General features: G+C 58.2%; 78 protein-coding genes and 4 pseudogenes (1 of these 82 only partly in view). 39 read left to right on the top strand and 43 right to left on the bottom strand.

The features are described from left to right. The 3 genes and pseudogenes from M5G20_RS25185 to M5G20_RS25175 form a co-directional block, all read left to right on the top strand. A pseudogene (locus tag M5G20_RS25185) lies at nucleotides 1-83 on the top strand (MerR family transcriptional regulator); the annotation flags it as partial. A 377-nt stretch (nucleotides 84-460) separates the two neighbouring features. Continuing rightward, a complete protein-coding gene (locus tag M5G20_RS25180; protein ID WP_273921367.1) occupies nucleotides 461-967 on the top strand; it encodes a hypothetical protein in 507 nt (168 codons plus the stop codon). A gap of 20 nt (nucleotides 968-987) precedes the next feature. Continuing rightward, nucleotides 988-2,265 (top strand): hypothetical protein, encoded by a 1,278-nt coding sequence (locus tag M5G20_RS25175; protein WP_273921366.1) that lies wholly within the window; start codon nucleotides 988-990, stop codon nucleotides 2,263-2,265. A gap of 288 nt (nucleotides 2,266-2,553) precedes the next feature. Here the strand turns inward: M5G20_RS25175 and M5G20_RS25170 are convergent, their stop codons facing one another. From M5G20_RS25170 to M5G20_RS25140, 7 genes and pseudogenes are all read right to left on the bottom strand, one after another. Beyond that, entirely contained in the window at nucleotides 2,554-4,971 is a 2,418-nt protein-coding gene (locus tag M5G20_RS25170; protein WP_273921365.1) for an ATP-dependent DNA helicase, read from the bottom strand. Beyond that, a complete protein-coding gene (locus M5G20_RS25165; protein ID WP_273921364.1) occupies nucleotides 4,968-5,441 on the bottom strand; it encodes a VPA1267 family protein in 474 nt (157 codons plus the stop codon). Before M5G20_RS25165 ends, M5G20_RS25170 begins: the two co-directional genes overlap by 4 nt. A 65-nt stretch (nucleotides 5,442-5,506) precedes the next feature. Beyond that, nucleotides 5,507-6,175 (bottom strand): hypothetical protein, encoded by a 669-nt coding sequence (locus tag M5G20_RS25160; protein ID WP_273921363.1) that lies wholly within the window; start codon nucleotides 6,173-6,175, stop codon nucleotides 5,507-5,509. Beyond that, nucleotides 6,172-9,516 (bottom strand): VPA1269 family protein, encoded by a 3,345-nt coding sequence (locus tag M5G20_RS25155; RefSeq protein WP_273921362.1) that lies wholly within the window; start codon nucleotides 9,514-9,516, stop codon nucleotides 6,172-6,174. Before M5G20_RS25155 ends, M5G20_RS25160 begins: the two co-directional genes overlap by 4 nt. After that, nucleotides 9,506-10,921, bottom strand: coding sequence for a site-specific integrase (locus M5G20_RS25150; protein WP_273921361.1), 1,416 nt, complete (start codon nucleotides 10,919-10,921; stop codon nucleotides 9,506-9,508). Before M5G20_RS25150 ends, M5G20_RS25155 begins: the two co-directional genes overlap by 11 nt. A 174-nt stretch (nucleotides 10,922-11,095) precedes the next feature. Further along, nucleotides 11,096-12,346: pseudogene (locus M5G20_RS25145) on the bottom strand (FMN-binding glutamate synthase family protein); the annotation flags it as partial. 286 nt (nucleotides 12,347-12,632) lie between these two features. Next, a pseudogene (locus tag M5G20_RS25140) lies at nucleotides 12,633-12,910 on the bottom strand (helix-turn-helix transcriptional regulator); the annotation flags it as partial. Between M5G20_RS25140 and M5G20_RS25135 the strand changes: the two are divergent. Continuing rightward, nucleotides 12,902-13,081 (top strand): annotated as a pseudogene (locus M5G20_RS25135) (carbon-nitrogen hydrolase); the annotation flags it as partial. The pseudogenes M5G20_RS25140 and M5G20_RS25135 sit on opposite strands and share 9 nt — an antisense overlap. Before the next feature lie 110 nt (nucleotides 13,082-13,191). Here M5G20_RS25135 and M5G20_RS25130 read toward each other — a convergent pair. Continuing rightward, complete coding sequence (locus M5G20_RS25130) at nucleotides 13,192-13,662, bottom strand: hypothetical protein (protein WP_273921360.1); 471 nt, start codon at nucleotides 13,660-13,662, stop codon at nucleotides 13,192-13,194. A 173-nt stretch (nucleotides 13,663-13,835) separates the two neighbouring features. Here M5G20_RS25130 and M5G20_RS25125 point away from each other — a divergent pair, with 173 nt between their 5' ends. Genes M5G20_RS25125 through M5G20_RS25115 form a run of 3 tightly spaced genes read left to right on the top strand, consistent with a single transcriptional unit; the run spans nucleotide 13,836 to nucleotide 15,440 of the window. After that, nucleotides 13,836-14,279 carry an NUDIX hydrolase gene (locus M5G20_RS25125; protein ID WP_273921359.1) on the top strand — a complete coding sequence of 148 codons (444 nt, stop codon included), beginning with the start codon at nucleotides 13,836-13,838 and terminating at the stop codon, nucleotides 14,277-14,279. Nucleotides 14,280-14,301: 22 nt separating this feature from the next. Then, nucleotides 14,302-14,940, top strand: a complete 639-nt coding sequence (locus M5G20_RS25120; protein WP_273921358.1) for a LysE family translocator — start codon at nucleotides 14,302-14,304, stop codon at nucleotides 14,938-14,940. A gap of 2 nt (nucleotides 14,941-14,942) precedes the next feature. Next, complete coding sequence (locus M5G20_RS25115) at nucleotides 14,943-15,440, top strand: GNAT family N-acetyltransferase (RefSeq protein WP_273921357.1); 498 nt, start codon at nucleotides 14,943-14,945, stop codon at nucleotides 15,438-15,440. A gap of 47 nt (nucleotides 15,441-15,487) precedes the next feature. Here M5G20_RS25115 and metR read toward each other — a convergent pair whose 3' ends face one another. Further along, entirely contained in the window at nucleotides 15,488-16,405 is a 918-nt protein-coding gene (gene metR / locus M5G20_RS25110; protein WP_056855241.1) for a transcriptional regulator MetR, read from the bottom strand. Nucleotides 16,406-16,515: 110 nt separating this feature from the next. Here metR and metE point away from each other — a divergent pair, with 110 nt between their 5' ends. Continuing rightward, entirely contained in the window at nucleotides 16,516-18,828 is a 2,313-nt protein-coding gene (metE, locus tag M5G20_RS25105; RefSeq protein WP_273921356.1) for a 5-methyltetrahydropteroyltriglutamate--homocysteine S-methyltransferase, read from the top strand. Between the two features lie 47 nt (nucleotides 18,829-18,875). Here the strand turns inward: metE and M5G20_RS25100 are convergent, their stop codons facing one another. After that, nucleotides 18,876-24,107: a dermonecrotic toxin domain-containing protein gene (locus M5G20_RS25100; RefSeq protein WP_273921355.1), complete on the bottom strand. Its 5,232-nt coding sequence runs from the start codon at nucleotides 24,105-24,107 to the stop codon at nucleotides 18,876-18,878. 194 nt (nucleotides 24,108-24,301) lie between these two features. Between M5G20_RS25100 and M5G20_RS25095 the strand changes: the two genes are divergently transcribed. The 3 genes from M5G20_RS25095 (at nucleotide 24,302) to M5G20_RS25085 (ending at nucleotide 27,049) form a co-directional block, all read left to right on the top strand. Then, nucleotides 24,302-25,333 carry an alpha/beta fold hydrolase gene (locus M5G20_RS25095; protein ID WP_273921354.1) on the top strand — a complete coding sequence of 344 codons (1,032 nt, stop codon included), beginning with the start codon at nucleotides 24,302-24,304 and terminating at the stop codon, nucleotides 25,331-25,333. 115 nt (nucleotides 25,334-25,448) lie between these two features. Further along, complete coding sequence (locus M5G20_RS25090) at nucleotides 25,449-26,144, top strand: hypothetical protein (protein WP_273921353.1); 696 nt, start codon at nucleotides 25,449-25,451, stop codon at nucleotides 26,142-26,144. Beyond that, nucleotides 26,141-27,049: a hypothetical protein gene (locus M5G20_RS25085; protein WP_273921352.1), complete on the top strand. Its 909-nt coding sequence runs from the start codon at nucleotides 26,141-26,143 to the stop codon at nucleotides 27,047-27,049. Before M5G20_RS25090 ends, M5G20_RS25085 begins: the two co-directional genes overlap by 4 nt. Nucleotides 27,050-27,154: 105 nt before the next feature. On the opposite strand, the gene M5G20_RS25080 is transcribed toward M5G20_RS25085, so the two are convergent. The 7 genes from M5G20_RS25080 to M5G20_RS25050 form a co-directional block, all read right to left on the bottom strand. Then, nucleotides 27,155-28,483 carry a sigma-54-dependent transcriptional regulator gene (locus tag M5G20_RS25080; protein ID WP_150732048.1) on the bottom strand — a complete coding sequence of 443 codons (1,329 nt, stop codon included), beginning with the start codon at nucleotides 28,481-28,483 and terminating at the stop codon, nucleotides 27,155-27,157. Further along, nucleotides 28,480-30,375, bottom strand: a complete 1,896-nt coding sequence (locus tag M5G20_RS25075; RefSeq protein WP_273921351.1) for a sensor histidine kinase — start codon at nucleotides 30,373-30,375, stop codon at nucleotides 28,480-28,482. Before M5G20_RS25075 ends, M5G20_RS25080 begins: the two co-directional genes overlap by 4 nt. A gap of 219 nt (nucleotides 30,376-30,594) precedes the next feature. Beyond that, nucleotides 30,595-31,329, bottom strand: coding sequence for an amino acid ABC transporter ATP-binding protein (locus M5G20_RS25070; protein WP_007975082.1), 735 nt, complete (start codon nucleotides 31,327-31,329; stop codon nucleotides 30,595-30,597). Further along, entirely contained in the window at nucleotides 31,326-31,997 is a 672-nt protein-coding gene (locus M5G20_RS25065) for an amino acid ABC transporter permease (protein ID WP_273921350.1), read from the bottom strand. Before M5G20_RS25065 ends, M5G20_RS25070 begins: the two co-directional genes overlap by 4 nt. Continuing rightward, nucleotides 31,997-32,743: an amino acid ABC transporter permease gene (locus M5G20_RS25060; protein ID WP_075946686.1), complete on the bottom strand. Its 747-nt coding sequence runs from the start codon at nucleotides 32,741-32,743 to the stop codon at nucleotides 31,997-31,999. The genes M5G20_RS25065 and M5G20_RS25060 overlap by 1 nt, the downstream gene beginning before the upstream one ends. Before the next feature lie 192 nt (nucleotides 32,744-32,935). Further along, nucleotides 32,936-33,850, bottom strand: coding sequence for a glutamate/aspartate ABC transporter substrate-binding protein (locus M5G20_RS25055; protein WP_273921349.1), 915 nt, complete (start codon nucleotides 33,848-33,850; stop codon nucleotides 32,936-32,938). Nucleotides 33,851-34,127: 277 nt separating this feature from the next. Then, complete coding sequence (locus M5G20_RS25050; protein ID WP_273921348.1) at nucleotides 34,128-35,753, bottom strand: glucan biosynthesis protein D; 1,626 nt, start codon at nucleotides 35,751-35,753, stop codon at nucleotides 34,128-34,130. A gap of 416 nt (nucleotides 35,754-36,169) precedes the next feature. Between M5G20_RS25050 and M5G20_RS25045 the strand changes: the two genes are divergently transcribed. Then, nucleotides 36,170-36,355: a hypothetical protein gene (locus tag M5G20_RS25045; RefSeq protein ID WP_075946689.1), complete on the top strand. Its 186-nt coding sequence runs from the start codon at nucleotides 36,170-36,172 to the stop codon at nucleotides 36,353-36,355. 48 nt (nucleotides 36,356-36,403) lie between these two features. Here the strand turns inward: M5G20_RS25045 and M5G20_RS25040 are convergent, their stop codons facing one another. The 8 genes from M5G20_RS25040 to M5G20_RS25005 form a co-directional block, all read right to left on the bottom strand. Further along, nucleotides 36,404-36,646: a type II toxin-antitoxin system RelE/ParE family toxin gene (locus tag M5G20_RS25040; RefSeq protein ID WP_273921379.1), complete on the bottom strand. Its 243-nt coding sequence runs from the start codon at nucleotides 36,644-36,646 to the stop codon at nucleotides 36,404-36,406. Nucleotides 36,647-36,828: 182 nt separating this feature from the next. After that, complete coding sequence (locus tag M5G20_RS25035; protein WP_273921347.1) at nucleotides 36,829-38,253, bottom strand: gamma-aminobutyraldehyde dehydrogenase; 1,425 nt, start codon at nucleotides 38,251-38,253, stop codon at nucleotides 36,829-36,831. Between the two features lie 168 nt (nucleotides 38,254-38,421). Then, nucleotides 38,422-39,231: an ABC transporter permease gene (locus M5G20_RS25030; protein ID WP_273921346.1), complete on the bottom strand. Its 810-nt coding sequence runs from the start codon at nucleotides 39,229-39,231 to the stop codon at nucleotides 38,422-38,424. Continuing rightward, the gene (locus M5G20_RS25025; RefSeq protein WP_273921345.1) at nucleotides 39,221-40,168 is read right to left on the bottom strand and encodes an ABC transporter permease; all 948 of its coding nucleotides are present in this window, start codon (nucleotides 40,166-40,168) and stop codon (nucleotides 39,221-39,223) included. The genes M5G20_RS25030 and M5G20_RS25025 overlap by 11 nt, the downstream gene beginning before the upstream one ends. A 1-nt stretch (nucleotide 40,169) precedes the next feature. Further along, nucleotides 40,170-41,207 carry an ABC transporter ATP-binding protein gene (locus M5G20_RS25020; protein WP_273921344.1) on the bottom strand — a complete coding sequence of 346 codons (1,038 nt, stop codon included), beginning with the start codon at nucleotides 41,205-41,207 and terminating at the stop codon, nucleotides 40,170-40,172. 225 nt (nucleotides 41,208-41,432) lie between these two features. Then, entirely contained in the window at nucleotides 41,433-42,584 is a 1,152-nt protein-coding gene (ydcS, locus tag M5G20_RS25015; RefSeq protein ID WP_150732057.1) for a putative ABC transporter substrate-binding protein YdcS, read from the bottom strand. A gap of 223 nt (nucleotides 42,585-42,807) precedes the next feature. Beyond that, nucleotides 42,808-44,295, bottom strand: coding sequence for a gamma-aminobutyraldehyde dehydrogenase (locus tag M5G20_RS25010; protein ID WP_273921343.1), 1,488 nt, complete (start codon nucleotides 44,293-44,295; stop codon nucleotides 42,808-42,810). A 101-nt stretch (nucleotides 44,296-44,396) separates the two neighbouring features. Next, complete coding sequence (locus tag M5G20_RS25005) at nucleotides 44,397-45,311, bottom strand: LysR family transcriptional regulator (protein ID WP_056856294.1); 915 nt, start codon at nucleotides 45,309-45,311, stop codon at nucleotides 44,397-44,399. A gap of 175 nt (nucleotides 45,312-45,486) precedes the next feature. On the opposite strand from M5G20_RS25005, the gene M5G20_RS25000 reads away from it, so the two are divergent. From M5G20_RS25000 to M5G20_RS24965, 8 genes are all read left to right on the top strand, one after another. Next, nucleotides 45,487-46,209: a tellurite resistance TerB family protein gene (locus M5G20_RS25000; RefSeq protein ID WP_273921342.1), complete on the top strand. Its 723-nt coding sequence runs from the start codon at nucleotides 45,487-45,489 to the stop codon at nucleotides 46,207-46,209. A 269-nt stretch (nucleotides 46,210-46,478) separates the two neighbouring features. After that, entirely contained in the window at nucleotides 46,479-48,101 is a 1,623-nt protein-coding gene (locus M5G20_RS24995; protein ID WP_273921341.1) for a methyl-accepting chemotaxis protein, read from the top strand. Beyond that, nucleotides 48,101-48,637, top strand: a complete 537-nt coding sequence (locus M5G20_RS24990) for a chemotaxis protein CheW (protein ID WP_273921340.1) — start codon at nucleotides 48,101-48,103, stop codon at nucleotides 48,635-48,637. The genes M5G20_RS24995 and M5G20_RS24990 overlap by 1 nt, the downstream gene beginning before the upstream one ends. Next, nucleotides 48,634-49,905: a CheR family methyltransferase gene (locus tag M5G20_RS24985; RefSeq protein WP_273921339.1), complete on the top strand. Its 1,272-nt coding sequence runs from the start codon at nucleotides 48,634-48,636 to the stop codon at nucleotides 49,903-49,905. Before M5G20_RS24990 ends, M5G20_RS24985 begins: the two co-directional genes overlap by 4 nt. Continuing rightward, on the top strand, nucleotides 49,902-50,585 hold the full coding sequence (locus M5G20_RS24980; RefSeq protein ID WP_273921338.1) for a chemotaxis protein CheW: 684 nt from the start codon (nucleotides 49,902-49,904) through the stop codon (nucleotides 50,583-50,585). Before M5G20_RS24985 ends, M5G20_RS24980 begins: the two co-directional genes overlap by 4 nt. Then, nucleotides 50,582-52,864, top strand: a complete 2,283-nt coding sequence (locus tag M5G20_RS24975; RefSeq protein WP_273921337.1) for a hybrid sensor histidine kinase/response regulator — start codon at nucleotides 50,582-50,584, stop codon at nucleotides 52,862-52,864. Before M5G20_RS24980 ends, M5G20_RS24975 begins: the two co-directional genes overlap by 4 nt. Further along, complete coding sequence (locus M5G20_RS24970) at nucleotides 52,861-53,871, top strand: chemotaxis response regulator protein-glutamate methylesterase (RefSeq protein WP_273921335.1); 1,011 nt, start codon at nucleotides 52,861-52,863, stop codon at nucleotides 53,869-53,871. The genes M5G20_RS24975 and M5G20_RS24970 overlap by 4 nt, the downstream gene beginning before the upstream one ends. Nucleotides 53,872-53,919: 48 nt before the next feature. Continuing rightward, nucleotides 53,920-54,921, top strand: coding sequence for a response regulator (locus tag M5G20_RS24965; RefSeq protein WP_273921334.1), 1,002 nt, complete (start codon nucleotides 53,920-53,922; stop codon nucleotides 54,919-54,921). Nucleotides 54,922-55,134: 213 nt separating this feature from the next. On the opposite strand, the gene M5G20_RS24960 is transcribed toward M5G20_RS24965, so the two are convergent. From M5G20_RS24960 to M5G20_RS24940, 5 genes are read right to left on the bottom strand one after another with little or no spacing between them, the layout of a single operon-like run. After that, the gene (locus M5G20_RS24960) at nucleotides 55,135-55,299 is read right to left on the bottom strand and encodes a rubredoxin (RefSeq protein ID WP_212625649.1); all 165 of its coding nucleotides are present in this window, start codon (nucleotides 55,297-55,299) and stop codon (nucleotides 55,135-55,137) included. 18 nt (nucleotides 55,300-55,317) lie between these two features. Then, the gene (locus M5G20_RS24955; protein WP_443218323.1) at nucleotides 55,318-55,674 is read right to left on the bottom strand and encodes a hypothetical protein; all 357 of its coding nucleotides are present in this window, start codon (nucleotides 55,672-55,674) and stop codon (nucleotides 55,318-55,320) included. Nucleotides 55,675-55,676: 2 nt separating this feature from the next. Then, entirely contained in the window at nucleotides 55,677-56,384 is a 708-nt protein-coding gene (locus M5G20_RS24950) for a hypothetical protein (RefSeq protein ID WP_273921333.1), read from the bottom strand. 21 nt (nucleotides 56,385-56,405) lie between these two features. Next, on the bottom strand, nucleotides 56,406-57,140 hold the full coding sequence (locus M5G20_RS24945) for a ferritin-like domain-containing protein (protein WP_273921332.1): 735 nt from the start codon (nucleotides 57,138-57,140) through the stop codon (nucleotides 56,406-56,408). A gap of 23 nt (nucleotides 57,141-57,163) precedes the next feature. After that, the gene (locus tag M5G20_RS24940; RefSeq protein ID WP_273921331.1) at nucleotides 57,164-58,510 is read right to left on the bottom strand and encodes a saccharopine dehydrogenase C-terminal domain-containing protein; all 1,347 of its coding nucleotides are present in this window, start codon (nucleotides 58,508-58,510) and stop codon (nucleotides 57,164-57,166) included. 726 nt (nucleotides 58,511-59,236) lie between these two features. Between M5G20_RS24940 and prfB the strand changes: the two genes are divergently transcribed. From prfB to M5G20_RS24905, 7 genes are all read left to right on the top strand, one after another. After that, nucleotides 59,237-60,332, top strand: a protein-coding gene (gene prfB / locus M5G20_RS24935; RefSeq protein ID WP_139315765.1) for a peptide chain release factor 2 whose coding sequence is annotated in 2 segments (ribosomal slippage) — nucleotides 59,237-59,308 and nucleotides 59,310-60,332 — 1,095 coding nt in all. Because the reading frame shifts where the segments join, the coding sequence is not laid out codon by codon here. Between the two features lie 95 nt (nucleotides 60,333-60,427). Beyond that, complete coding sequence (lysS, locus tag M5G20_RS24930) at nucleotides 60,428-61,930, top strand: lysine--tRNA ligase (protein WP_150732066.1); 1,503 nt, start codon at nucleotides 60,428-60,430, stop codon at nucleotides 61,928-61,930. A gap of 101 nt (nucleotides 61,931-62,031) precedes the next feature. Beyond that, nucleotides 62,032-62,748, top strand: a complete 717-nt coding sequence (locus tag M5G20_RS24925) for a TetR/AcrR family transcriptional regulator (RefSeq protein WP_273921330.1) — start codon at nucleotides 62,032-62,034, stop codon at nucleotides 62,746-62,748. A gap of 70 nt (nucleotides 62,749-62,818) precedes the next feature. Beyond that, on the top strand, nucleotides 62,819-63,373 hold the full coding sequence (locus M5G20_RS24920; protein WP_273921329.1) for a hypothetical protein: 555 nt from the start codon (nucleotides 62,819-62,821) through the stop codon (nucleotides 63,371-63,373). Between the two features lie 34 nt (nucleotides 63,374-63,407). Continuing rightward, a complete protein-coding gene (locus M5G20_RS24915; protein ID WP_075946708.1) occupies nucleotides 63,408-64,685 on the top strand; it encodes a flavohemoglobin expression-modulating QEGLA motif protein in 1,278 nt (425 codons plus the stop codon). A gap of 133 nt (nucleotides 64,686-64,818) precedes the next feature. Beyond that, a complete protein-coding gene (locus M5G20_RS24910; RefSeq protein ID WP_273921328.1) occupies nucleotides 64,819-65,733 on the top strand; it encodes an alpha/beta hydrolase in 915 nt (304 codons plus the stop codon). Then, complete coding sequence (locus tag M5G20_RS24905; RefSeq protein ID WP_150702041.1) at nucleotides 65,730-66,059, top strand: hypothetical protein; 330 nt, start codon at nucleotides 65,730-65,732, stop codon at nucleotides 66,057-66,059. Before M5G20_RS24910 ends, M5G20_RS24905 begins: the two co-directional genes overlap by 4 nt. 60 nt (nucleotides 66,060-66,119) lie before the next feature. Here the strand turns inward: M5G20_RS24905 and M5G20_RS24900 are convergent, their stop codons facing one another. The 3 genes from M5G20_RS24900 to M5G20_RS24890 form a co-directional block, all read right to left on the bottom strand. Then, complete coding sequence (locus tag M5G20_RS24900) at nucleotides 66,120-66,917, bottom strand: OmpA family protein (protein ID WP_273921327.1); 798 nt, start codon at nucleotides 66,915-66,917, stop codon at nucleotides 66,120-66,122. A 45-nt stretch (nucleotides 66,918-66,962) separates the two neighbouring features. Then, nucleotides 66,963-67,376: a DUF4398 domain-containing protein gene (locus M5G20_RS24895; protein ID WP_273921326.1), complete on the bottom strand. Its 414-nt coding sequence runs from the start codon at nucleotides 67,374-67,376 to the stop codon at nucleotides 66,963-66,965. 302 nt (nucleotides 67,377-67,678) lie between these two features. Then, entirely contained in the window at nucleotides 67,679-68,023 is a 345-nt protein-coding gene (locus M5G20_RS24890; RefSeq protein WP_273921325.1) for a pilin assembly protein, read from the bottom strand. Between the two features lie 202 nt (nucleotides 68,024-68,225). Here M5G20_RS24890 and ppc point away from each other — a divergent pair, with 202 nt between their 5' ends. The 7 genes from ppc (at nucleotide 68,226) to M5G20_RS24855 (ending at nucleotide 75,434) form a co-directional block, all read left to right on the top strand. After that, entirely contained in the window at nucleotides 68,226-70,856 is a 2,631-nt protein-coding gene (gene ppc / locus M5G20_RS24885; RefSeq protein WP_273921324.1) for a phosphoenolpyruvate carboxylase, read from the top strand. 288 nt (nucleotides 70,857-71,144) lie between these two features. Continuing rightward, the gene (adk, locus tag M5G20_RS24880) at nucleotides 71,145-71,792 is read left to right on the top strand and encodes an adenylate kinase (protein ID WP_273921322.1); all 648 of its coding nucleotides are present in this window, start codon (nucleotides 71,145-71,147) and stop codon (nucleotides 71,790-71,792) included. 95 nt (nucleotides 71,793-71,887) lie between these two features. Continuing rightward, nucleotides 71,888-72,562: a tRNA (adenosine(37)-N6)-threonylcarbamoyltransferase complex dimerization subunit type 1 TsaB gene (gene tsaB / locus M5G20_RS24875; RefSeq protein WP_273921321.1), complete on the top strand. Its 675-nt coding sequence runs from the start codon at nucleotides 71,888-71,890 to the stop codon at nucleotides 72,560-72,562. Between the two features lie 151 nt (nucleotides 72,563-72,713). Further along, entirely contained in the window at nucleotides 72,714-73,019 is a 306-nt protein-coding gene (locus M5G20_RS24870; protein WP_273921320.1) for a hypothetical protein, read from the top strand. Continuing rightward, the gene (locus M5G20_RS24865; protein ID WP_273921319.1) at nucleotides 73,019-73,879 is read left to right on the top strand and encodes a DUF72 domain-containing protein; all 861 of its coding nucleotides are present in this window, start codon (nucleotides 73,019-73,021) and stop codon (nucleotides 73,877-73,879) included. The genes M5G20_RS24870 and M5G20_RS24865 overlap by 1 nt, the downstream gene beginning before the upstream one ends. Before the next feature lie 35 nt (nucleotides 73,880-73,914). After that, complete coding sequence (locus M5G20_RS24860; protein WP_273921318.1) at nucleotides 73,915-74,736, top strand: isocitrate lyase/PEP mutase family protein; 822 nt, start codon at nucleotides 73,915-73,917, stop codon at nucleotides 74,734-74,736. Between the two features lie 2 nt (nucleotides 74,737-74,738). Continuing rightward, nucleotides 74,739-75,434 (top strand): extensin-like domain-containing protein, encoded by a 696-nt coding sequence (locus tag M5G20_RS24855; protein ID WP_273921317.1) that lies wholly within the window; start codon nucleotides 74,739-74,741, stop codon nucleotides 75,432-75,434. Between the two features lie 15 nt (nucleotides 75,435-75,449). Here the strand turns inward: M5G20_RS24855 and M5G20_RS24850 are convergent, their stop codons facing one another. Further along, the gene (locus tag M5G20_RS24850; RefSeq protein ID WP_150732078.1) at nucleotides 75,450-76,070 is read right to left on the bottom strand and encodes an energy transducer TonB; all 621 of its coding nucleotides are present in this window, start codon (nucleotides 76,068-76,070) and stop codon (nucleotides 75,450-75,452) included. Nucleotides 76,071-76,163: 93 nt separating this feature from the next. On the opposite strand from M5G20_RS24850, the gene M5G20_RS24845 reads away from it, so the two are divergent. Beyond that, on the top strand, nucleotides 76,164-76,946 hold the full coding sequence (locus tag M5G20_RS24845) for a class I SAM-dependent methyltransferase (RefSeq protein WP_443218322.1): 783 nt from the start codon (nucleotides 76,164-76,166) through the stop codon (nucleotides 76,944-76,946). Nucleotides 76,947-77,083: 137 nt separating this feature from the next. Here the strand turns inward: M5G20_RS24845 and M5G20_RS24840 are convergent, their stop codons facing one another. Continuing rightward, nucleotides 77,084-77,722: a TetR/AcrR family transcriptional regulator gene (locus M5G20_RS24840; RefSeq protein ID WP_273921316.1), complete on the bottom strand. Its 639-nt coding sequence runs from the start codon at nucleotides 77,720-77,722 to the stop codon at nucleotides 77,084-77,086. A gap of 93 nt (nucleotides 77,723-77,815) precedes the next feature. Between M5G20_RS24840 and M5G20_RS24835 the strand changes: the two genes are divergently transcribed. Together M5G20_RS24835 and M5G20_RS24830 are read left to right on the top strand one after the other, a co-directional pair. Then, entirely contained in the window at nucleotides 77,816-78,916 is a 1,101-nt protein-coding gene (locus M5G20_RS24835; RefSeq protein ID WP_273921315.1) for an efflux RND transporter periplasmic adaptor subunit, read from the top strand. Between the two features lie 6 nt (nucleotides 78,917-78,922). Then, nucleotides 78,923-81,988, top strand: coding sequence for an efflux RND transporter permease subunit (locus tag M5G20_RS24830; RefSeq protein WP_273921314.1), 3,066 nt, complete (start codon nucleotides 78,923-78,925; stop codon nucleotides 81,986-81,988). Between the two features lie 75 nt (nucleotides 81,989-82,063). On the opposite strand, the gene M5G20_RS24825 is transcribed toward M5G20_RS24830, so the two are convergent. The 4 genes from M5G20_RS24825 to plsB form a co-directional block, all read right to left on the bottom strand. Beyond that, nucleotides 82,064-82,753, bottom strand: coding sequence for a DUF4197 domain-containing protein (locus tag M5G20_RS24825; protein ID WP_150732084.1), 690 nt, complete (start codon nucleotides 82,751-82,753; stop codon nucleotides 82,064-82,066). A 24-nt stretch (nucleotides 82,754-82,777) separates the two neighbouring features. After that, entirely contained in the window at nucleotides 82,778-83,176 is a 399-nt protein-coding gene (locus tag M5G20_RS24820; RefSeq protein WP_273921312.1) for a YbaY family lipoprotein, read from the bottom strand. Between the two features lie 76 nt (nucleotides 83,177-83,252). Beyond that, a complete protein-coding gene (locus M5G20_RS24815) occupies nucleotides 83,253-83,855 on the bottom strand; it encodes a hypothetical protein (RefSeq protein WP_273921311.1) in 603 nt (200 codons plus the stop codon). Between the two features lie 107 nt (nucleotides 83,856-83,962). After that, the gene (plsB, locus tag M5G20_RS24810; protein ID WP_273921310.1) at nucleotides 83,963-86,455 is read right to left on the bottom strand and encodes a glycerol-3-phosphate 1-O-acyltransferase PlsB; all 2,493 of its coding nucleotides are present in this window, start codon (nucleotides 86,453-86,455) and stop codon (nucleotides 83,963-83,965) included. Between the two features lie 165 nt (nucleotides 86,456-86,620). Here plsB and M5G20_RS24805 point away from each other — a divergent pair, with 165 nt between their 5' ends. Then, the gene (locus M5G20_RS24805) at nucleotides 86,621-86,830 is read left to right on the top strand and encodes a cold-shock protein (protein WP_007964248.1); all 210 of its coding nucleotides are present in this window, start codon (nucleotides 86,621-86,623) and stop codon (nucleotides 86,828-86,830) included. Between the two features lie 106 nt (nucleotides 86,831-86,936). Here the strand turns inward: M5G20_RS24805 and M5G20_RS24800 are convergent, their stop codons facing one another. From M5G20_RS24800 to M5G20_RS24785, 4 genes are all read right to left on the bottom strand, one after another. Next, on the bottom strand, nucleotides 86,937-87,314 hold the full coding sequence (locus M5G20_RS24800) for a hypothetical protein (protein WP_020799880.1): 378 nt from the start codon (nucleotides 87,312-87,314) through the stop codon (nucleotides 86,937-86,939). 76 nt (nucleotides 87,315-87,390) lie between these two features. After that, complete coding sequence (locus M5G20_RS24795) at nucleotides 87,391-88,200, bottom strand: putative RNA methyltransferase (RefSeq protein ID WP_273921309.1); 810 nt, start codon at nucleotides 88,198-88,200, stop codon at nucleotides 87,391-87,393. After that, nucleotides 88,200-89,351 (bottom strand): succinyl-diaminopimelate desuccinylase, encoded by a 1,152-nt coding sequence (gene dapE / locus M5G20_RS24790; protein ID WP_273921308.1) that lies wholly within the window; start codon nucleotides 89,349-89,351, stop codon nucleotides 88,200-88,202. Before dapE ends, M5G20_RS24795 begins: the two co-directional genes overlap by 1 nt. Nucleotides 89,352-89,571: 220 nt before the next feature. Further along, nucleotides 89,572-92,163: a glycosyltransferase gene (locus M5G20_RS24785; protein WP_273921307.1), complete on the bottom strand. Its 2,592-nt coding sequence runs from the start codon at nucleotides 92,161-92,163 to the stop codon at nucleotides 89,572-89,574. 212 nt (nucleotides 92,164-92,375) lie between these two features. On the opposite strand from M5G20_RS24785, the gene tcdA reads away from it, so the two are divergent. Further along, nucleotides 92,376-93,134: the 5' portion of a tRNA cyclic N6-threonylcarbamoyladenosine(37) synthase TcdA gene (gene tcdA, locus M5G20_RS24780; RefSeq protein WP_273921306.1), read on the top strand. 60 nt of this gene lie beyond the right edge of the window; 759 of the gene's 819 nt are visible here — the first part of the coding sequence; it begins with the start codon at nucleotides 92,376-92,378; the stop codon falls past the right edge of the window.

Raw genomic sequence — 93,134 nt, 5'->3', positions numbered from 1 at the left:
GAGCAGAAGAACTGGTGCAGCAATGTTATGCGGGAGACGGCGGAACGATCTGCCCGATCATCGAGGCACTGATCAGAGAGTAATGCCTGGCGGGTGAGCTGGAGATCGGAAAGCCCCTTTACGGTGGGATTCAGAGCTTACGTTGGTTTTTGGTTCCATTGCTCCCCAAACCCCTGGCTCCACTGAAAAGTGAGCAGCACCCTGGTGAGGCTCGTTCTTTGGAGGTTCGACCATACCTGAACCGCGCTGTTTGAGGATGGTGAATTATAACCGCGTCAATCACCTCGGTGATGCGCACCCTTCCAAACCATAACAACGAAGGTGTAAACGTCAACCGCTCAGCAGGTGTCTCTGATGAGCCGGTCGGGACGCTTCGGTGAAACAGATATCTAAATTGTTACGTTGATGGCAATTTGAGGTCATAGTATGATCACCTGCTTTTTAATATGTGGAGTTTGAAATGGACTTTAACGCTTTGGCTTATCCAGATTTGATATTGCTAGGTTCTAATGAATACAAGGCCAAACGGAATATTGCTGATTCCACCATTTTGATTCCTTATACCGATGAAATTGATGTCGGTATTGGCGACGTCATAGTGCAGAAAATGGGAGGGCGTGAGGTTAGTTTGAAGGTGCTGGATGCATCTTTTTCCCAGGGCGGTACCTTAGGAATTGGCACAGCCCACCCAGATCTTGTAAAGCTAAAAGTATTGAATTTGACTGCTGATGAACATAAGCCTAAGGAAGTAAATAACGTGATTAATATTGGAAATTTGCACGGCGAGCAGGTTCAAGTCGGTAACCATAATAGTCAAACTGTGACTATCAGTCTTCAGCATTTGGTTGAGGCAGTTGCCAAGTCTAAAGATGAGGAGGCGAAAGGGATTCTCCGTAAGCTATTTGAGAATAGTACTGTGGCAAGTGTTGTTGGTGCTGGCCTGTCTGGGCTAATCGGATTAGTTTGATTGCTATAGGGGTGGCAGAGGTGAATGAAGTGACTTCTACTATTTCTGTGGATGAGGTTTTTGGGACTGCACGTGATCTGCCAAAGAACTATGTGTGGCGATCACACGTCGATGAGACATTCATCTCCGCCCTTTCTAAAGGTACTCACGTAATTGTTCATGGTGGTTCTAAGCAAGGTAAAACCTCGCTGAGGAAAAAGAATCTCACTGAAAATGACTATATCACTATTACTTGTTCGAGATCTTGGGGGATTGCAGAGATTCATGAGGCGATCCTTAAGGCGGTTGGCTATCAGACCAGTGCGTCAGAAAGTCTAACCTCGAGCGGTAAAGCGAAAATTAATTTGACCATCGGTCTTGGGGATACTGAGCTATCTGCAGAAACCGTAAAACAAGTGAACAAGAAGCATCTGGAACTAGATCTAGCTAGTGTGAATGATGTGTTAAGAGCGCTTGATGAGGTAGGATTCAACAAATTCATCGTTATTGAAGAGTTTCATTATCTTGTCGAGGCCGTTCAGGCAGATTTTTCTCAAGCTCTGAAGGCTTATCATGAATTAAGTAAACATTGTTTTATAATAGTTGGTGTGTGGTTGGAGGATGATAGGCTCACCGCGCACAATAATGATCTAGTCGGTAGAATAATTTCTGTGAATGCTGATTTGTGGCAGGATGCAGATATTGATGAGCTATTCACAAGCAGTGAAAAAATGCTGAATATCAGGTTCTCTCTAGAGTTCAAGGAGGGCGTAAAAAAATACTGTAAAGGTAATGTTTTCCTTGTGCAGCAAGTTTGTATGAAGGCTTGTGAATTACAGGGTGTTCATCGCTTTCAGGAAAATCTAAAAGATGTAGCGCATGGGCTTGATATTTATGAGGAGATAAAAAGAATACTGCAGATGCAGACTGGGCGATACACAAAATTTCTGATGGAGTTCAGTGTTGGGTTCGCGCCGACAGAGTTAGAGCTTTACAAGTGGATATTGTTTCCATTGATTACTCTCGAAGAGAAACATTTCGACAATGGTCTGCCTGCTCAGGCTATGAGACGAATGATTGTTGAAAAGCATCCTTTAAATAAGCAGGTTTCAATCCTAAAATTAATTGGGGCGCTTGATAGGGTTGTATCCTTGCAACAAGAAAAAAATATTCGTCCTATTGTTATCGAGTTTGATAAAAATCGATCTAGGCTCAAAATTGTTGATAAAGGATTCCTGCTCTGGCGAGAGTTTCAAGACTCAGGCTACCTGCTAGAGTTGGCTGATTTGGCTGCGGAGTTAGATGTTGTCCCCAGCTAGCTTTAATGGCATAACAAAAGATACTCCTGCCAGGGAAACCTTACTTGGAGACTGTTCGGTTACATCGAGGCATCCAGCTTTGGCTTAATCCTGAAAGCAGACGTCGCTTATTGCGCGAGTGCCGAGCATTTATTCATCACCGGCTGAGAGCGGATAGTTGATGATAACATTGATGCCGTCGATTAAAGAGTCGAGGTGAGCCAAGAGTTTTGAATCAAGGGCGATCAGGTTCCCAGGGTTACTCAGGATGTTATCCTCTAACAACGTAAGAACTCGCAAAGCTCCCGATCATTCTTTGAGCCCGACCGAGGTCTCGATTGAGGTCAGCAGGGAGAGTAGGCCGGTGTATCTCCGATCGACGCGCGGCAGGCCTTGCACTGCTCTGCGTGCCGCCCTCTCATCGCCAATGAGCAACACCTGTTGGCGCGCTCTGGTAAGCGCAGTGTAAATCAGACTTCGATCCAAGTATCGATTGCCAGTGATCGAGACAATCACTCGCGGCCATTGTGAGCCCTGCGCTTTATGCACAGTCAGTGCGTAAGCCAAGTCCAACTCATCCAGAAGATTCTCGGTTACAGGGCGGCGCACACCGTCGTCCCAATGAACCCAGGCGATCGCGTAGCCGATGGTGCGGCCCTCGTCATCATGGAGTGCGAGGGGGAGACGCTCGATTTGAGCGATACGTCCAAGCGATCCATTTTGGAGTCCCATATCCCACAGATTGCGTAGGCATACAACGGGGTCGCCCAAGCGGAACTTGGTTTCAACCAGGCAATCGAATTCCTTGCTCCATATCATGAGCTTCGGTGCGTTTGGTGCGACGTTACTCTGACAAAGTTTGTTCAATGCGTGAACGCCCTCGTCCCCCTTCTTCCAGGGGCTCAGGATCTGCGTGATGTCAGGGGCTTGCAGATATAACCTCAATACCTCGGAGGCAATTGTTTGCTTTTGGAATTCTTCGTTTTTGTAGATGGGTTCTTGGTTACTGTGAGTAGGTATAAAGGGGGAAAACTTATGCACAGGCAAAAAGGCTAGCGCCTGCGATTCGTCGGCGGACATTTCTGGCCATACACCGGCGCGGATTGAAGCCGCAGCGCGAGCGATAACGTCACCGTGGCGCTTCACAACTTTTAGTTCGGTGTTCGGAACCTGAGGTGCGTTGACCAGTGCATGTAAAACGAGGCCGGGCCCCACCGGCACGAGCTGATGTGGATCACCCACCATGAGTATTCGTGCATGCTCGGGAAGCAGGTGTGCGATACGGTACATTGTGATGATGTCCACCATGCTTGCTTCATCCAGAACCAGAACGCAGGGATCCTTCAGGTCGTCCACTTTGGTACGTAGCAGCAGGCTCGCGATTGTCGCTGCGGATCTGTCAGTTGCATCACTCATACGCTTTGCAGCGAGGCCTGCAACAGCGGCCTGGAAGATCCGCAAATGCATCTGGTCATAGACGCGGTAAAGCGCTTTCAACACGATAGTCTTGCCCGTCCCTGCGCCACCCGTAATCAGCGCAAAGGAGTTGTTGGCAGCCATGTGGACAGCGTGGCGTTGCTCGTCGGTGACTCGCAGTTGCTCATCAATTTCGAATCTGTTGATTATCTCGTCGATGGCAGCAGTGTCTATCTGCTGCTGCTGCTGCTGCTGCTGCTGCTGCTGCTGCTGCTGTTGCTGGGGGGGGTGTTGATCACGATCAAGGCGAGTTGAAAGTGCCTGGGAGACATCAGACTCCATCACGTACGCGCCGAGCTGGTGAAGCTGATCATCATCGCCAATCAGATAGCTTCCGTTATTGAGGCCAGATTCTAATGCCTTGATTGCCAGCGGGCGCCATTGAAACTCGGGTGTCTGGTCACCCAGGATTGAGGCGAGCCGCGCCATCACCATCTGCCGGGTAGCGGCGGTGTGTCCATCAGCGAAGAGGCGATAGAGTGCTTCCTCGATTGCTCCCTGCAGCCGGCGCGGGTCGTCATCAGCCACTCCAAATTGAACTCTGGCGAAGCTATCGGTGGTCTTCCAACTCGCCAGAAACGAGAGCAACCGGTAAGGGTCTTCTTCTATCAGTTTCGACGTCTCGGCACCGAAATGTTCGATGACTTTTTTGCCGAGAGCAGCATTGAATCCGTGCTTGTACAGCCAGTGGAGAGTGGGAGTCTCTCGATAAGAGCACCAAGCCTTGACCAAAGTCTCAGCGCTTTCAGGGCTTACTCCTTGTACGGTCGCGAGTGCGTCGGTATCACCTCGATCGAGAATCTCTGAGAGCGTTTCTCCGAATGTCTCCCAGAGCCGCGTGGCTTTCGCATTGCCAATGCCAGCGAAACGTTCTCCCTCGGCAAGCAGCGTAATCATGTGATGCCCTGTAGGCAGCGTCATCTGCAGATCTTTCGCGTCGATCTGTTGCTCGACGACCCTGAAGCCGTTAATTGTTCGGGTGTGGGGATTGGCTTCGCCGCTGACGTGCCACCATTGGCCCACCTCAACCGAGATGTCCCGTAGAAGTCTGCTTCGAGCGACAACCACGAATTGGTTCTGGGTTGGTGATGGGGTTCCGCGTTCATCGATCTCGATGCCGAAGAAGATGCATCCGCCATGCCCGAGAGGATTGTCGCTGCGAATGGAGAGCACGCGGATGAGTCGCTGATTCTGATGCCGGCAGGGAATTTGATGACCGGTTGTTTGCTCGCCGGATGATTGTCCGTTCATCGCGGCATACGTCCGGTTGATGCTAGTGCCTGGTGCAGGGATTCGTACTTGGACAGCCGGCGTCGTAGTTCGGTGATTTCGGCTTTTTGATTGGCGTTCTCTGACTGCAACCGGTGTAGCAGCTCAGACTCTCGGCCCTCGATAGCAGTACGTTCCGTTTTTTTCTGATCAGTGGCGCTCATTTCACTTCTACCTGTTTCTGCTGCTCCTTTTACTTCTGCGTGGGCATGTGGAGAGAGCGGGGGAAGTACAGCGCGAGCGCGCAGCTGCTCTTCAAGGGTGTGCAAGAAGTTCCTGATGCGTGGATTCTGGTTCAGGGCTGACTTGGCAAAGCCGCATTCACGGGCGATCTCAGTTCTTGAAAGCACGCCCCGTGCGATAATCTTTCGGAAGTCTGTGTCGCTCTTGCTTGCAACCCAACCGATGAAAATAGCGAGATTTTGTTCTGCCAGCTGCTTGCCGTTCGCCATGTTCGTCTCCGGAAAACTGAAAGCGGTGAACTGAAAGCTAGTGCAAATTCGCGCAGATGAAGTCGCTACCCCTCATCTTTATCTTTATCATTATCAGCGCTGACCAATATCCGAAGCGCTGTGACATGCTGCTTCTCCAGCAGAATGTTATTGGTGGTTTTTTGCCTTAGTCGCTCTCGTTCGAGGCTCATACCACAGTCTGCCAAAAGCGTTGGATTCAACAGTCGGCATACGGCCTCTCTCAATGTTGGCGAAATTTCAGGTTTTGCCTGAGCCGGAGGGGCGGATATTGCGACACCACCAAATCCGACGCGGAGGAAGTCATCAACAGGTACTCCTGGGATACTGCGAAGCCCTTCCATGATGCGCGTCCGATCTGCGATAGCTTGGTCACGCTCCTCTTCGAGCATCGCCACGTAGGCTCGCAACGTTTCATCAGGAATAAGCATCTTCGGCTTATTCGCTTTTCTATCTCGCCTCAAAATCTGGGATGATTGTCTGAGCTCGAGGAGCTTTTTGAGTACAGGTGAGTTCCTAATGGACTGAGCCTTGGGCCCATCCCAGTCATGATCTGTACAGTAGCGCTCGACGGATCCCGCACTGATTTTCAGGCCTTGCTCTTCAAGGTAGTCGCAAGCCTTTTTTATTCGCTCAAGAGATTGTAGCTGCCTGGGGTTCGTCGAGCTCTGCATCAACTTTTGGCAGACCTCTGCCACCGCTTCACTCTGGCTCATCCAAAAAGCTCCTCTTCGTCGTCATCATCCTTCCCACGATCTTGGAAATCTTGAGGCATAATGAGCGACGCCAAACGACTCATTTCTCCCGGCTTGTTCAACGCCTCCTTATTTGCACAATTTTCCAGCAACCTAAATGCACTCTCCAGATTTGGATACCTGTCCAAGGGAAGAGTCCCGTTTAAAACCTCGTCCAGCTCCTGAGTACTCACTTGCTGGAGTATAAGCGCGGACAACATGTTTGCCGCTTCATGCGCCTGCTCGCTCGTTAATGTCAGCAAGAATGGCTTCATCCCGTTCGCCACCATCATCTTGGATAGAATGGTATTTTTCTCCAGCTCGGCCTCCCTGTTGGTAAAGCCCGTGGTGAATCTGCTCATCTGAGTAATTTGGTCGAGAAGCGCAAACTCATGAGCTTGCTCAAGTGTCAGCTTGAGTTCGTGAGCTGAGCTGGATGTTAAGATGGGAACTGGCACCATGGTATCGGTTTTAATGATCCGATTCTTGGTAGCTAAATACTCATCCATTAGCATGATCGAATGCTCTGCGTATCTATACCTAGCTGCCCATTCATTTATATCGATGTCTAACTCGCGGCTAAGCAAATCTATACGATCACGAACTTCTCGTGCTTTTCGGATGTTACCTTCATCCTCTGCATCAAGGCATGCATCATTTAATGCAGCGATTTCGAGCCCCTTTCTACGAATAGCGAATGCCAAGTTGTTAACCGCTGTCACCTGACCGAGGAGGTGAGCAGGCCCGGTCAGCCAGAAGCGACATAAACCGCAGCGCTTGCCGCCAGGTACTGGGCCATATTTGTCTTGTGAAATGCTTTCGAGTGCGCCGCCATTGCTGCACGAAGTCCCAGGGCAGATACCATCAGAGGTTATGGTCATAATTCCATCTCTCTCTCTGAGTGCTGTAAGCCCTGCGCTGCCCCCAGCCCCCTCCTGCCCAAGGAGAAATGGTGCAAATTCGTCAAGGGATTCGAGAAATACCTCCGAACCTATAAAATCGATATCATTTTTCATTCGCTCGTAGGCATCCTCCATAAATTGACGAAGTTTCGCTGGAGAATATTTCAAGTAGTGAAGTAGCATAACTAAAGTGTGATGGCCAGTTACAAATTGCTGTACCACTTCAAGTGGCACTCCAGCCTCAATGAGATTCGTGACACCACTTACTCTCAATGAATGTAAGTCCACCGCCCATTTGGGGCTGCCTTTACTGGGGAAGGTAACGAGTTTTAGCGATTGGCCATATTTTCGCTTAATGTTTTTTTGGGTTTGCTCTAGAACCGCCGTGTAGAATCGAGCTAAGCGGGAATATTCTAATGGGCGATTTTGGTCTGCCGAGTTTGGATCGCGGAAGAGTGGGCAGATGGTCGGACGATGAACTCCAGTTGGGCGTTCACGTTCTCTTGTGTCTTGTTGATAATGGGAATAAGAAAGAGGCTCACGAAGCGGGGGGAGATAATTGTTTTGCCACTCATTTTGATATTGCAATAAGCCGGCAAGGGATTGGGAGACATATGGGATAGCATATCCAATTATCTTGCTATCATAAGATGCTGTTTTGTTGGTGTTCACCCATAAAGCCAACCAAGTATCTGCCCTCAAGCTATCATGTTCGAGTTTTAAGGCACCTTCTTTACGCCCAGGGACTGCGAATTCACAAGAATTTAGCACAAGGTTTTGCCCATTATATACGAATTCGTCAAGCTGTCCTGAGTCCAGCCATCGGGCTTGGTGGCTTCTGATTGGCGTGTCTACCAAAGTGTAAAGACAAATAGTAAGCCCAGGGTCGAAAACTTTTACGCTAAGCCCGCTACGCTGATCCCTCACTTGTACCATTGATCTGAGAGTCTTTGGAAACGCAAAATCATCCTCAATTAGTACCGACTTGATTTCATTGATAATGTATGGGGGTAAAGAGTCTCTATATGTTTTGGATGCTGTCGCCTCGCTCCCAAATCTGTCAGAACCGTTTAGAGGATCTGGGAATTTACTAACTGCCACCATGTCGTTGGCGATGAGATAGTCACGAAGCCAGTCAAAAAATTTACGCATCGTGCCAATGTTGTCATTTCTCCTCCTCTTGCTTGTAATGTTGTCAATCAAATATTGCCGGTATGTTTTATTGTTTATTCGCCTTACGTCGCTGATGTGATCCCGTCGATCAACAAGCCATGGCTTTAGGGGGGGGGAATTTAGCGTACATAGAAAATCGCCAAAGGTATTTAGACGATCTACGATGCTGCCAATTCTAGCGTTATCTCTGGACAGAATGAAAAACGCGAATAATTCTGCCCAAGTGCAAAGTTCTGGTCGTTTTGTCGCTAGCCATCGAAATTTCCCATCGACACGCCTTTCCTCGTCAGCTACATCATTTCTCTTCGGTCTCTTGAGCTCAACACTATGTTCTGGGTTCATGTTATTCATAGTCTGTAGCAGCCATAAAGCTACAGATCGAGCTTTTCCACGAAACGTCAAAAAAGCAGAATTTCTTGTTTCGGGAGGATACTGAATCGCTATTTTAGCGATACAAATCTCTTCGAATCGCTTGATCAGTCCTTCGGAAAAGTCTTGATGAGTACGAACATCAGCTGTAGCAAAGAAGGTACAGGTGTGATGGAAGCCTTTATCCGTCCCTTTCCGTTGTGGAACGGCATAGGTGGACAAAATTAGCGAGCTTTTTTCTCCTCCATAGATAGGGTTGGTTAAGGTTTTAATTATGTATCTACCGCGCCAGTCGGTAAAAGATTGTGGGAAAAGAAGCCAGTTTTTCGCCCAAAACATAGTGAGTAGCTCAAACTGACGGTCGTAGGTTTTGTATAAACTTTCACCAGTCATTTCTGAAGCGAGCGTGTCAATGAACAATTCAGCGCTTTTGGATTTTTCAAGTAGCTCGTGATAATCCCTTGAAAGTATAGTGTTTGGGTATAGCGCGGTTTTTATGAGTTCGCTTCTGGTGGTAGGCATAATTGATAAAGCAATTTTTTTTTGCTCTTCCACGCTGAGCGATTGGATCAAGGAGACAAGCGCTTGTCCACGTGCATTTGTTTTTAGTGATTTCTGAAGTGCCGAAGTTTTTAGGTGTACTGGCCCGGTGTGAGAAGTAAAGGTTTTTGTTTCGAATGCGACAATATTATTCCCTTCTTCGTTTTCACGAATAAATTTGGATTTCCAGAAATTTTCTATCCTGATTCGTTCAAATTGAGAAATAACGTCGTGCATCTCACCGAGCGTTATGTCTTCGAGGATTACGCATTCCGACGAGCTAACGTTCAATGCGATCACGCGCTCAGATGCTGGTGCTTTGTAATTCTCAATTGTCATGACTCGATACCTTTTCTAACGCCTGCTGCGCCTCGGCGCAGAATAGCGGGATCTCTTGCGTGATCCGAGTGTGCGCCTTTTTTAGATCTTCACGCGCTACTGCCATGCTCAGCGAATAATAAACCTCCGTAGATTGCAAACTCGCGTGCCTCATCATAATTTTCGTCGTTTCGATTGGAAGCCTCAGGTAGGAAGCACAGAAATGACCATAAAAATGTCGAGCACCATGAGGATTTACACCTTGGTCTGACGGCAGGAGCCCAATACGTTTTGCTGCCCTATAAAATGACTTGATAATATTCGATAGTTTTACAGGTTGTCCGAAGTTGACGCCTTCTTGTTCGTTAACAAAATAGTAAGGGTGTGTATCCTCAACATATCTTCGAACGGTTTTCATATATCGTTTGTGGAGAAGAGCAAAAAGCTTATCAACTCCGGGGACAAGCCATTCGATTTCTGACTCTTTGCGTTTAGGTGCGCTGTATTCCATCCCCTTCCACCCTGAACGCAAAGGATGGGTTACCCCCAGGTTGTTGCGAGGAGCGAGTCTGTATCGCTCGTTCAGAAAGAATGCCCGAGTGCCGTGACGTTTTCCTAGAAATGTATCATCCCAGTTGTATGGAGCTTCAATAGGATCTGCTAATACTACCCTAGCGCTACCATTGGACGATACTTTTATGTCAGTGACGAATAAGTGCAAGGGTTCGGACTCTCTTGTGGCGCCAAAGAACATTAGTAAGAAAAATAATTTGTCGCGAGTTGATGGGGTTGCGTTAATAAGAGCCCAAACTTTTTCGGGTGGAAAGTATTCGTACGTATTAGTGCGACTTGGCGATCTGCTCCTAATTTTTAAAGACGGTGCGTGTACGATTCCTTGTCCCATAGAGGTTGCGGGAATTAAGTGTGAGAGCGGATCCCATTTCTCTCTAATGGTTAATATTTGATGGTAGGTTGCACGATCTTGAAAACTCATGTCCTTGATTAACGTTTTTTCAGGGGGATTGATCGGGAGGTGATTAAAGTTGTTTGCGCAGAACAAACTGAAAGAACTGATCCGCACCACGTCATTTCTAGCAGTTTTGCGCGCTACGGGTTGCCAATTTAGAAATTCATTGCCGTGCTGGCGTGCTTCTAGAAATCTGCTTAGCATCCAGCTCACGTTTTCGGCAGATAGCGGGAGTCTATTTTGACATAGAACGTAAAAGTCGTAGAGCAAGCCAACTCCTTGGATGGCTTGGTATAAGGCAGGAGGGCTGTTCTCCTCGCTAATCATTAGATCGCGCGCCCAAGCGAGACATAACAAGCTGATTTCGCCATTTTCGAGAATAAGTAACGGAATACTGCTGCCTTTCGCACCTTCGGCGATAGGTATCTCAATAACGGAGTGGACAGTGCGACGCATCATGAGGCCCACCAGTATGTTGTTTGGGGGTCATAATGGTTTAGTAACCATTCATTCGGGTGTCAAATTACGAGAGAATTTAGCGACGGGCGGTTTCTAAGCTATCAAGTGATCGTTTTCAGCAGACTGCTTTGGGATAGGGGAGTCAAATAGTTCGAGTAGTAAGGGGGTTAAAACGATGGCGAACATGAAACCTCGCGCCGAGTTGGCCCAGTCGGCGCCGATGGCCAGCACGCTGGCGATGTCGAAGGCGCTGACGATCTTGCCGCTGGCGCCGAGTTTGATCTTGTCCCGCAGGTTCAGGCCGACCAGGGTGTTGTGCACGAACAGCAGGCCTTCGCGCATTGGCACGCCGATGTGGTCGGTGAACTCCACAGGCGCGGCGCCGGTGCCGCCTTCCTTGCCGTCGACCACGATGAAGTCCGGGAGAATGCCGGTTTCCAGCATCGCCTTGGCGATACCCATGAACTCCCACGGATGACCGAGACAGAACTTGAAACCCACCGGTTTGCCGCCGGACAGTTCACGCAATTGCTGGATGAAATGCATCAGTTCGATCGGCGTGGAAAACGCACTGTGGCGTGACGGCGAAATGCAATCTTCGCCCATCAGGATGCCGCGGGTGTCGGCGATTTCCTGGGTCACCTTGTGCTTGGGCAGGATGCCGCCATGACCGGGTTTGGCACCCTGGCTCATCTTGATTTCGATCATCCGCACTTGCGGCGTTTGCGCCTGCGCGGCGAAGCGTTCCGGGTCGAAGCGGCCATCGCTGGTGCGACAACCGAAGTAGCCGCTGCCGAGCTCCCACGTCAGGTCGCCACCGTGTTCGCGGTGATAGGGGCTGATGCTGCCTTCGCCGGTGTCATGGGCGAAATTGCCGAGTTTGGCACCCTGGTTCAACGCGCGAATGGCGTTGGCGCTGAGCGAGCCAAAACTCATGGCCGAGATGTTGAACACCGACGCGGAATACGGCTGGGTGCACTGCGGGCCACCGACCATTACGCGAAAACCGCCGGGGTCGCTCAACGGCGCCGGGCGCATGGAGTGGCCGATGAATTCGAAGCCCGACTGATACACGTCGATCAACGTACCGAACGGTTTGTCGGCGCTTTCATTCTTCGCCCGGAAATAAACCAGCGAACGCTGGGCGCGGGAGAAGGGCAGGGCGTCGCTGTCGGACTCGAGCAGATACTGGCGGATCTCCGGGCGAATGCCTTCCACCAGATAACGAATATTGCCAAGGATCGGGTAATTGCGGCGCACCGCGTGAGGGCTTTGCAGCAGGTCGAACAGGCCGATCAGGCTGAGCACGCCGGTCACGGCAGTGAACGGCCAGAGCCAGTCATGTTCGAGGAAGGGCAGGCTGGCGAGAGTGAAGATCACGCAGACGGCAAAGAAGGCGTAGCGGCTCAGGAGTGACAGGCTCATACGGTTTCCTTGGGTTCGGACTCGATGGTTCGGTGCAGACAGCTTTTGTGGCGCGGGAGCTTGCTCCCGCTCGGCTGAGCAGCAGCCGCAAAACCTGTTGACGGATTTTGTCTTACTGAACGCGGTGTTGGTCGGGGGACCGCTTCGCGGTCCAGCGAGAGCAAGCTCCCTCGCCACAGGTGTCCTGCAATGCAAGGGTTATAAGGCATTTTGTGCCTGCAGAAAAATCGAAAACAGTTCCGACTGGGACTTGATCCCCAGCTTGCTGTATAGGTGTTTCTTGTAACAGGCACAACGTGCGGTCGCCTTCGAGCTGACAATTTAACTGGATTTCGTCGGCCACGACATTCACACGAAAGTATCGTTGATAGTACTCGGTGAGCTCGAAATGCTCCGGCGGCGCCTCCGACAAACGATACAAACCGGTGCGCGATTGTCCGCGGCAGGCGATGTAGAACGGATCGAGCAGGTACAGGCGCGCAGGTAATCCTTGAACAACGGGTCGGGGCCGCCGTCTTCGCCTGGGCATTCGGCGAATACCTGCGAGTGCTGGTCGGCGCTCTGTTGTTGGAGGCTGGGCGCGAAGAAGGGCAGTTTGCGGTCGAACTGGACCTGAGCCAGTTGACGGCGGCGCGCCAGGATTATCGTTATCTGGATGACCATCGGCTGAAGCTGCCGAGGGAGAAGGTTGAGCATGCGGATGAATTGCGTGAGCTGCTGATTCCTGCGCGCTGATCCACTGATCGTTCCACTCTGCGTGGTAACGATCAAGATCAAAGATCGCAGCCTGCTGCCGCTCCTACAATGGTCCGCGTTGAGCGAGGACAATCTCGCCTCTTATCGACTCAAGCCTCCACTGAGCTGTCAATCAACGGTTTCTTTCGCTCGTTTTTGTTTTTGTCGCGGGCCAGGGCGTTGATGCAATAGTTGATGTGATAGAAGGTGAATAGCACCGAAAAGGCGCGATTTATACGCGGTTCAAAACCATGTTTGGTCATGGTGTAGATCCTGAGCGCCCTTCGTACTCGGAAGCACCAAACCACGGCAAGCAACCAAACCGTAACGGCCCACAAAAGACTCAATCCCGGAATTAGAAGGCTGATGAAGAGAGCAGCCACATAAACCCAGGTCACGGTAATCAGATATCCAATCAGAAAACCCTTACTCATTACCTTGATATGCGTAACTTCTTCGATTGCGGTGGAGGCCTTGTATAGCCAGATATACATGTAAGCCCCTGCCGTCACGATCGTCAGGAGGACGAGATAAAAAGTATTGGTATCGATTTTTTCTTTCAGTGTCGAAATATCGGACATGCTTGACGTTCCATTGGCAGCGTTTTTGGCGATTGGGCACGCTATCAAACTCGAACGTGGGAAATTTCTGGGCTTGCTGGCGGAGCATTCCGTTTCTATCAGGATTCAATCCTTGGCGGTGCCATTGAGGCATGGGATCCTATGCACCCGTCAGCATGGACCCGTGCCAAACAATGAGTTTTTCCACCGAGGTAGCCCCTAACGATTCGACTCTTATCCACATCGCCGCCGCCCTGCTGATCGGTCCCGACGGCCGTACCCTGCTGGTGCGCAAGCGTGGCACCACGGCATTCATGCAACCGGGTGGCAAGATCGAGCCCCATGAATTGCCGGTCCACGCCTTGGCACGAGAGTTGGAAGAAGAGCTGGGTCTCGACATCGACCCGGCACAGGCCGTTTACCTCGGTCATTTCTCGGCACCGGCCGCGAACGAGCCGGGCTTTGTCGTACACGCCGAGATTTTTCAGTTGCACATCGATGTCGACGTGACGCCTGCGGCCGAGATCGAAGAGGTGCTCTGGATCGACCCGGCCACCGACGGCGATGTCACGCTGGCGCCATTGACACGGGACCTGATCCTGCCGTTTTATCGAGCATCGCTGACCGCGATGGCCTGATCGTTTACGCAAAGGAACCGCCATGATCCCGCTCCAGGACTTGCTGATATTCGCCGCCGCCGCGTTGCTGATGGTGCTGACGCCGGGGCCGAACATGATCTATCTGATCTCCCGTTCGATCTGCCAGGGGCGCAAGGCGGGTGTGACGTCCTTGCTCGGCGTGGTCGCGGGTTTCTTCGTGCATCTGTTTGCGGCGGCGGCCGGCTTGACCGCGGTGTTCCTGGCGGTGCCGATGGCTTATGAAGTGCTGAAATGGGTCGGCGCTTTGTACCTGTTGTGGCTGGCCTGGCAGGCGGTCAAACCCGGTGCGCGCTCGCCATTCGAGGCCCAGCAGTTGCCGCCGGATTCGTCGCGAAAACTGATCACCATGGGCTTTCTGACCAGCGCCTTGAACCCGAAAATCGCGGTGTTCTATCTCTCGGTCTTTCCGCAGTTCATCACTCCGGAACACGGTTCGGTGTTCACCCAAAGTATTGTGTTGGGCCTGACCCAGATCAGCGTCAGTTTTTGCGTCAACCTGATGATTGCGCTATTCGCAGCGGGCATCGCCTCGTGGTTCGTCAACAACCCGACCTGGCTGGCGATGCAGCGTTACTTCATGGGCTTCGTGCTGGGCGGTCTGGCACTGCGCTTGATGCTTGAGCAGCGCAGGACGGCGTGAACATGTGGATCGAACGACTGGATGCCAGTCACGCCCTGGCGTACCGGGAATTGATGCTGGAAGCCTATGACCGTCACCCGCAGGCGTTCACTTCCAGCGTGCGCGAGCGGGCAGCCATGCCGCTAAGTTGGTGGGAGTCGCGCCTGACCAGCAAGCTCGATGCGGTTTTTGGCGCGTTCGAGGAGGGCAAGTTGGCCGGTATCGTCGGGCTGGCGTTCGAACCTCGGGAAAAGGCCCGGCACAAGGCGACGCTGTTTGGCATGTACGTGTCCGCCAATGTGCGCCAGCGTGGGCTCGGTGTTCAATTGGTGGAGGCGGTTCTGGCGCAGGCGCGGACGCATCAAGGGTTGCGGTTGATCAAGTTGACCGTCACCGCGGGCAATGATGCAGCGTTCAATCTGTATCGGCGCTGCGGCTTCATCCAGTTCGGCCTTGAGCCGATGGCGGTGCGTGTCGGTGAGCAATACTTCGACAAGATCCACATGTGGCGCGAACTCTGAATCCACCACACCCCCTGTAGGAGCCAGCAAGCCGGCTCCTACAGGATTCAACGAACGGCGCTGACCCCGTCCAGCGTCGAAAACGACGTGTCTTTCGCCGTCAGCAAGAAGTCACGCATGTACGGCGCGTCCAGCATGTCCGCCCGAATGGCTGCATACAGCGTCGCGAACAGACCTTTCTCGCCCAGGCGCTTGGCCTTCACATAACCCCGTGAGCTGTATTCATGCAGCGCCCAATGGGGCATGCCGCACACACCGCGTCCGCTCGCTACCAGTTGCATCATCATCACCGTCAGTTCCGACGTGCGGACCTGGGCCGGTTCGACGTCGGCGGGTTCGAGGAAGCGGGTGAAAATGTCGAGGCGATCCCTTTCCACCGGATAGGTGATCAAGGTTTCCGTCAGCAAGTCTTCCGGGACGATGTAGGCCTTGCTCGCCAGTTTGTGCTGGTTGGCCACGGCGAGCATCGCTTCGTAAGTGAACAGCGGCACATAGGTAATGCCAACCAGATCCACCGGATCGGACGTCACTACCAGGTCCAGGTCGCCACGGGCCAGGGCTGGCAAGGGTGCGAAAGAGAAACCCGACGCCAGGTCCAGCTCGACCTCCGGCCAGGCATCGCGGAACTGGTCGATGGTTGGCATCAGCCACTGGAAGCAGCTGTGGCATTCGATGGCCATGTGCAAACGCCCGGCGGTGCCGCCGGCCAGTCGTGCAATGTCGCGCTCGGCAGCGCGCAGCAGCGGCAGGGTGGCGTCGGCCAGTTGCAGCAGGCGCAAGCCGGCGCTGGTGAAACGCACCGGTTTGGTCTTGCGCACGAACAGCGGCATGCCCATGCGCTCTTCCAGTTCCTTGAACTGGTGGGACAGTGCCGATTGGGTCAGGTGCAGGCGGTCGGCCGCATCCACCAGGCTGTCGGCTTCGCGCAAGGCGTGCAGGGTCTTGAGGTGACGGATTTCAAGCACCGTGGGGCTCCATGAGGAAAACTTGTGATCAACACGAAAAGGTTGAGTTTGTCTCATGTTGTCCTGGCTGTCGACAATAGCGCCATCTTTTACACAGGAGCACCTTCGACATGGCCGTGGCCCACACCCTTGGTTTCCCGCGCATCGGCGCCGACCGCGAACTGAAAAAAGCCCTCGAAGCCTACTGGAAGGGTGACATCGATCAGCGCGCACTCAACAGCGTCGGCCGCCAGTTGCGCGCTACCCACTGGCAGTTGCAGAAGGAAGCCGGCATCGACCTGCTGCCGGTCGGCGACTTCGCCTGGTACGACCAGGTGCTGACCCACTCCCTGACCTTTGGGGTGATTCCCGAGCGTTTCGACAACACCAAGGATGAGCGCGGCCTGCCGACCCTCGACACGCTGTTCGCCATGGCCCGTGGCGCCACCGCGACCTGCTGCGGCGGTGAGCATGGGCAGGCGCAATATGCCCAGGAACTGACCAAGTGGTTCGACACCAACTACCACTACCTGGTCCCGGAATTCACGGCAGATCAAACATTCAAGCTGAGCTGGGAACAGCTGTTCAGCGAAGTCGACGAAGCCAGGGCGCTGGGCCATACCGTCAAACCGGTGATCATCGGCCCTTTAACTTACCTGTGGCTGGGCAAGGCGAAAGGCAATGACTTCGACAAACTCGACTTGCTGGAACGCCTGTTGCCGATCTACGGCGAGATCCTCGGTCGTCTTGCTGCACAGGGCGTGGAGTGGGTGCAGATCGACGAACCGATCCTGACCCTCGACCTGCCGCAAGCATGGAAAAACGCCTTCGAACGCGCTTACCACATCCTCCAGTATTCACCGCTGAAAAAACTGCTGGCGACTTACTTCAGCGGCCTGCAAGACAACCTCGGGCTGGCCGTCGGCCTGCCGGTGCAAGGCCTGCACATCGATGCGGTGCGTGCGCCCGACCAGTTGCTGCACGTGCTCGATCGCCTGCCGATCTACAAGATTCTTTCGGTAGGGCTGGTTAACGGCCGCAACGTCTGGCGCTGTGAGCTGGAGCCAGTGCTGGCACAACTGCAATTTGCCCAGGAACGTTTTGGCGACAATCTGTGGGTCAGCAGTTCCTGTTCGCTGCTGCACAGCCCGGTGGATCTGGAGCGCGAAGACAAGCTCGACCCGGAACTGAAAAGCTGGCTGGCGTTCGCCGTGCAAAAGTGTGGCGAAATCGCCGTGCTGCGCGATGCCTTGAACGATCCGCAAGCGCCCAAGGTGCAAGCGGCCCTGGCCGAAAGTCGCGCCATTCAAGTCAGCCGCGCCGAGTCGCCACGCATCCACAAAACCGCAGTGCAGGCACGTATCGCGGCGATTGGCCCCCACGACAGCCAACGTCATTCGCCATTTGCCAAGCGCATCGAGCAGCAGCGTGCACGGCTGAAACTGCCGACATTCCCGACCACCACCATCGGCTCGTTTCCGCAGACCGGTTCGATTCGTCTGGCGCGTCAGGCGTACAGGCAAGGCAAGTTGTCGGCCAACGATTACACCGACGCCATGCACCACGAAATCCGCCATGCCGTGCAGATTCAGGAACGCCTGGGGCTGGACGTGCTGGTGCACGGTGAAGCCGAACGCAACGACATGGTCGAGTACTTCGCCGAGCAACTGGACGGTTATGCCTTCACCCGTTTCGGCTGGGTACAGAGCTACGGTTCGCGCTGCGTGAAACCGGCGATCATCTATGGCGACCTGAGCCGCCCGAAAGCCATGACTGTCGACTGGATCAGCTATGCGCAGGGCCAGACCGACAAGGTCATGAAAGGCATGCTCACCGGCCCCGTGACCATGTTGATGTGGTCGTTCCCGCGTGAAGACGTGTCGCGCAAAGTCCAGGCGCAACAGCTGGCTTTGGCCCTGCGCGACGAAGTGCTGGATCTGGAAGCCGCCGGGATCAAGATCGTACAGATCGACGAAGCCGCATTCCGCGAAGGCCTGCCGCTGCGCCGGGCGCAATGGCAGGAATACCTGGATTGGGCGGTGGAGGCGTTCCGCTTGAGCGCCAGCGGTGTGCGGGACGAAACCCAGATTCATACCCACATGTGCTACAGCGAATTCAACGACGTGATCGAGGCTATCGCGGCGATGGATGCCGACGTCATTACCATCGAAACCTCGCGTTCGGACATGGAACTGTTGGAAGCCTTCAAGGCGTTCGACTACCCGAACGACATCGGCCCGGGTGTCTACGACATCCACTCGCCACGGGTGCCGGACACGGCCGAGATGGTCAAGTTGATGGTAAAAGCCGTGCAGCGCATTCCGGCCGAGCGCTTGTGGGTCAACCCCGATTGCGGCCTGAAAACCCGCGCCTGGCCAGAGACCGAAGCGGCGCTGGTGAACATGGTGGCGGCGGCGCGGCAGTTGCGCGCTCAACTGGCCTGACCGCCGCTCCCCCTGCAGGAGCCGGCAAGCCAGCTCCTGCAAGGTTTTCAGAGTTCGGAAAAGTGTTTGGTACCCATGGGTTTGCCGATGTCGCCGCGCCAGATCGGCTGCATGTGGGCACCACTTCCGGCCTGTGCTTGCTGCCATTGCAAACCGAGGTTGCGTTGTTCCGGCAGTTTCAGATGCGCTTTGACGAAGTCGTTGAACCCGGGCTTGGCCGAGGTGTAATGAAAGTGCGCATACCACAAGGTTCGCGCCGGCTCTCGGGTCAGATCGCGCACCTCATATTCCTGCAGAAAGTCCCGGCGTCCATCCGGGCGCTTGCCTATATCCCGCAGTCCGCCTTCCTTGCGAATGTCCACCGCCCGTTGTTCCAGTAGATAGTCCAGATATCCCTCGGTCGGGGTTTTGCTGTTCACGGTCTGGTCTATTCGTAGCGTGCGGCCGGCGCTGGACAGCTCATCGGCACGATTGCGCAATTGCAGCACCATCGGTTCCGAGGACGACAACCGTTCGATGGCCTGGGCACGCATGTTCAATTCCGTGGCTTCGCTGCCCATCATGTGTTCAAGGTCGACCGGCAGCATGTCCTGCCGAGCGTAGCCTTCGACCTTGCTTTTGTAGGCGTCCACCCTGCCGAGCCTGTTCTTGGCTTCTACCAGCAACGGGGTGATATCGGTGGCGAGCTCCGTTGATGCCGTACTCACGGGTTCGCTGAGGTGATACTTACCGCTGGCGGAGCGGGGTAACCAGGTTTCCGTGTGGCCATCGACCCCCTCGATGGTGAAGCGCTTTTGCCGGGTCACGGCATCTGTGCTGGCAACGCCGATGAGCCATTGGTTGTCCTCGGTCTCGAACAGATGCTTCCCGACGTTTCCGGTTTTTACTGTGGTGGAGGGGCGGGTCTTGATGGCGTGGCGAGCGAACGCTTCGATTTTCGCCAGGTCGTCGAGAAACGCAGCCACTTGCTCCAGATCCAGGTGCTGGGGATAACCCAGCGACCAGGCGCCGAGATTGCGGCGAAACTCGGTGTATGTCGCCAGGCAGTCTTCAAGCACTTTGTTGCGTTGGCTGAAAGTGGCGCGCACTTCAGGCAAGTGATGTTGCGTCAGCATGGCGCGTCCGACCTTCATCCGGGCCTGTTTCAACTGTACGTGAAAGTAGACCCAGGACTGGTCATTGACGGCGCTGTAGTGAGTAATGATCTCCAGTTCATGCGCCGCTTTGAGGTAGTGGTGATTGGCGTCGCTGAACTTCTCGTTAACGAGGGTCATGTCTTGGGTCATCTTGGCTTTTTGCGCGCGATGGGTGATTCGACTATTCCATCGATTGGCGTCTGCGACGTACGTATGAAGCTGGTCAAAGTCCTTGATAAAAGCTTTTCGTATCTCTGTCCGTTGCGCCATCAGTTGCACGTGTGCGGCTGTATCGCTGTAGGGCGTAGCGTCCGATCGGGCAACCAGTTGACCGATACGGTCCATATGCTCCACCAGACGCTCCTTGATCAGGCCGATTCGCCGCACCGTGCGCTGGGTGATGATCCAGGCGCAGCGACTTTGAAAGTCTTCGATCTGCACGCGCTTTCGGCCATGGCTGAACAGCATCAATTCTTCAAGGTTCAGGTATTGGGCCTGTGCAAGGTCGATGTCGTTCACGCAGGCGATGTCGGCGTTGGCTCTAAGGGGCTGGCGCTGGTTGGGTTCGAGGTTGAGGTAGTGCTCCAGGGTGGCGTTGGAGCTGCGGGTCTGGGTTTCGAGTCGTCGCAGGTAAGCCTCGGCCGTATTGGTCAAGGTCAATTGCCGGCGCAAGGCCCGATCCGTCCACCAGCGCGGCAGCATTCGCCGAATGGCCGCAGGCCACAGCGGGTCCAGGCCGTCGGCCATGTGCCCGAGCACTGCACCGCCGCCGACACCGCCCCCGGCAGTGACCGTGCCGTATACCGCGTAGTGGGTGTTCCAGTGGCCGGCCTCGTCGAGGGCGACAGGTTGTTTGTACGTTCGTGCGCGCGTTGCGCTTAAACGCCATTGCGGTGGATTGGGGGTCCATTCGATGCGGTAGAGGCGTCCCTGGCTGAGCATGAAGTCGCCGTCGGCGTGTCGATACACGTTGCGATAAATGCCTTCGGTGCCCGGTTGCAGGCCGGCGAGGGAAATCTCCTGTTCGTACTCGTAGCCCTTGAAGCATTGCAGAGTGCGCCGGGCCTGCCGTGGCGTCGAAGTCTGCAAACCGCCCGGGTCTTTGGCCGTGCGTTTCAACTGGCGCAGGCGCGTGACTGAGCGTGCACCGCCGGAGGAGGCGGCGACGGCGGGAAGAATGTCCATCGCCGCATCAATCAAGGACAGCAACACCGCTTCCACCTCGGCCAGGCCATGACCGACCTCTCCGCGCAGAAAAGCAGCGACCGCCAGGTTGGCGCTGTTCCAGGCGTCATAGAGCGCAATGGCGCTGCCAACGAAGGGCACCATCCCCAGCGCCATTTTCAGGTAGTTGAACATCGCGCCGGATTGCAACGCGACACCCTCCAGATACAACGCGTCGTTTGAGCGTGATGTCGTCCTGTGTGCTTCCAGCAATCGGCCCATATGCACATTGAGCAAGTGTGCGGCCAGGGAGGTGGTTGCAGGCCAGGCTGTGCCCGTGCCGATGATCGCGTCGAAGTTTTTCAGCAGCGCCTGATTGATCCGGCTGACGTGACGGGCGAAATCCCCGGACAAGGCACGTCCGGCCAGGTAGTTGACCATGTTTGTGTGCAGGCACAGGTTGTACAGTGCCTTGCGCGCGTCTTCCAGGTTGTCGTACTGGCGCAGAAACACCCCGTCGGGGCTGTCGGGAAGATAGAGCAGGGTCAAGCCGTTGATCTGCTCCTCAATGAACGTGACGCCGGCCAGGGTGGTCGGCCCCTGATGTTGGGTGTCCTCACCGCCCACGGTCAGGTGTGCGGGCAGTAGCACGATGCGTTTGCCGTTGGCGGTGTAGGCTTCGCGACTGTTGGCGTCGATGGCGATCTCCAGCACTTGCTGGCCGTCAGCTTTGATGTCTCGCTGCAACAGAGCGAACTCGCCTTGCAGTTTGAGCATCAGGCGCCAGGGTTCGCTCAGGCATTCCCGGCGGTATTCGCGACTGAACGCCGACTCGCCGGACGGGCCGAGGAACGTCTCGCGGATCAGCGTTTCATATTTGCCGGCCAGGTCCAGCTCGGTGACCCATTTGCGTAGCCAGGTTTCGCTGATGCCTGTTTTCAGGTTTTCGCGTTCAGTTTCATCGCCGCCGCTGACTTCGACCTCCATAAACGACAATCGCCACCACATCGCCTGGTCGATATTGCTTTGCGCCAGTTCGGCGAGCGACAGCTTGCTCCGCTGTGCGCTGGGGATCAGCGTATTCCGTTGAGGGGTCCCAGGTGCTGCGCCCTCAATCAGCACTTTGCGCCAGGTCGTGGAGTCGGGGACATCCAGCAGCACCTCGACGTTTTGCGTGAGACTGAATTCCTGGCACAGGCGGGCGTCGATGACCTTTTGGCTGAATGCGCCACGGGGAGGAAGTTCGCGTTCAAGCAACGCGTGGGAGCGCTTCATCGCAGCGATATACGACGTGAACAACGCTTTAATCTGATCGCGATGAGTCTGCGGTAATGAGGCAAGCCAGGCCGGCAATTGACCTGCCAGGGCGCTGCTGTGGTTTTGCTCGACGATGTGCGCGTAAGCCCGTTCTCGGGCCGTGGCGATGGGCACGGTCAGACGGGCGAGGGTTTGTTCGCGCAGGCTGTCCAGTTTCGCCGCGCGTTGGCTGGCATGAGAGGGGACAGGGTTGTCAGTCATCAGCCGCGACACCTGTTGTATACAGGCGTAGAGCTGCATTTGCAGCGCTTCTTCGAACGGGTTGCCACTCAGCGCCAAGAGTTGCAGTGCCTGCGTGGTGTCGTTGGCCGCGAGTTTGAACAATGACTGTTCCAGGGCCTGGCGAGAGGCGAACCGTTGCAGGCCACCGAATTGCCCAGGCCAATAGAGCAACAGGCTGTGGGGCGAGGACTGCTGCAACGTCGATGGATGGGTAAACAGCAACACACCGGCCAGTTCCTGGCTTTGAGTCCGGGTGGTTTGCCCTTCGGTCTCGGTCGCCGACAGCATCACCCGGGCGACGACCACATCGGCCGGACGGGGCTGGTCGGGCGCATCCAGCACGGACTTGAGCCATTGATACTCATCACGGCTGATCTGCTTCAGGCTCAATTGCAGTTCGGCCTCCGCGCGCAGACCGGACAGGCGTGCCTGGTAGAGGGCGCGGTAATGCGGGTTCGACTGATGACGCAACTCCAGCATCTGCTGCGCCGTGTTGGTGTGCAGAAGTGCCGTCGCGGCGACGTTGCTGTCTTGCTCGGCGGCGGTGAGTGCGTCGAGTTGCTGTTGCAGTCGTTGCAGGCGCTGGTCTTTGTGGTCGCCTTGAAAGTCGTGGCCGAGCAGGTCCTCCAGTGCAGATTGTTGTTGCGTCAACGTGCTGAGCCGAATGCCCAGTGGAATGTCGGGGCTCAGTTGGCCGAAGAGGGCAGGACTCTCGAACGCGCCTATTTCCGGCAGGTCGGGGGGCAAGGCAAAAACCGATTCGTTGCGCTGTCGATCCACCGGAAGGCTGGATAACCGTGTCAGCAGGGATTCAGCGCTCTGCTCCAGCTCAGGAGCGTCAAGCGCGACGAAACCGACGGTGATCGCGTCCGTCGCAAGCCGGGGTTGGCCGAGCAACTGCGGCTGCTGTTCGATTAACCAGCGTTCCAGATCGTTACGGTTGTCAAAGCTCATCCAGGCGGGCGACGCAGACGGTACGTACAGCAACTGAGCGGCCGGTTGGTCCGCTTTCAGGGTAATGACCAGTGCGCCGGACAATTGTGTATACGCGCCACTGGCGCCTTTGAGTTGCAGTTGTTCAACATAAACAGTTTGCTTGCGCGTTGTTGCGGGTACCGGATCGATGAGTGCCTGCAACGCCTGCATCTGTTCTACGTTGAGGCTGCCTTGGGCGAATGCCCACTGGCTGGACGCCTCGAAATGCTGTCGGTACAGCCGAATGGCTTGTACCTTGCGCGAAACGTCAGTACCGCGTGCGCGCGCCTGCCACTCACCCGCCGGGGATGACGACGGCGGGCTCTGTGCCATAAGGGCGAGCCACTGATCATGGCAGTCATTCCAGCGCGCCGAGGCACTGAGCAAAAGGTTCAGATCCGCAGCGGGTTTCCAAACGTCGGCAAGGCCAAAGTCATCGGGGCTGGATGGACGTGAATCGAGCATGAGATGTATCTCCAATGGGCGGTCGAGCGGCCATTAGAGGTCAGCCATCAAGAGGGCTGGCGGTACATAGTTATCGTGACGGGAGATGATCACCCGGCACTCTTCATCAAACTGTCATGGAACTGTGGCAGCGCGCTTGAACAAACTTCATCAGACTCGCGCTCTACTGGGGTTCTGCGTTTCGGTGTTTCTTCATGCGTGTTTTCTTATCAAGCCTTGTATGTTTGGCCGCTATTGTGTTCGGCCTGCCGTCATTGGCGGCGTCTCGCTGCGATGTCAATGTTCCGACCGAACGGGTCGATCTGGATCAGGTGAGCCTGGCGTACCAGAGCATTGGTCGTGCGTCGGACCCGGCATTGCTGCTGGTGATGGGCCTGGGCGGGCAACTGATTCACTGGCCCGACGAGGTGGTGGTAGCGCTGTGTCAGCAGGGTTTTCGGGTGATCCGTTATGACAATCGCGATGTCGGCCTGTCGACCTGGCGGCAGGCGCCGCTCGAGGCCAACCTGACCTTCGAAGTGCTGCGCTACAAACTGGGTTTGCCGGTGTCGGCACCGTATTCGTTGACCGACATGGCGAGCGACGGCCTGGGCCTGATGGACGCGTTGCACATTGAGCAATTCCATGTGCTGGGCGCGAGCATGGGCGGGATGATCGCCCAGCATATGGCGGCCATGGCGCCGCAGCGCGTCGAGAGCCTGACCCTGATCATGACCACGTCCGGTGCCGAAGGCTTGCCGGCGCCAAGTGCGGCGCTGGTGCAATTGCTCTCGCGTCGTGGAGCGCCCAATCGCGAGGTCGCCCTGGAGCAACAGGCCGACTTGCTGGCGGCGTTGGGCAGTCCGACAGTGACGGATGATCGCCAGGCCCTGCTGCATCAGGCGGCGCTGTCCTATGACCGGGCGTTCAATCCCGAAGGCGTGAAACGGCAGATCATGGCGATTCTCGCCGAGCCGAGTCGCGTGGCGTTGCTTAACCAATTGCGGGTCCCGGCGCTGGTGGTGCATGGCACCGCCGATCCGTTGTTGCCGGTAATGCACGGCGTGCACTTGGCCGCGCATTTGCGCGGCAGTCAATTGATACTGATTCCAGGCCTAGCCCATCGCTTCCAGGAAGCTTTCAAGGCGCCGTTGCTGGCGGCGGTTTTGCCCTATTTACGCGAACACCGCGAAGACACGTCCCATTGGGCGCAGATCGACCCGGTGGCCGAACACAACCTCCTTTAACGCGCCTGCAATCAACTGTCAGGTTCCTGTCGTCAAAAATATATCAATGTGCCACTATTGATTGCGCTGTCGCTGCCGATACAGGCAGCGACTTTCAATCATAGGGACTTGATCCATGCCATTCCACGCTCTACGCACTCTCGCTGCACTCACATTGCTCGCCTGCCTGACCCTCACCGGCTGCGCCAACGTACAACCCCCTGTTCCGCTCGACCAACAATTCTGGGATGCGAAGGAGCCGACCATCGGCGTCGCCATCAGCGAATTGCCGCCGCCGGTACTGGCCTTGACCGGTAACCAGGGGCTTCTCGATTACGCGATCAACGCGGGCGTCAACAGCAAACTCAGCGACAACGTCAAAACCTGGCAAGTCCGCGATTTCGATACCCTGCCGGATGCCATCGTCGCCAAGTTGCAGGCCAAGGGCTACAAAGCCAAGCGCATCGACGACAAGATCGACCTGAAGGCCTACAAGGAAACCAAGTTCCGCGAAGGCTACACGATCAAAGACCTGACCCCGATGAAAGCCAAATACGGCGTCGATCGCCTGCTGCTGGTGTATGTCACCGCCACCGGTGCGACCCGCAGCTACTACAGCATCGTGCCCACCAGCGTGCCGATGGCGCAGGTCGGCGGACAGGGCATGGTGGTTGATCTGGCCGACAACAAACTGCTGTGGTTCCAGCCATTTGCCGCGATACAAGCCGCACAGGGCGAGTGGGACGAGCCGACCTATACCAACCTGTCCAACGCGTTCTACCAGGCTGTGGATAACAGCCGTCAGCAAATGATTACCCCGTTCGCCCAATGAAGCGTTCGATCGTAGCGGCCACAGCGCTGGCCCTGCTGATGGTGGGTGGCTGTGCACAAAAACCGGCTCCCGAGGCCGGTTTCAAGGATCAGGCCGCACTGCCTTACGTTCAGGCGCACGGGCTCAAGGTCGATGTGCAGGTGCCGCAAGCTTTCGTCGGGGCCAGTACCGTGATTGATAGCAAAGAGGCGCTCAAGGCTGCGTCGTCGAGTCAGGCGTTGTTGCTCAACTCGGGCACCAGTGCCGGGTTGGCGGGCGTGTTGGTGGCCAGTCTGGTCAACACCCAGATGGGCAGCGGCACCTTGCAGCGTGATGCGGAAAATGCCGCCCTCAAGGACTCACGCCCCATGGCGGATCTGCTCGCTGGCGTGCCCTTGCAGGAACGCTTGCAGCAACGCTATCAGCACGCCTCGCAGGTGGCCGGGCTCAAGCAGGGCGAAGGGCAGGTCACGGCGCGTTTGTTGATCGAGCCGAAACTGATGCTGACCCCGGATCGCGGCAGCTTTGTGCTGATCAATCAGGTCCAGGTCCAGGACATCGCCGGCTCGGCGCTGTACCGCATGCGCATCGAAGTGACCAGCCAGCCGATCCGTCGTTGCGGCAGCCAGTGCATCGATGACGGCAGCCTCGAACTGGCAAAAGTCACCGCGGTGCTCGACGAGTGCATCGACGAATCCATGCGCGTTCTGGCCACGGACCTGATGCAACCGACTCCGCCACCGGCCGCGCAGGAAACCTTGCGGTATGTGCTTGATGGTCAGCGTGTGGTCGAGCGTGGCTATCAATTGGCGAACAACGGTAATTACTGGCGTTATCGCAACCTCTATGGCGCGGTGAAGTCCGTGCCGGTGCCGTTTGAGGATGCGCTGACCCAGGCCCAGCTCGAGAACGTCTACGGACGCTAAACCTGCAGGCGCCGGCTTGCTGGCGATGGCGGTGTACCAGTCACATCAATGCTGACTGTGTAGTCGCTATCGCCAGCAAGCCGGCTCCTACAGGGTTTGCACTTCTCAGTGGCTCAACCCGTATTTCTTCACTTTGTCGAACAAGGTGGTCTTGGCCATGCCCAGTTCCTGGCTGGCCTGGGTCAGGTTGCCGCCGCTGCGCTGCAAGGCATCGCTCAACAGGTTGCGTTCGAACGCTTCCACCGCTTCGGCGAATGCCAGGCCTTGCGCACTCACGCCCGCGCCGGTTTTCTTGAACGCCGGCAGGCCGAGGGCAAAGCGCTCGGCGACGTTGCGCAGTTCGCGCACGTTGCCCGGCCAGTCGTGGCTCATCAGGTTCGAGACGGTCTGGTTATCCAGCTCCGGCGCGATCCGGTCAAAGCGCAGGGACGACTGCTGCAAGAAATATTCGAACAATTGCAGGATGTCTTCGCGGCGTTCGCGCAACGGCGGCAGTTCCAGGGTCACTACGTTGAGGCGGTAATACAGGTCGCTGCGGAATTCGCCGGCCTTGCTCGATTCGACGAGGTCGGATTTGGTCGCCGCGATCACCCGGCAATCCACCGCCACGCTCTGGTTCGAGCCGAGGCGTTCGAGGGTGCGCTCCTGCAAGACCCGCAACAGTTTGATCTGCAAGGGCAGGGGCATGCTTTCCACTTCGTCGAGGAACAGCGTGCCACCGTCGGCGTGTTCGATCTTGCCGATCCGCCGTTTGCCGGCGCCGGTGAAGGCGTTGGCCTCGTGGCCGAAAATTTCGCTTTCGAACAGATTCTCCGGCAGGCCGCCGCAGTTCAGCGCCACGAATTGCCTGGTGTGACGACGGCTGAAGTCATGCAGGCAGCGGGCGACCAGTTCCTTGCCCGTGCCGGTTTCGCCCTCGATCAGCACGTTGGCTGAAGTGTCGGCGACGTTGGCAATCAGTTCGCGCAGGTTCTGCATGGCCGGCGAGCGACCGATGATCCGGCCTTCAAGGGAATCGCGTTCAGCCAGTTGCCGCCGCAACGACGACACTTCCCGCGCCAGGCTGCGTTGCTCCAGCGCGCGACGGGCCACATCCACCAGGCGTTCCGGGGAGAAGGGTTTCTCCATGAAGTCGTAGGCGCCCTTCTGCATCGCGCCGACGGCCATGGAGATGTCGCCGTGGCCGGTGATCAGCACCACCGGCAAACTTCGATCACGCTCCTTGAGACGGCCCAGCAACTCCAGGCCATCGATGCCCGGCAGGCGAATGTCGCTGATGACGATGCCGGCAAAGTTGTCGCCGACCCGCTCCAGCGCTTCTTCGGCACTGCCCACGCCGATGCACGGAATGTCTTCCAGGGTCAGCGCCTGTTGGCAGCCGAGCAGTACATGGGGGTCGTCTTCGACGATCAATACACTAAGGTCGTTGTTCATATTGGCTCGGCGGGAGTGGGGCTTACCAACGGTAAACTGAGGACGAATGCGGTACCACCGCTGGCGGGGTGCTCAACACCCAAATGACCGCCGGTGGCGGCAGCCAGGCTGGCGGAAAGGGTCAGGCCAAGGCCCAGGCCTTGTTCGCCGGGTTTGGTGGTGAAGAAAGGTTCGAACAGATGCTTGCGCGCTTCGGCGTCGATACCGTGGCCATTGTCACGCACCCGCAGTCGATACTTGCCATCGAATGCTTCACCTTCAAGCCACAGTTCGGGTTGCGGTTGCGCCTGCATCGCGTCGAGGGCGTTGCCGATCAGATTGACCAGAATCTGTTCGAGGCGGGTCTGGTCGATCTGTACCTGTACCTCTTCGAAAAGGCGATGCAACTGCGTGTTTTTCATTCGTCCATCGAGCAACTGCAACGCCGCCTCCACGCCTTTGCCCAGACACGCCTGGCCCTTGTCGTCACCGCGCCGGGCGAAGGAGCGCAGGCTGGCGGTGATGCGGCCCATGCGGTCGATCAGTTCATTGATGGTCTTGAGGTTGGTGCTGGCCACGTCGAGTTGACCACGCTCCAAAAAGCGCACGGTATTACCGGACAGCGTGCGCAGCGCCGCCAGTGGCTGGTTCAATTCGTGGGCGATGCTGGTGGACATCTGGCCGATGGCCGCGAGTTTTCCGGCCTGCACCAGTTCATCCTGGGCGCGGCGCAGCGTCTCTTCGGCATGACGTCGTTCGCGGATCTGACCCTTGAGCCGTTCATTGCTGGCGCGCAGGTCGACGGTGCGTTCGGTAATCCGACGCTCCAGTTGATTGTTGGCTTCCTGCAAGGCTTCCCGGGCCGCGAGGCGAGTGGCGATCACCTTGCGCCGCTCATTCCAGGCAATCAGCAGGAACGCCACGAGGGCGAACGCCACCGCCACCAGAATCCCCTGATTGATCGCTTCGCGGCGCAGGTCCTGCAGCGGCGTCAACAGGGTGAAATTCCACGGTGTATCGCTCAAAGGCCGGGTTTGCGACAGATAACTGATGTTTTCATCGTCGGAGACCAGTTCGCTGTTGGCCGGGAAGGTGAGTTTTTCCACGCCTTCGGACAGGGTTTCCCGGGCCAGCGGTTGCAGTTCGTTCAGCGGAAACCAGTAGTACTGCAGGCTGCGGGCCAGTTTCTCTTTGGTCTCATCACTGAGCGGCACCACGGATTTGAGGCGACGCGCCGGATCGCTGGAGAGAATGATGATGCCGTTCTCGTCGCTGACGAAGGCTTCCAGGCGCGCCCGTTGCCAGCGTTCTTCCATGGCCTCGAGGCGGACCTTGACCACCGCGACGCCGATGATCTTGCCGTGTTCTTCCAGGCCATGGGCCAGGTAGTAACCGGGTTCGCCGTTGGTGCTGCCGATGCCGTAGAAACGCCCGGGCTGACCGCGCACGGCGTTCTGGAAATAGGCGCGGAAGGACAGGTCTTCACCGAGGTAACTGTCGACATCGCGCCAGTTGCTGGTGGCCATGACACGACCGGTGGTGTCCATCACATAAATGGCCCGACTGCGGCTGCGCCGGTTCAGGCCTTCGAGGTAATCGTTGACCGTTTGCCGGTGTTCCGGTCTCGGGTCGGCCAGCAATCTGGAGACACTGGTTTCGAGTTCCAGCAGGCTGGGCAGGTAGGTGTATTTGCTGATTTCACTTTCCACTGCACGGGCATGCAGTTCCAGCTGGCGCTGGCCGTTTTCGCTGAGGCTGCGAATGCCGTAGTGTTCACTGACCCAGAAGCCGATGTAACCCAGTCCGATCATCAGTGCGATGATCAGCGGCGGCAGGAACAGATGGCGAATCAGACGGGGTTTCACGGCGAGTGATGGCGACGTGGCGCGGTAAAGTTCGGGGTCGCATTTCATCACAGATGCCTTGGGTCAACCAGCATGGCAACGTGCTTGCTCTGGTTCCTGCCGAACGAAGAACCTGTGGCGAGGGAGCTTGCTCCCGCTCGGCTGCGAAGCAGTCGTAAAACCGATGAATGCGGTGTGTCAGAAAAATTGCATTTACAGGTTTCGGGGCCGCTGCGCGACCCAGCGGGAGCAAGCTCCCTCGCCACAAGGAGCAAAGCCAGTTGCTGATTAGTGCTGCAGAATCTTGTTCAGGAAGTGCTGCGTGCGCTCGGCGCGGTGGCTGATGTCGCCGAAGAACTCTTCCTTCTTGCAGTCTTCGATGATCTTGCCGGCGTCCATGAAGATCACGCGGTCGGCCACTTTACGGGCGAAGCCCATTTCGTGGGTCACACACATCATGGTCATGCCTTCGTGGGCCAGTTGCACCATCACGTCCAGCACTTCGTTGACCATTTCCGGGTCCAGCGCCGAGGTCGGTTCGTCGAACAGCATGACGATCGGGTCCATCGCCAGCGCACGGGCAATCGCCACACGCTGCTGCTGACCACCGGACAGTTGGCCCGGGTGCTTGTGGGCGTGGGCCGAGAGACCCACGCGCTCAAGCAACTGCAGGCCTTTCTTGGTGGCTTCTTCCTTGCTGCGGCCCAACACCTTGATCTGCGCGATGGTCAGGTTTTCGGTGATGGTCAGGTGCGGGAACAGCTCGAAGTGCTGGAACACCATGCCCACGCGCGAACGCAGTTTCGGCAGGTTGGTCTTCGGGTCGGCAATGGAGGTGCCATCAACCACGATGTCGCCTTTCTGGAACGGCTCCAGGGCGTTGACGCACTTGATCAGGGTCGACTTGCCGGAACCCGAGGGCCCGCACACCACGATCACTTCGCCTTTTTTGACCTCGGTGCTGCAATCAGTCAGTACCTGGAAGTCCCCATACCACTTGTTGATGCTTTTGATAGAGATCATACGGCGAACCTTTTTTGCAGACGCTTGACCAGCAGCGAGGCGGAAAAGCTGATGATGAAGTACACGAGACCTGCGAAGATCAGGAACTCATTGGAGCGGCCAATGATGTCGCCACTGGCGCGCGAAGCATTGAGGAAGTCCACCAGGCCGACGGCGTAAACCAGCGAGGTGTCCTGAAACAGGATGATGCTCTGTTGCAGCAGCAACGGCGTCATCTTGCGGAACGCTTGCGGCAGGATGATCAGGCGCATCATCTGGCCGTAAGTCATGCCCAGCGCCTGGGCAGCACCCATCTGGCCCTTGGGAATCGACTGCACACCGGCACGGACGATTTCGCAGAAGTACGCCGCTTCGAACATCATGAACGCCACGATGCAAGAGGCGAACGCACCGATCGGCGTATCTTCACCGGTGATCCAGCGCAATACGAACGGCACCGCCAGGTAGAACCAGGTGATCACCAGCAGCAACGGGATCGAGCGGAAGTAGTTGACGTAGGCACCGGCAATGTTCGACAGCACTTTGCTGTGGGACAGGCGCATCAACGCCAGGATGGTGCCGAGGATGATCCCGCCGATGACGCCCATGGCCATCAGCTTGAGGGTCATGACCATGCCGTTCCACAAACCCGGCAGGGACGGGATGATGCCCGAGAAGTCGAATTCCATCATTTACCCCCTACGGAAATCAGGCCCGGTACGGCGACTTTCTTCTCGACCATACGCATCAGCAACATCAGGCTCATGTTCAGGGTGAAGTAGATCAGCGTGGCCAGGGTGAAGGCTTCGAACAGGTTGGCGGAGAACTCGGCGGTCTGTTTGGTCTGCGCGAGCAGCTCCATCAAACCGATCAGCGAGGCCACGGAGGTGTTCTTGAAGACGTTCAAAAATTCCGAGGTGAGCGGCGGAATGATGATCCGGTACGCCTGGGGCAGCAGCACGTTCCAGTAGATCTGCGGCAGCTTGAATCCCATGGCGCGGGCCGCGGATTCCTGGCCTTTTGGCAGGGCCTGGATACCGGTGCGCACCTGCTCGCAAACGCGGGCGGTGGTGAACAGGCCGAGGCACACGACGACGCTGAGGAAGGCCGAGGTCGTCGGGTTCAGGTCCTGCTTGTACCACTCTTGCAGGTCTGCCGGCAGCAGGTCGGGTACCAGGAAGTACCAGATGAACAGTTGCACCAGCAGCGGTACGTTACGGAAGAGTTCGACGTAGCAGGTGGCGATGCCCGATACGATGCGGTTCGGCACGGTACGCATGACGCCCAGGATCGAGCCCAGTGTCAGGGCGATGATCCAGGCCGCGATGGCGATACCGATGGTCCAGGCCAGACCGGACACGTACCAGTCGAGATAGGTCTCGCTGCCCACGCCGGTGGACTTGAAGAACACGCTCCAGTCCCAGTTGTAATTCATTAGGGTCTCCCCTCAGATCGATCGATGTACAAGTACCCGCTTGGGGGAAGCTCCGTTCCCGCCCGACTTGGGAGTCAGGCACACGCGATCGGCTCGACAGCCACCGGTCCGAGTGTTTCCAGAAATGCCAGCAGGGAGTGACAACCTCCTGAAAGGGCTGCGGCCCTCTCAGGAGATAAGGTTAGTCAGAAATCAGGATTTCTTGTCGTCAGCCGCTTTATCGGTCGGATTGGCGATCAGGGCCTTGAGCTCGTCGCTCATCGGGAAGTTCAGGTTCAGGCCTTTTGGCGGGATTGGCTGCATGAACCATTTTTCGTAGATCTTGTTGATCTCGCCCGATGCGTAGGTGGCCTTGATGGCGTCATCCACAGCCTTTTTGAACGGCTCGTCGCCTTTGCGCACCATGCAGCCGTAGATTTCGTAGGACTGTGGAGTACCGGTTACGGCCCAGTCGCTGGCTTTCTTGGCCTTGGCGGCTTCACCGGCCAGCAGCGCGTCGTCCATCATGAAGGCCACGGCACGGCCGGTTTCCAGCATCTGGAAGGACTCGCCATGGTCTTTGGCGGAGATGACGTTCATGCCCATTTGCTTGTCGGCGTTCATCGCCTTGATGATGCGCTCGGACGTGGTGCCAGCGGTGGTCACGACGTTCTTGCCGGCCAGATCAGGGAAGTCCTTGTACTTGGAGTCTGCCTTGGACAGCAGGCGAGTACCGATTTCGAAGATGCCGACGGAGAAGTCAACTTGCTGCTGACGCTCGACGTTGTTGGTGGTGGAACCGCACTCGAGGTCCACGGTGCCGTTCTGCACCAGCGGGATACGCGTCTGCGAGGTGACCAGGTTGTATTTGACCTGCAGGTTCGGCAGGTCCAGGTCTTTTTTCAGCGCTTCGACGACTTTCAGCTGGATGTCGTGGGAGTAGCCGACCGGTTTGCCGGAAGCGTCTGCGATATAGGAGAAAGGAATGGAAGCGTCACGATGCCCGAGGGTGATGACACCGGACTCTTTGATCTTCTTCAGGGTGCCGGTGAGTTCGGCGGCGAAAACTGGCGTGCTGATCAGAGCGGCAGCAATGGCTGCGCCCAGGATATGGGGAACGATGCGCATCAAATTTTCCTCGACATTGTTTTTTTTATGGAGCCAGTTGATCGGCCCTTTTTGTGCTGCAAATGCCAGAGCGCTACTGAGAGTGCGCGCAAAGGACATCCGTCGAAGAAGTGTAGAGCATGACTCGTGCCAGACCAGTGCGGATTAGCTAATTCACTGATTTATAAGGGAATTAAATTTTTGTTGCGTGAATATTGAGGCTGGAAAATCCGGTTATCCGAACCGACCCGCAGGTCGCGTTCGGAAAACCGAATGGTGGCAGGGTGCTACCTGCGGATCACGGGTATTTGCGCTTGTCCGGCGCGGGCGGGAAGTACTGGTACAACCAGGTTTCACTCAGCGTGCGGTCGTTGGTACGGATGAACAGGCGCAGTTCGACGGGGGCGACGCTGTCATTGGTCGGGTACCAGTCGAACAGGATGCGGTAGCCCTTGATGTCATCGAGCTTGAGCACGCTGAAATCCTTGACCTCGCCGTTTGAACACGTGACCACGGGCTCGATACCCGTGCCTTCAGGCAAACGGTCCAGGCCGCCACCATTGAAGTCCACGGCAAAACGCCGTGCCCAGACGGGTGGATAATGCTCGCCCGGCGCCCAGCCTTCGGTGAAGCCGCCCATGCCCGAACGTGTCGCGTGGACCCGCGCCAACGGCGTGCCCACGGGTGGCAACGCGCTCCAGTAGAGCTTGTAGCCGTAGTTCAGCGAGTCGCCTGCAGCCACCGGTTTCTTCGGGGTCCAGAAGGCGACGATGTTGTCCATGGTTTCGCCGGTGGTGGGGATTTCCAGCAGATCGATCGAGCCTTCGCCCCACGACGTGGTCGGTTCGACCCACAGGCTCGGGCGGCGGCTGTACCAGTCGACGGTGTCCTGATAGCTGGCGAATTCGTGGTCGGTCTGCACCAGGCCGAAGCCTTTAGGGTCGGTGTCGGCGAAGGCGTTGAATTGCAGGGTGGCCGGGTTGTTCAACGGGCGGCAGATCCACTCGCCGTTGCCGCGCCACATCGCCAGGCGATCGGAGTCGTGGATTTGCGGGTGGATGGTGTCGCACATCCGGCGTTCGTGGGTGCCGCAGCTGAACATGCTGGTCATCGGCGCGATGCCCAGTTGATCGATGGCGGTACGTGCATTCACGTGGGCGTCGACTTCCATCACCACGCGCTCGGCCTGGCAGTCGATGTCGAAACGGTAGGCGCCGGTGGCGCTCGGCGAGTCGAGCAGGGCGTAGACCACGAAGCGGGTGCTGTTCTTGTTCGGCGTCTCGAACCAGAACTTGGTGAAGTCGGGGAATTCTTCACGCTTCTTGGCGTAGGTGTCGATCGCCAGACCACGGGCCGACAAGCCGTACTGACCGGTGGCGTCCACCGCACGGAAGTAACTGGCGCCGAGGAAGGACACCACGTCGTGCTTGTCCAGCTCCGGCGCCTTGAACAGCTTGAAGCCGGAGAAGCCCAGGTCGCCAGTCAGTTGCTTGGTGTCGACCGTGGTGTTTTCGTAGTTGAACAGCGACGGGCGGAAATGCACTTCACGCGCCATGCGGGTTTTCGGATCGACGCTGTACATGCGCACCGGCTGCTTGAAACCCATGCCGACGTGGAAGAACTGCACGTCGAGCTGACCCTTGTTGTCTTTCCACAACGAATGCTCACCGTCGTAGCGGATCGCATTGAAGTTTTGCGGAGTCATGGTTGCCAGGGTCGGCGGCAGCACCTGTTTGGTGTCCTGATAGGGCTTGTTGGCCAACTGCCTGGCCTGCATTTTCAGCGCCTCGAAATCGAAGGCCCTGGCCTCACCGTCGGCGGTCTCAGGTGCAGCCCAGGCACGGGCGGCCAGCAGGCCGGTGGCGGACAAACCGGTATAGGCCGCGATGGCCATGGAGGCTTTGAGCAAGTTCCTGCGGTGCATAAATACAACCTGTCGTGAACAATCCCGCGCCGTTCCTGGCACGTGCTGGATCAGAAATATCGGTTCGGACATGCCTTCGGCCAAACGCAACGGACTTTTAAACAGATGCCCGCTAGCTTAAACCGTTCGATAGCAGAGCAAAATTGATTGATGGCACCGCGCTAGTTCGGCAATGAAACAAGACATGTCGGGAAACAATTCCGACAGTGCTTTCTGATTTACAGGGCATTTCTGCTTTTTTCGACTAATTACTCTAAAAACCGCTTTTCAGCGCCCGGATTATTTCTATTCTGTGCACATGACCGGTTTATGCCCTTCGGGCCGGTGCGGTTCAGTTGGCACGTGGCGCTGCTGAAAAAAGGGTGAGGGCGATGCGGTTTTTGAAGGTTTCTTTGACGTAGAGAAGGACATCGTCCATGTCGAAAGTACAAGGCATCACCGAAATACTGGGAATCTTTCCGTGCCTGGCCAGCGGGCGGCGAAGACGTCGATTGAATTCCGAAGAGATGAAGCTGGTGGAGCGCTATCGGGAACTGTCGGAGAGCGACCGGATTGCGATGAGGTATCTGGTGGATGCGATGAGGAGTGTTTCGCGGTTTTGAAGAAGGCGGGTATTCAGTCGCGGCAAGGTCGTCGCGGCTGAGTGCTTTCTACCAGTCTTGCGAGCGCTCCATTGGCTGATGGAGCACTCGTAAAACTTGTATTGTTCCTTGAGAAAATCGGTAAGGAGCAATGAACGGATAACGATCAAGAACCAGCTCTCGTACATCCGGCATGACGGAAGGTCTGCCTGAGCCAGGAAACACTTCAAGTTGTTTGAAGGACTGCAAAATCGTCGAGATGATCTTCATGGCGGCGTCTGCGCCACGGTAGGATCGAAATAGGGAAGAGATGAGCTTTGAGGATGCATTGGCATGGCGTGTTTACCGTTTTGGCTTGGAAAGTCGCCACCACGGAGTGAAGCCTATCGGTCAGGCGCTCGCGGCGCCAAGTCTGCTTTCCAAGCATCCCCAGCAGGCTGGCTCCCACAGGAAAAACATTCCAGACTGTAGGAGCCGGCTTGCTGGCGATGCTTTTAATGTTTGAACATCACATGCCGCACCACGGTGTAGTCCTCCAGCCCGTACATCGACATGTCCTTCCCATAACCGGACAGTTTCTGACCGCCGTGGGGCATTTCGCTGACCAGCATGAAGTGCGTGTTGACCCAGGTGCAGCCGTACTGCAAGCGCGCCGAAAGGCGATGCGCGCGGCCGACGTCGGCGGTCCATACGGACGAGGCGAGGCCGTAGTCCGAATCGTTGGCCCAGCCCAATACCTGCGCTTCATCAGTAAATTTGGTCACCGACACCACTGGCCCGAACACCTCGCGACGGACGATTTCGTCATCCTGTTGCGCGTCGGCCAACACCGTTGGCTCAAAGAAGAAACCATTGCCCTCCACCGCCTTGCCGCCGGTGATCAAGCGAATGTGCGACTGCGCCACGGCGCGCTCGACGAACCCGATCACGCGGTCGCGGTGTTGTGCGGTGATCAACGGGCCAAGCTCGGTGGCCGGATCATCCTGCAAACCGTACTTGATGCTGCTGACCGCCGCGCCGAGCTTCTCGACGAACTTGTCGTAAATGCCTTCCTGGGCATAGATGCGGCAGGCGGCGGTGCAGTCCTGGCCGGCGTTGTAGAAGCCGAAGGTGCGGATGCCTTCGACGGCGGCGTCGATGTCGGCGTCGTCGAAGATGATCACCGGGGCCTTGCCGCCCAGTTCCATGTGCATGCGTTTGACGGTGTCGGCGGTGCTGGAAATGATGTTCGAACCGGTGGCGATCGAGCCGGTCAGCGACACCATGCGCACTTTCGGGTGAGTGACCAATGGGCTGCCGACCGTAGGGCCACGACCGAACACCAGGTTGAGCACGCCGGCCGGGAAGATTTCCGACGCCAATTGCGCCAGGCGCAAGGCGGTCAGCGGGGTTTGTTCCGACGGCTTGAGCACCACGGTGTTGCCAGCGGCGAGGGCCGGGGCGATTTTCCAGGCGACCATCATCAGCGGGTAATTCCACGGTGCGATGGAAGCGATCACGCCCACCGGGTCGCGGCGGATCATCGACGTGTGGCCGGGCAGGTATTCGCCGCCGGCCGAGCCGCTCATGCAACGGCTGGCACCGGCGAAGAAACGGAACACGTCGGCAATCGCCGGGATCTCGTCGTTCAGCGCGGCGCTGTAGGGCTTGCCGCAGTTGTCCGACTCCAGCTTGGCCAGTTCTTCGCCGTGGGCTTCGATGGCGTCGGCGAGTTTGAGCAGCAACAGCGAGCGATCTTTCGGTGGAGTCTGCGACCAGCCGTCGAACGCGGCATCGGCAGCGCGCACCGCAGCATCGACCTGGGCTTCGCTGGCTTCGTTGATTTCCACCAGCACACGGCCCAGCGCCGGGTTGAACACGGGTTGGGCGGGGCCTTCGCCGTCGAGCAGTTGGCCGTTGATCAGGAGCTTGGTTTGCATGGCATTGTCCTCTTCGAAACTATTGTTGTTCTCTGTGGAAACCGGTCCCTTGCAGGAGCTGGCTTGCCAGCGATGGGGCCATCAGGCTCAACAAAGATGTTGGCTGATCTACCGCAATCGCGAGCAAGCCGGCTCCTACAGGATTCGGTTCCGACAGTGGTTATTCGGTTATTTTCCGCCACTCCCCGCCACGCTTTCACCGCCCCGGGTCAGGTAATAGGCGCCCAGAATCGGCAGCATGGTCACGATCATCACCAGCATGGCGACGACGTTGGTCACCGGTACGTCCCGTGGGCGGCTGAGCTGGTTGAGCAGCCACAGCGGCAAGGTGCGTTCATGGCCGGCGGTGAAGGTGGTGACGATGATTTCATCGAACGACAGCGCGAACGCGAGCATGCCGCCGGCCAGCAACGCCGAGCCGAGGTTCGGCAGGACGATATAGCGGAAGGTCTGCCAGCCGTCGGCGCCGAGGTCCATCGAGGCTTCGATCAGACTGTGCGAGGTACGGCGCAAACGGGCGATGACGTTGTTGTAGACGATCACCACACAGAAGGTCGCGTGGCCGACGATGATGGTGAACATCCCCGGCTCGATGCCCAGTGTCTTGAAGGTCGCCAGCAGCGCGATCCCGGTAATGATCCCCGGCAGGGCGATCGGCAGGATCAGCATCAGCGAGATGCCCTGCTTGCCGAAGAAATCCCGGCGATAAAGCGCCGCCGATGCCAGCGTGCCGAGCACCATGGCAATCAATGTGGCGATCGCAGCGATCTGCAACGACAGCTTGATCGCTTCCAGTACGTCGGGTCGCGAGAACGCTACACCGATCCACTTCAGGGTGAAGCCCTTGGGTGGAAAGCTGAACGCCGCATCTTCGGTGTTGAAGGCGTACAGGAAGATGATCAGGATCGGGAAGTGCAGAAACACCAATCCGCCCCAGGCCGCGATTTTCAGGCCTGAAGACGCTTTCTCAGAGTGCATCGAAGGCCCCCAGGCGTTTGACGATGGACAGGTAGATGGCGATCAAGACGATCGGCACCAGGGTGAACGCGGCTGCCATCGGCATGTTGCCGATCGCACCTTGTTGGGCATAAACCATGCTGCCAACGAAGTAGCCCGGCGGGCCGACCAGTTGCGGCACGATGAAGTCGCCCAGGGTCAGCGAGAAGGTGAAGATCGACCCGGCGGCAATGCCCGGAATCGACAGCGGCAGAATCACTTGCATGAACGTCTGGCGCGGCTTGGCACCGAGGTCGGCAGACGCTTGCAGCAGCGATGGCGGCAGGCGTTCCAGCGAAGCCTGGATCGGCAGGATCATGAACGGCAGCCAGATGTAGACGAACACCATGAAACGCCCCAGGTGCGAGGTCGACAAGGTGCTGCCGCCCACGCCCGGAATGCCCAGCACCCACAGCAACACCGGCTCCAGCCCCAAATGCTGCAGGAACCACTGCGCCACGCCGCCCTTGGCCAACAGCAACGTCCAGGCGTAGGCCTTGACGATGTAACTGGCCCACATCGGCATCATCACCGCGATGTAGAAAAACGCCTTGGTCTTACCGGTGGTGTAGCGCGCCATGTAGTAGGCAATCGGGAACGCGACGATGGCGCTGGCGATCGACACGACGATCGCCATGCTCAGGGTGCGCAGGATGATGTCGAAGTTCGAAGGCTGGAACAGCGCGGCGAAGTTGGCCAGGGTCAAGTCGGGGGTGACCGCCATGGTGAAGTCGTCGAAGGTGTAGAAACCTTGCCACAACAAGGTCAGCAGTGAACCCAGATAGATCGCGCCGAACCACAGCAATGGCGGCACCAGCAGCATTGACAGGTACAGGTTCGGCCGGCGGTACAACAGGTTGGAAAACCTGCGCAACGGCGAACCGCCCGCCGAGGTTTGAGAAATGGCCAAGGTGCTCATCTCACACCCCGCCGACAACGGTGTCGTGCAACTGCACCATGGCTTCCCGCGCCCAGCGTGCGCTGAGGCGTTGCCCGGTCTGGTGTTGCGCGCTGCTGTCGATCCACTGATTGTTGGCCTGGCTGATGTTCAGTGTCTGGCCGTTTTCCAGCTTCAGCTCATAGCGAGTGGCGCTGCCCTGGTACTGGATGTCGTGCAGCAGACCACTGACTTCGATCTCATGGCTGGCCAGCGGCCCCTCGGCGAAACGCACGTGTTCCGGGCGAATCGAAAACGGCTGAGGGTGGCCGCTCAATTGCCTGGCCAGATCGCCGCGGATCACGTTGGAGGTGCCGACGAATTCCGCGACGAAGGTGGTCGCCGGTTTCATATAGAGGTTGCGCGGCGAGTCGACCTGTTCGATGCGGCCCTTGTTGAACACCGCCACCCGGTCGGACATCGACAGCGCTTCGGTCTGGTCGTGGGTGACAAAAATGAAAGTGATGCCGAGCTGGCGTTGCAGCTTTTTCAGCTCGCCTTGCATTTGCTCGCGCAGTTTCAAATCCAGCGCGCCAAGCGGCTCGTCGAGCAGCAGCACTCGCGGACGATTGACCAGTGCCCGGGCAAGCGCCACACGCTGACGCTGACCGCCGGAGAGTTGCACCGGTTTACGCTCGCCATAGCCGCCAAGAGCGACCATCTCGAGGGCTTCGGCGGCGCGCTTGAGGCGTTCGGCCTTGCCGACACCTTTGACTTTCAGGCCGTAGGCGACGTTGTCGCGAACGTTCATGTGCGGGAACAGCGCGTAATCCTGGAACACGGTGTTCACGTCACGCTGATAGGGCGGCAGGCCAGCGGCCTCTTCGCCATGAATGCGGATCGAACCTGCGCTCGGTTGTTCAAAACCGGCGATCAGGCGCAAACAGGTGGTTTTGCCCGAGCCGGAAGGCCCCAGCATGGAAAAAAACTCGCCGTCCTGGATGTCGATGGAAACCCGGTCAACGGCTTTCACTTCGCCGAATAAACGGGAAACGTTGGTGAACTGGACTGCAAGCGTCATGGTGCGGTGCTCCAAAAAAGGCGAGGGCCGTCGCAGCGGCCCTGCCTGGACTTCTGAAAAATCTGAATCAAAGTGCAGTTGTGGCGAGGGAGCTTGCTCCCGCTGGAGAGCGAAGCTCTCCCAAAAAGGGCTGATGCGGTTTACCTGGCAGACCGCATTGACTGGTTTTGGGGTGGCTTCGCCACCCAGCGGGAGCAAGCTCCCTCGCCACAGGTGAGCGGTGTGTTAGCGGCCGCCCATGATCGCGATGTAGTCCTGGGTCCAGCGGCTGTATGGCACGAACTTGCCGCCTTCAGCCTGCGGGGTTTTCCAGAAGGCGATCTTGTCGAACTGGTCGAAACCGTTGGTCTTGCAGCCTTCAGCACCGAGCAATTCACTGCCCTGGCACGCCGCCGGCACTGCTGGCAGCGAACCGAACCACGCGGCTACGTCGCCCTGGACTTTCGGTTGCAGCGACCAGTCCATCCACTTATAGGCGCAGTTCGGGTGCTTGGCTTCGGCGTGCAGCATGGTGGTGTCGGCCCAACCGGTGGCGCCTTCTTTCGGGATGGTCGAGGCGATCGGCTGTTTCTCGTTGACCAGGCCGTTGACCTGATACGGCCAGGCGCCGGACGCGACCACGCCTTCGTTTTTGAAGTCACTCATTTGCACGGTGGTGTCGTGCCAGTAGCGATGGATCAACGGCTGCTGGGCGCGCAACAGGTCGAGCACGGCCTTGTATTGCGCTTCGGTCAGTTCGTAGGGGTTCTGGATGCCCAGCTCCGGCTTGGCAGATTTGAGGTACAACGCCGCGTCGGCGATGTAGATCGGGCCGTCATAGGCTTGCACGCGGCCTTTGTTCGGCTTGCCGTCCGGCAGGTTTTGCGCATCGAACAGTACGCCCCAGGAGGTAGGCGCGGTCTTGAACACGTTGGTGTTGTACATCAGCACGTTCGGCCCCCACTGATACGGGGTGCCATAGGTCTGGTTGTTGACCACGTACCACGGCGCATCCTTGAGGCGCGGGTCGAGGTTTTTCCAGTTTGGGATCAGCGCGGTGTTGATCGGCTGCACACGCTTGCCGCCGATCAGCCGCAGCGAGGCGTCACCCGACGCGGTCACTAGGTCGTAACCACCCTTGGCCATCAAGCTGACCATTTCATCGGAAGTGGCCGCCGTTTTCACATTGACCTTGCAGCCGGTTTCCTTCTCGAAACCGGTGACCCAGTCGTAGGCCTTGTCGCTTTCGCCACGTTCGATGTAGCCGGGCCACGCCACAATATCCAATTGGCCTTCGCCTGCCCCGACAGCTTTCAGCGGCTCGGCGGCCTGGACACTGGCACTGGCCAGCAGCGCTGTGGTGATTGCACTGAGCAGTGCGGTCTTGTGCACGAACATGGGATTTCCCTCTTTTTTAAATTATGGTCGGGGCAGTTTTGAACGTGGTTTTCAACGTCGAAACAAGGTCCTGCAGGAGCCGGCTTGCCGGCGATGAATCCCTCAAACCTTGCGGTGTCCTGATGGACGCCATCGCTGGCAAGCCAGCTCCTACGAGGGGACCGCTTTGTTCCAGCGTTTCTACATCAATGCCTTTACGGCTAATTGTTAGCGTAGTGCTCTTTTATAAATGCTGTCCGTGGCGCGCCATGATGTGCCGCACCACGCTGTAGTCCTGGAGCGAATCGCTGGACAGGTCTTTGCCGTAACCCGAGCGCTTGAGGCCGCCATGGGGCATTTCGCTGACCAGCATGAAATGGCTGTTGATCCAGGTGCAGCCGTACTGCAAACGCGCGGCGACCTGCATCGCCTTGTCGAGATTTTGCGTCCACACCGAAGACGCCAGGCCGTATTCCGAGTCGTTGGCCCAATCCACCGCTTGTTCGAGTTCATCGAAGCGGGTCACGGTGACCACCGGGCCGAACACTTCGCGCTGGACGATTTCATCGCTCTGTTTGCAACCGGCCAGCAACGTCGGCTGGTAAAAGAATCCGGCCCCGGAATGTACGGCGGCACCGGTCACTCGTTCAATGTGCGGCTGGCCGAGGGCGCGTTCGACAAAACTGGCCACGCGGTCACGCTGGCGGGTGCTGATCAGCGGGCCGATTTCATTGTCGGCGTCACGTTTGCCGGCGAAGCGCAGGCTGCTGACGGCGGCCCCGAGCTCGGCCACCAAACGGTCGTGAATCCCGGCCTGTGCATAAACCCGGCACGCGGCGGTGCAATCCTGGCCGGCGTTGTAATAACCGTAGGTGCGCACACCTTCGACCACCGCCTGAATATCCGCATCGTTGCAGACGATCACCGGGGCCTTGCCGCCGAGTTCGAGGTGAGTGCGCTTGAGGGTTTTGGCCGCGGCTTGAAGAATTTTCTGCCCGGTGACGATATCGCCGGTCAGCGACACCATGCGGATTTTGGGATGGCTGACCAAATGGCTGCCAACACCTTCACCGCCACCGCAAACAATATTGATCACGCCGCGTGGCAGGATGTCGGCCAGCGCTGGCGCCAGGGCCAGGATCGACAGTGGCGTGTGTTCCGATGGCTTGAACACCAGCGTATTGCCCGCGGCCAGGGCCGGGGCGATTTTCCACGCGGCCATCATGATCGGGTAATTCCACGGCGCGATAGACGCTACGACACCGATTGGATCGCGCCGCACCATGCTGGTGTAGCCCGGCAGGTACTCGCCACTGAGCTGTCCGGTCTGGCAACGCACGGCCCCGGCGAAAAAACGGAACACGTCGACCGTGGCGCTCAAGTCGTCCTGACGGGCCAGGTGCAGCGGCTTGCCGCAGTTCAGTGCTTCGAGACGGGCGAGGGACTCGGCGTTTTTTTCGATGGCGTTGGCGATGTCCAACAGCAGGGTAGAGCGCTGTTGTGGCGTGGTCCGCGACCAATCGGCGAAGGCACGGTGGGCGGCGAGGATGGCGGCTTCGACTTGTTCGGTGCTGGCTTCGGCGATCTGCGTGAGGATTTCGCCGGTGGCCGGATTGATGATGGGTTCGGCACAGCCTTGCCCGGCGACTAATTCACCATCGATCAACAATGCGGTGAACAACGGGGTCTGCGCGCCAGCCATTTTTCGGGTTCTCTTTTCTTGTGTGGCCATGCTGCTCCCTGTGACTGGGGCCGGCCGTCTTATATAGATGCAGCAAGACTAGTGCGCAGCCCCGAGGTCGACAAATACTAAATACTGAAGGTGGCGTTCGATTAAATAGATGGCTTGCGTCCGCCGTGGGGTTGCTCCCGCGCGACGGTGAGAAACGGGTCGACCAGCGCCGGGCGCGCCGTGCCGCGACGCCATGCGAGGCCGACATCGAGGGTCTGGCTCAGGTCGGCAATGGGCCGCGCTTCAATGATGTCGCCTTCCAGCGACCACGGGCGATAGGTCATGTCCGGCTGGATCGACACACCCAAGCCTGCGGCCACCAGGCTTCGCACCGCTTCGGTCGAGGCGGTACGCAACGTGATGCGCGGTTGCAACGAGGCTGCCGTCCACATGCGTTGGGCGTTGCGGTCCATTTCATCGACATTCAGCTGAATCAGCGGCTCGCGGGTCACGTCGGCGAGGTTGATGCTGTCGTGTTCCAGCAGCGGATGCTGGGCCGGCAGCCACAGCCGGTGGGGCGAGTGGGTCAGCACCTCAGTCTGCAAGGCGTGGCGGTCTTCGAGGTTGGAGAGGATCAGCACGCCGACATCGATCTCGCCGCTGACCAGCAAATGCTCGATATACGGGCGCTCATCCTCCATCACGCGAATCTCGACGTTGGGGTAAGCGCGCTGGAATCTTGTCAGCAAATCCGCCAGGTAATAACCGGCCACCAGACTGGTCACGCCGATGATCAGCTGTCCGGCGACCTGATCCGTACTTTGTTGCAGGCTGCGTTTGGCGTTGTCCACGGTGGCCAGAATCAAGTGCGCCTGCCGCAGGAACTGATGTCCCTGGTGGGTCAGGGTCATGCCCTTGGCGTGGCGATTGAACAGGCTGACGCCGATCTCTTCTTCCAGTTGCTGAATCGCCAGCGTCAGCGTCGATTGGGAAATGAACGCGGTTTGCGCGGCGGCGGAGATCGAGCCCGTCTCGGCCACGGCGATGAAATGACGGATCTGACGCAAGGTCATCATGAAGGCATACCCGGTGGGCGGTTTTTTTAGATGGGTTCGAGTGTATATCCATTTTTACGAAAGACAGGATGACTTCGAGCAACATCTGGAAGCACTCTCGCCGCCAGGCCGCGGGCACTTTCGATCTAGGCTGGTGGCCTCAAGGTTCGGTTAAACCTTTTAGTGGAGGCAAAAAATGAACACCCGTGGATTGCTCGACCAACTCCTCAAGTCCGGCCAGGACATGTTGCAGAACAAGGCGGGCGGGTCGCAGAAACAGTCGTCCGGTGGTGCTCTGGGCGGGTTGCTCGGCGGTAGCGGTGGCTCGGGCGGCCTCGGCAGCCTGCTTTCCGGTGCCGGCGGTGGTGCCTTGGCCGCCGGGGCCATGGGCCTGTTGCTGGGCAACAAAAAGGCGCGCAAGGTCGGCGGCAAGGTGGCGGTGTATGGCGGTCTCGCGGCATTGGGCGTGATTGCCTACAAGGCCTATGGCAATTGGCAGGCCCAGCAAGGCTCGGCACCGAAGACCGAGCCGCAGACCCTGGATCGCTTGCCGCCGGCGCAAGTCGAACAGCACAGTCAGGCGATTCTCAAGGCGCTGGTAGCGGCGGCCAAGGCTGATGGGCACATCGACGCCCGTGAGCGCGAGCTGATCGAAGGCGAGTTCACCAAACTCGACAACGATCAGGAACTGCAACACTGGCTGCACGCCGAACTCAACAAACCGCTGGACCCGAGCGACGTCGCCCGCGCCGCCAGCACCCCGGAAATGGCCGCCGAGATGTACATCGCCAGTGTGATGCTGGTGGACGAGGAGAGCTTCATGGAGAAGTCCTACCTCGATGAACTGGCGCGTCAGCTCAAGCTTGAGCCGGGCCTGAAGGTCGAGCTGGAGAAGCAGGTTCGTCAGGCCTCGATGTAGGCCCGGAAAAGATCGCCGCTCTGATCTTTGATCGTTCCCACGCTCGCGTGGGAACGCATCCGGGGCAAGGCAACCGCTCAATGACCATTCCACGGTCCCTTTCTACCGAATCACCCCTAACACCCATCCCCGCAATTAACGGACAGTCCCTACCCAGAGCCCGTCCCCGTTTTTTGCGCGGGATGCGAAGTGGCGTGCAACCGTCTTATAAATGAAACAGCGCCCTCGGCTATACTCCCCGCATTTCGAAATACCCCCGAGGACTGACTGTGAAGAACTGGACGTTGCGCCAACGCATTTTGGCGAGCTTTGCGGTAATCATCGCCATCATGTTGCTGATGGTGGTCGTCTCGTACTCCCGGCTGCTGAAGATCGAAAGCAACGAGGCCAGCGTGCGTGAGGACGCTTTGCCGGGGCTTTATTACAGCTCCATGATTCGTGGCGCGTGGTCCGACAGCTATGTACACGTTCAGGCCATGCTTGGCCTCGAACAAGGGCAGGGCTTCTCGGCAGAGGAGGCGGCCAGCTTCAAGGGTTACGCTACGCGTTTGACAGAGCAGATGGAGCTCTACCGCAAAACGATTACCGACGAAGAAGACAAGCTCGAGTACGCAGCCTTCGAAAAAATCCATGAGGAATACCACCGGATTCTGGCCGCCGTGATCGAGTTGCATAAGCGCAACCAGAACGCCGAGGCCATCAGCATGTTCAAGGCTGAACTGACCCCGACCTGGACAGCGGGTCGCATGAAGGTCAGTGACATTCTGCGGCATAACAAGGCCGTGGCGGACGCCGACATCGCAGCCATTGATGACGCAGTGCTCACCGCCAAAGTCATCATGGGCATTTCCCTGGTGATCGCGGTGCTGGCCGCCGCCCTCTGTGGCCTGTTGCTGATGCGCGCCATCATGGCGCCGATGAACCGCATCGTGCAGATCCTCGAAATCATGCGCACCGGCGACCTCAGCAATCGATTGAATCTGGAGCGCAAGGATGAATTCGGCGCAGTGGAAACCGGCTTCAACGACATGATGGCCGAGCTCACCTCGCTGGTATCCCAGGCCCAGCGCTCGTCGGTGCAGGTCACCACATCGGTCACCGAAATCGCCGCCACCTCCAAGCAGCAACAGGCCACCGCCACTGAAACGGCGGCTACCACCACTGAAATCGGCGCGACGTCTCGTGAAATTGCGGCGACTTCCCGTGATCTGGTGCGCACCATGACCGAAGTGTCCACCGCTGCCGATCAGGCATCGGTCGCCGCCGGTTCCGGTCAGCAAGGACTGGCGCGCATGGAAGAAACCATGCATTCGGTGATGGGCGCGGCAGACCTGGTCAACGCCAAACTGGCGATCCTCAATGAGAAGGCCGGCAACATCAATCAGGTGGTGGTCACCATCGTCAAGGTTGCCGACCAGACCAACCTGTTGTCGCTCAACGCCGCCATCGAGGCCGAGAAGGCCGGTGAGTACGGTCGCGGGTTCGCCGTGGTCGCCACTGAAGTGCGCCGCCTGGCCGACCAGACCGCTGTCGCCACCTACGACATCGAACAAATGGTGCGCGAGATTCAATCGGCGGTGTCGGCCGGTGTGATGGGCATGGACAAGTTCTCCGAAGAAGTGCGCCGCGGCATGTCTGAGGTACAGCAGGTCGGCGAGCAACTGTCGCAGATCATCCATCAGGTGCAGGCGCTCGCGCCGCGGGTGTTGATGGTCAACGAGGGCATGCAGGCCCAGGCCACCGGGGCCGAACAGATCAATCATGCGCTGGTGCAATTGGGCGATGCCAGCAGCCAGACCGTCGAATCCCTGCGCCAGGCCAGTTTCGCCATCGACGAACTGAGCCAGGTGGCCGTCGGGCTGCGCAGCGGCGTCTCGCGATTCAAAGTCTGATGAGCGAACTCACGGCCAAACGCACTGCCGTGAAGCAGGCGTCGCACGCGTTGTTCCTGGTGTTTCGCATCGGCAGCGAGCGCTATGCCTTGCAGGCCATGGAAGTGGTGGAAGTGCTGCCGCGCCTGCCATTGAAACCCATTGCCCACGCGCCGCACTGGGTCGCCGGGGTGTTTGCCTATCGCGGTGCGGTGGTGCCGGTGATCGACCTCAGCGCGCTGACCTTCGGCACTGCTGCGCAGGTGCGCACCAGTACGCGGCTGGTGCTGGTGCATTACCGAGCGGATAAAAGCGCACAGGCGCAAATACTCGGATTGATTCTGGAACAGGCCACCGACACCTTGCGCTGCAACCCGGCGGACTTTCAGCCCTATGGCCTGGACAATCCCCAGGCGCCGTACCTGGGGCCGGTGCGCGAAGATGCGCAAGGCCTGCTGCAATGGGTGCGGGTCGCCGATCTACTGGATGAGCCGGTGCGGGCGCTGCTGTTTCCCACGCCGCCCCTGGACCTGACGCTGCTTGAGGACCGGCCATGAGCAGCGACCAGCGTTTTTTCGATTTCCTCAAGGAGCGCATCGGCCTCGACGTCACGTCGGTCGGCCCGGCGATCATTGAGCGTGCGGTGCGTCAACGCAGCGTGGCGTCGCAGGCGCTGTCGGCCGACGAATACTGGCGCACACTGCAGGGTTCGAGGGACGAGCAACAGGCGTTGATCGAAGCGGTGATCGTCCCTGAAACCTGGTTTTTCCGTTACCCGGAATCTTTCGCCACCCTGGCGAAACTGGCGAGCAGACGCTTGGCCGAGATCAACAACATGCGCGCCCTGCGGATTCTCAGCCTGCCGTGCTCCACGGGCGAGGAGCCGTACTCGATTGCCATGGCACTGCTGGATGCCGGGTTCAAGCCGCACCAGTTCAAGGTCGAAGGCATGGATGTCAGCCCGCTGTCGGTGGAGAAAGCCCGGCGCGCGTTGTACGGCAAGAACTCGTTTCGCGGACAGGACATCGCCTTTCGCGACCGGCATTTCACCGCCGAAAACGAAAGCTATCGGCTCAGCTCGCGCGTGCTCGATCAAGTACGCCTGCAGGTGGGCAACCTGCTCGATCCGGCTTTGCTGGTCAATGAGCCGGCCTATGATTTTGTGTTCTGCCGCAACCTGCTGATCTATTTCGATCTGCCCACGCAAAAACAGGTGTTCGAGGTGCTCAAGCGCCTGACCCATGTCGACGGCGTGCTGTTCATCGGCCCGGCCGAAGGCAGTCTGCTGGGGCGTTTGGGTATGTGTTCGATCGGCATCCCGCAATCCTTCGCCTTCAGCCGCCAGAGCGCGGCGGAACCTGAACCGTTGCCAGCCTTCGTCCCCACGCCCTTGCCGGTACCGCAACCGCTGCGCAATGTGCCGCCGCCAGCGCTCGGCAAGCGTCCATTCACCAGCGTTGCACGCCCTGCGCAAGCGGTGAAACCGGGCAACGCCGACGCGGCCCAGCTGCTGGCGAACATTGCCGCGCTGGCCAATGAAGGTAAAAGTGCCGAGGCGCGTGCCGCGTGTGACTCTTACCTGCGCAGCCACGAACCGGTGGCCCAGGTGTTTTACTGGCTGGGTTTGCTCAGCGATGTCGCCGGCAGTGTTCTGGAAGCCCAAGGGTATTATCGCAAGGCGTTGTACCTTGAACCGCAACATCCCGACGCATTGATGCACCTGGCCGCCTTGCTGCAATCCCAGGGCGACACGGCGGGAGCCAGACGATTGCAGGAACGCGCCGCCCGCAGCGAGCGCGCCGCTGACAGTGAGCGTAAACGATGATCGCCTCCGACACTTTTAGCGTCACCCATGAAGATGCCCAGGCCATCGATGATTGCTGGAACCGCATCGGGATCCACGGCGACAAATCCTGCCCGCTGCTGATCGAACATATTCACTGTCGCAATTGCGCGGTGTATTCGGCGGCGGCGACACGCTTGCTGGATCGCTACGCCTTGCAGCAGGAAGACCGTGAACACGCACCCGGTACGCTGCAAAGCGAAGTGAAAACCCGCTCGCTGTTGATGTTCCGTCTCGGCGAAGAATGGCTGGGGCTGGCGACGCGCAGCCTGGTGGAAGTGGCGCCGATGCAAACCATTCACTCCTTGCCGCACCAGCGCTCGCGGGCCTTGCTCGGCGTGGCGAACGTACGCGGTGCACTGGTGGCGTGCCTGTCGTTGGTCGAGTTGCTTGGACTCGACGGCGTCAGCAGCGTGGCGACGGGCGCGCGGATCATGCCGCGCATGCTGATCATCGCCGCCCACGGTGGGCCAGTGGTGGTGCCGGTGGACGAGGTGGACGGGATTCACGCCATCGACGAGCGCCTGCTCGAGGCCGCGTCGAAATCCGGCAACCAGGCCAATGCCAAGTACACGCAAGGCGTGTTGCAATTCAAAGGTCGCAGCTTGCGTTGGCTGGATGAAGAACAGCTGTTGTCCGCCGTGACCCGGAGCCTCACATGACCCCCGAGCAAATGCGCGACTCATCTTTGCTGGAACTGTTCAGCCTGGAAGCCGAGGCCCAGACCCAGGTACTGAGCGCAGGTCTGTTGGCGCTGGAACGTGATCCGACCCTGGCCGATCAGCTGGAATCGTGCATGCGCGCAGCGCACTCGCTCAAGGGGGCTGCGCGCATTGTCGGCGTCGATGCCGGGGTCAGCGTTGCGCACGTCATGGAAGATTGCCTGGTCAGCGCCCAGGAAGGGCGGCTGTACTTGCGCCCCGAACATATCGATGCGTTGCTGCAAGGCACTGATCTGCTGATGCGCATCGCCACCCCGGCCAATGCGCCGGTGCCTGCGGAGATCGACGCCTATGTCGCGTTGATGGCGCGCTTGCTCGATCCGGCCGCTGTCGTTGTTCCGGTCAAGGCAGCGGCTGATCCTGTAATGGCCGAGCTTCAGCTCGAAGCACCCGTGGCCAGGGTGGAAGTCCCGGAACCGCTGATTGAAGCGTCTCCCGCGCCGAAAAAGACCAAGCGCACCACCGAAAACGGCGAGCGCGTGCTGCGGGTGACCGCCGAGCGCCTCAACAGCCTGCTCGATCTGTCGAGTAAATCCCTGGTGGAAACCCTGCGGCTCAAACCGCACCTGGCCACCATGCAGCGCCTCAAACGCATGCAGAGCAACAGCCTGCGAGCGCTGGAAAACCTCAATGTCCATCTCAAGGAACACGCCCTGAGCCTCGAAGCCCGGGAAGCCCTCGAAGATGCTCGTCGATTGCTGGCCGAATCCCAGCAATTACTCGCGGAAAAAAACGCCGAGCTGGATGAGTTCGCCTGGCAGGCCAGTCAGCGTGCACAAGTGCTGTACGACACGGCGCTGGCCTGTCGCATGCGGCCGTTCGCGGATGTGCTGACCGGTCAAGTGCGTATGGTTCGAGACTTGGGCCGCAGCCTTGGCAAGCAGGTGCGGCTGGAGATCGAAGGCGAGAAAACCCAGGTCGACCGCGACGTGCTGGAAAAACTCGAGGCGCCACTGACGCACTTGTTGCGCAATGCCGTGGACCACGGAATCGAAACGCCCGAGCAACGGCTGTTGGCCGGCAAGCCGGAAGAAGGCCTGATCCGCCTGCGCGCTTCCCATCAGGCCGGATTGCTGGTGCTGGAACTCAGTGATGACGGCAACGGCGTCGATCTGGAAAAGGTCCGTCGCAGCATCATCGAACGCCAGTTATCCCCGGCCGAAACCGCCGCGCAGTTGAGTGAAGAAGAGCTGCTGACATTCCTGTTCCTGCCGGGTTTCAGCCTGCGCGACACTGTCACCGAAGTCTCCGGCCGTGGCGTCGGCCTGGACGCCGTGCAGCACATGGTTCGCCAGTTGCGCGGTGCGGTGGTGCTGGAGCAGACGGCGGGCGAGGGCAGTCGCTTTCACCTTGAAGTACCGTTGACCCTGTCGGTGGTGCGTAGCCTGGTAGTGGAGGTCGGCGACGAAGCCTATGCCTTCCCGCTGGCGCATATCGAACGCATGTGCGATCTGGAGCCAACGGACATTGTTCAGGTGGAGGGGCGCCAGCATTTCTGGCATGAAGGCCGGCACGTCGGCCTGGTCGCCGCCAGCCAGTTGTTGCAACGGCCCGCGAACCAGGGCGGTCAACAGACCCTGAAAGTTGTGGTCATTCGCGAGCGCGACACCATATATGGCATAGCGGTCGAGCGCTTCATCGGCGAGCGCACGTTGGTGGTGTTGCCACTGGATGAGCGCTTGGGCAAGGTTCAGGACATTTCCGCCGGGGCCTTGCTCGACGACGGCTCGGTGGTGTTGATCGTCGACGTCGAAGACATGCTGCGGTCGGTGGACAAACTGCTCAACACCGGGCGTCTGGAACGTATTGCCCGTCACGGCAACCAGGCGGCAGAAGCCGCGCGCAAGCGGATTCTGGTGGTCGACGACTCGCTCACCGTGCGCGAACTGCAACGCAAATTGCTGCTCAATCGCGGCTACGACGTCGCGGTGGCGGTGGACGGCATGGACGGCTGGAACGCATTGCGTTCGGAGAATTTCGACCTGCTGATTACCGATATCGACATGCCGCGCATGGACGGTATCGAACTGGTGTCGTTGTTGCGTCGGGACAATCGCCTGCAATCGTTGCCGGTGATGGTGGTGTCCTACAAGGATCGTGAAGAGGATCGCCGTCGTGGACTGGATGCCGGGGCCGACTATTATCTGGCCAAAGCCAGTTTTCATGATGACGCCCTGCTTGACGCAGTGGTTGAGCTCATAGGAGGAGCGCGGGCATGAAGATCGCAATCGTCAACGACATGCCCATGGCCGTGGAGGCCCTGCGCCGGGCCCTGGCCTTCGAGCCGGCGCACCAGGTGATCTGGGTGGCCGGCGACGGCAAGGAAGCCGTGCGGATGTGCGCCGAACAGACGCCGGACCTGATCCTGATGGACTTGATCATGCCGGTGATGGACGGGGTGGAGGCCACTCGCCGGATCATGGCTGAAACGCCGTGCGCCATTGTCATTGTCACCGTGGATCGCCAGCAGAACGTTCATCGGGTGTTCGAAGCCATGGGCCATGGCGCCCTCGACGTGGTCGACACCCCGGCCATCGGTGCCGGCAACGCCCAGGAAGCGGCGGCGCCGTTGCTGCGTAAAATCATGAACATCGGCTGGCTGATCGGCGAAAAAGGTAACCGCGAGCGATTGGCGCCGAGCCCGCTGCGCAATTCCGGTTCGCGTCAGAGCCTTATTGCCATTGGTTCGTCCGCCGGCGGGCCAGCGGCGCTGGAGGTCCTGCTCAAGGGGCTGCCGAGGCATTTTTCCCCGGCCATCGTGCTGGTGCAGCACGTTGACCAGGTATTCGCCGCCGGCATGGCCGAATGGCTCGGCAGCGCCAGCGGACTGAACGTCCGCCTGGCGCAGGAAGGCGAGGCGCCACAAAGCGGCACGGTGTTGCTGGCCGGCACCAATCACCATATCCGCTTGCTGAAAAACGGCACGCTGGCCTACACCGCCGAACCGGTCAATGAAATCTACCGACCCTCTATCGACGTGTTTTTCGAGAGTGTGGCCCGTTACTGGAACGGTGACGCGGTCGGCGTTTTGCTAACCGGCATGGGGCGTGATGGCGCGCAGGGGCTTAAACTCATGCGCCAGCAGGGGTACCTGACCATCGCACAAGACCAAAACAGCAGTGCGGTGTATGGCATGCCGAAGGCGGCCGCGGCCATCGATGCCGCCGTGGAAATACGCCCGCTGGAAAAGATCGCGCCGCGATTGCTGGAGATTTTTCCCAAATGACTACATTTACCAGCAATCCTGGCCCAAGCAGTATTCAGGTGAACGCACATGAATGAATTACAGCTCGACGACTTCAAGACTGACGAAAATGCCGCCATGGTGTTGTTGGTGGACGATCAGGCGATGATCGGCGAGGCGGTAAGGCGCGGTTTGTCGAACGAAGAAAACATCGACTTCCACTTCTGCGCCGACCCGCACCAGGCCATCGCCCATGCGGTGCGCATCAAGCCTACGGTGATCCTGCAGGATCTGGTCATGCCTGGCCTGGACGGCCTGAGCCTGGTGCGTGAATACCGCAATCATCCGGCGACCAAGGACATTCCGATCATCGTCCTGTCGACCAAGGAGGACCCGCTGATCAAGAGCGCAGCGTTCGCCGCCGGCGCCAATGATTATCTGGTCAAGCTGCCGGACAACATCGAACTGGTGGCGCGCATCCGCTATCACTCGCGCTCCTACATGACCCTGTTGCAACGGGATGCGGCTTACCGTGCGTTGCGGGTCAGCCAGCAGCAGTTGCTCGACACCAACCTGGTGCTGCAACGCCTGATGAACTCCGATGGCCTGACAGGGCTGTCGAACCGTCGGCATTTCGACGAGTACATGGAACTTGAATGGCGGCGTTCGCTGCGTGAGCAGAGCCAGTTGTCGTTGCTGATGATCGACGTGGATTACTTCAAGACCTACAACGACAGTTTCGGCCACCTGGAAGGCGATGAAGCCCTGCGCAAGGTTGCCTCGGCGATCCGCGATGCCAGCGCCCGACCGTCGGACCTGCCAGCGCGTTACGGCGGCGAAGAGTTCGCCCTGGTGCTGCCCAATACGTCCCAGGGCGGGGCGCGGCTGGTGGCGGAAAAACTGCGCATGACCGTGGAAGCCTTGAAGATCCCGCACAATTCACCCACCGAAGGCTCGAGCCTGACCATCAGCATCGGGCTGGCCACTGTCACGCCGACAGCGGGCAGCAACTGCCGGGAACTGATCCTGGCGGCGGACAAGGGGCTGTATCTGGCGAAACACAATGGGCGTAATCAGGTCGGTATCGGGTGACGCAACACTGTGCATGAGATTTGACTAAAGAAACTTGTTGCATGATTTACGAGGTTTTTTGTACGGATAGTCGCTCCATGCAATTGTTGGTTGTTATTTAAGAGTGTTGGCAGGTTTGCTTTCGAGTGTCTGAAGATATTGATTTCAGCTATTCATTAAGTTTTAAGGGTAGTGTCGTGCTAATAAATGAAGCGAATTTCACAATGGGTGTTCTTATTCAAAATCTTCTTTTGGCATCTGGCAATCTGGGCATAACCAATCTTCGGGCAGATCGTCCCAAGGCGTGCCTGGTGGTATCCCATTCTCAGGATCGCCCAGAGCGGGATCATATTCATAGCCGCAAATAGTACAGCTCATTATTTTTTCTTTGTTTGACATGGCTTTTCCTGATGGTGGTTAAAGTGTGACGGTGGCGATCAAACCAGTTGCTCCTAAGATGAAACCAATTAGAGCGCCTCTTTCGGGTAACTCCTTTAGCATTGCGTATATCACAATTGGTTCAAGAATAAGAAGGAGTGTCAAGGAAGCAACAGTTACTACCCAGATATTTCCGGTTGCTTGATATCCTAGCCAGTACGCAAAGACTAGGCTTATACCAGCAAGGCTGATAAGGAAGATAGGTTTTACAAATATTAAAGGGGTTTCCAGTGAACGGTCGGGAAGCTTGGAGGCGTATACTTCGCTGTAAATCGTTAGTATCTCACCGAAAATCATCAATACTAAGGAGGCAGCCATGTAGTAGTGATTTTTCATTTTTAACCTTTAGCTAGTATGGATAAAATGTCATTTACTACAGGGTCTCCGAGTTCGCTTGATTTTAGCAAAAAGTGAGGGCCGTCGTGATCAAAAAGAAATGTGTTCTGATAGGGCATGTTTTCAAGCTTGGCAATGCTGTGGAGTATGTCTTCGGCTTTATGTAGTTTTGAGGAATGTTTGTATTTTAGTATTTTTATTGCATTCCCGAAGTGTATGGCCTCGTCCGCAATCAGATTTTTAATCCATGTGTTGAAGTTTTTGTGGCCGAATTCATTGTAGAATGTGTCTTTTTTATATGTTTTGACTGACGTGTATTCGTCGTAAGCCAATAGAAGTAGTAGGTTGAATTCGCTTGTAAATATTTCTTGTAGTTGGTCGAAATTTCCGGTTCTTGTTTTTAGTTGGTCTATCAACTCTTCCTCGGTTGAGCCAAATAAAAGACGAATAAGCTCAAAAAAACCGTCGGAATGATTTTTTTCATCTGCAAACCATAGATCGAGATACTGGACGAAGTATGGCGAGAATCTTGCTCTCTGTTGGTGTAAGTTATGATAAAGATTGATGGCGTCATACTCGGAGAATAAGTCTGACATAAAAAAATCCTTGTACTTTAAGTCGATTCCAGGGTTTGTCCATTCGCTACTGGATATTTCATTGAAAAGTTCTCTTGAGCTCCAGTGTCTTTTTTTTAGAAAAGATGGGTTCATTTTTTTCTCCTGTAGCCCGGTTTATGAGTTTATTTTTTTTATGATGGTGGGGATTATGGAATCTCTGATTTCTTGTTTTTGAATAGGGAAATCTGGCGTGTTGTGGTCTAGAACAAAGGTTCCAGAGTAGTTTGGTTTCTCGAAGTCTATAGCGAAGATTTCTTCCAGGATTGAAGCGGTTTCATTAATCCTCTCGGGGAATGATTTTTTGGCCTTTTCGATAAAAGAGAAGAAGTGATTGATTTCATCTTTTTTTGTTTTTCTGATCCAGTTCGAAAGTTGTGGAGATTCGAATTTATCGTACTTCTCTATGCTGCGGTGGTAAACATGTGTGGTAATAATTTCGTCGTAGGCCAGCATAATGAGAAGTTTGAATGTGTCATCGGTTATTGAGTCGATTGCACTGAAATCTGGGTTTCTAACTTCGGCCTCCAGAGTAACTTGATCAAGCGGGATGCCTGTGAATGATGAATAGATCAGAGCAAAACCATAGGCGTGGTCAATTTCGTCCCTGAGCCAAGGGTTTAGTACTCCTACTAGTGACGGAAAGTAAGTCGGGTATTTGGTCTTTAAATGCCAATAAAGTCGCCGCGCATCGTACTCAGTAATTATTGAGTCGAATAGTATTTCCTTCCATTCAGTGCGCTCGATACTGCTTAATTTTGTATCAGGGAATCGGAAATTTGCGAGTACAACGGCAGCATCCGGGGTCAAACGGGGGGGGATTCTGGTTTCTATCGTTCTTGTAGTGTTCATGGTGTTTAACTTCCATTGTTCTATCAATTTTTCTGGTGCACCCTAAAATTATGAAATTGTAGAGTGTCGCTGCAGTTTGGGCGCCAGTCAGTTTCTTGGATAATTATTGGCTGCCAGTACGGCTCTACGAAGTCGTAGATGTATTCCCAATCTAGACTTTCGGATTCTAGAACCCCGGATTCTGAATTTTTCTCGGCCCACTTCATGCCGGCAACGATGCTTGATGTGACTTGTAGGCTCGTCGCACTGTTGTGTTTTGCCATTTTTCTTGCCTTGCCTATTGAAAGATTTGAACCGAGCCAAAGTGATTTGTATTTTTTGCTGATGAGAAAAATGCCGAGCTCGTCGATGCCGGAAACTATATCGTCTTTCATTATTTCCTTTGACTCGATCTGATTTTCACTCCCACTCCAAAGCAAATGCATTGAATCTACTGCTTGGTCGCAAGGATGATACGCGTAGTATACGGTTGGTCGATATTTGGGCGCTGGCGGGGTGTCTGAAGTTAAATATTCGGCGATTGATAGCGATTCATTATGTGTTAGTAGATATGCGTTGAATTCTAAGTAGTTGGGAGACCAGCTTTTTACGATGACATTTCGGCCTTGCTCAATCAGTTCGAGTGAGTATCCGTTGTTCTTGGCGTTCAATGGGGTTTCTGCTTCGTGAGATCCCCAGCCCAGCTCCGACGGTTGCAAGCACTCTGTAATCAGTCCGTCCACAGACCACGTACAGAAAAAGCTATTTGGTGCGCGTTTTTTGGACGAGGTTTGTGTGTCTCGTTCTGATATTTGTATGATCTGTAATTCTAAGCGTTCTGATAGCTTGGCCCACTCAGGCTGTGTTGTTGGTTGTTCATGTATTCCATTTTTTAGTGCCATTTCAAGCATTGCTTTTTTTAGCAAGATAGATATAAAGCCAGGATTTGCTCCGTGCCCAACAATTGCTGTTGTTTTGCTGGTCTGGGTTTGCGCATATTGCTTCAGGCTTTCCCTTAGCGAGTGATTACTTTTTAAGGTGTTTTTGTTGTTTTGATTTGCGTACTCCCATGGCTCTATGCACGTGTCTAAGTATAGTGTGTTGAATCGCTGGGCTAGACTTATCAGCGCTAAGCTGGAAACAGATACCGCCAGATTCAAGAGGAAGCTGTTGTCGCTTAATAGCGGTGACAAAATACCTTGGAAGTTATTTGGGGTTATCAGCTTTTTGTTTAATATTGCAGAATACTCGCTTGCGATGTTTTTTCGAGTTGTGTCGATTTCTTTGTCGAAGATAATTATTTCTGAGTTGTAATTCTCTGAAAGTAACGGTAGCAAGGCTTGGGCGATACTTCCAAAGCCTATAATTATTATTCTGTCGATTTTTTTCATGGTAGTCCTTTAATTAGTAAGTTGAGGTGACATATCCATGTTTTTCGGTGGTGCTGTAACTTGCTTGGGTTTCTGATGGTTAAGGTTTACGAAGGTGGTGTTAGTAAAGTGTTGGTGGTTTTTTTTGTGTTGCATAGTTATAGGGAAAGCAGGTGCATTGCGCAATTGCCAATTAAGTAGGAATGATCCGTTATTTTTGAGGTCATTTTCCTACAGAACGGTCCAGATATTAATCTTGTTGTTGATTAGTACTCTGGGAGATGTTTACGGCATCATCCTCAAGGACGTGTTGTTTACAGCCTTGGCAGTTGCGCGAGCCATACCACTGCGCGACAGCGGTGCTATCGTGCAAACTGGCTGGTTGTAGGTCCAGCAGGCCATCAGAATCACACTGTCGGCGGATTACTGGGTCGTGAATGCTTGTGTGCATGTACAGTCCCGCAACCAAGCCCTCGAATTGGCTTCACCAAGCATTTGCATCTACTCAGTGGCCCCGGCCATGGTTGAGTCTCTAGTCTAGGGCGCCTTCTTGGGAGTCGAGCCGCTCAAAGACGCACAGTGGCATCACTGAAAGGCATGAGCAGGGCGATGGCAGCGTTAATGGTCAGTGTGAGGCAGGAAAAACTGAAACCATTCGCCGGTATACCCGCGATACGGGCTGCCGGGACCGCTTGGTTACGTTATACTCGCCGGCTTTCAAAAGTTCGCCAACGAGTGCTGCCCGCCATGGAAATCAACCCGATCCTTAACACCATCAAGGACCTGTCCGAGCGCTCCGAAACCATTCGGGGGTATCTTTGACTACGATCAAAAGCATGAGCGTCTGACCGAGGTCAATCGCGAGCTTGAAGATCCGAGTGTCTGGAACAAACCTGAGTACGCCCAGGAGCTGGGCCGCGAGCGCTCTGCGCTGGCGCAGATCGTCGAAACCCTCGACGAACTGACTGCCGGCCTGGCCGATTGCCGCGACCTGCTGGACATGGCTGTCGAAGAAAATGACGAAGGCGCGGTCGGTGATGTCGTCGCCGAGCTGGCCCGTCTCGAGGAAAACCTCGCCAAGCTTGAATTCCGCCGCATGTTCAGCCACGAAATGGACCCGAACAACGCCTACCTGGACATCCAGGCCGGCTCCGGCGGCACCGAAGCCCAGGACTGGGCCAACATCCTGTTGCGCATGTACCTGCGCTGGGCTGACAAACGCGGTTTCGACGCGACCATCATGGAGCTGTCCGCCGGTGAAGTCGCCGGGATCAAGGGCGCCACCGTGCACATCAAGGGCGAATACGCCTTTGGCTGGCTGCGTACCGAGATCGGCGTACACCGTCTGGTGCGCAAGAGCCCGTTCGACTCCGGCAACCGTCGCCACACGTCTTTCTCGGCGGTGTTCGTTTCCCCCGAGATCGATGACAAGGTGGAAATCGAAATCAACCCGGCAGACTTGCGGATCGACACCTATCGTTCCTCCGGTGCCGGTGGTCAGCACGTAAACACCACCGACTCGGCCGTACGTATTACTCACGTACCGACCAACACCGTGGTCAGCTGCCAGAACGAACGTTCCCAGCACGCCAACAAGGACACCGCCATGAAAATGCTGCGGGCCAAGTTGTATGAGCAGGAAATGCAGAAGCGCAACGCCGCGTCCCAGGCGCTGGAAGACACCAAGTCCGATATCGGCTGGGGTCACCAGATCCGTTCGTACGTGCTGGATGCCTCGCGGATCAAGGATCTGCGTACCAACATCGAACGCAGCGACTGCGACAAGGTGCTCGATGGCGACATCGACGAGTACCTGGAAGCCAGCCTGAAGTCCGGGCTGTAAGCTACTGACTCACCGCGATCCCCTGTAGGAGCCGGCTTGCCGGCGATCCCCGGCCGCAGGCCGGGGGCAACGAACCAGATGGAATATTTAAAGACATGAGCGACCTAGAACTCGACCCGCAAGCCCTGCAACAGGAAGAAAACTCCCTGATCGCCCTGCGCAAGGAAAAGCTTGCTGCCGAGCGCGCCAAGGGCAACGCCTTCCCGAACGACTTCCGCCGCGAAAACTACTGCGATGCCTTGCAGAAACAGTACGCGGACAAGACCAAGGAAGAGCTGGCAGAGGCTGCGATCCCGGTCAAGGTTGCCGGTCGCATCATGCTCAACCGTGGCTCGTTCATGGTGATCCAGGACATGACCGGTCGCATTCAGGTCTACGTCAACCGCAAGACCCTGTCCGAAGAAACCCTGGCCGCGGTGAAAACCTGGGACATGGGCGACATCATTGCCGCCGAAGGCACCCTGGCCCGTTCCGGCAAGGGCGACCTGTACGTTGAAATGACCAGCGTGCGCCTGCTGACCAAGTCCCTGCGCCCGCTGCCGGACAAGCACCACGGCCTGACCGACACCGAACAGCGCTATCGCCAGCGTTACGTTGACCTGATCGTCAACGAAGACGTGCGCCAGACTTTCCGCGTGCGTTCGCAAGTCATCGCCCACATCCGCAGCTTCCTGATGAAGCGTGACTTCCTGGAAGTGGAAACGCCGATGCTGCAAACCATCCCGGGCGGCGCGGCAGCCAAGCCGTTCGAAACCCACCACAACGCGCTGGACATGGAAATGTTCCTGCGTATCGCGCCTGAGCTGTACCTCAAGCGCCTCGTTGTCGGCGGCTTCGAGAAAGTGTTCGAGATCAACCGCAACTTCCGTAACGAAGGCGTTTCGACTCGTCACAACCCTGAATTCACGATGTTGGAGTTCTACCAGGCCTACGCCGACTACGAAGACAACATGGACCTGACCGAAGAACTGTTCCGTGAACTGGCGCAGCTGGTCCTGGGCAGCACCGACGTGCCGTACGGCGACAAGGTGTTCCACTTCGGCGAGCCGTTCGTGCGTCTGTCGGTGTTCGACTCGATCCTCAAGTACAACCCTGAGCTGACCGCTGACGACCTGAACGACATCGACAAGGCCCGTGCCATCGCCAAGAAAGCCGGCGCCAAGGTGCTGGGCTTCGAAGGTCTGGGCAAGCTGCAAGTGATGATTTTCGAAGAGCTGGTCGAGCACAAGCTGGAACAGCCGCATTTCATCACCCAGTATCCGTTCGAAGTGTCGCCGCTGGCCCGTCGCAACGACGACAACCCGAACGTCACCGACCGCTTCGAGTTGTTCATCGGTGGCCGTGAAATCGCCAACGCCTACTCCGAGTTGAACGACGCGGAAGACCAGGCCGAACGCTTCATGGCGCAGGTGGCCGACAAGGACGCCGGCGACGACGAAGCCATGCACTACGACGCCGACTTCGTTCGTGCGCTGGAGTACGGCATGCCGCCTACCGCGGGTGAAGGCATCGGTATCGACCGTCTGGTGATGCTGCTGACCAATTCCCCGTCGATCCGCGACGTGATCCTGTTCCCGCACATGCGGCCGCAAGCGTAAGTGTTTTCAATTAAAAAGCCGCCGTTCAGGCGGCTTTTTATTGCCTGTCTGGTACAAACGTATCAAATGGTTACTTTGGAAGTGAGAGAGGAGTTCCTGTCGTGAACGGTGTAAAGGCTCAAGAAGGTGCGGCGGGAATCGCCACTGCGGTCGCTGAAAGCGTTCAGTACCAGGGGCGCAAGGCCAGCCGACAGGGCAGCGAACAGCGTCGACAGGACATTCTCGATGCCGCGATGCGCATTGTCGTGCGTGACGGTGTGCGGGGCGTCAGGCACCGGGCGGTGGCGGCCGAGGCTGGTGTGCCGTTGTCGGCAACCACCTACTATTTCAAGGATATCGATGACCTGCTCACCGATACCTTCGCTCAATACGTGGAGCGCAGTGCGGCCTACATGGCCAAGTTGTGGGTGAACAATGAGGGTCTGCTGCGCGAAATGATCGCCCGTGGCGACGGCAGCCCTCAGGCGCGTTCGACATTGGCGGACGACATTGCCCGACTGATGGCGGACTATGTTCACCGGCAATTGATCACCCGTCGTGAGCATTTGATGGCCGAGCAGGCGTTCCGTCAGGAAGCGCTATTGAACCCGCGCCTGGCGGTGTTGGTGCGCTCGCATCAGCAAATCCTGTTGCAGGGTTCTTGCCAGCTTTTTCAGGTTCTGGGTTCCCGCGAGCCACAACAGGATGCCAAAGTGTTGACGTCTATAATCGGTCGGATGGAATATCAGGGCCTGCTCAACGACGCCGAACCGGTCGCCGAAGAGGAAATGCTCGGCATACTGACGCGTTATATGCATTTGGTGCTGGCGTCGGTTTAATCCCGTATGGGTGTGTCCCCACGGGGGCAATGGTCACTGGGGTGGCACGTGTGTCGATAGGGAGTGTTGAATGAAAGCCTGGCGCGTCGTTGTGATCGCCTTGTCGTTCCTGTTGCTCAGTGGCTGTCTGGTGACTTTCAAGGAACCGCTGCCCTCGAGCGAGCCTGCGCCTAAAGGGTTGCTGGGCAAATGGACCAGTACCAACGCCTGGGGTGAGCCGGTCAACCTTGAACTGACGCGCATTGGCGACAATCGCTATCAGGCAGTCAGTTACTTCCGGGCCAAGCCCCGGGAACGCGAAGCCTATCCTTTCACGGTGTCGCGCCACGGCAATCGCTGGTATCTGTCAGGGAAAGTGCCGGCGCAGTTCGGTGGCAACTTCACCATTGCCGGCTTTGAAATCACCGACAAACACGAGTTGGTGGTCTACAACCTCGATCTTGAACAGATCAGGCAGGCGCTCCAGCAACAAGCCTTGAACGGTCAGGTCTTCCAGACTGACGATGGCGATGGCGTGCTGATCGACAACAGCATGGACCAGGTGTCCGCCTATCTTGATGACCCGGCCAACTCCGATGTGTTCGTCGAAGTGGTGCGCTACCAGCGCCAGGCCAAAGCCAAATAAACCCAGCACATAACGGTTTCTACAGGAGTTTCGGGTGGACGATTACCAGCAGTCGATACGCATTTTGTCCGATCGCATTGTGCTGGCGCAGACGCCGATCCGCGTGCTCGACGCGGTCAAATGGGACGAAAATATTCGCAAGGGTTTCCTCAAGGCCAAAGGCAAGGAAATGCCGGCGGTGGACCGCGACTACTATCTCAACCGGCCGCTCGCCTTCGATTCCAGCAAAGTGAAGCTGGAGTTCCAGAACATCGAGCGCGACATCACCCGCCAGCTCGGCCAGTTCAATCCGGTCGGGCAAATCATGCGCCGTATGTGCAAGGAATACCGCATGGTGGTGCGCATGCTCGAAGCGCGCGGCACCGAGGATTTCGGCCTGATTTCCCAAGAGTTGTACGGCGCCGCGTCCGATGCGTTCCATGCCGGCGACCCGACGCTGTCCGATCTGGGCATGATGTTGTCCGAATACCTGAACAATATCGACGGCCGTGGCGATCTGAAGGATGAACCGAAGACCCTGACGGCCAAGGACGCCGTCCACCTGCTGCAAACCCGCTTGAACAAGGTGTTTGGCGAGGCCGAGGAAACCATCCGGGTGTTCGAGTCCGACGGCATCGTCGCCGACGCGGCGGCGGGCGCCGACTACATCAAGATCCGCACCGACGCGATGTTCAACGAGCGTGACGTGCGTGCCCTGGAAGTCCACGAAGGCCTGGTGCACGTCGGCACCACGCTCAACGGCTTGAACCAGCCGATCTGCACCTTCCTGGCCAAAGGCCCGCCCTCATCGACGGTGACCCAGGAAGGCCTGGCGATCCTGATGGAAATCATCACCTTCGCCTCCTACCCGAGCCGCCTGCGCAAACTGACCAACCGCACCCGCGCGATCCACATGGTGGAGGAGGGAGCGGACTTCCTGCAGGTGTTCGAGTTCTTCCGCGAGCAAGGCTTCGAAATGCCCGAGAGTTACAGCAACGCCAGCCGGGTTTTCCGCGGCTCGGTGCCGACAGGTCTGCCGTTTACCAAAGACTTGTCCTACCTCAAGGGCTTCATCATGATTTACAACTACATTCAGCTGGCGGTGCGCAAAGGCAAGCTGGAGCAGATTCCGTTGTTGTTCTGCGGCAAGACCACGCTGGAAGACATGCGCACGTTGCGCCAATTGGTAGATGAAGGATTGGTGGTGCCGCCCAAGTACTTGCCGGAACAGTTCCGCGACATGAACGCGTTGTCGGCGTGGATGTGCTTCTCGAACTTCCTCAATCACCTGAGCCTGGACCGGATCGAGGCGGATTACTCCAACATTTTGTGAACAACAAGCCCCCTGTGGGAGCGATGGTGTCATGACATTTAACATGGATGTTGGCTGAACCACCGCTATCGCGAGCAAGCTCGCTCCTGCAGGGCTATGTGTTCCAACCCCATTTTTCGCGAGGTTTCACCGGATGAGAATCCTCGGCATCCTTTGCATTCTGCTGGCCCTGAGCGGTTGCAGCTCGTTGCTGTTCTACCCCGAACCCGGCCAATTGTTCACCCCGGAAAAAGCCAGGCTCGACTACCGCGAAGTCACCTTGATCACTGCCGACGGCCTCAAGCTGAACGCCTGGTGGCTGCCGGCGAAAGCGGGCGTCGAGGTCAAAGGCACGGTGCTGCACTTGCACGGCAACGGCGGCAACCTGCCGATGCACTTGGGTGGCAGCTATTGGTTGCCGGAGCAGGGCTATCAAGTGCTGTTGATGGACTATCGCGGTTACGGCTTGTCCGAAGGCAAACCGAGCCTGCCGGATATCTACCAGGACATCGACGCCGCGTTCAAATGGCTCGATCAGGCGCCGGAGGTCAAGGGCAAGCCGCTGGTCCTGCTCGGCCAGAGCCTTGGTGGCTCGATGGCGGTTCACTACCTGGTGCAACACCCCGAGCGGCAAAAACAGCTCAAGGCTTTTGTGCTCGATGGGGTGCCCGCCAGCTACCGCAGCGTCGGTCAATTTGCGTTGAGTCATTCGTGGGTGTTCTGGACGTTCCAGGTGCCTCTGTCCTGGCTGGTGCCGGACGGTGACAGCGCAATCAACTCCATCGACCAGCTCAATGGCGTACCGAAACTGATCTTCCACAGCATCGATGATCCGATCGTGCCTCTTTCCAACGGCATCCGTCTGTATCAAGCTGCGCCGCCGCCGCGAGTCTTGCAATTGACCCGTGGCGGTCATGTGCAGACGTTCGCCGATCCAGTCTGGCGCACCGTCATGCTGCGCTATCTTGAAGACCCGCAGCATTTCAACGGCCTGCGCCGCCTGGGTGAAATTCCCAATTATCCGGCAGCCAGGCCTTCAGAAACCGAACCACCAGAGAGCCCGCAATGAGTGAAGAACGTAACGCCATCCCGCTGATCATCACCGGTATCTGCAGCATCCTCGGCACCGTCGGCGCCCTGTGGTGGTACGGCTACCTGCACTTCGCCAAACCTGAGGATGCGTTGCTGCTCAACGAATTCACCATGCTCAAGACCGTGCCGGGCGAAGACTACAAAGTCTCCCTGGAACCGGCCGCGCAAGTGGCGCAGTGCATCGATGGTGTGCTGGTGTTGTTCGACACCGAACAGAAAGGCCTGACCGGCGTGCTGGTCAACGACCGCAAGAAAGCCGTGCGTTGCATGGGCGAGGAAACGCCGCAGAAGCTGGAGCAGTAAAGCGAAATCAAATGTGGGAGCCAGCAGGCTGGCTCCCACAGGTTTTGGTGTGATGACAACTTACTGGGTGTAAGAGCTCACCGCCGAACGCGGCATCACCGGCTGGTTGTCATTGGAAATCGTCACTTCCACTCGACGGTTTTGCGCCCGGCCCGAGGTGCTGGTGTTATCCGCTACCGGGTATTCCTTGCCGTAACCCTGAGCGACGATGCGGGTCGGGTCGACGCCCATCTTCACCAGCGCCATGCGCACGGAGTTGGCGCGACGTTCCGACAGCGACAAGTTATGCGCCGCCGTACCGGTGCTGTCGGTGTAACCCTCTACGATCGCTTTGCGATCAGGGTTTTCCTGGAGGTACTGCGCCAGTTTGTTGATGTTCATCAAGCCGTTGGATTTCAGATCCGCCTTGTCGGTGGCGAACAGTACGTCACCGAAAGTCACCAGCGTGCCGCGATCGGTCTGCTTGGCATTGAGGCTGTCCTGCAGCTGTTTGATCTGTTGATCGCGAGCGTCGAGACGGGCCTGGGCACGTTGCGCCGAAGCGTTTTTCAGATTGGCTTCAGCGGTGCGCAGGGCAATGGTCTGCTTGGCGACTTCAACGCGCTGGTTGGTCAGGTAGGCCAACTGATCGACCTTGGCCTGATCTTCCTTATCCAGATACGCCTTGTCGGCCTTGTCCAGATAGTCGCTCGCTTCCTTGGTTTCCAGTGCCGCGACTTTGCTTGCCTGCGGGTTGGCTTGCAGGCCCGAGTAGTTCGAGCGGGCCTGTTCAAGGTTGGCGTTGGGCGGCGTGGAGCAGGCAGCCAGGGCAACGCTGGCAGCCAGCAGAGCAGGGATCATCAAATGTTTGGAATTCATGGTGTCGTCCTTTTTGTCGATTGAGAAATACGTCATGCCGCGCCGTTACTGAACGGTGCGCTGGCTTTCCTGACGCAGTTCCTGAACCCCTTTCTGAGAGTCCTTCACAGACTGTTCGGCCTTCATTGCCTGGGCCTTGCGCTCTGCCACGCGAGCGTCCCACTCCGCCTGTTCAGCGAGCATGCGGGCCTGCTCGTATTGTTTGTCGTGCATGGCGATTTCAGCTTGTTTCAGCTTGTCCTGTGCGGCTTTCATTTCCACAGCGGAGAATTCGGTGCCACCGGCACTGACGGCGTCGTTGACCGCAGACTCGGTGACAGCAAATTGTTCGGTCGGTGGATTGCCGGCGCAACCGGCCAGCACAAGGCTGCCACCGATGGCCAGGGCAGCCATTTTCAGGCCATGTAACGGGGTAAACGAGGATTTGCCAGTTCTGGTTTTCATGGTCTTCAACTCCATTGGACTACTTCCTGAACAACGTGAACTTCCATCCTGGGCAAGGAGCCGCCACCGTCATTTTCGGGTCGTTTTGAAACGGCCGTCCCAGGCTTGGTTACTTGGGTTGACCCGAGGCGTTTTTTGAAAGTTCAGAGAAATTAGCCTGCTATCGAAAAAAAACCGTGACGGAGGACAGGGCTCTATATCGGGAACTTTGGCGATGCGTGGCGCTATGTCCGACCTTTCGGGAGGTCGGAAGCACGCAATGACGGAGGGAGTTTCAGACTCATGTGGGAGCGAGCAGGCTCGCTCCCACAGTTCAATCAGTGTTTTTGTTTGTCGTTACCAACTGACAAATCGTGCAGATGTCGCCGCGACAACGCGAGAAAACGTGGTGTCGGGCCGATGTCTTCGTACAGTGGATCACCTTCCTCGTCGGTGGCCACCACCGTCGAACCTTTTACATATGGGAAGCTCTTTTCGAGTTCTTCCAGGGCGGCGCCGATCAGCTCGCCAAGCAATTCTTCGGGATGCCGTTTGGGGTACATCTCGGTAATCGCCGCCAAGCGTGCGGCAGCTTCCACATCCAGGTGAATCGTGTAGCCGGTCTTGGTCAGGCGACCCTTGGCGTTTTCTTCCCAATGCTGGGCGAGTTCACGGATTTTCATAATGACCTCATTGCGCGCCTGCTCGTGGCAGGCCGGGAGAAGATCCGGCGTTGGCCGGCGACAGCCGTTGTGCGGCTTACTGTTCAGACTAGCTTCAACGCATAAGGTTTAAAGGTCCTTCGTCGTCTTGCTTGTAAGAAGACCTCTGGAGCGGCACTCTTGGGTTTGCTGGCCGCCCGGATTCTTTGCTGGAGAACTGCTGATGACCGATATCGATGCACGCTTGCGCGAGGACGTTCACCTGTTGGGTGAACTGTTGGGCAACACCATTCGTGAACAGTACGGGGATGGCTTCCTCGACAAGATCGAGCAGATCCGCAAAGGCGCCAAGGCTGACCGTCGCGGTTCCATGGACGCGGAACTGAGCGCGAGCCTCAACCAGTTGACGGAAGATGAGTTGCTTCCGGTGGCGCGGGCGTTCAACCAGTTCCTCAACCTGGCCAACATCGCCGAGCAGTACCAGCTGATTCATCGTCGCGAAGAATCCCGACAGGCGCCGTTCGAGGCTCGGGTGTTGCCGGAGTTGCTCGCGCGCTTGCGCGCCGAAGGCCACAGCGCCGAGTCACTGGCCCGGCAACTCGGGCGACTGGAAATCGAACTGGTGCTGACGGCGCACCCGACGGAAGTCGCACGCCGCACGCTGATTCAGAAATACGATGCCATCGCCGCGCAACTGGCCGCCCAGGATCACCGTGACCTGACCCGCGCCGAGCGCGAAAAGATCAAGTCGACCTTGCAGCGCCTGATCGCCGAAGCCTGGCACACCGAAGAAATCCGCCGCACGCGCCCGACACCGGTCGATGAAGCCAAGTGGGGTTTCGCGGTGATCGAGCATTCACTGTGGCAGGCGATTCCCAACTATCTGCGCAAGGCTGACCAGGCACTGCACGCCGCCACGGGCTTGCGCTTGCCCCTGGAAGCCGCGCCGATTCGCTTCGCTTCGTGGATGGGCGGCGACCGCGACGGCAACCCCAACGTGACGGCAGCGGTGACCCGTGAAGTGCTGCTGTTGGCACGCTGGATGGCCGCCGATTTGTACCTGCGCGACGTCGATCACCTTGCCGCCGAACTGTCGATGCAGCAGGCCAGCGACGAACTGAAGACCAAGGCCGGTGACAGTGCCGAGCCTTACCGCGCGGTACTCAAGCAACTGCGCGAACGCCTGCGCGCGACCCGCAACTGGGCGCACACGGCGCTGACCACGCCGACGCCGGCACCGACCGACGTACTGCAAAACAACCGCGAACTGCTTGATCCGCTGGAGCTGTGTTACCACTCGCTGCATCAGTGCGGCATGGGCGTGATCGCCGACGGGCCGCTGCTCGATTGCCTGCGCCGGGCGGTGACGTTCGGCCTGTTCCTGGTGCGGCTGGACGTGCGCCAGGACTCGTCGCGACATAGCGCCGCCATGACCGAAATCACCGATTACCTCGGTTTGGGCCGTTACGAGGATTGGAGCGAGGAAGAGCGCATCACCTTCCTGACCCGTGAACTGAACAACCGTCGGCCATTGCTGCCCGCCCACTACAAACCGTCCGCCGACACCGCCGAAGTGCTGGCGACCTGCCGGGAAATCGCCGCCGCGCCGGGTGCATCCCTGGGCTCGTACGTGATCTCCATGGCCGGTGCCGCTTCCGATGTGCTGGCGGTGCAACTGCTGCTCAAAGAGTCCGGCGTGTTGCGGCCGATGCGCGTGGTGCCACTGTTCGAAACCCTCGCCGACCTCGACAACGCCGGCCCGGTGATCGAAAAACTGTTACTGCTGCCGGGCTATCGCTCGCGCCTGCACGGGCCGCAGGAAGTCATGATCGGTTACTCCGACTCGGCCAAGGACGCCGGCACTACGGCGGCGGCCTGGGCGCAGTATCGGGCGCAAGAGCGTTTGGTGGATATCTGCCGCGAACAACAAGTGGAACTGCTGTTGTTCCACGGTCGAGGCGGTACCGTGGGCCGTGGCGGTGGCCCGGCGCATGCGGCGATTCTGTCGCAGCCACCGGGTTCGGTGGCGGGGCGTTTCCGCACCACCGAGCAAGGGGAAATGATTCGTTTCAAATTCGGCCTGCCGGACATCGCCGAACAAAACCTCAATCTGTACTTGGCGGCGGTACTCGAAGCGACCTTGCTGCCACCGCCACCTCCGACGCCCGAATGGCGCCACTTGATGGACGAATTGGCCGCCGATGGGGTCAGCGCCTACCGCGCCGTGGTGCGGGAGAACCCGCAGTTCGTCGAGTACTTCCGCCAGTCGACCCCGGAACAGGAATTGGGACGCTTGCCACTGGGCAGTCGTCCGGCCAAGCGCCGCGCCGGCGGGATCGAAAGCCTGCGGGCTATCCCGTGGATCTTCGGCTGGACCCAGACGCGCCTGATGCTGCCGGCCTGGCTCGGCTGGGAAGCGGCGCTAAGCAAGGCGCTGGAGCGAGGCGAGGGCGAGTTGCTGGGGCAGATGCGCGAGCAGTGGCCGTTCTTCCGCACCCGCATCGACATGCTGGAGATGGTCCTGGCCAAGGCCGACGCCGATATCGCGCAATCTTACGATGAGCGATTGGTCGAGCCGGATCTGCTGCCGTTGGGCGCGCACTTACGCGACCTATTGTCGCAGGCGTGCTCGATCGTGCTGGGGCTGACCGGTCAGTCGCAACTACTGGCACATAGCCCAGCTACCCTGGAATTCATCCGCTTGCGCAACACTTACCTCGACCCGCTTCATCTATTGCAGGCCGAGTTGCTGGCGCGTTCACGGCAACAGGATGTGGCGCAGGGCAGCCCGGTGGAGCAGGCGTTGCTGGTGTCTGTGGCGGGGATTGCCGCCGGTTTGCGAAATACCGGCTAAGGTTTTTGTCGTTGGCTGAGGCATCCGGAGCAAGTGCCGGATGCCGCCGCGCGCCACGGTTAAAAGTGCTGCAAGGCGACAGTTAATGTTGGGGTTGCGACCAGGCAAACCGCGTCCAAAGGTCTCAGCCGAGGCTGGTTTCTCCGACTTTTGGCGGCTTGTGTGGGCGCAGCCTGCTGTGTATCTTGATCAGCCTTTGGCCGTTTGGGCGGTCACGACCCTATTTTTGAGATTGGCCCCACGAGGCGAATCTGACGTTATCTATATAAAAAATTGAGGAGCACATCGATGCGCGTCATTCTGCTGGGAGCTCCCGGGGCCGGTAAAGGTACTCAGGCTAAGTTCATCACCGAAAAATTCGGCATTCCGCAAATCTCCACCGGCGACATGCTGCGTGCGGCGGTCAAGGCCGGCACCGAGCTGGGCATCAAGGCCAAGAGCATCATGGATGCCGGCGGCCTGGTCTCCGACGACCTGATCATCGCGCTGGTAAAAGACCGCATCGCCCAGGCTGATTGCGCCAACGGTTTCCTGTTCGACGGTTTCCCGCGCACCATTCCTCAGGCTGAAGCCCTGGTGACTGCCGGCGTCGAGCTGGATGCCGTGGTCGAGATCGCCGTTGAAGACGAAGAAATCGTCCAGCGTATCGCCGGTCGCCGTGTTCACGAGGCCAGCGGCCGCGTGTACCACATCGTCTACAACCCGCCGAAAATTGCCGGCAAAGACGACATCACCGGTGAAGAGCTGGTACAGCGCAAGGACGACACCGAAGAAACCGTGCGTCATCGCCTGTCGGTCTACCATTCGCAGACCAAGCCGCTGGTGGATTTCTACCAGAACCTGTCTGCTGCCAATGGCAAACCGAAGTACAGCCATATCGAAGGCGTCGGTTCGGTAGAAGCGATTACCGCCAAGGTACTTGCAGCCCTGAGCTGAAAAGTCTGATCCGCTGCATCATCCACGGCCCGCTTGCGGGCCGTAGTTGTTTATACTGACGCACTTTTTTCTGACCTCTTGTTACGGAAACATCGATGAGCACCTTGTTGGCCCTGGACACCGCGACTGAAGCTTGCTCCGTTGCCTTGCTGCATGACGGCAAAGTCACGAGCCATTACGAGGTGATCCCGCGCCTGCACGCGCAGAAGCTGCTGCCGATGATCCAGCAGTTGCTGGCCGACGCCGGCACCACCCTGCAAGCGGTCGATGCCATCGCTTTCGGCCGCGGTCCGGGCGCCTTCACCGGCGTGCGAATTGCCATCGGCGTCGTCCAGGGACTGGCGTTCGCGCTGGATCGCCCGGTGCTGCCGGTGTCGAACCTCGCCGTACTGGCCCAGCGCGCTTACCGCGAACAGGGTGTGAGCCAGGTTGCAGCCGCTATCGATGCACGCATGGATGAGGTGTATTGGGGTTGCTACCGCCAAACGGCGGGGGAGATGCGGCTGGTCGGCGCTGAAGCGGTATTGCCGCCCGAGTCCGCCGCATTGCCGGCTGATGCCAGCGGCGAATGGTTTGGCGCCGGTACCGGCTGGGGTTACGGCGAGCGCATCGCGGTCAGCCTGAGCGGGCAGGACGCAGGCATGCTGCCCCATGCTGAAGACTTGCTGACCCTGGCGCGGTTTGCCTGGGAACGTGGCGAGGCCATCGTCGCCGATAATGCGCAGCCCGTTTATCTGCGGGACAAAGTGGCGACGCCGAAGGCGCGTTAATCAGGTTTTTTTGTGGTGACTTGGCCAATCGTCGTTTTCTAACCGTAGCTTTTAAACCTTTTGCCTTTTATGTGTTCTAGTTATCACTCGGCGGTTTGCGAAGTGGGCTGCGCGCCACTAAACTGCCATCATTGATACCGAGCATGCACTTATGCGTATAGACGGCATTTCCTCTCAGTCCTACCCGATCAAGCGCAAGCCTCGCAAAGGCCATGTGATGGAGGACGAGTCCGTCGATCTTGACGGCGATGAGCAATTTCCGTCCGAAGAGCAACTGGCCGCTCGTGCTGCCAAATCCGCTGCGCAACGCCTGAGCAATCTTCCCGCCCGCCAGCAAGACATGCTCTACCACCGCGCGATGAGCAAAAGTGTGGCGATGGCCCTGGCCAGCTACCTGAGCACCGCCGGTTTTGTCGATTGGGATGCGGAAGTGCTGGGTCTCGACCTGTACATCTGATGTTGCTGCCTTACTACCTCGGCTGCCCGTCCTGGAGTGAAAACGCCTGGCGCGACTATCTGTATCCGCCGGACGCCAGGTCCAGCGACTTTCTTGATCTTTATTCCCAAGTATTCAACGCCGTAGAAGGCAATACGACCTTCTACGCGAGCCCGGCTGCCAGTACCGTGCAGCGCTGGGCCGACACCATGCCCGAGCACTTCCGTTTCACCGCCAAGTTCCCCGGCGACATCAGCCACGGCGGTGACCTGCGTGAACAGCTGACCGCCGCCGAAACCTTCACCCGACTGCTCAGCCCGTTGGGTGAACGGGTATCGCCGCTGTGGCTGCAATTATCGAAAAGCTTCACCCCGCAACGCTTGCCGGAGCTGGCTGCATTCATCGACGCGCTGGAGCGGCCATTGGCAGTGGAAGTGCGGCACGACGATTTCTTTGCCAAGGGTGACAGCGAACGAATGCTCAATCGCCTCTTGCTGGATCGCGGCGTTGAACGCATCTGTCTCGACCCGCGCGCACTGTTCAGTTGCACGTCAACCGATCCGTCGGTGCTTCACGCGCAATCGAAGAAACCGCGTGTTCCAACTCGTCCGGCGGCGTTCACCCCGTTCCCGCAGGTGCGTTTTATCGGTCATCCGGAACTGGAGGCCAATGACCCGTTTCTGCTGCCGTGGATGGAGAAAATCGCCCTGTGGATTGAAGAGGGGCGCACGCCTTATATCTTCCTGCACACCGCCGACAACGTGCTGGCGGCGAAACTGGCGCAGCGTTTTCACAGTCGCCTGATGCTGCGTTTGCCTGGCTTGCCAGCGCTGCCTGAGTTATACAGAGAACCCGCCGCCGAGCAACTTGGCCTGCTCTGAAGGCGGATTCGTTCGCCTTTTTCAGGAGCCTGCCAATGGATGCGCAAACCCTTCGAGCCCAAGCGTTCAAAGCCTTGCATGAACGCAGCGGCGTTTTTGTGATTCCCAATCCGTGGGATGCCGGTTCGGCAAAAATGCTCGCCAGTCTGGGCTTCGAGGCGCTGGCGACCACCAGTGCCGGTTACGCTTTTTCCAAGGCACGCCCTGATGGTGGATTGACCCTGGACGAAACCCTGGACAACGTCCGGGCGATCGTCGCCGCCAGCGATTTGCCGGTCGCGGTCGATCTGGAAAACGGTTTTGCCGATGACCCGGCCGATTGCGCAAAAAGCCTGTTGCGCGCGGCTGAGGCCGGGGCGGTGGGTGGCTCGATCGAGGATGCCACCGGCCGTGCGGATGCTCCGATCTATTGCTTCGAGCACGCCGTGGCGCGCATCGAGGCCGCCGTCGCTGCCGCCCGCAGCTTGCCTTTCCCTTTCACGCTGACAGCCCGGGCGGAAAATTTCCTGCATGGCAATCCGGACCTCGATGACACGATTCGCCGCCTGCAAGCGTTCGCCGAGGCCGGCGCCGACGTGTTGTATGCGCCGGGGTTGCGCAGTGCCGAAGACGTACTGGCGGTGGTCCGCGCGGTGGCGCCGAAACCGGTCAATGTGTTGATGTCCGGCGGCCTGAACCTGACGGTCGAGCAGTTGAGCGAAATGGGCGTCAAGCGCATCAGTGTCGGCTCGGCGCTGGCACTGGCGGCGTTGGGCGAGTTCTACCGCGCCGCTGAAGAAATCCAGACGGCAGGCACTTTCGGATTCACATCACGAAGTATGCCGTATGCCCAAGCCAATCAATTGTTCAAGGGCTGAGCATGGGCGGCGGGCGTTGGTTCTTGCTGCTGTTGCTGATCATTGGCGGCGCGGTGTTCAGTGTCTGGCGCGGGTGGCTGGACATCCCGCCGCAGTGGAATCCCTGGGCACCGCTGGACGTGAAGGCCACGCCGAACCTGCTGACCCGCTACAAGTTGATGCGCCTGCACGATGAGCCGCAGCTCTGCGTGCAAGCCTTGAGCAGTTCCGGTTTGCGTGTAGCCCCGCAGGCCGACAGCCCCGACGCCAAATGCCCGCTCACCGACGCACTGCGCGTGCAGGGCGGCGATGTGGCCCTGAGCAGCAGCTTCCTCGCCAGTTGCCGCCTGGCCGTGTCATTCGCGCTGTTCGAGCATCACGCCCTGCAACCGGCGGCGCAGAAGGTCTACGGACAAGCGGTCACGCGTGTCGATCACCTCGGCAGCTTTGCCTGTCGCAATGTCTACAACCGTGAGAATGGCCGGCTCAGTCAGCACGCGTCGGCCAATGCGCTGGACATCGCCGGTTTTCGACTGGCGGATGGTCGAACCATCAGCGTGCTCAAGGATTGGCCCAAGGAAAATCAGGATGCGCAGTTTCTAAGGCAAGTCCGCGATGGCGCCTGTGGCCTGTTCAGTGTGGTCTTGAGCCCGGATTACAACGCCGCCCATCGCAATCACTTTCATGTGGATGTCGGGCCTTGGTGGGTCTGTCGCTGAGTCGGTCGTTGAGGCTCAGGCGGCGAGGCGCAGGTTCTGCAGGATGATCGGTCGCGCCCAGCCATTATCGAAATCGAGTTGTTTCTGTTGCTCCACCAATTCCTCGGGCGGGAACGGCGGGAACGGTTTGTCCAGCAGATCGAGTTCGAACTCGGCAATCGGCAGGTGCAGCGGACGCGGTTGCGGGGCGGGGCCGGCTTCTGGCAACGGCTGACCGGCGGTCAACACGATCGGACGCACCCAGCCGCTTTCGAAATCCTGTTGTTTCTGTTGAGCGACGATTTCTTCCGCCGGGAACGGTGGGAACGGCTTGTCAGCCAGGTCCATTTCGAATTCGGCGATCGGCAGGAAGAGGGGCTCGGGCGGGCGAATCTCATTGTCCTTAACATCGCATTCACGCTGGGAAACGATGTGGGCCAGCAGATCGCTGCCGACGGTGGGTTCAACCGGGCTCTCGATATCGACCGGTGGAAAGTTCAGCGATTCAGGCAGCACTGCCCCCGACTGTTCGGCCAGCGCTCGGGCAAAGAAATCCTGCCAGATGTGACTGACGCCGCTCAGTGCCTGGGTGTTTCGCAGGTTGTAGTCGCCGTAGGGCGAGATAAAACCTGAGATTGTGGGTTGAATGTCTGACATTTCTCTCGGTCGACGCTCAGCTCTGGCAAAATGCTCGATAGTTTTGTTATCGGCCGTTTTTGCCGATCATTAATTTTTTGAGCGTGTTTTCCGATGATTGATCAACCCGCGGCCTGCCGCATCCATGTCGAGGCGTTGAGCGCAGCCTTCGAACCCCAAGCCGAGCAATGGGCCGAGCGTCTGGGCCTGCCGCTGCAGGTGGATGAGGGTGAGTTCGCGTTGCAGGTGGGCGACCAGGGTTTACAGCTGCAACAGCTGGGACCGGATGCACCGGGGCCGGTGCGGGTGGACTTCGTCGAGGGGGGCGCGGCGCATCGTCGTTTGTACGGCGGTGGCAGCGGGCAGATGATCGCCAAGGCTGTTGGCGTCGCGCAGGGCGTGCGTCCGCGGGTGCTGGATGCCACGGCGGGGCTGGGCAAGGATGCGTTCGTGCTGGCCAGCCTCGGCTGCGAGATGAGCCTGATCGAACGCCAGCCATTGATTGGCGCCTTGCTCGAGGATGGTCTGGCCCGTGGCGCGGAAGATTTCGAGGTGGCGCCCATCGTGGCGCGGATGCGTTTACTCAAGGGCAACTCGATTGAGGTGATGCGCAACTGGGAAGGCGAGCCGCCACAGGTGATCTATCTCGACCCGATGTTCCCGCACCGTGAGAAAACCGCGCTGGTGAAAAAGGAAATGCGCCTGTTCCGGCCGTTGGTGGGTGATGACCCGGATGCGCCGGCGTTGCTTGAAGCGGCACTGGCCCTGGCCAGCCACCGGGTGGTGGTCAAGCGCCCACGCAAGGCGCCGTGTATCGAAGGGCCGAAGCCGAGTCATGCACTGGATGGCAAGTCCAGCCGGTATGACATTTATCCGAAGAAGGCGCTCAAGCTTTAAGACCGAGTCGTCTTCATCGCTGGCAAGCCGGCTCCTACAGGATTTGTGTCGGCCTCGGGTTTACTGAACACCTCCGGCCCTGCAGGCGCTGGCTTGCCAGCGATAGCGCCTGTTCAGACACAACAAGCCCATCAGGCTCACTCAGGCCGATACGCCCGCATGAACAACGCCACCACTTCCTGCACATGGCTCTCGGCGGCCTCGTCATCCAATGGTTCGCCACAGCCAAACAGCAACCGGAAATTTGCCGCGCCCTTGAGCAGGCAGAAGAAGTGTTCCGCTGCATTGCGCGGTTTATCGATGCTCAGCACGCCACTCTGATCGACCTTGGTCAGCAACCGCTCCATGCCCTGCAACATGCGCTGGGGGCCAGCCTCGAAGAAGATCAGCGACAATTTCGGATCCTGGCTACCCAAGGCCATGATCAGGCGATGCAGGTTCAGCGACTCGTCACTGTTGATCAGATGATGAAAACCGCGGGCGATGTTCAGCAGCACGGTTTCCGCCGAAACGCCTTCCGGCAATTCAAAAAATAGCGTCGGCAATTGTTCTTCGCACTTGGCCATTACGGCGGCGGAGAACAGCGTCTCCTTGTCGTTGAAATGGCTGTAGACCGTCAACTTCGACACCCCGGCCTCGGCTGCGACGGCATCCATGCTGGTGTTGGCATAACCCTTACTCAGAAACAGCGTTTTCGCCGCATCGAGAATGGCCTGGCGCTTGACCAAATCCTTGGGTCTGCCTGGGCCATTGGGTGCTGAAGGATTGTTCGGCATATTCGCTTTTATTACTGGACTGGTGAGTTTGGTATTAATAACATACTCGTCAGTATAATTATTCCAAGCACCATTAGCGAAAGGTCCTTCACCATGTTCCGCTATGCCTTGCCCCTCGCATTGCCAGTCAGTCTGGCGTTTTTATTGACTGCGTGTGGTCACGAAGAGGCGCCGAAAGTCAGCGTTCGCCCGGCCATGGTGGTTCAGCCAGAGCCTTCGTCGCAGGCAATGGAAAGCTATCCCGGTGAAGTCCGTGCCCGCTATGAACCGGATCTGGCGTTCCGCATCGGCGGCAAAGTCAGCCGACGACTGGTCGATGAGGGGCAGCGGGTCAAGGCCGATCAACCGCTGGCCGAGCTCGACCCCCAGGACGTACGCCTGCAACTGGAGGCCACTCGCGCCCAGGTCGCTGCCGCCGAAGCCAACCTGAACATGGTGCGCGCCGAGCGTGATCGCTATAAAACGCTGATGGAACGTCAGCTGGTCAGCCGCTCGCAGTACGATAATCACGAAAACCTTTACCGCTCCGGTGAAGCGCGTCTCAAGCAAATCAAAGCCGAATTCAACGTATCGACCAACCAGGCCAGTTACGCGGTGCTGCGTGCGCCGCAGGACGGCGTGGTGGCCAAGCGCGCGGTGGAAGTCGGGCAAGTGGTCGCGGCCGGACAAACGGTGTTTACCCTGGCCACCGATGGCGAGCGCGAAGTGTTGATCAGCCTGCCGGAACAGAGCTTTGGCCGTTTCAAGGTGGGGCAGGAAGTGTCGGTGGAACTGTGGACGCAACCGGATCAGCGTTTCGCCGGGCGCATTCGTGAACTGTCGCCTGCGGCCGATCCAAAGTCCCGCACCTTCGCGGCTCGCATCGCGTTCACCGGTGGCAAGGTGGCGGCCGAACTTGGCCAGAGCGCCCGGGTGTTCGTGCAGACAGCCGAAGCGGTGCCGTTGTCAGTGCCGCTTTCTGCACTGACGGCGGAAAACGGCGTCACTTATGTCTGGGTCGTCAGCGCCAACAACACCTTGAAGAGGACCCCGGTGCGGGTCGGTGCCTTCGGTGAGAAAACCGTGCCGGTGCTCGAAGGCCTCAACGCCAGCGACTGGGTAGTGGCCGCCGGCGTCCATGTGCTTCTCGACGGGCAGCAAGTGCGCCCGGTGGATCGCTCCAACCGCGTGGTCAACCTGGCCGACAAGGAGTAATCCCCGATGGGTTTCAATCTTTCCGCCTGGGCGCTGCGCAACCGCCAGATCGTACTGTTCCTGATGCTCTTGCTGGCGATCGTTGGCGCACTGTCCTACACCAAACTCGGCCAAAGCGAAGACCCGCCGTTCACCTTCAAGGCCATGGTGATCCGCACCAACTGGCCGGGGGCGACGGCGCAGGAAGTCTCGCGCCAGGTCACCGAGCGCATTGAAAAGAAGCTGATGGAAACCGGTGAGTACGATCGCATCGTCTCGTTCTCCCGCCCGGGCGAGTCCCAGGTGACGTTCATTGCCCGCGACTCCATGCACTCGGTGGACATCCCGGAACTCTGGTATCAGGTGCGCAAGAAGGTCAGCGACATCCGCCATACTTTGCCGCCGGGGATTCAAGGGCCGTTTTTCAACGATGAATTCGGCACCACCTTCGGCAACATCTACGCCCTCACCGGCGATGGTTTCGACTACGCCGTGCTCAAGGATTACGCCGACCGCATCCAGATCCAGCTGCAACGGGTCAAGGATGTAGGCAAGGTCGAACTGCTCGGGCTGCAGGACGAAAAGATCTGGATCGAACTCTCCAACGTCAAACTCGCCACCCTCGGCTTGCCGTTGGCGGCGGTGCAGCAGGCGCTTGAAGAACAGAACGCGGTGTCCACCGCTGGCTTCTTCGAAACCAGCAGCGAGCGATTGCAGCTACGAGTCTCGGGGAATTTTCAGACAGTCGATGAGATAAAAAACTTTCCGATACGGGTCGGTGATCGGACCTTCCGCATCTCCGATGTGGCTGACGTGCGCCGTGGGTTCAACGATCCGCCGGCACCGCGCATGCGCTTCATGGCTGAGAACGCCATTGGGCTTGCGGTCGCAATGAAGGACGGCGGCGACATCCTTGTGTTGGGCAAGGCACTGGAAGTGGAATTCGACCGCATCCAGAAAAACCTCCCGGCCGGGATGCAATTGCGCAAGGTGTCCGATCAGCCCGCCGCCGTGAAAACCGGTGTCGGCGAGTTCGTCCAGGTTCTGGTGGAAGCGCTGGCTATCGTGCTGCTGGTGAGCTTCTTCTCCCTTGGCGTGCGCACCGGCATGGTGGTGGCGCTGGCGATTCCGCTGGTGTTGGCGATGACCTTCGCCTGCATGTATTACCTGGGCATCGGTCTGCACAAGATTTCCCTCGGTGCGCTGGTGCTGGCCCTGGGCTTGCTGGTGGACGACGCGATCATCGCCGTGGAAATGATGGCGATCAAAATGGAGCAGGGCTTCGACCGGATCAAAGCCGCGAGCTATGCCTGGACCAGTACCGCGTTCCCGATGCTCACCGGCACGCTGATCACGGCGGCTGGTTTCCTGCCGATTGCCACGGCGCAGTCGGGCACTGGCGAATACACCCGCTCAATCTTCGAGGTGGTGACCATCGCGCTGTTGGCGTCGTGGGTGGCGGCGGTATTGTTTGTGCCTTATCTGGGGGAAAAACTGCTGCCGGATCTGGCGAAGATTCACGCCGCCAAACACGGTGCCGGCCAACCTGACCCGTACGCTACGCCGTTTTATCAGCGCGTTCGGCGCCTGGTGGAATGGTGCGTCCGTTGGCGCAAAACCGTGATCACGGCGACCGTTGTGCTGTTCATTGCCTCCATCGTGCTGTTCCGCTTCGTACCGCAACAGTTCTTCCCGGCATCCGGCCGTCTGGAACTGATGGTCGACCTGAAACTGGCCGAAGGCGCTTCTCTGAGCAACACCGCCGATGAGGTCAAGCGCCTCGAAGCACTGCTCAAGGACAAGGCCGGGATCGACAATTACGTCGCTTACGTTGGCACCGGTTCGCCGCGTTTCTACCTGCCGCTGGATCAGCAACTACCTGCGGCGAGCTTCGCCCAGTTTGTCGTGTTGGCGAAAACCATCGAGGAGCGCGAAAGCCTGCGCACCTGGCTGATCGCAACGCTCAACGAGCAATTCCCGGCCTTGCGCTCACGGGTGACGCGTCTGGAAAACGGCCCGCCGGTTGGCTATCCGGTTCAGTTCCGGGTCACGGGTGAACACATCGAGGAAGTCCGGGCGCTGGCGCGCAAAGTCGCGGCGAAGGTTCGCGAGAACCCGCACGTGTCCAACGTCCACCTGGATTGGGAAGAGCCGAGCAAAGTCATCTACCTGAACATCGATCAGGACCGCGCCCGGGCGCTCGGCGTGAGCACGGCGAACCTGTCGAAGTTCCTGCAAAGCTCGCTGACCGGTTCCAGCGTCAGCCAGTACCGCGAAGACAACGAATTGATCGAGATCCTGCTGCGCGGCACCTTGCATGAGCGCACCGAGTTGTCGTTGCTGCCAAGCCTGGCGGTACCGACCGACAACGGTCGCAGCGTGGCGCTGTCGCAGATTGCGACGCTGGAGTACGGCTTTGAAGAGGGTGTGATCTGGCACCGTAACCGGTTGCCGAACGTCACCGTTCGTGCCGATATTTATGGCAAGGAGCAACCCGCGACGCTGGTGCAGCAGATCATGCCGACACTCGATCCGATTCGCGCTGAATTGCCGGATGGCTATTTGCTGGATGTGGGTGGCACCGTCGAGGATTCAGCCCGTGGGCAGAACTCGGTGAAGGCGGGCGTGCCGTTGTTCATCGTGGTGGTATTGACCTTGCTGATGCTGCAATTGCGCAGCTTCTCGCGCACGGCGATGGTGTTTCTGACGGCGCCGTTGGGGCTGATCGGGGTGACGCTGTTCTTGATGGTGTTCCGCCAGCCGTTCGGTTTTGTCGCGATGCTCGGGACCATCGCGTTGTCCGGGATGATCATGCGTAACTCGGTGATTCTGGTGGATCAGATCGAGCAGGATATCGCGGCGGGGCTCAAGCCTTGGCAGGCGATTATCGAGGCGACGGTCAGGCGGTTCCGGCCGATCGTGTTGACGGCGCTGGCGGCGGTTTTGGCGATGATTCCGCTGTCGCGCAGTGTGTTTTTCGGGCCGATGGCGGTGGCGATCATGGGCGGGCTGATTGTGGCGACGGCGTTGACGCTGCTGTTTTTGCCAGCGCTCTATGCGGCCTGGTTTCGGGTCAAGAAAGAAACGGTTTGATGGTTGGAGCGTGTGCACCTGCAGGAGCTGGCGCAGTCAGCGGCAGCTCCTGTTACAGGGGATCGGTGTTGATATTTACAGGGTACCAAACACCTTCTTCGCCAAACTGGTCGCCGCCGCCGCCGGGTTCTGGCGGATGGTTTCTTCCTGTTTGCCGATCATTTCGAACAAGCCATTCAACGCCTGTTCGGTGACGTAGCTTTCGATGTTGGCGTTCTTGGTATCGATCACACCCATGGTTGCGGCTTGCCCGGCGAACGAGTTGTACTGCTTGGCCAGGCCAACCTGGTCGGTGGCCTGCTTGACGATCGGCAGGAACTTGGCGCGGATCTGTTCACGGCTGGTCTTGTTCAGGTATTGCGTAGCCGAATCGTTGCCGCCGCTGAGGATGCCCTTGGCGTCTTCCACGGACATTTTCTTCACCGCATCCACGAGGATCGGCTGGGCCTGGGTCACAGCGGTTTCCGCCGCTTTGTTCATGCTGGTTTCCAACTGATCGACCTGATCGCCCATGCCGAACTGTTTCATTTTGCTGGCGACCTTGCCCAGCTTGCCCGGCAGTTCGATTTTTACGTCCGGGTTGTTGCTGAAACCGCCCGGGGTGCCGAGTTGTTTCACGGCCAGTTGCGCGCCTTGGGTCAGGGCGTCCTTGAGTCCGCCGGTGGCGTCTTTCTGTGACAGGTCGCCAAGGGACAGCGCCAGGGCGCTGGCGGAGATCATCAAACCTGCACACAGGCCGGCGAAACGGAGGGTAGGGCGGAACATGGCAACTTCCTTTTTCGAAAACACTTAGCGGGCCGGATCGACGCGGACCTTCACCGGCTGTGGGTCGGAACCGTCCAGTCGCACGGCGTGATTTTCGGTGGTAATAAACATCAGTTGGCCGTCGACTTCAATGCGGGCACTCACTGAGTAACGGTGGTTGGGTTCTATCTTCAGCGGGTCGTAGCTGAGATGGAACGCCAATGGTACCTGACCTTTTACCGGGCCTCGTTGTTCGTCGATGATCTTCGCCGGGGCGTCGGCGAGTGAGATGTCCTGCAGGCTGACGCTGAGGGTCGCGTTCGGTGGCAGGGCGATGCGTTGCAGATAGAACACCTCGCCATCGAGGCTGGCTTTAGGCGCAGGCTGCATGGATTGGCAGGCTCCCAGCAGGGCGACGAGCCCAAGGAGAGAAAGTTTTTTCATGGGGGCGGATCCTTGTCATTGGCGCCCAAGAGGACGGACGCCAACAATAATCTAGCGGATTTTCCGGCAACGTTGGTTACTGGTCAGGTATCGGGTTAAGTACAACGGACTCCGGATAAACCGAAATCGGGTTGCGATATCTGTTTTCAGTACCCGTTAGGGTATAGCGTTTGCCTGGAGCGACTGAATCGGGATCGTATTCCAGGTAAAACGAGGTGGCCATCTGTTCGCTGATCGTGACTTGTGTGAGTTGTACATCGGTAGCGTCGTGTTGATGGGCGGCAATAGTCAGTGCGTGCTCAGGTTCAATGATCCGAGGCTCCTGTGTCTGAACAAAGAGCCGACCAATCGGGCTTAGATTAATAGTCTGTCGGTGTGGCGCACGATGAACTACCACGAAGTAGTCCAGATCGATCAGCAGCGGAATACCGTTGTGAGTCATGTTGACCTTTATAAGGTATTTGACGCTCACATCATCATGGTTATGTGGGAACGAGTAGTTCCAGCGACCGCCGCGCAATACGCAATATGACTGCTCAGCTACTTTGGTTGGAGGGTTAGTGTGGGCGGTATAGACGTTGATATGGGTTTCACCGTCGCCATCGTCAGGAGGGTAATAGTCTTGCGGCATACTAAGGGTGAGGGTGATGTACTGGTGTTGGTTGTCGATAGTGCTCATCGCGAAGTCCGTCTCGTGATTGATTGATTGAAGTAGTGCTATTAATTCATAAGTTGAGCGCTAAAAGAACGTCCGTGTTCTTTTGGTAGTTGTCTTAAAGTTTCAAACTAAGTAGAGGGTATTAGATCCGCCGCATCTTCACTGCGATGCAACGCCACCTGCCGGATCGACAAGCGAATCTCCGCCGGCAGTACCCGTTTAGCTGCACCTTCGGCCAGTTCGCCAAGCAGTTCGTGATAACTCAGCTTGCCGGCTTCGTCGCGCTTGAGCACGTCGAGATCGAGCAGGGTCTGGATGAAGTGGCGGAACAGGCTCTTGTCGAAGAACTCCGGGGCGTTCAAACCATGCAGGATAGAGAGGCGCTGGGCCATGACTGTGCACAGGTCTTCCAGCTCTTCGGCGCTGATGCTGTTCTGGCCACTGTTGAGCAGCAGGGACACGGTCATGTAGAAGCGCTGCAAGGTCTGGGCGATGCTTTTCGACAACAGCGTCAGCAACACGAAATGCCGCGAACTCGGTGCCGGACGCAGGTAGACGTCGTTCTCGAAACGCAACAGGCCTTGCTCGACGAACGCTTCCAGCCATTGATCGATTACCGCGTCGAGCTCATCCAGCGACCAGCGAATGAACAGCTCCGCCTGCAGGTACGGATACAGCGCGCGGGTGTAGCGCAGGATCTGCTCGCGGCTCATGCGTGACGCACTCTGGAAGAAGCTCGCCAGCAGCGCCGGCAGCGCGAAAATGTGCAGCACGTTGTTGCGGTAGTAGGTCATCAGGACGGCGTTCTGCTCATCCAGATACAGAATCTTGCCCAACGCATCGCTCTGCTCGGACAGCAAGTCCATGTCCTTGACGTGCTCGATCAACGCGCGGCCGTCGCCTTCCGGCAACGTGGTGTGCGGTGAGTACGGCACCTTGCGCAACAGCGCCAGATACAGGTCCAGCACCCGCGCCATCGCGCGATCATCCAGGGCCAGGCGGCTGGTGGACAGCAGCGCCAGCGCGACGAGGTTGACCGGGTTGATCGCCGCCGCTTCGTTGAGATGCTGTGCGACTTTCTCGCCAAGGCGGTTGGTGGTTTCGTTGAGCCAGGCCGGTTTGAATTGCGGACCGAGCTCCTGTTGGCGCCAGTCCGGCTGTTCACTGTCGAGGAATTCGGCCAGTTTGATTGGCTCGCCGAAGTTCACTGCCACTTGGCCAAAGCGCTGCTTGAGCGCGCCGATGACTTTGAAGATGTCGAAGATCGATTCTTTCTTCTTGGTCGCACCGCGCAGTTCGCCGAGATACGTCCGGCCCTCCAGCACACGCTCGTAACCGATGTACACCGGCACGAACACAATGGGCATGCGAGACGAACGCAGGAAGCTGCGCAGGGTGATCGCCAGCATCCCGGTTTTCGGTTGCAGCATGCGCCCGGTGCGCGAACGGCCGCCCTCGACGAAGTACTCCACCGGGAAGCCTTTGGTGAACAGGGTATGCAGGTATTCGTTGAACACCGAGGTGTAGAGCGGGTTGCCCTTGAACGTGCGGCGCATGAAGAACGCGCCGCCACGGCGCAGCAGGCTGCCGATCACCGGCATGTTCAGGTTGATCCCGGCGGCGATGTGCGGCGGGGTCAGGCCATTGCGGAACAGCAAGTAGGACAGCAGCAGATAGTCGATGTGGCTGCGGTGGCACGGCACGTAGATCACTTCGTGACCCTGGGCGACCTTTTGCACGCCTTCGATGTGGTTGACCTTGATGCCGTCGTAGATCTTGTTCCAGAACCAGCTCAGCACCACTTCGAGGAAACGGATGGCCGTGTAGGTGTAGTCCGAGGCGATCTCGTTACCGTAGCGCAGGGCCTGGGCCTTGGCTTTCTCCGGCGAGATGTTCTCGCGCTCGGCTTCTTCAAGGATCGCTTGCTTGACCAGAGGCTGGTTGATCAGCCCCTTCACCAGGTTGCGACGGTGGGAAATGTCCGGGCCGATGACGGCGGCTTTCAGGTTACGGAAGTGCATCCGCAGGATACGCTGGGCCATGCGCACGGTGCGCTCGTGGCCCTTGTTGTGGTCGATCAGTTCGCGCAGGTGGATCGGCGCGGAGAACTGCACGCGGGTCTTGCGCCCCAGCACGATAATGCTGAGCAGGCGACGCAAGCGGCCGGTGACGGCCCAGCTATCGGCGAACAACAGTTTCCACGGACTCGATTCGCTGTCGGGCGACTGGCCCCAGAACACGCTGACCGGAATGATTTGCGCGTCTTCGGCGGCGTTCTGGCTCAGGGCGCTGACCAGGCGGGTCAGGGTCGGCGGTGCGCCGCGCTTGTCCTGACGGCCAAGCCAGTCGGGATCGGGTGTCAGGTAGAAGAACGCGGCCGGTTCCAGCAGATTGCCCACCGATACCGGCAGCACCGGGCGAGGCAGGCCGGCCTTGCTGCATTCGGTGTCGACAACCGCAAGGTCGGTCAGCGAAGGGTTTTGCAGGACGTAGAACACCGGACGACTGCGGTCGAGGTTGAGGGTGAACGACGACTGGTTGATCGTCTCCGAGCGAACCCAGAGATACAACAGTCGGCGCAGGGTGCCAAACACAAGACGGCGGAACGGGGAGCGGGTCATACGGCTTCTGCATGAGTGAATAAAACCGAGCGTTTGCTCGGGAGGGCGATAGTGTGCCGGATTCGTCGAAAATCGGCAAAAAAGCAGTCAACCAATCTGTAGTTGAGAGTTTCTGTGCCTGTCATATACTCGGCCGCTCAAAATAAAAACAAAGGGGGTACTGACATGGCTACGCGCGAAACCGGCAATGTGAAGTGGTTCAACGACGCCAAGGGCTACGGCTTTATTCAACGCGAGGACGGGGTGGACGTGTTCGTGCATTACCGCGCGATTCGCGGTGAAGGCCACCGTTCGCTGACCGAAGGCCAGCAGGTTGAATATGCGGTGGTAACGGGAGAGAAGGGTTTGCAGGCCGAAGACGTCGTCGGCTTGTAAGAAGACCTTGTAGGAGCTGGCTTGCCAGCGATGACGGAGTGTCAGGCAGACCGCGTCGTCATGATCGCCAGCAAGCCGGCTCCTACAGGTTTAAATTGCTCTCGGATTACGCGGTTTTCCAGGTGATCTCTTCTTCACCATCGGCGCTGATGCGAATCCAGCGATCCGCCGTTTCCTCCCCTTCTTCCTCGACCCAGCTGCCCGGCGCACAACGCACTTCGACGTTCAGTGCGGCAAACGCAGCGCGGGCGCAGGCGATGTCGTCTTCCCACGGCGTCTGGTCACTTTCCAGGTAGAGGCTGTTCCACTTTCCTACGGCTTTCGGTAACCAGGTCACCGGCACGTTGCCGGCCTTGCATTTGTAGGTCTGACCTTTCTGGACCCAGTCGGTGCACGGACCCAATGCCGCACCGAGCCACGCGGATATGGCTTTGTGGTCGACGTCGGCGTCTTTCAGGTAAATCTCGATATCGGGTTGGCGCATGGATGTCCTCACTGCGTGTCTGAAAAATCCATTCGCGGATTTAGCCGGCCCCGTGCACGTGCCCGAGGCCAAAGGGTTATTGAAGAACGAAGTAATCGTAGCGCATCGATACGGTGGTCTCGAACGGCTCGGCCTGCTCGATCACCGCCGCACGACGCTCAGCACTGGCGCGCCAGCCGTGGGGTGTCATCGCCAACAGGTTGGCGCGGTCCTGGCCACTGACCAGTGTCAGCTTGAACGTCAGCGTCTCGCTGTGCGCCAGCATCATGCCTTCCGGCACCAGGTCCAGGTGCTTGTCGTCAATGTATTCACGGACTTCGTCGTACAGCCGCTCACGCAATTCCATCAGGTGGCCGCTGGTCGGTCCAACTTTCATCAGGCCGCCGCCGGGGCTGAGCAGGCGTTTCGCTTCATCCCAGTCCAGCGGGCTGAAAACGCTGGCCAGAAACTGGCAGCTACCGGAAGCCAACGGCACCCGTGCCATGCTGGCGATCAACCAGGTCAGTTTCGGATTGCGTTTGCAGGCGCGTTTGACTGCTTCGCGGGAAATGTCCAGGGCGTAGCCTTCGGCATCCGGCAAGGCATCGGCGATTTGCGCGGTGTAGTAACCCTCGCCACAACCAATGTCGAGCCAACGTTGCGGCGCATAGCTCGCTGCCAGCTCCGCCAGACGCTTGGCCACCGGCGCGTAGTGCCCGGCGTTCAGGAAGTCACGGCGGGCTTCGACCATCGCCTGGTTATCCCCGGGGTCACGGCTGTTCTTGTGCTGCACTGGCAACAGGTTCAGGTAACCCTGACGCGCGCGGTCGAAACGATGCCCGGCGGGGCAGGCCACGCCGTTGTCCACCGCATTGAGCGGTTCGCTGCAGATCGGACACGCGAGCATCAGGCGAGCAACTTGATCAGGGTCTGATAGTAGATTTCGGTCAGCACATCGAGGTCGGCCGCCAATACCCGCTCGTTGACCTGGTGGATGGTCGCGTTGACCGGCCCCAACTCAACCACTTGCGTGCCCATCGTCGCAATAAAACGCCCGTCGGAAGTGCCACCGCTGGTGGACGCTTTGGTCTCACGGCCCGTGATGTCCTTGATGCTCGACGACACCGCGTCGAGCAGTGCGCCCGGTTCGGTGAGGAACGGCAGACCGGACAGCGCCCAGTCGATATGCCAGTCCAGGGCGTGTTTGTCGAGGATGTCGGCGACGCGCTTTTGCAGGCCTTCAACGGTGGACTCGGTGGAAAAGCGGAAGTTGAACACCGCCACCAGGTCACCCGGAATCACGTTGGTCGCGCCGGTCCCGGAATTGACGTTGGAGATCTGGAAACTGGTCGGCGGGAAGAAGTCGTTGCCGTGGTCCCAGTGCTCGGCGGCCAGTTCGGCCAGTGCCGGGGCGGCGAGGTGAATCGGGTTTTTCGCCAGGTGCGGATAAGCCACATGGCCCTGCTTGCCGCGCACGGTCAGCCTGGCGCCGAGGGAGCCGCGACGACCGTTCTTGACCACGTCGCCCACCAGCGTGGTGCTCGACGGTTCGCCGACGATGCACCAGTCCAGACGCTCCTTGCGCGCCGCCAGACGCTCGACCACAGCCTTGGTGCCGTGATGCGCCGGGCCTTCTTCGTCGCTGGTGATCAGGAACGCGACCTTGCCCTTGTGATCCGGGTAGTCGGCGACAAAGCGCTCGGCGGCCACGGTCATCGATGCCAGGCTGCCTTTCATGTCCGCCGCGCCACGGCCGCAGAGCATGCCGTGTTCGTCGATTACCGCGTTGAACGGGTCGATCTGCCAGGCGGCTACCGGGCCGGTCGGCACTACGTCGGTGTGACCGGCGAAGCACAGCACCGGACCGTCGTGTTTGCCGTGGGTGGCCCAGAAGTTATCCACATCTTCGATGCGCATCGGCTCGAGTGCAAAACCGGCATCGCCCAGGCGCTGCATCATCTGCTTCTGGCAATCGGCGTCGACCGGCGTCACGGACGGACGGCGGATCAGGTCGATGGCGAGTTGGAGGGTCGGCGAAAGGTCGGCGTGGGCCGTCATGGAAAACTCCGGAAATCATGAATGTGGGCGCGGACTAAATGTGGGAGCCAGCCTGCTGGCGATGGCGGTGTGGCAGTCAACATAAACAGTGATTGTTACATTGCCATCGCCAGCAGGCTGGCTCCCACAGGGATGGATATCACGCCAAGCCCCGCAAAATGGCGGTTATCTTAAAGCAAAACGGCGACCATTGGCCGCCGTTTAGTGCATCCGCCCATATTTAGACAGCAGGTGCCGTTTCAGCCCTGGATGCCGGTTTCGGCAGCGACGACAGGAACGCCATGATCAGTGCCGCCACGTACGGCAGCGACTGCACCAGCAACATCGTCACCCAGAAGCGCATGTCATTGCTCGGCAAACCCTGCACCAGGAAAATCCCCAGCGCCGCGCCCCACAACAGCATCATGATGAACATCTCTTCGCGGGCTTCCGAAATCGCCACCCAGAAGCCATGGTTATCGGCATTTTTCGGCGTGCGGAAGAACGGAATGCTGCTGGTGAAAAAGCCGTACAGCACCGCTTTGGCGATGGTGTGCGACAACGCCAGCCCGGCCAGCGCCGCGCAGAACGCATCTTTGAGGTTCACGCCCACCGCACGGCGGTAGAGGAAGATGATCTTGCCGACCTTGAACACGAACAGCGCCAACGGCGGGATCGCGAAAATCAGCAGCGGCGGATCGACCCGTTGCGGCACGATGATCATCGCCGCCGACCACAACAGCGCACCGACGGTGAAGAAGATGTTCATACCGTCCGCCACCCACGGCAACCAGCCCGCGAGGAAGTGGTAGCGCTGGCCACGGGTCAGTTCGGTGTCCTTGCCGCGCAACAGGCTGGCGGTGTGACGCTTGATGATCTGAATCGCACCGTAGGCCCAGCGGAAGCGCTGTTTCTTGAAGTCGATAAAGGTATCGGGCATCAGGCCCTTGCCGTAGCTGTCGTGGTAATACGCCGCCGACAAGCCTTTTTCGAACACGCGCAGGCCCAGTTCGGCGTCTTCACAGATGCACCAGTCAGCCCAGCCGAGTTCTTCGAGCACCGAGCGACGAGTCATGGTCATGGTGCCGTGCTGGATGATCGCGTCACGGTCGTTGCGGGTGACCATGCCGATGTGGAAGAAGCCTTTGTATTCCGCGTAGCAGAGCTTCTTGAAGGTGCTTTCGTTCTGGTCGCGATAGTCCTGTGGCGACTGCACCACGGCGATTTTCGGATCGGCGAAGTGCGGCACCATGTGCTTGAGCCAGTTCGGATCAACGCAGTAATCGGAGTCGATCACCGCGATCACTTCCGCATCCTTGGCGGTGTGCGCAATCAGGTAGTTCAACGCGCCGCCCTTGAAACCGGCCAATGGCGCAACGTGGAAGAACTTGAAGCGCGGGCCGAGGGTTTCGCAATAGTCGCGAACCGGTTCCCAGACCGCCGGGTCCTTGGTGTTGTTGTCGATGATCAAGACTTCGAAGTCCGGATAGTCGAGGTTGGCCAAGGCATTGAGGGTCTGTTTGACCATCTCCGGCGGCTCGTTGTAGCACGGCACATGGATCGAGACTTTCGGGCGGTACGTGGAGTCGCCTTCCACCGGCAGGAACTCGCGCCGGCGTTTGTGCACCCACACGGCTTCTGCCAGTTCATGGGCTTCGGTGAGCAACACGATGAACACCCCGAGCGCACCGAGGGCGAGCAAGAATCCAACCGTCAGGCTGAACCAGGTGCTGTATTGCTGGCTGTAGTCATAACCGATCCACACCAGCACCGAACCGCACAGGAACGCAACAAAGGTCAGGAAGGTCCGGCCACGTTGACGCAGGGCAGAACCGTCGATCATCAGCAAAGTCAGCGACAGCAGCGCCAGCACCACGGAACCGATGGCCAGTACGCGCCATTGCGGAATCGCCACTACCGGGCCTTCGAAATTGAATTTCTGCTGGCGCGCGGCGTTGAACACGCCCCAATAGGCGCCCACGGAACCTTCGTCGCTGGCCTTCCAGGGCTGGTCAAACGCTTCGATCACAAAGTAGTTGAAGCCTTGGCGGTTGAGCTTGTTGACCAGGGTTCGCAGATAGATCGCCTGGTCTGCCGGCGAGGCATCGGCGCCACCGCGCATGCGACCGTTGCTCGGCCAACCCACTTCGGACAGCAGCAGCGGTTTTTTCGGGAACATCTTTTTCAGGTCGCGGGCGCGGTCGAGGACGAACTGCCCGGCCTTGTCCATGGGAACGAACTCCCAGTACGGCAGAACGTGCGCGGCGATCAGGTCGACATGCCTGGCCAGTTCCGGGTGCTCTTCCCAGACGTGCCACTGCTCGGACGTGGTCACCGGCACTTTCACGGCAGCACGGACGCGGTCCAGCAGAACGCTGAGTTCCTGGGCGGTGATTTCCTTGCGGAAGATCGCCTCGTTACCGACCACCACGCGAACCACGCTGCGCGAGGAATTGGCGATTTCGATGGCGCGGGTGATTTCCCGTTCGTTGCGTTCCTGGTCCGGGCTGATCCAGATCCCCAGCGTTACCCGCAGGCCGAACTCTTCCGCCAGTTTGGGGATGTTCTCCAGCGTGCCGTCGACCGAGTAAGTTCGGATGTTGTCCGTCAGCTTGCTCATGATCTCCAGGTCGTGACGCATTTGATCGTCGGTCGGGTACTGTTCTTTTTGTGGGAATTGACCTTGCTGGAACGGCGAATACGAGAAGCCGGAGATTTGTTCAGGCCAGTTGGGAGCGGTGACCGGGCGATTGATCAACGCCCAGAAGCCGGTAAACAAGGCAGCGATGGCGAGCACCACCACCAGGTTGAGTCCAAATTTACGCGATGACATAGCTATTTCAGGTTCCAAAGACTGTGGAACAAATGAACGGTCGGCGGCCGCAGAAGGGCGCGCATCCTACACTGGCGCTTCACTGAACGTACACCGGACAGGGAAATACCGGACATTGGGCAATGTGCTTTCACATAAGTTCTTACACTTGCAGCGGGAAACTTAAAACTTGACGCTGTGAAGCCCTATAATGCGCGCCGGTTTTTGGGGTAATGGTCATGAGTACAGAAGATCCGCGGTTTGCTGGCATCGCCCGCTTGTATGGCATCGAAGGCCTGGAGCGCTTGAAAGCCGCCCATGTGGCGATCGTCGGCGTCGGTGGCGTCGGTTCCTGGGCGGCGGAAGCCATGGCCCGGTGTGGTGTGGGCGAGATTTCGCTGTTCGACCTCGACGACGTCTGCGTCAGCAACGCCAACCGTCAGTTGCATGCACTGGACAGCACCGTCGGCAAACCCAAAGTAGAGGTGATGGCCGAGCGCTTGCGCGGCATCAACCCGGACTGCACGGTGCACGCCGTGCCGGACTTCGTGACCCGCGACACCATGGCTGAATACATCACGCCGAACATCGATTGCGTGATCGACTGCATCGACAGCGTGAATGCGAAAGCGGCACTGATCGCCTGGTGCAAGCGCCGCAAGATCCAGATCATCACCACCGGCGGCGCGGGCGGGCAGATCGATCCGACGTTGATCCAGGTGTGCGATCTCAACCGTACGTTCAATGACCCGCTGGCCTCGAAAGTGCGCTCCACGCTGCGTCGTGACTATGGCTTCTCGCGCACCGTGACCCGCCATTACAGCGTGCCGTGCGTGTTCTCCACCGAGCAACTGCGCTATCCGAAACCGGACGGCAGCATTTGCTTGCAGAAGAGTTTTGTCGGCGATGGCGTGAAGCTCGACTGCGCCGGTGGCTTTGGCGCGGTGATGATGGTGACGGCGACGTTTGGCATGGTCGCGGCGACCAAGGCT

It is taken from the genome of Pseudomonas sp. TNT2022 ID1044, assembly GCF_028656895.1.
GTDB lineage: Bacteria > Pseudomonadota > Gammaproteobacteria > Pseudomonadales > Pseudomonadaceae > Aquipseudomonas > Aquipseudomonas reinekei.
Note: the sequence above shows the minus strand (reverse complement) of the source record. Positions and strands in the feature narration are given on the sequence as shown.

Bases quoted from the DNA above. Each gene is read 5' to 3' on its own strand.
- M5G20_RS25000 (WP_273921342.1), top strand. From the start codon at position 45,487: ATGAACACCCGTGGATTGCTCGACCAACTCCTCAAGTCCGGCCAGGAC.
- M5G20_RS24845 (WP_443218322.1), top strand. From the start codon at position 76,164: ATGATTGATCAACCCGCGGCCTGCCGCATCCATGTCGAGGCGTTGAGC.
- M5G20_RS24905 (WP_150702041.1), top strand. From the start codon at position 65,730: ATGAGTGAAGAACGTAACGCCATCCCGCTGATCATCACCGGTATCTGC.
- metE (WP_273921356.1), top strand. From the start codon at position 16,516: ATGGCCGTGGCCCACACCCTTGGTTTCCCGCGCATCGGCGCCGACCGC.
- M5G20_RS24865 (WP_273921319.1), top strand. From the start codon at position 73,019: ATGTTGCTGCCTTACTACCTCGGCTGCCCGTCCTGGAGTGAAAACGCC.
- M5G20_RS25160 (WP_273921363.1), bottom strand. From the start codon at position 6,175: ATGAGCCAGAGTGAAGCGGTGGCAGAGGTCTGCCAAAAGTTGATGCAG.
- M5G20_RS25010 (WP_273921343.1), bottom strand. From the start codon at position 44,295: ATGGCCACACAAGAAAAGAGAACCCGAAAAATGGCTGGCGCGCAGACC.
- M5G20_RS25070 (WP_007975082.1), bottom strand. From the start codon at position 31,329: ATGATCTCTATCAAAAGCATCAACAAGTGGTATGGGGACTTCCAGGTA.
- M5G20_RS24860 (WP_273921318.1), top strand. From the start codon at position 73,915: ATGGATGCGCAAACCCTTCGAGCCCAAGCGTTCAAAGCCTTGCATGAA.
- M5G20_RS24805 (WP_007964248.1), top strand. From the start codon at position 86,621: ATGGCTACGCGCGAAACCGGCAATGTGAAGTGGTTCAACGACGCCAAG.
- M5G20_RS25030 (WP_273921346.1), bottom strand. From the start codon at position 39,231: ATGCACTCTGAGAAAGCGTCTTCAGGCCTGAAAATCGCGGCCTGGGGC.
- M5G20_RS24895 (WP_273921326.1), bottom strand. From the start codon at position 67,376: ATGGAGTTGAAGACCATGAAAACCAGAACTGGCAAATCCTCGTTTACC.
- M5G20_RS24820 (WP_273921312.1), bottom strand. From the start codon at position 83,176: ATGAAAAAACTTTCTCTCCTTGGGCTCGTCGCCCTGCTGGGAGCCTGC.
- M5G20_RS24950 (WP_273921333.1), bottom strand. From the start codon at position 56,384: ATGAACCCATCTTTTCTAAAAAAAAGACACTGGAGCTCAAGAGAACTT.
- M5G20_RS24980 (WP_273921338.1), top strand. From the start codon at position 49,902: ATGATCGCCTCCGACACTTTTAGCGTCACCCATGAAGATGCCCAGGCC.
- M5G20_RS25170 (WP_273921365.1), bottom strand. From the start codon at position 4,971: ATGAACGGACAATCATCCGGCGAGCAAACAACCGGTCATCAAATTCCC.
- M5G20_RS25090 (WP_273921353.1), top strand. From the start codon at position 25,449: ATGCCATTCCACGCTCTACGCACTCTCGCTGCACTCACATTGCTCGCC.
- M5G20_RS24910 (WP_273921328.1), top strand. From the start codon at position 64,819: ATGAGAATCCTCGGCATCCTTTGCATTCTGCTGGCCCTGAGCGGTTGC.
- M5G20_RS24975 (WP_273921337.1), top strand. From the start codon at position 50,582: ATGACCCCCGAGCAAATGCGCGACTCATCTTTGCTGGAACTGTTCAGC.
- M5G20_RS25150 (WP_273921361.1), bottom strand. From the start codon at position 10,921: ATGATGCGTCGCACTGTCCACTCCGTTATTGAGATACCTATCGCCGAA.
- ydcS (WP_150732057.1), bottom strand. From the start codon at position 42,584: ATGTTCGTGCACAAGACCGCACTGCTCAGTGCAATCACCACAGCGCTG.
- M5G20_RS24960 (WP_212625649.1), bottom strand. From the start codon at position 55,299: ATGTCAAACAAAGAAAAAATAATGAGCTGTACTATTTGCGGCTATGAA.
- M5G20_RS25075 (WP_273921351.1), bottom strand. From the start codon at position 30,375: ATGAAATGCGACCCCGAACTTTACCGCGCCACGTCGCCATCACTCGCC.
- lysS (WP_150732066.1), top strand. From the start codon at position 60,428: ATGAGCGACCTAGAACTCGACCCGCAAGCCCTGCAACAGGAAGAAAAC.
- M5G20_RS25060 (WP_075946686.1), bottom strand. From the start codon at position 32,743: ATGAATTACAACTGGGACTGGAGCGTGTTCTTCAAGTCCACCGGCGTG.
- M5G20_RS25120 (WP_273921358.1), top strand. From the start codon at position 14,302: ATGATCCCGCTCCAGGACTTGCTGATATTCGCCGCCGCCGCGTTGCTG.
- M5G20_RS24900 (WP_273921327.1), bottom strand. From the start codon at position 66,917: ATGAATTCCAAACATTTGATGATCCCTGCTCTGCTGGCTGCCAGCGTT.
- M5G20_RS24855 (WP_273921317.1), top strand. From the start codon at position 74,739: ATGGGCGGCGGGCGTTGGTTCTTGCTGCTGTTGCTGATCATTGGCGGC.
- M5G20_RS25180 (WP_273921367.1), top strand. From the start codon at position 461: ATGGACTTTAACGCTTTGGCTTATCCAGATTTGATATTGCTAGGTTCT.
- M5G20_RS24965 (WP_273921334.1), top strand. From the start codon at position 53,920: ATGAATGAATTACAGCTCGACGACTTCAAGACTGACGAAAATGCCGCC.
- M5G20_RS25080 (WP_150732048.1), bottom strand. From the start codon at position 28,483: ATGAACAACGACCTTAGTGTATTGATCGTCGAAGACGACCCCCATGTA.
- M5G20_RS24825 (WP_150732084.1), bottom strand. From the start codon at position 82,753: ATGTTCCGCCCTACCCTCCGTTTCGCCGGCCTGTGTGCAGGTTTGATG.
- M5G20_RS24985 (WP_273921339.1), top strand. From the start codon at position 48,634: ATGAGCAGCGACCAGCGTTTTTTCGATTTCCTCAAGGAGCGCATCGGC.
- M5G20_RS24815 (WP_273921311.1), bottom strand. From the start codon at position 83,855: ATGAGCACTATCGACAACCAACACCAGTACATCACCCTCACCCTTAGT.
- M5G20_RS24830 (WP_273921314.1), top strand. From the start codon at position 78,923: ATGGGTTTCAATCTTTCCGCCTGGGCGCTGCGCAACCGCCAGATCGTA.
- M5G20_RS25045 (WP_075946689.1), top strand. From the start codon at position 36,170: ATGTCGAAAGTACAAGGCATCACCGAAATACTGGGAATCTTTCCGTGC.
- M5G20_RS25035 (WP_273921347.1), bottom strand. From the start codon at position 38,253: ATGCAAACCAAGCTCCTGATCAACGGCCAACTGCTCGACGGCGAAGGC.
- M5G20_RS25130 (WP_273921360.1), bottom strand. From the start codon at position 13,662: ATGTCCGATATTTCGACACTGAAAGAAAAAATCGATACCAATACTTTT.
- M5G20_RS25125 (WP_273921359.1), top strand. From the start codon at position 13,836: ATGAGTTTTTCCACCGAGGTAGCCCCTAACGATTCGACTCTTATCCAC.
- M5G20_RS25085 (WP_273921352.1), top strand. From the start codon at position 26,141: ATGAAGCGTTCGATCGTAGCGGCCACAGCGCTGGCCCTGCTGATGGTG.
- M5G20_RS25100 (WP_273921355.1), bottom strand. From the start codon at position 24,107: ATGCTCGATTCACGTCCATCCAGCCCCGATGACTTTGGCCTTGCCGAC.
- M5G20_RS25055 (WP_273921349.1), bottom strand. From the start codon at position 33,850: ATGCGCATCGTTCCCCATATCCTGGGCGCAGCCATTGCTGCCGCTCTG.
- M5G20_RS25050 (WP_273921348.1), bottom strand. From the start codon at position 35,753: ATGCACCGCAGGAACTTGCTCAAAGCCTCCATGGCCATCGCGGCCTAT.
- M5G20_RS25025 (WP_273921345.1), bottom strand. From the start codon at position 40,168: ATGAGCACCTTGGCCATTTCTCAAACCTCGGCGGGCGGTTCGCCGTTG.
- M5G20_RS24940 (WP_273921331.1), bottom strand. From the start codon at position 58,510: ATGAAAAAAATCGACAGAATAATAATTATAGGCTTTGGAAGTATCGCC.
- ppc (WP_273921324.1), top strand. From the start codon at position 68,226: ATGACCGATATCGATGCACGCTTGCGCGAGGACGTTCACCTGTTGGGT.
- M5G20_RS25005 (WP_056856294.1), bottom strand. From the start codon at position 45,311: ATGATGACCTTGCGTCAGATCCGTCATTTCATCGCCGTGGCCGAGACG.
- M5G20_RS24835 (WP_273921315.1), top strand. From the start codon at position 77,816: ATGTTCCGCTATGCCTTGCCCCTCGCATTGCCAGTCAGTCTGGCGTTT.
- M5G20_RS25115 (WP_273921357.1), top strand. From the start codon at position 14,943: ATGTGGATCGAACGACTGGATGCCAGTCACGCCCTGGCGTACCGGGAA.
- M5G20_RS25155 (WP_273921362.1), bottom strand. From the start codon at position 9,516: ATGACAATTGAGAATTACAAAGCACCAGCATCTGAGCGCGTGATCGCA.
- adk (WP_273921322.1), top strand. From the start codon at position 71,145: ATGCGCGTCATTCTGCTGGGAGCTCCCGGGGCCGGTAAAGGTACTCAG.
- M5G20_RS24840 (WP_273921316.1), bottom strand. From the start codon at position 77,722: ATGCCGAACAATCCTTCAGCACCCAATGGCCCAGGCAGACCCAAGGAT.
- M5G20_RS25065 (WP_273921350.1), bottom strand. From the start codon at position 31,997: ATGGAATTCGACTTCTCGGGCATCATCCCGTCCCTGCCGGGTTTGTGG.
- M5G20_RS24945 (WP_273921332.1), bottom strand. From the start codon at position 57,140: ATGAACACTACAAGAACGATAGAAACCAGAATCCCCCCCCGTTTGACC.
- M5G20_RS24870 (WP_273921320.1), top strand. From the start codon at position 72,714: ATGCGTATAGACGGCATTTCCTCTCAGTCCTACCCGATCAAGCGCAAG.
- M5G20_RS24795 (WP_273921309.1), bottom strand. From the start codon at position 88,200: ATGCTCGCGTGTCCGATCTGCAGCGAACCGCTCAATGCGGTGGACAAC.
- M5G20_RS24990 (WP_273921340.1), top strand. From the start codon at position 48,101: ATGAGCGAACTCACGGCCAAACGCACTGCCGTGAAGCAGGCGTCGCAC.
- M5G20_RS24920 (WP_273921329.1), top strand. From the start codon at position 62,819: ATGAAAGCCTGGCGCGTCGTTGTGATCGCCTTGTCGTTCCTGTTGCTC.
- M5G20_RS25020 (WP_273921344.1), bottom strand. From the start codon at position 41,207: ATGACGCTTGCAGTCCAGTTCACCAACGTTTCCCGTTTATTCGGCGAA.
- M5G20_RS24800 (WP_020799880.1), bottom strand. From the start codon at position 87,314: ATGCGCCAACCCGATATCGAGATTTACCTGAAAGACGCCGACGTCGAC.
- M5G20_RS24955 (WP_443218323.1), bottom strand. From the start codon at position 55,674: ATGAAAAATCACTACTACATGGCTGCCTCCTTAGTATTGATGATTTTC.
- M5G20_RS24850 (WP_150732078.1), bottom strand. From the start codon at position 76,070: ATGTCAGACATTCAACCCACAATCTCAGGTTTTATCTCGCCCTACGGC.
- M5G20_RS24970 (WP_273921335.1), top strand. From the start codon at position 52,861: ATGAAGATCGCAATCGTCAACGACATGCCCATGGCCGTGGAGGCCCTG.
- M5G20_RS25165 (WP_273921364.1), bottom strand. From the start codon at position 5,441: ATGGCGAACGGCAAGCAGCTGGCAGAACAAAATCTCGCTATTTTCATC.
- M5G20_RS24785 (WP_273921307.1), bottom strand. From the start codon at position 92,163: ATGTCATCGCGTAAATTTGGACTCAACCTGGTGGTGGTGCTCGCCATC.
- M5G20_RS24890 (WP_273921325.1), bottom strand. From the start codon at position 68,023: ATGAAAATCCGTGAACTCGCCCAGCATTGGGAAGAAAACGCCAAGGGT.
- tsaB (WP_273921321.1), top strand. From the start codon at position 71,888: ATGAGCACCTTGTTGGCCCTGGACACCGCGACTGAAGCTTGCTCCGTT.
- dapE (WP_273921308.1), bottom strand. From the start codon at position 89,351: ATGACGGCCCACGCCGACCTTTCGCCGACCCTCCAACTCGCCATCGAC.
- M5G20_RS25095 (WP_273921354.1), top strand. From the start codon at position 24,302: ATGCGTGTTTTCTTATCAAGCCTTGTATGTTTGGCCGCTATTGTGTTC.
- plsB (WP_273921310.1), bottom strand. From the start codon at position 86,455: ATGACCCGCTCCCCGTTCCGCCGTCTTGTGTTTGGCACCCTGCGCCGA.